Source organism: Streptomyces sp. NPDC088746, assembly GCF_044751065.1.
GTDB lineage: Bacteria > Actinomycetota > Actinomycetes > Streptomycetales > Streptomycetaceae > Streptomyces.
Genome location: NZ_JBIVLA010000006.1, coordinates 170,848 through 286,190 on the forward strand (window position 1 = coordinate 170,848; position 115,343 = coordinate 286,190).

Here is a 115,343-nt window from a genome sequence, read left to right on the forward strand (position 1 = left end):
AAGTCCAGGATCAACGTGCCCGATCTCTACAGCGAGGACCCGCGGGGCGAGTACCACTACAGCCGCGGCTTCAACCCCCGGGCCGTAGCGGCCTTCGTCCCCAGTGCCGCAGTCGCCGTCGTCGTGGCCCTCGTGCCCTTCTTCCACGCCGCGGCCGGCTTCTCCTGGTTCGTGGGCGCCTTCCTCGCCGCCGTGCTGTACACGATCGTGGCGGACCGCGGCGCGCAGATGCGGGACGTGGACGGCGAGGCCATCGCCGTCGCCGCCGAATGAACCACCGAACGATCCGCCGAACCGAAGGTCGTGACATGCGCATCCTCGTCGTCAACGTCAACACCACGCAGTCGATCACCGACTCGATCGGCAGGCAGGCGGCCGGTGCGGCGGCGCCCGGTACCGAGATCGTCCCCCTGACCCCCTCCTTCGGGGCGGAGTCCGTCGAGGGCAACTACGAGAGCTACCTCGCGGCGATAGCTGTGATGGAAGCGGTCCGCGCCTACCCGGAACCGTTCGACGCCGTGATCCAGGCCGGCTACGGCGAGCACGGCCGGGAAGGGTTGCAGGAACTGCTCGACGTACCCGTCGTCGACATCACCGAGGCGGCTGCGAGCACCGCACAGTTCCTCGGCCGCAGTTACTCCGTCGTCACGAGCCTCGACCGCACGGTCCCGCTGATCGAGGAACGCCTCCACACCGCGGGTCTCAGTGCGCGCTGTGCCTCCGTGCGGGCCAGCGGGCTCCCGGTGCTCGATCTGGAACGGGACGAGAAGGCGGCTGTCGACGCCATCGTGGAGCAGGCCGCCCAGGCAGTGGAGGTCGACCGGGCGGAGGTGATCTGCCTGGGATGCGGCGGCATGTCCGGCCTCACCGAGCGCGTCGTCGAACGCACCGGTGTCCCCGTCGTCGACGGTGTGAGCGCCGCGGTGACCATCGCCGAGTCCCTCGTCCGCCTCGGGCTGACAACCTCGAAGGTGCGCACGTACGCGCCGCCGCGTCCCAAGAGGATCGTCAACTGGCCCCCGTCGGCCCACTGACGCGGATCAGGCGGGGCGTGGAGCCGCGCACCTCGCCGACGCCCCCACCTCGCCGACGCCCCGCGAGTCGGTCCGCTGACGGTCCGCTCACGAGCCACGGACCAGGAGAGGGCACCATAGGTACGCGCACGCGCACGTCCGCGAGCGTCGCCATGGCGGCGGCGCTGACCTGCGTTTCCCTCACCCGTGTACCGGCTCTCCTGGATCGCCGCCTCCTTCACAGCGGCGCACCGACCGGCCCGCTCGTTGCGAGCCTGCCCCTGGGCCTGGCCGAGTCAGCCGTCCTCGGCAGGGTGTGGGCCTGCTGCTGCGCCGCAGGCCGCCAGGCCGCCAGGCCGTTGGGCGAGGTACGGCCCCCCATGCCTTCGCGGTGATCGAGCGGTGCACGTACGAGGCGGGTGTGCTCCAGGCGGTGCTCTTCTCAGCTGTGCTCGCCACCGGCGCGGTTCTGGTCCTCGCCCGCAGTCCGGCGGGCCGTATGCCCGTCGCCGCAGGCGGGCTCGGCGTCGTCCTCATGATCCTCAACGGCCTGGTGACGCGGACATCTACGCCTTCGCGCTCCGCATTCCGCTGATCCTGACCGGCGGTCGCGGCCGTCGTCACCACGGTCCGCGCCGTCCATCCGCCGGGTGACCCCAGCCGGGGGCCTGAACCCCCGGCCGGCAGCCTCTGGGCGTCAGCCGATGGTCACCACCCGCGCCCACGCGGGTGGCCCGTCCGGGGCGTATTCGGGATCGGACTCGTCGTAGGACGAGCCGCGGTTGTCACGGCCGAACAGGCCCACCACGGTCCGGCACGGCGGGCGCCGGGACGGCCACGGGGTCTGGCCGTCCGTCAGCATCACCACGACGTCCGGGCGCGGACGGGACTCCAGGGCGCGGGCGAAGCCCGTACGCAGGTCGGTCCCGCCCCCGCCGAGCAGTTCGACGCCCTCCGTGCCGCCGCACAGGGGCCGGACCCGGCCGGCCGCCGCGTCGCACGGCAGTACGCCGACGAGATCGCGGCGGCCGCCCACGGCCCGGGAGATCGCCGTCACCTCCAGCAGCGCGCTGCCCAGCTCCGCGTCGCTGACCGAGCCCGAGGTGTCGATCACCACGACGACCCGCGTCGGCCTGCGCCGCAGGCTCGGCAGGATCGCGCCGGGGACCGCCGCCGAACGGCGTGCCGGCCTGCCGTACACGTAGTCCTCGCCGGTGCCCGGCGCGGAGGCCGCCGACCGCACAGCTGCTCCGAGCAACTCCCGCCAGGGCTGCGGCGGGTGGAACGCCTCCTCCGCCCACCGCCGCCACCCCGCAGGCGCGCTCCCCGGACGGCCGACGATGCCCTGCGCCACCCGGAAGCGGACCGCGTCCCGTTCCTGCGTGCTGAGTCCGCGCGCCCCGTCCGGTCCCAGATCCCAGGGGCGCGCCAGGCCGTCGGCGCCGCTGCCGCACTCCAGCCACGCCAGGTGGGCCGTGTGCGGACCGAGCCGGAACTGGCGGAGGTAGTCCTCCATCAGCTCGCCGTCCTTCAGTCCGAGTGACCCCGGGCGGACGGCTCCTTCGGGCCCCACCAGCCCCTCACCGAAGATGTCGTCATTGATCTCGCAGTCGGCCGCGATGTTCATCCGCAACCGCTCCGCCCGGCCGCTCAGCCGGTGGCGGTGCGCATAGCGGTCGCTGCGCCCGTGATGGTCGCGCAGCAGGTGCGACACCTCGTGCACCCAGACACCGGCCAGCTCCTCCACCGGCGTGCGTTCGACGAAGGCGGGTGACACGTAGCACCGCCAGTACGGATCGACCGCCATCGTCGGTACGCCGCGGGACTCCACAGGGTGCAGGGCGAACAGTGCCGTCGCCAGGTACGGCCGCACCCGGGCAGCCTGGAGGCGGGCCGCGAAGAGCTTCCCGGTGTCCAGCCCGCTCTCGGGGACGCGGCCGGCGGGCCGGCCGGGGGCGGGCGCGTTCACCGGCCCACCCGTGTGACGTCGAGGGCACGGACCTTCGCGCGGTCGGCCCGCTGCGACACGGACACCGCCCCGGCGAGCCCTTCGATCGACACCGGCACCTCCCAGTCGTCGCGGCGCAAGGTCGCGAGCGTCCTCGCCGGAACGACCAGCAGGTCCGGAGCGCCGGTCTCCGCCGCCCTCGCCAACAGGGCCCAGGCGGCATCCCACCGGGCCCGCTCCGGACGCGTGCGGACCGCGGCGACCACCGCGTCCAGCGTCGCCTGCCGCAGGTCCCCGCGCTCCGGCAGCTCCGCACTCCCCGGATCGGCCAGCAGGTCCTCCGGATCAGGCAGGTCCATCCTGTCCAGGTAGGCCAGGAACTCCAGCCCGGGACCATCCCCCACCGTGCCTCTGACCAGCATCGACAGGACATCGCGCGAGGCACCGGCGGCGGTCGCGAAGGCGGTGAGGCACAGCGCCATGTCCCAGCTGCGTGGTGACGGCCACGCACCGCCGCGCCCGGCCTCGCCCGAGGGCAGCCGGTGGACCAGGGCGGGCCGCGCGCCCAGCAACCCGCACACCGCGCGGCGGGCGAACGCCACGGACTCGGGCAGGCTGCCGGCGTCGAGCACCGGCAGCGTGGCCCGGGGCCAGACTCCGCCGAGGCCCCGCACCACCACGTCGGTGTCGTGGACCCATTGCAGGTGGACGAACCGGTTGGCGAGCGGCGGACTCAGCTCCCAGCCGTCGGCGGCGGAGGACCGGGGATTGGCGGCGGCCACGATCCGTACGCCCGGCGGCAGGCGCAGGGCGCCGACCCGGCGTTCGAGTACGAGGCGCAGGAGTGCCGCCTGCACGGCGGGCGGGGCGGTGGACAGTTCATCGAGGAACAGCAGGCCGCGGCCCGCCCGCACCAGCCGTACCGCCCAGTCCGGCGGTGCCATCGGGACCCCGTTCCCGGCCGGGTCGTCCCCGATGACGGGGAGACCGGAGAAGTCCGAGGGTTCGTGGACGCTGGCGATCACGGTGGTCAGTGGCAGGTCCAGGGTGGTGGCGAGCTGGGTGAGCGCAGCCGTCTTGCCGATGCCGGGCTCGCCCCACAGCAGCACCGGCAGATCCGCTGACACGGCCAGGGTGAGCGCCTCCAGCTGGGGGTCCGGCCGGGGCGCGGTGGTCGTGTCGCGCAGCAGAGTCAGGAGTTCGCCGGACAGGTCGAGGCGGGAGGGCGGTGCGGAGGGAGTGAGGGCGTCGGACGGGCCCGGCGTTCCCGGGGCCCCGGAAAGCGAGGTCTCGGAAAGCGGGGTCCCGGGAGTCGGGGTCTCGGCGAGCGGGGTCCCGGAAGGCGCAATCTCGGAAGACGCGGTCTCGGGGAGCGGGGCGTACGTGGACATAAGGCATCACCTGTGGGGTCATCGAAGGCGGTAGGCGGTAGGCGATCGGCGCCCGGTGGTGAGGGCGCGCGAGGGCACGGCAGGGAGGGCGGCGGTCCCGCGGAACCGCCGCCGGAGGTCAGAGAGAGGCCACTTGCCGTGGTCGGGAGCGGTGGGTCGCGGGTCGGCGAGGCTTCTGTCCGGGCGGCTCCCGCCCGGGGCCGGTGAGACCGGCCCTGAACAAGCCATGGGTCACCCGCTGTCGGGCGGCATCGTGGAGGGCGTCGCGGAGGTCCCCGTCCCTCAGATGCGCCCCGGCGCCGAGCACGCTCTCGATACGGGCCAGGGCACCTGCCGCGTCCCCATGGGCCAGCCGGTCACGGACGTCGGTGAGGCAGTCCGGCCGGCGGTGCGCCACGTCGATGATCTGGAGGCAGGGGAGGGGCGTACCGGTGAGTGCGGCGAGCAGTTCCTCCCGCCGGATCTCGGCGGGATCGTGGTCCAGCGGGACCAGCACCCCGTCGACCAGGCCGATCCGGTGCCGGGCGCCCCGGCAGTCCACCAGCCTCGGCGCGGACCGCCCGTCCCCGTCCGCGGAGGGGCAGGCGGTGGAGCGCCGTGGTGTTCCCGGCTCCAGGGCCGCCGACACCAGTGGATGCAGCCGCTCGGCCGCGATCCAGCCACCGCGCAGCAGTTCGAGATCGGGCAGGACCCATGTGGCGGCGTCGGGCAGCACCGGAAGTCCCGCGCAGGCGCCCGCCCGTGCGGACACGGCGGACCGCACCTCGGCCGTCCTGCCGCCGCCCACGGCCGCCGCGGAGGCGCCCACGTCCAGGAGGAGACGTCTCCTGGCGCCGAGGCGGACCGCGACACGGCCCCCTCCCGGACGCCTCTCCGCCGTCAGCAACAAGGCCGCCTCGGCTGCCCACCGGCCGGACGCGAACCGCTCCGTGCCCGGCAGGGACGAGGCCCACCGCGGCGCCGGACCGCCGGTCAGGGAACGCTCGCGCAGTTCACCGCTGCGGCTCGCGTCCCACAGATGGCGGTGCAGATCCAGGCGGAACCGCCGGTCGGGGGGCCGGTAGCCGCGCGGTCCGGGCGACGCGGGGCCGTCCCACAGCGCCAGGCTGATCCGCTGTCCGGCATCCGCCCACGCGGGCGCGGTACGCGCGACGAGGTGGACCGGGCGTGCGCGCCCGGGATCGTCGTACCGGACGAGCGTGAGGGTCGTACCGGGTCGCAGGAAACCGTCAGGTGCGGTCCGTGGCATGTGCCACCGCAGCAGATCGGGTGCGAGCCGGCGCAGGTCCGCCCGGAGCAGGGCGGCCAGTTCGCCGCCATGGACGCGTCTGACGGTACGCAGGTCGAGGTCGACGTCGAATCCGGCGGCGGCACACGCCCCCGCCCAGTCGCCGGCGGTACGCCGGGCCGTTGCGGTCTCGATCACGGAGGGCGGCACGGCGATCTCACGCACGCGCAGCCAGAAGGAAAGGCGGGAATCCTCGAACGCGGTCTCGGTGAGCATCAGCACTCACCTTGCGCGGTCGGGACCCCCAATCTGCACACACATCGAGTAGTCATCGGCGGGAGCGTAACCCGGGCCCGCGCGGAGGGCCACACCTTTTCCGAACGGCGCCTTGCCGGGGCCCACGTACCCAAAAAACGGGCGGAGCCCCGGACTTGTGCCCGTCACTCGAAGAACTTGAGACTCCAGCCGGTGCTGGTCCCCGCGCCCGGGACGTTCGCGCGGCTGTAGGTGATGTCACCCCACCAGCTGAACGTACCCGTGTACCAGTACCGGTTGGCCCACGAGTAGGGCGTCCCCTTCGCGACCGCGTGGAACATCAGCGGGAACCGCGGGCCGGCCGGCGGGCTCGTACCGATGTCGCCGTCGAGCAGGACGAAACTGTGGTGGCCGGGTCCGTCGACGTACAGCGTGGGATCCCAGCCGGACATCATCGTCGCGCGGTTGGAGCCGAAGAGGCAGCCGTTCGACTTGTACCAGTCCCAGACGTACGTCGGGTCGCCGCCGGAGCGGAGCCTCAGGTCCGCCAGGCAGTACTGGTCGCTCCAGCTGCCGTTGGCGGAGTACACGATGTGCAGCTGTCCGTTCGGGTCCTTGACCGCCTCGGGCGCCTCGTTGATGAACGGGTTGCCGACCACCCGCTCCCAGCTCTCCCGGGGCTGGGAGATGACGTACCGCGCGCCGGTCGGTGTGGTCGGGCTGCTCATCCTGGTGATGTAGAGGTTCTGTTCGACGTCGGTGTCGCCGGCCCAGCCGGACCAGACGAACCAGCGCTGCCCGCCGAAGGTGAACAGGGTGCCGTCGATGGCCCATTTGTCGTCGGCGAGCGCGAGCTTCGTCTCGGCGGTGTAGCCGCTGTCGGGTGAGGCCGAGCTGATGACGTACATCCGGTGGGCCGCACCTCGCCCGGCCGCGAAGTAGACGTAGTAGCGCCCGCCGTCCCTCATGATTTCCGGGGCCCAGACCTCCCCGAGGCCGCGGGAGTCCGACCAGACCTGGCGGGCGGGGGCGGAGGCGAGGGCCTCCGTCGACGGGGCCTGACGCACGGCGATGCCGTCACCGGTCGACTGCACCGAGACGTACGTACCTCCGACACGGATCACGCTGGGGTCCGCGGCCCGCAGGCCGGTCTGGCCGGCGTGCGCGGACTCGGCGGAGGAAAGCGACATCGCTGCGGCGAGCACGACGGACAGCACGAAGACGGCGACACCCGAGAGGCGACGAGAAAGCTGCATCATCCCGCTCCATGGTCGGCCACCGCGCCGACGCGGCACCTGGGCGGGGAGGTCGGCACAGCAGGCAGGGGCTGTTCAGGACTGTGTGTGGAGACGGCCGCGGTGAAACCTCGGCCGCAGCGGAACGCCGCTTCCCACCGACATGTACATCGATGCAAAGAGCGCTCTCTCAGCATTGCGAGCGATCCTGCACATGTCAACAATGCGGAGTGGGTGGGTGTGGTGCCGCGACGTGCCTGTCGGCGGTCCGCACCGACGGCCGGGTCGGGGCCGGACCGGGAGGACCCCTCATGTATTCAAATGGTTCAGATTGAACAACTCCCCGCCGTTCGGCTCCATTCGGGCGTGGTGTGCCCGAGTTGCGGGAGGTGACGCTGGGGCCAAAGGTGGTTATGACTCCCCGAAATCGAGCCCGTTGAACTGTGGATCTCCGGACCCCGGGCCGACACGAGCGGATCCAGGGCGGAACGACGCGTCCCGAGCATCTGGAGCCATGATGCCCAAAACCTCCCGGCGGCCCGTCGCCCGCCTTGTCGGTGCGTCCTGCCTGGCTGCCGCATTCACCCTGCCAGGCGCGACCGCCGCTGCGGCAGAGCCTCACGTCGTCACCGGTGCCCTGGCCGGGACACCGGCCGAGCCCACACCCCCGCCCCCACCGCCGAGCCCGCCCGAACCGCCGCCTCGTCCGCCGAACCCGCCACCGGAGACCCCGCCGCCTGCGGACACGCAGCCAGCCACACCGCCCTCGGCCGAACAGCCGACGGCGTCGGACGTCCCACCGCCCCCGGACGGGACGTCGCAACCGGAAGAGCCCGGGGAGCTGAAGGCGGAGGCGGAGAGGCAGGCAGCGCAAGCGCCCGAGGAGGTACGGGAAGAGGTGAGGGAAACCCTGGCCAGGATGATGGATCTCATCGAGGATCCACATGCGACGCCGGAGGAGCGCGCCACCTACGCGAACATCGTCGGAGGGATCACCTCGACGCTGCAAGCGATCCAGGATCCGCATACGTCGCCGGAGGACCGGGCCGCATTCACACGGATCGTGAAGGCGATGACCGCGGCGCTGGACCCGCCGCCATCGCCTCGGTCCCCGCAGTCGCAGGCGCCGCAGGCGCCCAAGTGGCTCGTGGCGGACGCGGGGCAGGTCGGCGCGGGGCTGAAGGAATTCCACTCCTCGCAGTCGACGCCGGATGATCCGAAGGATCGAAAGAGGATCCAGAAGACCATCGAGCAAGCCTGCGACGCGCTGCGGACGGCCCGGGACCCGGAAGCGTCCCGGGAGGAGCGGGATGAGGCACTCGAGAAGGTGAAGGAGCGGATCGAAGCGCTCGGGAATCACCAGTACCTGGAATTGATGAAGGAGATCAAGCGGTACAAACCGTCGACGGCGTGCGTCGAGACGGTCGAGAACCGAACGCGTCAGGTCGGTTGGTCGGACGGATCTCTCTGGGGCCTTTCCGATCCGTCGTGCGCTGCCGCGTTGGCTGCGGGTGCCAGCGAAGAGAGCACGGAGTGGCACACGCTGTGGGTGTGCGTGCAGCGCGACCCGTTCTCTTCGTGTGTCGAGCACATCCCCGAGGACTGACAGGGTGCGGCCACATCCCCGAGGACTGACAGGGCTGCGGCCGCAGCCCCAGAAACCGCCGAGGACTGGAGCGGCCTCAGCGCTGCGAAAGGGGCAGCCCGCGCGCTCCCTCGAGTTTCGCGCCCGTGAGGCGTACCCCGGTCAGCTTCGCGCCGGTCAGATCGGCGCCGGTCAAATCCGCGTCGCTCAGGTCCGCACGGGTCAGGTCAGCCTTTGTCAAGTCAGCGAAGGCCAGGTTCGCGTAGGTCAGACGCGCGTCAACGAGGTTCGCGCCGTTCAGGTCGGCCCCGGTCAGGTTCGCGCCGTTCAGATTCGCGGTGCGGAAGGTGGTGCGCTCGAGGATGGCACTACCCAGCACGGCCCCGTTCAGCTCCGCGCCCGTCAGGCGTGCTCCGGACAGGTCCGCACTGTTCAGTTCCGCCTTGTTCAGGTTCGCACGCGTCAGGTCCGACCCGGTCAGGGAAGCGCCCGACAGAAGCGCGCCGGCCAGGCTGGAGCGGCGGAGGACGGTTCTGGTCAGGTTCGCACCGGTCAGGTCCGCGCCGTCGAGGTCCGCGCTCGTCAGGTCCGCCTCCTGGAAGATCATCCCGGCGAATCCGCTGCCGCCCTGCCCGGATCGCAGCCCTCTCAAGTCGGTGCGGTTCACGTCCAGCCCGAAGGTCTCCACGTCGAGCGGCCGTTTGGCCAGGACGCCCATCGCCGCCTCGATATCGGTCGGCGGGGCGGCCACCGGCGCCGCGGACCGCTGCCTGTCGGCGCCGGCTGCCGGCAGGGGGGCGTGCCGCCGTACGTACGCGGTCAGGACCGAAACGACTGTGGGGTGGTCGCGGACGGAGTCCTGCATGATGCGCTCCAGACCGTAGACACCACCCAGGCGCACGTCCACGGAATCCGATCCCAGGTTGGTGATCGCGGCGTTGAACCGGTTGGTGATCTGCCCCTGCTCACTGATGCGCAGTTGCTTGTTGGCCTGCCCCACCTGCATCCAGGTGAACAGCAGGGCGGCCAGCGCGGCCAGTCCCGGCAGGCTGACCACCACCAGTCCGAGCCGGTCCAGCCCGCCGCGGGCCTCGGGGTTGCTCGCCTCGGCCTTGCGTCGTCGTCGCCGGCGACGGCGCCCAGCGGCGCGCCGAAGGGCAAGCCGTCGGAGCTGTCTTGCGCCGGATTCCTTCTTCATCGTCCCCATGGCACGCCATCGAGGGGATGCGACTACGAAGCCACACCGCCAGGACACACGAACGGGCGCGCACAACCCACGATGTGCGGGGCCGGTCCGGAACGGGTGCCGGGGGCGTTCGTCGCATCGGTCACCCGGCGGTTCCGGTTTCCGCGGACCGCGCCAGGATCCGGCGGGCGCGCTCCAGGACCGGCTTGTCGACCATGTGTCCGTCGACGGTCGTGACGGCCTCCCCGGCGCCCAGGACCGCCCGTGCCCAGTTCAGTTCGCTCTCCGTGGGGGCGAAAGCGGCGGCTGCCGGGGCGATCTGCGCCGGATGGACGCAGAGCTTGCCCGAGAAGCCGAGCCGGCGGGCGTGTGCCGTGTCCGCGGCCAGCGCGTCGGTGTCCCGCACCGCGGTCGTGACGCCGTCCACCGGTGGGCTGATACCCGCCGCCGCCGACGCCAGGACGAGGCGGGAGCGGGCGTGGGTCAGGGCGAGGGTGTCGTCGTGGGCGACGCCGAGCTGCGCGGCGAGGTCCACGTTGCCGAACGCGGCGCGGACGACGCCCGGTACGGAACACACCTCGTACGCCCGCTCGGCGCCGAGCGCCGTCTCGATGAGGGCGATCAGGGTGCAGCGGACGGCGATCTCCGCGAGGACCGCCGGGTCCTCGGCCTTCGGCACCATCACCGGGCAGCCGAGACCGGCCGCCATGCGCAGGTCCGCCTCGAACCACGGGGTGCCGGGCGCGTTGACGCGTACGACCGTACGGTCGCCGACCCCCGGCCACCCGGCGGCGGCCCGGCGGGCCCGGTCCTTGTCCTCGGCGGCGACCGCGTCCTCCAGGTCCACGATGACGAGGTCGGCGCCGGAGCTCGCAGCCTTGTCGAAGCGGTCGGGACGGTGGCCCGGTACGAAGAGCAGGGTGCGGGCGGCCGCGATCCGGGTGTGTGTGTTCACGCGAAGGTCACCTCGGCGGTGGCGTGGCACGCGTCGCGGTGGGTGGCGGTGCGCAAGTGGGCCCCTGCGCCCGAGAGGCCGCCCTCCGCGAGGAGGTGCTCGCCCGCGAACGCCGGCCGCAGCAGCTTGAAGGAGAGTGCGCCCACCCGGCGGCCGGGTGCCTCGCGCCTGACGACCTCCAGCATGAGCAGGGCGAGCAGCGGGCCGTGGACGACGAGACCCGGATAGCCCTCCGTGTCACGGCAGTACGGGGCGTCGTAGTGGATGCGGTGCGCGTTGGCCGTGAGCGCGCTCAGCCGGAACAGCAGCGTCGGGTCCGGTTGGAGGCGGAGTTGCCAGGGTTCCTCCGCGGCCGGGGCCGTACGGTCGTCGACGGCGGCCGGGTGCAGTCCGCTGCCGCGCCCGGACCGGTAGACGATGTCCTGTTCCTCGACCAGGCAGGTGCGGCCGAACTGACGGAACTCCTGGCGCTCCGTCACGAAGAGCAGCTCTCCGCTGCGGCCGTGTTTCGGCGTCACCGAACCCAGGCTGCTGACGCGTTCGGCCGGCTCGCCCAGGCGCAGGGGCCGGACGTACCGGCAGCGCCCGCCGGCGAACATGCGCTGGCGGTCGGGGAGCGGCGGGAGGAAACGCGCGTCGCGCAGGTGCCCGTCGGGGCCCAGTTCGTGCTGGGCGGGCCAGTGCAGGAAGTGGAACCACTGCCACAGCGGCGGCAGGGGGTCACCGGCCTCGGCGGCCGGTCGGGGCAGGTCGAGCAGGGCGGAGACGGCGGCGGTGGGGCCCGGGTCCATCGGGTCGTGGGCCGTGACGGGTTCCGGGTGCCAGGTCTCGACGTAGGAGCTGAGGGGGGCGGGCTGCATGGATCGGACCTCGGGTTTCACGCGAGTGGTGCGGTCCTCGACGGTCGCGGGGCGCCGGCGGGTGCCTCGGTGACGTCGAGATGGGAGGCGCGGGACGGTTCCCGTACGAGAAGGGTCGCCAGGAAGGTCAGGCCGACGCATCCGGTGACGTACCAGAAGAAGAGGTTCTCCCGGCCGCCGTCCTTCAGGGCGAGCGCGATGGGCTCGGTCAGCCCGCCGAAGGTGGCGGTGACCAGGGCGTGCGGCAGGCCGACGCCGAGGGCGCGGACCTTCGTGGGGAACATCTCCGCCTTGATGATGGCGGCCAGGGCGGAGTAGCCGGTGACGAAGGTCAGGGCCACGGTCATGAGGAGGAAGGCGATCCAGGGATTGCTGGTGCGGCCGAGGAGCGTCATGAGCGGAACCGTCAGCAGCATGCAGCCGCCGGAGAAGGCGAACATGACGGGGCGGCGGCCGATGCGGTCGGACAGGGCGCCCACGGCGGGCTGCATCAGCATGTAGACGAACAGCGCGGCGAAGCCGATCAGGGTGACGGTCGACTGGGGGATGCCGGCGGTGTTCACCAGGTACTTCTGCAGATACGTCGTGTACGTGTAGAAGGCGACGGTGCCGCCGATGGCGAGGCCGAAGACGGCGAGGAGCTGGCGCGGATACTCGGCGAACAGGGCGACGAGGCCCTTGCGTTCGGGGGCGCCGGGCTCGGCACGCTGCCTGGCGGTGCGCGCCTGCTCCTTGGCGAAGTGCTCGGACTCCTCCATGCTGCGGCGCAGGTACATCACGACCAGACCGGCCACGGCGCCGATCACGAAGGGGACGCGCCATCCCCAGTTGTGCAACTGGTCCTCGGTGAGCAGGTTCTGCAGGACGATCGCCACGAGGAGCGCGGCCAGCTGGCCCATCACGATGGAGACGTACTGGAAGCTGGAGTAGAAGCCGCGTCGTCCCGCGGGGGCGACCTCGGAGAGGTAGGAGGCGCTGGAGCCGAACTCCCCTCCCACGGACAGGCCTTGCGCCAGCCGGGCAAGGATCAGCAGGGCAGGCGCCCAGAGGCCGATGGCCTCGTGTCCGGGGGCGAGGGCGATGGTCAGGGATCCGGCGCTCATGAGCGTCACCGACAGGGTCAGCGCGCGGCGCCGGCCGAACCGGTCCGCGTACGCGCCGAGCAGCCAGCCGCCGAGTGGGCGCATGAAGAAACCGACGGCGAAGACGACGGCCGTGGAGAGCAGCTGGGCCGTCCGGTCGCCCTCGGGGAAGAACACCGACGCGAAGTAGATGCTGAACGTGGCGTAGGCGAACCAGTCGTACCACTCGACGAGGTTGCCGAGACAGCCGCGTACGACGTTCGCGGTGACGCGGGACCGGTCGGGGGCAGGGGGTGCGGGTGTGCGGCTCTGGGGCATGAGGAGCTCCGTTGCTTTCGTCGCCCAGGTGGTGCTGCGGCTCGGGCGGCCCTTCGGCGCGGGAAAGGGGTCGGCGGTGAGTAGCGTGTCGTGCGCCGAGGGCTCCCGCCGGAGGGGCGGTGGCCTGGAACCGGCTCGTCCGTGGCGTCTCCAGGTGCTCGGCGGCTCACGTGCCACACATCATGAGCGCTGATCGGCACGGAAGAACAATAGAAATCCGTGATGCGTGCATGACTCGGCCGCATGACGGGGCCGCCCTTGCCCCACGGCCGCCGGGCCGGGCGGATCCGGGGCCCGCTCAGCCGAGGAACTCGCGGACCAGCGCGCCGGCCGTCTCCCGGCACTCCTCGAAGTAGGCGTGCCGGGCGCCGGGGAGGAGACGGGCCGTGGCGTCCGGGATGCGGGCCGCGAGCAGCCGGGCGTTCTCCGGCGGGGTGAGCCGGTCCTGGTCGCCGTGGAGGACCAGCGTGGGGGCGGCGACGGAGGGGAGCGCGTCCCACGCGTCGTGACGGTTACTGGCGCTCAGGTGCCCGCGCCGGGCGTGCGGCGGCATGTGGGGATCGCCGAGCGTTCCGTACGGGCCGGGGTGCCGGGCGATCCAGCCGGGGGTGTACATCAGCTCGGTCAGAGTCTGCCGTACGGCGTCCGGGTCGGGCAGGGCCAGGGCCCGGCGCACCGAGGCGTCGCGTCCGACGGCGGCCGGCCCGCCCGGCGAGGTGCATCCGAGGACGAGGCGCCGCACCCGGTCGGGGTGGCGGGCGGCGACCCACTGGGCGACGCGGCCGCCCATCGAGGTGCCGTACACGTCGGCCCGCTCGATGCCCAGGGAGTCGAGGACGGCCACCACGTCGCCAGCGAAGCGCGGGGTGGAGTAGCCCTCCCGCGGCGCGTCGCTCGCGCCGGTGCCGCGGTAGTCCATGGTGATCGTGGAGCGGCTGCCGTGGAAGTCCTCGCGTACGCCGTCCCACCAGTGGTGGTTGTTCGCCTGCCCCGCCAGGAGGACCAGCGGGAGGCCGGTGCCGCGGCGCTGGTACGCCACCGACACACCGTCGTCGGTCCGTACGAAGGCGTCAGGGCGTCGTTCATCGGTGTCGGTCACGGGAGTCCTCTCAGGGGCGTGGGGCCGGCCGGCCCCGGTGTATGCGGTGCCGCCGTCAGGCGCCGGTGCCGGAGTCGTCCGGTGCGGGCAACTCGGCCGAGGGCCACCGCCCCTGCGCCACGGCCGCGTCGATGCGGCGGGCCAGGTGGCCGGCGACGACCTCCACGGCCGGCGGGACCCTTCGGTACCGGGGGGTGCCCAGGACGATCTGCCGCCACACGTCGGGTTCGCACAGCGGCGCCGCGCTGAGCGTGCCGTTCGCGACGTCCTCCGCGATGCCGACGCCGGGCAGGACGGTCCACCCGTGCCCGGCCAGCACCAGCTGCTTCTGCACGCGCATCGCGTTGGTCTGTACGGCGATCTCCATCGTGCTCCCGGACCGGGCCGCCGCCGCGTCGATCAGGGTCCGCAGGGCATGGCCCGCCGCGGGCATCACCAGGGGATGCGCCGCCACGTCGGAGAAGGCGACCGGGCGGTCGGCACGCAGCCCGGCCGCCGCGGGGGCCACCGCCCACAGACGCTCCCGCACCAGCGGGCGGGCGTTGAGGGAGGGGGAGCTGTCCAGGTTGTACAGCAGGGTCAGGTCCAGGTCGCCGTCGTCGAGCCACTGCTGGAGATGGCCGGAGTAACCCGTCATCAGCCGTAGTTGCACGCCTGGGTGGGCCGCGCCGACGGCCGACACCAGCGGCTCGGCGAGCAGGTCGCTCGTGCTCTCCAGCAGCCCGACCGTGACGATGCCCGTCACCTCTCCGGGGCTGGGCTGCACCTCGGCGCGCGCCCGCTCCAGCTCGTTCAGGGCCCGGCGCGCCCGGTCGACCATGATCCCGCCGGCCTCGGTGGGCCGCATGCCCTGTCTGGTGCGCTGGAAGAGCGCGACACCGAGCTCCTCCTCCAGGGTGCGGATCTGCCGGGTGACGGCCGGCTGGACCAGGTGGAGCAGCTCGGCGGCGCGCGTCACGCTGCCCGCCTCGGCGACCGTGATGAGTGCCTTGAGCTGCTTGACGTCCATGGTGCGTCCCTCTTCCGGCATCCGCGGCCCGCATGGCAGCATCACGGATTGTTATTTCCCTTGGCTTCACATGAAAGCACATGATGATACTTCCGCTCGGGTCACCGACATCTCCGGAGGACAACGCATGGCCGAGAACGCATCGCCCGCCGATGACCTGCCGCTCTCCGGCATCACGGTCGTGAGCATCGAGCAGGCGGTGGCCGCTCCCTTCGCCACCCGCCAGCTCGCCGACCTCGGAGCTCGGGTGATCAAGGTGGAGCGCCCGGGCGAGGGTGACTTCGCGCGCCGGTACGACACCACGGTGCACGGTCAGTCCAGTTACTTCGTGTGGCTGAACCGGTCCAAGGAATCGGTGACCCTGGACCTCAAGTCGGTCCAGGGTCGGGAGGTCCTGGAGGAACTCCTCGCGCGGGCGGACGTGTTCGTGCAGAACCTGGCGCCCGGCGCCGCCGCCCGCATGGGCCTGGGCGCCGACGCCCTGGCGCAGCGGTTCCCGTCGCTGATCCCGTGCTCGGTCACCGGCTACGGATCGAGCGGACCGTGGGCCGACCGCAAGGCCTACGACCTGCTGGTGCAGTGCCAGACCGGTCTGGTCTCCCTGACCGGCAGCGCCCAGGAGGCCGCGCGCGTCGGGGTGTCCGTCGCCGACATCGCGGCCGGCATGTACGCGTACAGCGGCATCCTCACCGCGCTGTTCACGCGGGCGACCCGCGGGTCCGTACGCGCCGTGGAGGTCTCCCTCTTCGAGGCACTGGCCGAGTGGATGAGCCAGCCCGCCTACTACACGGCGTACAGCGGCGCGCAGCCGCCCCGGGTCGGCACCCGGCACGCCACCATCGCCCCGTACGGCACCTACACCGCGGCCGACGGCAAGGACGTACTGCTCTCCGTGCAGAACGAACGCGAATGGGCGGCCCTCTGCGAGAAGTTCCTCGGCGACCCCGGGCTCACCGACGACCCGCGCTTCGCCGGCGGGCCCGCGCGGGTGAGCCACCGCGAGGAGGTCGACGCACTCCTGGCCGGGCGGATCGCCGCCTCGGACAGCGGTGAGGTGATGGAGCTGCTCGACGCCATCGGCATCGCCAACGCCCCCGTCAACGACGTGAAGCAGTTCCTGGAACACCCCGTGCTGTCCGGCCGGGACCGCTGGCGGGAGGTGTCCGTACCCGGCGGGGAGACGATGTCGGCCCTGCTGCCGCCCGTCGACCTGGCCGGCACGACCCCGCGCATGGGCGCGGTCCCCGCAGTCGGCGAGCACACAGAACCGATCCTGGCCGAGCTGGGCCTCACATCCGCGCGGATCGACGCCCTGCGGGCCGACGGCGCCATCTGACCACCCGACACGCGAGCAGGACCGCGGCGAGGAGGCCGCCCCCACATGAGCACCCTCGACATCCTTTCCGAGGACGAGCAGTTCATCGTCAGCACGGTGCGCGACTTCGTCGACAAGGACATCAAGCCCGTGGCGCGGGAACTCGACCACGCCAACACCTATCCCGAGGCCCTCATCGAGCAGATGAAGGGGCTCGGGATCTTCGGCCTCGCCGTCCCCGAGGAGTACGGCGGCACACCCGTGTCGACCCCCTGCTACGTCCTCGTCACCGAGGAACTGGCGCGCGGCTGGATGAGCCTGGCCGGCGCGATGGGCGGACACACCGTGGTCGCCAAGCTGCTGCTCCGCTTCGGCACCGAGGAGCAGAAGCGGCGTTACCTCCCGCGGATGGCCACCGGCGAGATCCGGGCCACCATGGCCCTGACCGAGCCGGGCGGCGGCTCCGACCTCCAGGCCATGCGCACCGTCGCCCGTAAGGACGGCGAGGGGTATGTGGTGGACGGCGCGAAGACCTGGATCACCAACTCCCGCCGCTCGCAGCTGATCGCCCTGCTGTGCAAGACGGACCCGCAGGCGTCCCCGGCGCACAAGGGGATCTCCATCCTGCTCGTCGAACACGGACCCGGACTGACGGTCTCCCGCGACCTTCCCAAGCTGGGCTACAAGGGTGTGGAGAGCTGCGAGCTGTCCTTCGAGGGCTACCGGGCACCGGCCGACGCGGTGCTCGGCGGGACCGAGGGCAACGGATTCGGCCAGATGATGAAGGGCCTGGAGACCGGCCGCCTCCAGGTCGCCGCCCGCGCGCTCGGCGTCGGCAGGGCCGCGCTGGAGGACTCCCTCGCCTACGCCCAGGAGCGGGAGACCTTCGGGAAGCCGATCTGGAAGCACCAGTCCGTCGGCAACTACCTCGCCGACATGGCGACCTCACTCACCGCCGCCCGCCAGCTCACCCTGTACGCGGCCCGAGAGGCGGACGCCGGACGGCGCGTGGACATGGAGGCGGGCATGGCCAAGCTCTTCGCCTCAGAGACGGCGATGCAGATCGCCCTCAACGCCGTACGCATCCACGGAGGTTACGGCTACTCGACCGAATTCGACGTGGAGCGCTACTTCCGTGACGCCCCGCTGATGATCGTCGGCGAGGGCACCAACGAGATCCAGCGCAACGTCATCGCGAGCCAGTTGGTCAAGCGGGGAGGGCTCGACTCCTGAACGCGAGGCGGCCTGACCGCGACCGCCCACGGCGTCCCGGTCAGGCCGCGTCCCCTGCGGGCCGATCTGCGTCGAACTCCGTTGATCCGGGCGGACGTTGTCGTTCCGCGCCGTCGGGCGGGCCTGGATTCCGTACGTGTCATGAACCTTGTCAGTTGACGGCGGGCGCTCTATTGTCGCGGGCAGAAAGCGCTTTCCCCTCCTTGTTCCGCCCGGTGGAGATGCACGCCGCGACGGCCGTCGCGACGGGCACGCACGAGCCGCCACCGGTCGGGCGCAGGGTTCACGCACAACCGCCGACGAGGCTGCCCGGTGACCACCGGCGGTCCCGCCGGTCCGCCGTTGCGACCGCGGCGAAACCCAGCACGTGAAGACGAATGGGGACACGAACATGAGACGACCACTCGCACTGCGACTCAACGCCGCGCTGGCCACACTGGCCGTGGCGGCCGCGACCGGTGTGGTGATGTCGATGCCCGAGGCCTCAGCGGCGGTGGCCGGCGGTGCCACCGGCTACGCGACCCAGAACGGCGGGACCACCGGCGGAGCCGGCGGTGAGACGGTGCGCGCCACCACGGGGACCGCGATCCACGCGGCCCTGTGCGGCCGGGCCGGCAGCAGCACCCCGATCACCATCGAGGTCGAGGGCACGATCAACCACGGCAACACCACGAAGGTGTCGGGCGACAGCTGCAACACCGCCGCCGGTGTGATCGAGCTCAAGCAGATCAGCAACGTCACGATCGTCGGCGTCGGCAGCGGAGCCGTCTTCGACCAGCTGGGCATCCACATCCGTCAGTCCAGCAACATCATCATCCAGAACGTGACCGTCAAGAACGTCAAGAAGTCCGGCTCGCCCACGTCCAACGGCGGTGACGCCATCGGCATGGAGAGCGACGTCCGCAACGTATGGGTCGACCACACCACGCTCGAGGCGTCCGGCGGTGAGTCGGAGGGGTACGACGGCCTCTTCGACATGAAGGACAACACCCAGTACGTCACGCTGTCCTACAGCACCCTGCGCAACTCCGGCCGTGGCGGACTCGTCGGCTCCAGCGAGACCGAGCTGTCGAACGGCTACATCACGTACCACCACAACCTGTACGAGAACATCGACTCGCGCGCGCCCCTGCTGCGTGGCGGTATCGCTCACATCTACAACAACTACTACGTGAAGCTCAACGAGTCGGGCATCAACTCCCGGGCCGGCGCACGGGCCAAGGTGGACAACAACTACTTCAAGGACTCCAAGGACGTCCTGGGCACGTTCTACACCGACGCGGCCGGATACTGGCAGGTCAGCGGGAACACCTTCGACAACGTGACCTGGTCCGCCTCGGGCAGCGAGAACAACCCCGCAGGTCCCGACCCGAAGTCCAACACCACCGTCAGCATCCCCTACGCCTACACCCTGGACAACGCGAGCTGTGTCCCGGCGATCGTGGGCGCGACGGCCGGTGCGGGCAAGGGCCTGAAGGTGTCCGACGGCAGCTGCTCGCCGACGACGCCGACCCCCACGCCGACGCCGGATCCCACGGACCCGACGCCGGACCCGACGGAGCCCACGCCCGACCCCACCCAGCCCAGCGGCACCAACCTCAGCCTCGGGGCCGGAGCCGACGGCTCAAGCAAGGCCAGTGGGTCCAGCTACGGCAACGTGCGGGACGGTGACATGAGCACCTTCTGGTCGCCGGCCGGCTCGACCGGTTCCGTATCGGTCAAGTGGGGGACCGCCACCTCGGTCGCCAAGATCAATGTCCGCGAGGCGGCGGGCTCCACCGGCAGCATCGGATCCTGGAGGGTCGTCAACGGCGACACCGGTGCCGTCCTGACCTCCGGCAGCGGCGCGGGCGTCATCACGGTCCCGCAGACCTCGCTGAAGAAGATCACCTTCGAGATCACCGGCTCGACCGGTACCCCGAAGGTCGCCGAATTCGAGACGTACGCCGGATGACGTACGCCGGACAGCGGTGAGCGAACGGGGGCCGTCGGACGCGACGGCCCCCGTTCGCGTTGCGGTGCTCCCCCCCGGGGGGAACGCCGGAGATGGGCCCTGTGGTGGAATCGGCAGGCAGAGCCGACAGAGCCCCACCTGCCGACCCGATCCCGACTCACGGACAGGAAACCCACCATGACCAGCACAGACTCCGCCCCCTCGGCGTCCGCGCCGATCTGGTCCGCGAAGATCTTCGACGGCTCCTGGCGCACTGCGGGCGGCGGCACCATCGACGTGACGGCTCCCGCCACCGGCGAGGTCGTCGCGACCGTGGGCGCGGCCACCGCCGAGGACGTCGACACGTCGGTCGCTTCCGCGAGGACGGCGCAGCGTGCCTGGGCGAAGCTCGGCTACGCCGAGCGGGCCCAGGTCTTCATCAAGGCCTCCGCCCTGCTGGCCGCCGACCCCGGCCGCATCGTGCGGTGGCTCGTCCCCGAATCGGGCTCCGGGCAGGGCAAGGCGCAGTTCGAGGCCGGCCTCCTCGTCTCCGAGCTCAACGAGGCCGCCGCACTGACCTCCGAGCCCTACGGTGAGCTGCTGCGGAGCTCCAAGCCCCGCCTCTCCGCGGTGCGCCGGCTCCCGCTCGGGGTCGTGGGCGTCATCAGCCCGTTCAACTTCCCCGCCATCCTCGCCCTGCGCTCGGTGGCCCCGGCGCTGGCCGCGGGCAACGCGGTCGTCCTCAAGCCCGATCCCCGCACCCCGGTGTCCGGAGGCTTCGCGCTCGCCGAACTGCTGGCCGACGCCGGGCTGCCCGAAGGCCTGCTGCACGTCCTGCCGGGCGGCGCCGAGGTCGGTGAGGCCCTGGTCGCGCACCCGGACGTGCCGTGCATCTCCTTCACCGGCTCCACCCCGGCCGGCCGCGCGATCGGCACGGCGGCGGCCCCTCTGCTCAAGAAGGTCCACCTGGAGCTGGGCGGCAACAACGCCCTCCTGGTCCTCCCGGACGCCGATCTGGACGCGGCGGTCTCGGCCGGTGCCTGGGGCTCCTTCCTGCACCAGGGGCAGATCTGCATGACCACCGGGCGCCACCTGGTGCATGTCTCCCAAGCCGCCGAGTACGCCGCCAAGCTCGCCGAGAAGGCGAACGGAATCCCGGTCGGCGACCCGGTGGACCCGGCCAACGTGCTCGGCCCGGTCATCGACGAGCGGCAGCGCGACAGGATCCACTCGATCGTCACGCGCACCGTCGAGCAGGGCGCGGAGCTCGCGGCGGGCGGCACCTACGACGGCCTGTTCTACCGGCCCACCGTCCTGACCGGTGTTCCGGCGGACTCGCCGGCGTTCGCCGAGGAGGTGTTCGGCCCGGTCGCCCCCGTCGTCGCGTACGAGACCGTCGACGAGGCCGTCGACATCATCAACTCCTCCGAGTACGGGCTGTCCGTGTCGATCCTCACGGGCAACGCCTTCGCCGCGTGGGAACTCGCCGACCGGATCGAATCGGGCGCCGTGCACATCAACGACCAGACGGTGGACGACGAGGCGGTGGCCCCCTTCGGCGGCACCAAGGCGTCCGGGACGGGCGGCCGTTTCGGAGGCAGGGCGAGCCTGGACACCTTCTCCGACGTGCAGTGGATCACCGCTCAGGCGCAGATCGAGCGCTACCCGTTCTGACCGTCCGGCGCGCGGCCGTGAGCCAGGAACGCGGGGCGAGCGCCCCGCAGGAACGGCCCAGGACGGGCCTTCGCGCCCGTCGTCGATCCGGCCGTGCTGCGATCATGTGTCTCGAGCCCCTGGCCGGCTCGGCGTGCGTCCGAGCCGGCCGCCTGCCGCCCCGGGCGAAAGAGCGTGCCGGCCGACCCGCACCGTCCCGCCGCCCGGCTTCCCCTCCCGGAGTACCCCTTGAGCAGCGACACCGGCCACACCCTCGACGTGCAGGCGATCCGTGCGTGCTTCCCGGCGCTGAAGGCGGGCACCGCCCGCTTCGACGCGCCGGGCGGCACCCAGACGCCCCAGCAGGTCATCGACGCGATCGCCGGGGCCCTCACCCGCCCGCTGGCCAACCGCGGTGCGCTCACGGAGGGCGGACGCAACGCCGAGGCGATCGTGACCGGCGCGCGGCAGGCCCTGGCCGACCTGCTCGGCTCGGAGGCCGGGTCCGTGGTGTTCGGGCGCAGCGCCACCCAGCTCGTCTACGACCTGGCGCGCACCCTGGCCAAGGACTGGGGCCCGGGGGACGAGGTGGTGGTATCCCGGCTGGACCACGACTCGAACATACGGCCCTGGGTGCAGGCCGCCGAGGCCGTCGGGGCGACGGTCCGGTGGGCCGACTTCGACCCCGCGACGGGTGAGCTCGGCCCCGAGCACGTCGAGGCCGTGCTGTCCGGCCGCACCCGGCTCGTCGCCGTCACGGCCGCCTCCAACCTCATCGGCACCTGCCCCGACATCCCGGCCCTCGCCGCGCTGGTGCACGGGGCCGGCGCGCTCTTCCACGTCGACGCGGTGCACTACGCCTCGCACGCCACGGTCGACCTGGCCGCGCTCGGCGCGGACACCCTGGTCTGCTCGCCGTACAAATTCCTCGGACCGCACCTCGGCGTGCTCACCGGGCGGCGGGAGCTGCTCCACAGCCTGCGGCCGGACAAGCTGCTGCCCTCCAGCGACGCCGTCCCCGAGCGTTTCGAACTGGGCACGCTGCCCTACGAACTGCTGGCGGGCGCGACGGCGGCCGTGGACTTCCTCGCCGGGCTCGTCCCGGGAACGGGCAGCCGACGGGAGGACCTGGTCCGGGCGTACACCGCGCTCGCCTCGCACGAGGACCGGCTGCACGGCCGCATGGAGGAGGGCCTGGCGACGCTGGACGGCGTCACGGTGCACTCCCGCGCGGCACGGCGCACCCCGACCACGCTGTTCACGGTGGCGGGCAGGAGTCCGGAGGAGGTCTCCCGGCACCTGGCCGAGCGGGGTGTCGACGCACCGGCGGGCTCCTTCTACGCGTCGGAGGCGTCCCGCCGGCTCGGACTGGGCGAGGAGGGCGGCGTACGGGCCGGTCTCGCGCCCTACTCGTGCGACGAGGACGTCGACCGGCTGCTGAACGCGCTCGACGTGCCCCGCCGCTGACACGGCGGCAGGCCCCGCGTGAGGGGCGCTCCCGGAGAACCGCCGGTCAGCGCCAGTCGGGGGCGCCGGACGCGGGGGACAGGACACTCTCGATCTTCGTCCGGATCTCCCGCATGACCGCCACGACCCGGGCCTCGTGCTCCTCGCTGAGCCGCGCCACCGGCACCGAACAGCTGATGGCGTCGATGGCCGGAGAGTCGTACCGGAGGGCGAAGCCGAAGCCCGCGATGTCCGTCACTGTCTCCTCGCGGTCGATGGAGTAGCCGCGCTCGCGCACACCGGCGAGGTCGGCGACCAGCGTGGCGCGCTCGGTGTGCGTGTTCTCCGTACGGGCCGTCAGGGGGCCGTCGGGGAGCGGGAGCAGGTGGTCGGGGCGCTCGGCGAGCAGGGCCTTGCCGAGCGCGCCGGCATGGGCCGGGATCCGGCGGCCGACCCGGCTGATCGTGCGCGGGTACTCGTGGGACTCACGCGTCGCGAGATAGACGACGTTGGTGCCGTCGAGCCGGGCCAGATGGATCGTCTCGCCGAGCGCGTCCGAGGCCTCGTCCAGACAGGGGCGGGCCGCGCGCACATGCGGGTCGCTGTCCAGGTAGCTCGTCCCCGTGTGCAGGGCGCGGATACCGATCCCGTAGAGCGAGCCGGTGGTGTCGGTGCGCACCCAGCCGCAGTCGATGAGGGTCCGCAGCAGTTGGTACATGCTGCTGCGCGGTACGCCCAGTTCCTCGGCGAGTTCGTCCAGGCGGGCCGGCCGGTCGCCTCTGGCGGCGAGGAGTTCGAGCAGCGCGACGGTGCGGGACGCCGATTTCACCCCGCGCACCCCGTTGTTCTCCGGCATGTTCACATCCTAAATCCGCGTGGTCGCACCCATTGACCGCGTCGCGTTCACACGCCTAACCTCCGTTCTCATACGTGTACGTCATCTGCATACAGGGATGAGTGCACGGTCGCCCAGGCGTGCCCCACGCCGACGGCGCCGCGGAGGAGCCTCCGCAGGCCGGGGTTCCACAGCCCGACAGTCCGACAGTTCAAAGGGGAACTGACATGCCGCTCCTCGTGGTCGGGATCAGCGTTCTGGTGCTGCTGCTCCTGATGACCCGCATGAAGCTCAACGGCTTCGCCGCACTCCTGCTCGTGGCGGTCGGCGTGGCGCTGGTCCAGGGAATCCCGGCGGTCGAGATCCCGGACGTCCTCTCGGCCGGCATCGGGGACCAGATCGGCGACACCATGCTCACGATCGGCCTGGGTGCCATGGTCGGCCGGGTCATGGGTGACTCCGGAGCCGCCCAGCGGATCGCGGGCAAGCTGCTCGACGCCTTCGGGCCGCGCGGTGTCCAGGTGGCCATGGTGGTCACGTCCATGCTCATCGGCGTGACCATGTTCTACGAGGTCGCCTTCATCATCATCGTGCCCATCGCGTTCACGCTCGTCAGGGTCACCGGGGTGAACCTGCTCTGGGTGGGCCTGCCGATGTCGATCGCCCTGTCCACGATGCACAGCTTCCTGCCGCCGCACCCCGGTCCCACCGCCGTCGCGGCGACCTTCCACGCCTCCGTGGGCCACACCCTCTTCTACGGCCTCTTCATCGCCGTGCCGGCCGGTGCGCTCGTCGCGCTCGTGTGGCCGCGGCTGCCGTTCGTCCGGGCGATGAACCCCTCCATACCCAAGGGGCTGGTCAGTGAGCGCGAGTTCACCGACGAGGAGATGCCGGGCATGGGCTGGTCGCTCTTCGTGGCCCTCTTCCCGGTGGTGCTGATCGCCGGCGCGGCCGTCACCGACATGCTCACGTCCGGCGAGAGCGCCTTCCTGCACGGCGTCGCCTTCATCGGCTCGGCACCGGTCGCGCTGCTGCTGGCCCTCCTCCTGGCGGCCTGGGCGTTCGGACCGCGGATCGGCCGCAGCCTGGCCGACGTCAGCGCCTCCTGCGCCTCGGCGGCCCAGGCGATGGCGATGATCCTCCTGGTCATCGGCGCGGGCGGTGCCTTCAAGAACGTCCTCGTCGAAGGCGGGATATCCGACTACATCAAGGACGTCACCGAGCACTGGGCCGTCTCACCGATCATCCTGGCCTGGCTGATCGCCGCCATCCTCCGCATCGCGCTCGGCTCGGCGACGGTCGCCGTGGTCACCGCCTCCGGCGTGGTGCTGCCGCTCCTCGCGGGCAGTGGCGTCCACCCCGAGATGATGGTGCTCGCGGTCTCGTGCGGATCGATCGCCTTCTCCCATGTCAACGACCCCGGATTCTGGCTGTTCAAGGAGTACTTCAACCTCTCGGTCGTCCAGGCCATCAAGGTCCGTACCGGCTACACGACGGTGCTCGCGGTCCTGGGCCTCGGCGGCGTCCTGGCAGCCGAGTGGGCCCTCGACGTCATCGGCCTCTGAACGCCCCGCCCCCACCCCCTCCCGTACCCAAGGAAACGGACCAGCATGAACCAGCCGACCGTCACCCACTTCGCCGTCTATCCCGTCGCGGGCCGCGACTGCATGGAGCTGAACCTCTCCGGCGCCCACGGTCCCTTCTTCACCCGCAACATCGTCGTCCTCAAGGACTCCGAAGGCCGTACGGGTCTGGGGGAGGTGCCCGGGGGCGAGAAGATCACCCGGACACTGCGGGATTCCGAGTCGCTCGTCGTCGGCGCGAAGGTGGGCGACTACAAGCGCGTCCTGCGTGAGATCGGGAGCCGGTTCGCGGACCGCGACGCCGGCGGACGAGGCGCGCAGACCTTCGACCTGCGGACCACGGTGCACGCCGTCACGGCCGTCGAGTCGGCGCTGCTCGACCTGCTGGGCCAGCACCTCGACGTACCGGTCGCGGCGCTGCTGGGCGACGGCATGCAGAGGGACTCCGTACGGGTGCTGGGCTACCTCTTCTACGTCGGCGACCCGGACCGCACCGAGCTGGAGTACGTCCGCGAACCCGGCTCCGAGGTCGACTGGTACCGCATCCGGCACGAGGAGGCCCTCACTCCCGAGGCGGTCGTCCGCCAGGCCGAGGCCGCCTACGACCTGTACGGCTTCCGGGACTTCAAGCTCAAGGGCGGAGTCCTCGCCGGCGCGGAGGAGGTCCTGGCCGTACGCGCGCTCAAGGACCGCTTCCCCGAGGCGCGGATCACCCTGGACCCGAACGGTGCCTGGTCCCTCCGCGAGGCCGTCGAGCTGTGCGCCCCGCTGGTGGGCACGCTCGCCTACGCCGAGGACCCCTGCGGGGCGGAGGGCGGCTACTCGGGGCGCGAGATCCTCGCCGAGTTCCGTCGCGCCACGGGCCTCCCGACCGCGACCAACATGATCGCCACCGACTGGCGGCAGCTGACCCACGCCCTGGCCCTCCAGTCGGTGTCCATCCCACTGGCCGACCCGCACTTCTGGACCATGCAGGGCTCCGTGCGGGTGGCGCAGCTCTGCAACGCGATGGGCCTGACCTGGGGCTGCCACTCCAACAACCACTTCGACATCTCGCTCGCCATGATCACGCACTGCGGCGCCGCCGCCCCGGGCGAGTACAACGCCCTCGACACGCACTGGATCTGGCAGGAGGGGCTGGAGCGGCTCACCGTCGAACCGCCGCGCATCGCCGGCGGCGAGATCGCCGTGCCCGACGCCCCCGGCCTGGGGGTCGAACTCGACATGGACCGCCTCCTCACGGCCCACGAGCTCTACCGGAAGGAGGCGCTGGGGGCGCGGGACGACGCCGAGGCCATGCGGTACCTCGTACCCGGCTGGACCTTCGACGCCAAGCGGCCCTGCCTGGTGCGGTAGGGCACACCGGCCGGTCAGGACGCGCGTGCCGCCGTCGCCATGAGCTCCGCCGTCCACCTGCGCACGGCCTCGGTGAGTTCAGGTGTGACGAACGCCAGGAGGGTGTCGTCCACGGTCCCGTCCGGCCCGACGACCAGGCCGGTCCGCCCTTCCAGGGCAGGATCGGTGGCGGCGGCCAGGGGGCTCCTCGCGGCCGAGGTGACCGGAGCCGAGACGCCCTTCCGGATCTGCTCCCAGTGAGGACGCAGCGCCGGCGGCAGGATGTCGATGGTCATGAGCGCGGCGTTGTCGGTGGCGGCTGCCCCGGGGTCGGCCGCGAGCACCGAGACGCCTCTGGATTCCAGACGCCCGGCCAGCTCCACGGAGTGGGCGAGATGGGCCAGCTTGGCCCGCCCCGTGGCGGCCAGGCCGTAGTGGGGGCCCGCTGGTTCGGCGTCGTCGAACACGGTCTCGGCCGCGGCGATCGCGCTCGACGTGACGTTCACGATGCGGCTCGGGGCCGCGGCGGCGAGCGCGTCGAGAAGCGTCTCGGTGAGGACGTAGGGCGAAAGGTGGTTCAGGGCGATGCTCGCCTCGATGCCCTCGGGGCTCTCCCACCGTTCGGTCCACATGCCGCCCACGTTGTTCACCAGGAGGTCCAGGGCGCCCTCACCGGCGAGGCGCTCCCCCAGCCGCCGGGTCGCGGCGAGCGACGACAGATCCGCGCGGACGAAACGTCCCGCGCCGCGCCCGGCGGCCTCGTCGACACGGGCCACCGCCGCCTCTCCCCGGGCCGGGTCGCGGGCGACGAGGGTGACGTCCCATCCTCGCCGTGCCAGCCCGACGGCCGTCTCCAGGCCTATGCCACCGGTGCCGGCCGTCACCACTGCCTTCGGGGTGTGCTCGGTCATTGCGTGCTCCCGTTCGCCGCGTCGTCCGTGGGCGGGTGAACCCCGTCCGTGCCTCCAGCAGACAGGCCAAGCGCCGATCATGGAAGTTCCGGTCCGGCATGGCCCGATGCCGCCGCGGCATGGCCACAGGTGGGAGGATGGGCGCATGGGTGATGTGGAGATCCGGCAGGTCCACTACTTCATCGCTGTGGCCGAGGAGGGCAACTTCACCCGCGCCGCACAGAGGCTGTCGATGACACAGCCCGCACTCTCCCGGGCGATCCTGGCCCTGGAGAGGACCATGGGCACCACCCTGCTGCTGCGTACCCCGAAGGGCGTCACACCCACCGCCGCCGGTCACGCGATGCTCGAAGAGGGCAGGTCACTGCTTGCCCAGGCGGGGAACGTCACCTCGCGGGTACGCCGGGCGGCCGAGCGGCGGACCTCGGTGACGGTGACCGGGCCCGGCTGTGACGCCGCTCTGCTGGACGGCATGATCCGGGCGTACAACGAGACCGGCCCGCGGGACCCGGCCCGGATGACCGTCGGCACGATCGACGACCAGCTCGACCGGCTGCGGTCGGGACAGGCGGACATCGCGCTCCTGCGTGCCTCCCTGCCCGGACACGGACTGGACAGCGTGGTGCTCCGCCACGAGAGCGTCGGCGTGCTGCTGGGGACCCGGCACCGGCTGGCGGACCGGGAGACCCTGACGGTCGCCGACCTCGCGGGCGAACCCCTGCTCGGCTGGCTGGGCCCGGGTGCCCAGCTCGACGACCCGGCCCTCTGGCCGGACGGACCGCCGGGCACGCCGGGGCCCCAGGTGAGCGACGGCCTGCAGATGCTGGCGGTGGTCCGGCTCGGCCAGGCCGTCGCGCTCGCGGCCCCGCCGGCGGACGGCACCGGTGCGCCCGAGGGCACCGTCGGGCTCCTCCTGGAGGACGGGCCGTCCGTGCCCCTGCGGCTGGTCTGGCCGCGGGAGCGTACGACGCCGGCCGTCCGACGCTTCGTCAGGCACGCCGTCGCATCGGCCGGATCGTCCGCACGCTCCACCGGCCCTCGAAGCGGGTCAGGTGGACCGGGTGGTCGAAGCACTTGCTGATCTGATCGCTGGTCAGCACCTCGTCGGCGGGGCCTGACGCCAGGCACCGCCCGTCACGCAGCAGCATCACATGCGTCGTGCCGGGAGGGAGCTCCTCCAGGTGGTGCGTGACCAGGACCGACGCGAGCTCCGGTGAGCTCTGCTGAAGGGTGTCGATCCGCTCGATCAGCTGCTCACGCCCCGCGACGTCCAGCCCCGTCGCCGGTTCGTCCAGGAGCAGCAGCCGCGGCCGCGGCATGAGCGCCCGCGCGATCAGGGCGCGTCCCCGCTCGCCCTGGGACAGGGTCGGCCACCTCGCCTCGCGCCGTCCGGCGAGGCCGAGCAGACCGGTGAGGCTGTCGGCCAGGGCCAGCTGCTCCGCCGTCGGCCGGCGACGGGGCACCGGCTCGATGCTGTTGGTCAGGCCCGTCAGGACGACGTCCCTGACCTTCAGCGGCGAGCGCGGCGCGTGACGAGGGTCGACATGGCCGACGTACGTGCGCAACGTGCGCAGGTCGACGCGCCCCAGCTCGTGTCCCAGGACCTCGACCGTGCCCCGGGTGGGGTGTGCGAGCGCACCGAGGAGGCTGAGGAGCGTGCTCTTGCCGGCGCCGTTGGCACCGAGCAGGGCCCAGTGCTCGCCGGCGCGCACGGTCAGCGACACCTCGCTCAGGATGTGGTTCCCGTCGCGGACGAGGTCCACGTCGTGGACACGGAGGACGGGGGTGGTGTCGGTCATCGGGTCTGTGCTCCGGTGCGGTTGACGGCGGCTCGGCCATGAGACGACCGGCACAGCCCGACCCCCGCTGCGGGGGGCCGGTCGGTCGCGTCAGGCCCCGCAGCGGCGGACGAGGAGAAGGAGCTCGTTCGGCGGCATGCCGGGTACAGTAGCCGGAACAAACTCCTCAGACAACCTGAGGTGTACGCCGGAAAGTTGACCTCACATGCCGCTGGGACCCCTGAGACCCTCGCCCCTGGTCGAGCAGGCGACCGAGCATCTGCGCGAGCAGATCAGCACGGGCGCCTGGCCGGTGGGGACGAAACTCCCTGGGGAGACGAGCCTGGCCGCCTCCCTGGGCGTCGGGCGTTCCACGGTCCGCGAGGCGCTCCGCGCACTCGCGGGGGCGGGGCTGGTGCAGGCGAGACAGGGGGCCGGTGTCTTCGTCATCGCGGCCGAGCCCGAGGAGGACTGGGCCACGCGGCTTCGGCGCGCGGCCGTCACCGACGTCTACGAGGTCCGGATCGGCATCGAGGTCGAGGCCGCGCGGCTGGCCGGACGGCGCCGGACGGACGACGACGTCGCCGCCCTCGCCGCCGCCCTGGCCGGACGCCGCGCCGCCGCCGGATCGGGCGACGCCGCGTTCGTCGACGCGGACATCGCCCTGCACGCGGCCGTGGTCGCGGCGGCACACAACCCCGTACTCTCGGCGCTGTTCACCGAATTCGTCCCCACGCTGCGCAAGGGGCTGATCGACATGCTCGCCCTGCTCGGACTGCGCTCCGGGGACCCTAACCACGGCGACGAGAGCCACGCCTCGCTGGTGGACGCCGTCGCACGGGGGGACGGAGACGCGGCCGGCCGCACGCTCCGCGAGGAGCTGGAACAGACGCTGGCCCGGCTCACGTCGCTGTAGCGGGACTCGCCGTCGGCCGAGAGGGAGGGGGCAGGGTGAGCACGCCGAGAATCCGCGTCGCCGCGTATGTGATCCGTCGCCGCGAGGCTGCGGAGCTCCTGGTGTTCGACCACGTCGGCATGGCTGACGCCGGAACCCAGGTTCCCGCAGGGGGAGTCGAGCCGGGCGAGGAGCTGTCCCATGCCGTCCTGCGGGAGGTCGCCGAGGAGACCGGGCTGTTGACCGCCGGGGTGGTCCGGCCGATGGCCGTCGACGAGAGGCCGCACCCGCAGACGCGGCAGCCGCGCCGGACCACGTTCTTCCTGCTGCGGGCACCGCAGGACGCGCCCGACGCATGGGTCCACCAGGTGCGGGGTGACGGCGTGGACTCAGGGCTCACCTTCGCCTGCCGGTTCGAGCCGCTACCGCTGCGGTGGCCCCTGGCCGACGGGCAGGACGCGTGGCTGGGGAACCTGGAGCTTTGAGGGGGGCAGGGAAACCGCACCCGCGGCCGCCGCACGTCAGTGGCCGTGGCCCCCTTCCTCGTGCCCGTCCGAAGGCGTCGCCGGACGGGGGGTGTCCGCCCCCGCCCCGGACGGGACGGTGAAGGCCGCCGTCCGGACCGTGCCGTCGTGCTTGAAGTCCAGGAACAGGCGGTAGGTGGCGGAGCTGGGCGCCGTCGCGGTGAACGAGACCTCCGGTCCGGCTTCCGTGGAACCGTCGCCGGGCTGCCCGTCGGGGTGCACGTGGAGATAGGCGAGGTCACCGGCGCGCAGGGCGACGAGATGCCCGTACGCACCGAGATAGGGCTGCAGATCGGTGACGGGCCGGCCGTCCTTCCGCACCGTGAAGGTGAGCTGTTCCGGCACGTCGGGGCGCAGGGTGCCGTTCAGGGAGACCGTGTACCCGTCGACCTCGGCCGTCAGGGCGGGCTTCGGGAGCTCCGCCGCCTTGTACGGCCCGGACACGGCCAGATCCGCGCCCAGGGTCAGGTCCGCGGCGTTCCTGCCGGCGGGCGTGAAATCCGCGAAGACCCGGTAGTCGCCGGCCTCGGGCAGCTCCACGGGGGTGCTCCACGTGCCGTCGGCCGCCCGCGTGGGGTGCAGGTGGCGGTAGGTCGCCAGATCGCGGGAGGCGAGGATCAGGTGCATCTCCTTGTCGTGCTCACGCTGGAAGTCGGTGACCGGCCTGCCTGACCGGTCGAGAACGGCGAAGCGCAGCTCGCTCCGGCGGTCCGCCTGCACACGTGGGGTCCTGAGGTCGAGCGTGTAGCCGCCCTCGGAGATCTGGAGACCCCCGGCCGGAGGGCCGGTGCGGCTGCCCTCGGAGTGCGGCGCCGCACTTTCCGTGTGGCTGGAGGGCTCGGTGGTGCCGGCCTCCGGATCCGTGACGGTTCCGATGCCGTACGCGGCGCCGAATGACGCGGCCAGAGCGGCGGTGAACGCGGTGATCTTCGCGGCGGGATTCATGACTGCTCCTGTTGCCTTCTGCGTGGAGGGCTCGCGACGGTCCGACGACTCCCACCGTATACCCATGGGGGGTATACGCAAGGGCTGGGGCGGGGACTTGCCAAGCATACGGGTGGGGGGTATACCTGGCCGTGAGGGAGATACCCATGAGGGGTATACTGGGTCCCGTTCGGACGAGGAGCAGTAAATGACTTCAGCCACTACCGGCGCCGACCGGGTCGAACTGGCCATCGGCGGCATGACCTGCGCCTCGTGCGCCGCGCGGATCGAGAAGAAGCTCAACCGCATGGAGGGGGTCGAGGCCACGGTCAACTACGCCACGGAGAAGGCCAGAGTCGCCTTCGCCGGGGACATCTCGGTCGACGACCTGATCGCCACGGTCGAGGCCACCGGCTACACCGCCCAGCGCCCGGCCCCACCCCTCCCCGAGCCCGGAGACTCCGGCGGGCCCGGCGCCGGCCGGGGCGAGGACGAGCGCGCCGACGGCGAGCTGAGGTCCTTGCGCCAGCGGCTCGTCACCGCGGTGCTGCTCGCCGCGCCGGTCGTCGCGATGGCCATGATCCCGGCCCTCCAGTTCGAGTATTGGCAGTGGCTCTCCCTCACACTGGCCGCCCCGGTCGTCACCTACGCGGCCTGGCCCTTCCACCGCGCGGCCTGGACCAACGCCCGTCACGGTGCGGCCACCATGGACACCCTGATCTCGGTCGGCACGTCGGCGGCGTTCCTCTGGTCGCTGTGGGCGCTCTTCTTCGGCACCGCCGGGATGCCGGGCATGACGCATCCATTCGAATTCACGATCAGCCGCGGCGACGGAGCGGGGAACATCTATCTGGAGGCCGCCGCCGGCGTCACGGCCTTCATCCTGGCCGGCCGGTATTTCGAGGCCCGCTCGAAGCGGAAGGCGGGCGCCGCCCTCAAGGCGCTCATGGAGCTGGGCGCCAAGGAGGTCACCGTGCTGCGCGAGGGCCGTGAGATCACCCTGCCCACGGCCGGTCTGCACGTGGGGGACCGCTTCCTGGTCCGCCCCGGCGAGAAGATCGCCACGGACGGGACCGTCGTCGAGGGCTCCTCCGCGGTCGACGTCTCGATGCTGACGGGCGAGTCGGTGCCCGTCGAGGTCTCCACCGGTGACTCCGTCACCGGGGCGACGCTCAACGCCGGCGGCCGTCTGGTCGTCGAGGCCACCAGGGTCGGCGCCGACACCCAGCTGGCCCGGATGGCCACGCTCGTGGAAGAGGCCCAGAGCGGCAAGGCCTCCGCGCAGCGCCTCGCCGACAGGATCTCCGCGGTCTTCGTGCCGGTCGTCATCGGGCTGGCGCTCGCCACGCTCGGCTTCTGGCTGGGCTCGGGCGCCGGACTCACCGCGGCCTTCACGGCCGCCGTCTCCGTACTGATCATCGCCTGCCCCTGCGCACTGGGCCTGGCCACGCCCACCGCCCTGCTCGTCGGCACCGGCCGCGGGGCGCAGCTCGGCATCCTGATCAAGGGACCGGAGGTCCTGGAGAACACCCGCAGGGCCGACACGATCCTGCTCGACAAGACGGGCACCGTCACCACGGGCCGCATGACGCTGCTGAAGGTCCACGCGGCCGCCTCCACGGACGAGGCCGAAGTGCTGCGCCTCGGGGGCGCACTGGAGCACTCCTCCGAACACCCGATCGCCCGGGCCGTCGCCGAGGGCGCCGCCGGGACCGTGGGCACGCTGCCCACACCCGAGGGCTTCACCAACGTCCCCGGCCTCGGCGTGCAGGGCGTCGTCGAGGGTCACGCGGTCCTCGTCGGCCGGGAGAAGCTGCTGGCCGACTGGTCGATCGAGCTCCCCGAAGAGCTCAGGAAGGCCAAGGACCTGGCCGAGCAGGACGGGCGGACCGTGATCGCGGTGGCCTGGGACGGCGAGGCGCGTGCGGTCCTGGAGGTCGCCGACGCCGTCAAGGAGACCAGCGCCGAAGCGGTCCGGCGGCTGCGCGGCCTCGGGCTCACCCCCGTCCTGCTGACCGGTGACAACAAGGCGGTCGCCGCAGCCGTCGCGGCCGAGGTCGGCATCGACGAGGTCATCGCCGAGGTGATGCCGCAGGACAAGGTCGAGGTCGTCAAGAGGCTCCAGGCGGAAGGACGCAGCGTCGCCATGGTCGGCGACGGGGTCAACGACGCGGCCGCGCTCGCCCAGGCGGACCTGGGCCTGTCCATGGGGACGGGCACGGACGCCGCCATCGAGGCCGGCGACCTGACTCTCGTACGCGGGGACCTGCGGGTGGCCGCCGACGCGATCCGGCTCTCCCGCAGGACGCTGGGCACGATCCGCTCGAACCTGTTCTGGGCCTTCGCCTACAACGTGGCGGCCCTCCCGCTCGCGGCCGCCGGCCTGCTCAACCCCATGATCGCGGGTGCGGCCATGGCGTTCTCGTCGGTCTTCGTCGTCGGCAACAGCCTCCGGCTGCGCGGCTTCCGCGCCGCAGGCTGAAAGGGCGTCCGCGCCCCGCGGACCCGCGTCCCTCGACAGGGGCGCGGGAATCGGTGAGCGGGTAGGTTCGGGGCGTGGCCACTCTGCTGATCGTGCATCACACTCCGTCGCCCAACTGCCAGGCGCTTTTCGAGGCAGTGCTCTCCGGCGCGACGACGGAGGACATCGAAGGCGTTCGGGTCGTGCGACGGGCGGCCCTCTCCGCCACGGCCTCCGATGTGCTCGCGGCCGACGGCTACCTCCTCGGCACCCCGGCGAACCTCGGGTACATGTCCGGCGCCCTGAAACACTTCTTCGACCAGGTCTATTACCCGTGCCTGGACGGGACGAAGGGCCGGCCCTTCGGCTACTACGTGCACGGCGGCAACGACGTCACCGGCGCCGTACGGGGCATCGAGACGATCACCACGGGCCTCGGATGGCGGCGTGCGGCCGACGCCGTGACCGTCACCGGTGAGCCGGGCAAGGCCGACACGGAAGCGTGCTGGGAACTGGGGGCGACCCTCGCCGCCGGACTGATGGACTGACGGACTCCCGGCTACGGTCGCCCTCACACCGCCCGGACCGACACCTACGGGGCATGGCGTCACTCCCGGGCGGCAGCTCCCGGACGGCAGATGCCGCGTCAGGTGCGGTCGATGTGCACGCTGGTCGACTTCACACGGGCCGTGGCCTGCATGCCGACCTCGAGTCCCAGTTCCTCCACGGCTTCCCGGGTCAGCAGCGAGACGAGGCGGTGCGGGCCGGCCTGGATCTCGACCTGTGCCGCTACGTCGCCCAGCTTCACCGCGGTGACGATGCCGGGGAAGGCGTTGCGCGCCGAGGTGTAGGGGACCTCCTCCTCGCCGGGGGAGGCCTGGCCGACCTCGATCGAGAACGCGGCCAGATCACGGCCGTCGATGAGGCGGCGCCCGCCCTCGTCGCGATGGGTCGCTACCCGGCCGGCGTCCGCCCAGCGGCGGGCGGTGTCCGGGCTCACGCCGAGAAGACGTGCCGCCTGCCCGATGGTGTAGGTCTGCATGTGCTGCACGATATTGCTCACTAGCTAGCATATGCAAGGTTTTAATATGAAGCATCTTGCATATGCGCAATGCCCCGCGGGTTCGTGGGGAACCGGTGAGCCTTCGCCGGGCGCCTGATCCGCCGAAAGCGCCCTTCACCCGCCCCGCTCAGCGCGGTCTCCACGTGAGCTTGCCGCCGCCCACCCAGCGGATGACGGCCGGGTCGTCGAGGTCGTGGACCGGAATGCCGGCTGCCGCGGCGGCGATCAGCACATCGGTCATCGCCGTCGCGCTCCCGATCACCTCTCCGTCGATCTCCACGATCCGGAAGGGGGGATCCCCGGGCTGGACGGGCAGGACGGTGATCCGGGGCGCCGAGGCGAGAGGGCTTTCAGTCATAGGCGGATCGGTTCCACGCGGGCGCCCTCGGTATGCGCCTGGGCCTCAGCTGTGAGTCGTATGCCCGGTTTGAGGTGGTTTTTTGGAATTAATCCTGTAATCCATAAAAGGCCATTTCGTGTGACCTGAGGCCTTCGCGCGGGCGCAAAACACCCGAATCGGACTCCGTGACCAGGGTCACTTCATGGATCCCGGACGCGGGGGTACGGCAGTCGGTTCCCTTCTGCGCCAAGAGAAATGGGAGACGCGATGTGGGGTGGATTACATGAATTCCCGAGAATTGATCTTGCGAATGAATTGTGATCATCGCGCCAGGCTTGTTCCTTTCCCTATTTCTCGCCTACGGTCACCATCACTCCGGGCGGAACGCCGAATCCTGCCGCCGTCCGGTTACCCGACCACTTCTCGTACGGCAGGAGCGGGGGACCCAAGTAAGCGCCGATCCGGTTTCCGGAGCGGCTCGGGGTGAAGTCGCATTCACATGCGGCCGGGCATCTCCAGCCCGAACCCGACAGCTCACTTCGCAGGCGACGGAGAGGAATTCAGCATGCCCGAAAACGGTAAGCACCGTCGTTTCAGGACCAGTTCGCTCACCCGCGGCATCATCGCCGTGAGCACGGGCGGAGCCGCCCTGGCCCTCCCTGTGATCGGTGCGACCGGCGCCTTCGCGGCCCCGGCCCAGCCGGCCGCCGTGGAAAAGGCTGCGACCTCGACTGCCGCGTCCGGCAAGGGAATTGCCGCGCAGCAGTCCAAGTCCACCACCTATTCCGTGATCTTGGGTGACACCCTTGCAAAGATCGCACGCGAGCATTCCGTGAACGGTGGCTGGAAGGCCCTGTACGAGGACAACGAGAAGGTTGTCGGCGGAAACCCCGACCTGATTCACCCCGGTCTGAAGCTGACCATCGGCGGCAAGGTCGAGAACAAGTCGGCCGACAAGGGTGACAAGGCCGAATCCAAGGCCTCCGCCTCGTCCGACCGTGCCGCGGAGAGCGCCGACCGCGCCGACCGCTCCGAGCGCACGAGCACCCCCACCGCCGCGGAAGGCGCACCCGCCGCCGCCGAGGCCGCTCCGGCGGCCGAGCCGGTGTCGTACACGAACGACCTCGACGGCTGGATCAAGGAGTCGCTCGCCGTCATGGCCGAGCACGGCATCCCCGGCAGCTACGAGGGCATCCACCGGAACATCATCCGTGAGTCCGCGGGCGACCCCCAGGCCATCAACAACTGGGACATCAACGCGATCAACGGCGTCCCGTCCAAGGGCCTGCTGCAGGTCATCGACCCGACCTTCCAGGCCTACCACGTGCCCGGTACGTCGATGGACAGCTACGACCCGGTCGCCAACATCACGGCCGCGTGCAACTACGCCGCGGACAGGTACGGCTCCATCGACAACGTCTTCGGGGCCTACTGAGCCTCGCCGAGGCGGGACCACTGACGCACGGGCGTGTGACAGAGGGACGGAAGTGACGGGTGGTGCGGGTTCGGCGGAACCCGCACCACCCGTCGTCCGTTTTCCGGCGCCCGATCGGGTCCGGAGGCCCCGCGTCGTCGGCGTCACGGCCGTCGAGGCGTGGCCGACAGGCCGGGCGGGGCACGGGTGACTGGTCTCGTACAGGTTCGTCGTCCATACTGCCCGCCGTGGAGCAGCGCATAGATTCGAACACGAAGCCCGAGTTCGCCGCGGGGACAGACCCGGCGTACATCCCCGGCCTGACGGCCCCTGCCCCCGCGCGGACGGAGGCGGAGGCGGAGGCGGAGAAGGCGGCGCCCCAGAAGCCCGAGGAGGCCGAGGAGACCCGGGAGACCGGGACCGCGGACGCGCTCCCCGAGGGGGCCGTGGACGGATCCGCGGCCGCCCCCGAGGACTCCGCCGTGGACGGCACGGCCGGGGGCGACGACGAGGCTCCGGCCGACGGGACGGACCCGGAGGCCGAGGCCGTGCCCGCCGGCGGGAGTGGCGCCGACGAGGACGGCCCCGTCTTCGAGGTCAGCGACCGGCGCGGATCCATCAGGGTGGACGCGGACGGCGTCCGCTTCCGCCTCGACGACCAGGAGGCGGAGTTCGACTGGGCCGAGATCGGCGCGGTGGAGGTCAGGACCGGCCGCTTCGGGCGCCGGTTCACCGTGACGGTCCACCTGTCGAGCCGCCGGTGGTTCAACGCCGAGGTCGAGGCCGGATCGCGGGGCGACCTCAAGGGGTGGACGGCGGAGCTCGACGAGGCGCTGGACGCCTACTTCGAAGAGGCCTGACCTCTTCGGGGCATGGCTGAGCACCGGGCCGGTCGTCCGGCCCGGTGCTCAGCCATGCCGTGGAACCGTCAGGCTCCCGGAGCCGTGCCGAGCACCACCGACCGGGTCAGGTGGCGCGGAAGGTCGGGGTCGAGGCCGCGGGCCGCCGCGCGGGCGATCGCCAGCCGCTGGACCCGGACCAGGTCGGCCAGCGGGTCCAGTCCGCTCTCCACCCAGCGGGCCCCGGTCGCCTGCACCTGCTCCCGCAGCCCCTCCGGAGCGGCGCCGAACATCCAGGTCGCCGTCCCGGCCGTGGCGATGCTGATGGGGCCGTGGCGGTACTCCATCGCCGGATACGACTCCGTCCAGGACAGGGACGCCTCCTTCATCTTGAGCGCCGCCTCGTTGGCGATCCCCACCGTCCACCCCTGCCCCAGGAAGCTGAACTGGGAGCATTCCAGGAGCCCTTCGGGCAGCGGCTCCGCCAGCGCGGTCTCCGCGTCCCGTACGACGTCCTCGGTGTGCAGCCCGAGATGGGCGCGGAACAGCGTCAGCGCGGTCGTCGCGAACCTCGTCTGGACCACGGACCGTTCGTCGGCGAAGTCGAGGACCACCACATCGTCGGCCGCGGCCATCACCGGGGTCCGCGGGTCCGCGGTGACGGCGACGGTCCGGGTGGCGCCCCGCAGGCGCGTCAGCAGGCCGAGGATCTCCGTGGTCGTCCCCGACCGCGTCAACGCGACGACCCGGTCGTACGTGCGCCCGAAGGGGAACTCGGAGGCGGCGTAGGCGTCCGACTCGCCCTGCCCGGAATCCTCGCGGAGCGAGGCGTACGCCTGTGCCATGTAATACGACGTTCCGCAGCCGACGACGGCGATGCGCTCACCGGTGGCGGGCAGGGCCGCCTTCCGGTCGGCAGCGACCTCCGCGGCACGGCGCCAGCACTCGGGCTGGCCGGCTGTCTCGGTCTCGACATGCGACATGTCCGCACTCCGCTTCCGCTGCTGCTCGCACCTGGTGGGACGGGGCTGTGTGAAATCGACGCCCGCTTGTTCGATTCTGCATATTACATGGGTCAATCGAGCAAGAACAAGCAAAGTGTTCACGCCTCCGTAACCGAAGATGGGGCGGTTTTTGGCCATGCTCGGTGGGTAGCCGACCCGATCCGGTTCCGTCGAGGCTGTGCGGGTATCGGTCGCATGGCGCGACCTCCGCTGCCGACATCCCGTACATCGGGCGGAAAATCACCTGTCGGACCGCTTCTCGGCAACCCCGGACGGTCACCGGACGGCGGTGGGTGGCCCCGGTGAGGGGCGATTTCACGTCATCGGACACGTGCGTCGGCCGAGTTCGAACGCGCGGCCGGAATGCGGTCGGCATAATCAGCCCATGTCGATCACGGGCGGGGAAGTCGTGGACCTCGGCAGGGGTCTGTACGCCTGGCTGCCGCCGGAGCGTGGCTGGGGCCTGGCCAACTGCGGTCTGCTCGTGTCGCCGCGCGGGGGACTGTGGATCGACACCCCGTACGACACGATGATGGCCGGTCAGTTCCTGGTGGAGAGCCAGAAGCGGCTGCCCGACGGGGTGGGCGTCGACCGTGTGATCGTCACCCACGCCAACGGCGACCACTTCTGGGGCGCCGGGGTGCTTCCGGACGCGGAGATCATCGCGACGCGCGAGGCCCGCGAGCACATCCATTACGATCCCACCCCGCAGCAGCAGCACGCCCTGGTGGCCGGAAGTGATCCCTCCACTCCCCTCGGTGCGTACTTCAGCCGTCACTTCGGCGTCTTCGACTGGTCCGCCACCGACGTGGTGTCTCCGACGACCTACTTCACCGGTGAGCTCGAACTGACCCTGGGGGAGCACACGGTCCAGGTGTCGTCCCTGCCGCCCGCGCACACGGAGGGCGACCTGATCGTGTACCTGCCCGCGCAGCGCGCGGTGTTCAGCGGGGACGTCATCTTCTCCTCCACCCCCCGGCAGCCCGGGGACCACCCGGTGCACTGGGCGGGGCCCCTGGACAACGTGATCGACGCCTGCGAACGCGTCCTGGCCACCGGCGCCGAGGTGATCGTGCCGGGGCACGGGCCGGTGCTCGACCCTGCCGGAGTGCGCGGGCACATGGACTACCTCGCATACGTACGCGACCGCGCCCACGCCCTCCACGCGGCGGGAGTGCCCGCGGTCGAGGCGGCCCGCCGGGTGATCGCCGAGGGCCGGTACCCGGAGCTCGGTCTGCCCGAGCGGCTCGTGGTGACCATCGGGAGCGAGTACCGCCACCTGGACGGTTCCGAACTCCCCGGCGTCCTCCAGGTGATGGCCGACGTGGCAGCCGTCGCCCGGGAGACGGACGCGGCGGGCACCGGAGGGTCGGCGTGACGGCCCGCCGACACGGCAGCCGGGCGTTCCGCGCCGGCGCGGGCTGTCGACCGTCCCCGACAACAGAGACGTGGTGACGCCGTGCCGGCATGGATCGTGGCCCTCATCGCCGTCGTGGTGGCGGTCTGGTCGGCCGTACGCATGCACCACGCCAGGCTGGACGCGTACGGCGCCTCGGCCCGCGCGGAGCTCACCGAACGGCAGGCCAAGGCGGCCGACGCCCGGACCCTTGCCCTCACCGAGGAGATCCGCCAGCTGGCCCGGAACCGGATACCCGCCGCGGCCACCGCACTCTCCCACCGCTCCGCGCCCGTCCCCGGGCTGCGGGAGGCCGCCGGAATCGACGGTGACTCCGCGCGTCTGCTGACCGAGGCCGTACAGGCCGCGCGCACCGCTGTCCTGGAGGAACGCCGCCGCGTCGACGCGGCAGCGCGCTCGGCCATGCGCGGTACCTCCGCCAAGATCCAGTCGCTGCTCAACCAGTCGCAGCACCTGCTGGACGAGCTCCAGCACGAGTACGACGACCCGCGGATCCTCCAGCTCGACTTCCGTAACGAACTGGCGCTTCGCCGCACCCAGGCCACGGCCGTGCTCTGCGACGCCTGGCCCGGACTCGCCCGGCAGAACTCCTCGCTCGTCGAGGTCGTGCTCGGCGCCCAGTCCCGGGTGGCGGGGTACGAGCGGATCAAGGTCGCCAACCATCTGCGCCAGGAGCGGCTCGCGCTGGCCGCCCGGGCCGCCGAACCCCTCGCGATCGCGCTCGCCGAACTGCTGGCCAACGCCACGGCGTACTCGCACCCGGACACCGAGGTGCCGGTGACGGTCCAGCAGACCGCCGGGCGCGGGGCTCTGATCCTGGTCGACGACGCCGGTATCGGCATGGACGACGACGCGCTGAAACGGGCCCGCGCACTGCTGTCGGGCCCCGCCGAGGTGCTGCTCACCGAGCTGGGGGACCCGCCGCAGACCGGCTTCGCCGTGGTGGGGCGGCTCGTCGCGCGCTACGGCTTCAGCTGCCACATCGAGTCGTCGCCGTACGGCGGGATGCGCGCGATGCTGCGCATTCCGGCGCATCTGCTCACCGTGATCGACGACGACCGCACCCTGTCCGTGCTCGCGCCGAAGCCGGTGCACGCGCGCGCCGAGGGCGCCACGGAGAGCCTCTCGCCCAGGCCCGCGGCCCCCGTCGCTCCTGTAGCACCCGCCGAGTCCGAACCCGCCCCCGTCGCTCCTGTCGCGCCCCCCGGGTCCCAACCCGCCCCGGCCGCCCCAGTCGCTCCTGCCGCGCCTGGCGAGTCCGAACCCGCGCCGGCCGCCTCCGTCGAGCCCGCCGCGTCCGTGCCCGCCCCCGCCGCAGGGGAAGCCGCGCGCCCGGCAGTCCTGCCCACCCGGCGGCGCAGATCCCGCCGGACGGCGGCCCCGGAGGCGCCGACGGCCCGGCAGCAGCCGGCCGAAGAGCCCGTGCTCCGTACGCCCGAGCAGGCCGGAGCGGCGTGGGCCGCCCTCCAGGAGGGCACCCTCAGCGGCAGGAAGGCGCCCGGGCCCCCGGCCCCGGCACCCTCAGCATCCCCATCGGACGACCAAGGAGACGACGAGACGTGAGCACCACCCCCACCGCCGGTGATCTCGCCTGGGTGCTGACCCCCCTGCTGGAGCTGCCCGGTGTGCAGCATGCCGTGGTCGCCACCGGCGACGGGCTCGTCGAGGGCGCGTCGTCCGGCCTGGACCGTGCGTCCGCCGAGCGCGTCGCCGCGATGACGGCCACCCTGCACGCGGCCGCCCGTGCCTTCACCACCGCGTTCACCGAGGCCGAGTCGCCGCGACTGGCCCAGACGGTCGTGGAGTCCGACCTGGGCTTCGCCGTCGTCGTACCGGCCGGCAAGAACACCACCCTGGCCCTGTTCGCGGCCCCCGACGCACACCTGGGGAACATCGCCTACCAGATGCAGGTGCAGGTCACCGCGCTGACCAGGGCCATGCACGCCCCCACCCGCCAACCGGACACCGCCACCCGGCCATGACCCCCGGCCCAGGCCGCCGGCTGATTCCCCCTTACCTGGTCACCGGTGGCCGCTCCACGCCCACCGGCCCCGCGCTCGACCGGCTCGCCGTGCTCATCCGTACGGACTCGGCCCTGCCGGTGGACACCGGTTCCGAGCAGCGCAGGCTGTGCGAGCTCCTCGAGCCGGGAGCCCTCACCGTCGTCGAGTGCGCCGCCCATCTGGACCTGCCGGTCAGCGCCACCGTCTTCCTGGCCACGGATCTCGTGGCCGCGGGACTTCTGCACGCTCGACCACCGATCCCCAGTGCCGGTGAGATCGACCGGTCGCTCGTCGAGAGGCTGCTCGTTGGACTCCGTTCCCTCCACTGACCGGGGCGGCATCGGCTACCTGCCGAGTGCCGCCGAGACCCTGATGAAGCTCGTCGTCACGGGTCCCTTCGGCGTGGGCAAGACGACCCTGATCCGTACCCTGTCGGAGATCCCGACCCTGCACACGGAAGAGGCGATGACGCAGTCCAGTACGGGACTCGACGACACCGCCGGGCTGCCGGAGAAGACCACGACCACGGTCGCCGTGGACTTCGGCCGGCTGACCGTTCAGGACGATCTGGTGCTGTACATGTTCGGCACGCCGGGCCAGGATCGCTTCCTCCCCCTGTGGGAGGACATCGCGCGCGGTGCGCTCGGCGCCCTCGTCATGGTCGACACCCGGCGGCTGGAGGACTCCTTCGCCGTCATGGACATGGTGGAGGAGCAGGGACTCCCGTACGCCGTCGCCGTGAACCGCTTCCCCGATGCCCCCGCCCACGCGGACGAGGTCCTGCGCAAGCACCTCGACCTCGATCCCCGCACCCCGCTGGTGCAGTGCGACGCGCGTGAACGCGGGGGCGGCATCGACGCCCTGATCGCCCTCGCCGAGCACGCGCTGACCTGCCTGCCCGCGCCCCGGGAAGCGTCATGACCCCTCCCACGACCGGCACTTCACCCGGAACCGCCCCCTCGCTCAACGAGCCCCTCGCGCTGTACGGCGCCGGCTTCGCCGCCGATCCGCACGGCCACTACCGCATGCTGCGCGACCAGGGGCCGCTGGCCAGGGTGCGCATCGCCCCGGACGTCGACGCGCTGCTGGTCACCGACTACCACGCGGCGGTCGACCTGCTGCGGGACACGGAGACCTTCACCAAGGACCCGCGCGCCTGGCAGGCGGGCGTGCCGGCCGACTCGCCGGTCCTGCCCGTGCTCGGTCACCGGCCCACCGCGGCCTTCACCGACGGTGCCGTCCACACCCGTTACCGCGACGCGATCAACGACACCCTCGCCCTGATCGAACCCCACCTGCTGCGCGCGGAGGTCGCCCGGGTCGCACAGCGGCTCATCGCCGGTTTCTCGGCCACCGGCACCGGTGACCTCATCGCCCAGTACGCCCGCGGGCTGCCCCTGCACGTCTTCACCGCCTCCTTCGGCGTGGCTCCCCACGACACCGAACGGGTGGTCCGCGGCACGGCGGGAATGATGGACTCCACGGGGGACGCGACAGCGGCGTACGACGAACTCGTCGGCGTCGTCACCGCTCTCGTCTCCGCACGGCGGCGCAGGCCGGGCCGCGATCTCACCTCGTACCTGCTGGCGCACCCGGCCGGTCTCGACGACGACGAGGCCGTGCGTCAGATCACGCTCATCATGAGCGCGGGCCACGACCCCACGACCAATCTCATCGGCAACGCGCTGCTGCGCATGCTCAGCGACACCCGTTACGGCGGCTCCCTGCACGGCGGCGCGATGACCGCGCACGAGGCGGTCGACGACGTGCTCTGGCGCGATCCGCCGCTGGCCAACATGGGTGCGCACTTCCCGCGCCACGACACCGAGTTCCACGGGGTCCCGCTGCGCGCCGGTCAGTTGGTGCTGGTCTCCTTCGCCGCCGCCAACACCCAGTCGCCGCCGACCGTCCAGGATCCCGCGGTGCGTTCCGGCGACGGTGCCCACCTGGCGTGGTCGGCGGGTCCGCACCGCTGCCCCGCCAAGCAGCCCGCCCTGCTGATGGCGATGACCGCGATCGAACAGCTCACCAGCCAGCTCTGTGACCTGGAACTCGCCGTCGAACCCGGCGCGCTGGTCTGGCGACCGGGCCCCTTCCACCGCGCCCTGGCCCACCTCCCGGTCCGTTTCACACCGCTCGACACGCTTGCCGAACCGGACGGCGGGGGCGCCCCGGAGGCCGCCGATCACGTTCCGACCCGTGTCGGTGGTACGCCGAACGGGTGAGGGACGAGAGAATTGCCCGATGAACAGCGAGCGCAGCCGGCGCACAGCCAACCGGCATACGGACGGGGTGGTTCTGTGAGCAGGTACGACAGGTACGACAGGTACGACGCCACCGACGAACAGTGGGAAGGGCTCGCCCAGGTCGTACCCCTGAGGGGCCGCAACGAATGGCCCTCCCGGGTCGACCACCGGACGGTCCCGGACCAGCAGGAGTCGGCCGAGCAGCGACGCATGGTCGTCCTGCGCGTCCAGGTGTTCGCGGACGCGCGCGAGGTGGCCGAGTACCTGGTCGCCCAGATCCCGGTCCTGCTGGACCTGACCGGCGCCGAGAACGATGTGGCCAAGCGGATCCTGGACTTCAGCAGCGGTGTGGTCTTCGGGCTCGGCAGCGGGATGCACCGGGTGGACCGCAACGTCTTCCTGCTCGCACCCGTCGGCATGGAGGTCGAGGGGGTCACCGCGGCGGGCGTACCTCAATCGTAGGAAGGTCGTGCGGGCGGAACGGTTCGCCGCTCACGGGCGTGCGTACGGTCCGCTCATGACTGTTGTGATCTCCACGGGGAGGGCGGCCTCCGCGCCGTCCGGCGCGGGCCGACCCGCCCGCCCCTTCGTCAGCGAACTCCGCCTCGACGCCTTCGCGTCGCACCGCCGCACCGTCATCCCGCTCGGACCGCTCACGCTGCTCACCGGACGCAGCGGAAGCGGCAAGTCGACCGCCCTGCGCGGTTACGAGGCGCTCGCGCGGCTGGCCGCCGGTGATCCGCTGGAGGACGTGTTCCCCGACCCGGTGGCCTGGGTGCCCGAAGGGGCCGGGGCCGACGGGCAGGGGCGGCGCGGATTCAGACTCGGCTGCACGGTGGAGGGCCCGGCCGGCCCGGTGAGACTGGATCTCGCCGTGCAGGCCGAGCCCACGCTCCGCATCGTCGGCGAGCGGCTGACCGACGGCGGCGAGACGCTGCTGAGCACGGCGCTGCGGGATCCCCGGCGTTCGTCGGTCCAGGCGGCCTGGTACACGGCGGGGGCGGTGCCGGTGACGCGCGCTCCCTTCCCCGACGACCGGCTCGGCACGGCACTGCTGCCGTTGCGGGTCGCGGGAACCACGGACGGGCAGCTCAGGGTGCTGGCCGCCGCCGAGCAGGTGGTGGTGGCCCTGCGGTCGGCCTTCGTCTGCGACCCTCAGCCGGGGCGGATGCGTGCGGCGGTGCCGGTCGCGGAAGGGCGGCTGACCTCGTCCTGCGACAACCTCGCCGAGGTACTGCACCGCACCCACAGCCAGTGCGCCCAGCGGCACGCCCGGCTGGTCGCCGGTGCGGACGCCGGGTGCGCGGGGCCGGTGACGGCACTGACCACCGAGCGACTGGAGGGCGGCACCGTGCAGGCCCTGACGGGGCGGGGGCCGGGCCGGAGCACGCCTGTCGGGCGCCTCGGCGACGGCGAACTCCGGTATCTCGCCTTCGCGCTCGTACTGCTGACGGGCCCTCATGTCCTGGTGGTGGACCCGGCGGCGGAGGTGCCGTCGGCCATGCAGGCCCTCACCGTGCTGGCCGACGGACTCGACCGGAGCCTGGACACGCGGCAGACCGGGGAGCTGCTGGCGTTGGCCGCGTCGATCTGCGCGAACGGACACATGCGTCTGCTGGGGACGGTCGGTGAGGCTACCGCCGCTGCCGCCCGGGAGACGGCCGGCGCGACAGTGGTAGACCTGACACCGTGAGCGAACTGGATGTAGCGCAACTGCAGCGCCGACTGGCCGACTTCGCGGCGGCCCGGGCCTGGGAGCCGTACCACACCCCCAAGAACCTCAGCGTCGCGCTGAGCGTGGAGGCTTCGGAACTCCTGGAGATCTTCCAGTGGCTGACACCGGAGCAGTCGGCGAGGGTGATGGAGGACCCCGGAGCGGCGTTCCGGGTCAGGGACGAGGTCGCGGACGTCCTGGCGTATCTGCTGCAGTTCTGCGAGGTCCTGGGGATCGACGTGCTGGCGGCGCTGGCGGCCAAGATCGACCGGAACGAGGAACGCTTTCCGGTGGCGACGGCGGGTGTCGAGACGGTTCCACCGGAAGGCGTCGAGCGGGGCCAGGACGGCACGGAGATGACTGGTCGTCACTCTTCGGAGTGATCGTTTTATTCACAATCGACTTCCTGTCCACAGATTTCCGATTTCCTCTGGCTTTCGTGTGCCATGGCCCTCACTGTGGGTAATGAAGAAGTGAGCGGGTTCTTGTAGCGGCGGTGTCGGGGACGGGGGAGTGGCATGGAAGCGGAGCGACTGATCGAGGCGGGCCGGAGCGCGCTGGCGGGGAGCCGGGGGGTGCCGGCCGTCATGGCGGAGGCATGGCAGGCCCAGGCACTCGCCCGGGCGGTCGGCGGCCGGCTGGCGAGGTGCGGACCGGCGGAGTTACGGACGGAGGCGCGCGAGCTCAGCGAGACCTGCGCCCTGGGGAGCGCCGTGCTCGACCATCCTCTGGTCCCGCCCGGAGGTGTGCGGGCGTCCCAGCTCACCGAAGTGGACCACGTGCCCAGGGTGTTGGCCGCTCTCGCGCTGCTCCTCGGGGAGGCGGGCATCGCGCTGGTGGGTGTCGCCTGCGGCACGGAGGAGGAAGGGCTCTACTGGCAGTGCATCGAGGCGATAGACGCGGTCGACGAGTCGGTGGACCGGGTCCACGGGATGCTGAGACGGCTTGCCGAGCAGGAGCGCGAGCGTGAGCACGAACAGGAGTTGGACCGGGAGCGCGACGGCCCCCACGGGGTGATACACGGACCGGCCGGCTTCGTCGCCGGCCAGCCGTGAGCCGGGCGGCCGGGGGCACACCGGCCGCCCGGCACGGGGGAAGAGTCCAAGAGAGGGGGCGCAGCCGTTTCGAAGGTGCAGGATGGAGGCATGGATCTTCGAATCTTCACCGAGCCCCAGCAAGGGGCGAGCTACGACACCCTGCTCACCGTCGCCAAGGCCACCGAGGACCTCGGCTTCGACGCCTTCTACCGATCGGACCACTATCTGCACATGGGCTCCGGGGACGGGCTGCCCGGCCCGACCGACGCATGGATCACCTTGGCCGGACTGGCTCGCGAGACCAAGAGGATCCGCCTCGGCACGCTGATGACCGCGGGCACGTTCCGTCTGCCCGGCGTGCTGGCCATCCAGGTCGCCCAGGTCGACCAGATGTCCGGCGGCCGGGTCGAGCTGGGCCTGGGCGCCGGCTGGTTCGAGGAGGAGCACAAGGCGTACGGCATCCCGTTCCCGAAGGAGAAGTTCGGCCGGCTCGAGGAGCAGCTGGCGATCATCACGGGGCTGTGGGAGACCGAGACCGGTAAGACGTTCAGCTACGACGGGACGTACTACCAGCTCACCGACTCGCCGGCCCTGCCGAAGCCCGCGCAGACGAAGGTGCCGGTCCTGATCGGGGGCCACGGCGCGGTCCGTACGCCGCGGCTGGCCGCGCGGTACGCGGACGAGTTCAACATCCCCTTCGCGTCGATCGAGGACAGCGCGAAGCAGTTCGGCCGGGTCAGGGACGCGGCCGTGACGGCCGGGCGGGCCCCCGACGACCTGGTGTACTCCAACGCCCTGGTGGTGTGCGTCGGGAAGAACGACGCGGAGGTGGCGCGGCGCGCGTCCGTCATCGGACGCGAGGTCGAGGAGATCAAGGCGAACGGGCTGGCGGGCTCACCCGCCGAGGTCGTCGACAAGATCGGGCGGTACGCCGCCATCGGCTCGTCGCGGATCTACCTCCAGGTTCTGGACCTGCACGACCTGGAACACCTTGAGCTGATCTCGTCGCAGGTCCAGTCGCAGCTGGGCTGACAGGAGGGACCCGGCCCGCGGCAGGCCGGGACCGTGTGGCCGTGGGACCGGCAGGAACCGCCCGACAGTGAGGAGCAGCCGTGCATTCCGCCCGGACGCCGGGGGCCCCGCCCGGCCGTACGCTCGGCGACGCGCTCGCCGAGGGGACGGTTCTGCTGGACGGGGGCCTCTCCAACCAGCTGGAGGCGCAGGGCTGCGATCTGTCCGACGCCCTCTGGTCCGCCCGGCTGCTGAGCGACGCGCCCCAGCAGATCGAGGCCGCCCACGCCGCCTACGCCCGGGCGGGTGCGCAGGTGCTGATCACGGCCAGCTACCAGGCGACCTTCGAGGGGTTCGCGCGGCGTGGGATCGGGCGGGGCCGCGCGGCGGAGCTGATGGCAGGCAGCGTGGAGTCGGCGCGCCGGGCGGGCTCGGCGACGGGGCGCGAACTCTGGGTCGCCGCCTCGGTCGGGCCGTACGGGGCGATGCTCGCGGACGGCAGCGAGTACCGCGGCCGGTACGGACTCACCGTCCGGGAGCTGGAGCGCTTCCACCGGCCCCGGGCGGAGACGCTGGCCGAAGCGGGGCCCGATGTGATGGCTCTGGAGACGGTGCCGGACATCGACGAGGCCGAGGCCCTGCTGCGGGCGGTCGAGGGGCTCGGGGTGCCGGTCTGGCTCTCGTACAGCGTGGCGGGGGACCGGACCAGGGCCGGGCAGCCTCTGGCGGAGGCGTTCGCGCTCGCCGCCGGCGTCGACCAGGTGGTGGCCGTCGGGGTCAACTGCTGCGAACCCGCCGACGCGGACCGTGCGGTGGAGGCCGCGGCAGCGGCCACCGGAAAGCCGGTGGTCGTCTACCCGAACAGTGGGGAGGAGTGGGACGCCGACGGCCGGGCCTGGACGGGGAGGGGAACGTTCGAACCGGGCAGGGTGCGGGACTGGCGGCGGGCGGGCGCGCGGCTGGTCGGCGGCTGCTGCCGGGTCGGCCCGTCCGGGATCGCGGCGCTGGCTGAGCGACTGGAGGCGTCGGGAGTGTGAAAATCCCTGGTGGGAGGCCGGTCGCCGGACCATACTCGGACGCGTGTTCCTGACTATCAGCACGACCGGCACCCCTGAGCGTCCCGCCACCGATCTCGGATACCTGCTGCACAAGCATCCCGACAAGGCGCAGACGTTCTCCACCTCGCACGGGACCGCGCACGTCTTCTACCCCGAGGCGTCCGCGGAGCGCTGTACCGCCGCCCTGCTGCTCGAAGTGGATCCGGTGGCGCTGGTGAGGCGCGGCAAGGGCAAGGGCCGGGGCGGAGCCCCCGACGCGGCGCTCGCGCAGTACGTCAACGACCGGCCGTACGCGGCGTCTTCGCTGCTCTCGGTCGCGATGACGACGGTGTTCAAGTCCGCGCTGAACGGGGCGTGCCGGGCGATGCCCGACCGGGCCGAGCAGCCGATGCCGTTGCGGATCGAGGTGCCCGCGCTGCCCGCACGCGGTGGTGCGGAGCTGGTGGACAAGCTCTTCGCGCCGCTCGGCTGGACACGGGTGGAGGCCGCGGCCGTACCGCTGGACGAGCAGTTCCCGGAGTGGGGCGACTCCCGCTACGTACGGCTGGTACTGGAGGGGGAGCTGAGGCTCGCGGACGCTCTGCGCCAGCTGTACGTGCTGCTGCCCGTGCTCGACGACGCCAAGCACTACTGGGTGGCGCCCGACGAGGTGGACAAGCTGCTCAGGGCGGGCGAGGGCTGGCTGGCAGGCCACCCCGAGCAGAAGCTGATCACCAGTCGCTATCTCTCCCGTCGCTGGGGGCTCACCCGGCAGGCGATGGAGCGGCTGGAGCTGGTGCGGCTGGCGGAGTCGGACGACCTCGAGGTGGAGAGCGTCGACAACGCGGTGGACGAGACGACCGACACGGAGGAGAAGCCGGTGCCGCTCGCGGAGCAGCGCCGCGCGGCGGTCCTGGAGGCGCTCCGTGCGGCAGGGGCGACCCGAGTGCTCGACCTCGGCTGCGGCCAGGGCCAGTTGGTGCAGGCGCTGCTCAAGGACGTGCGCTTCACGGAGATCGTCGGGGTCGACGTGTCGATGCGCGCCCTGACCGTCGCCGCACGCCGGCTGAAGCTGGACCGCATGGGCGAGCGGCAGGCCGGACGGATCACCCTCCGCCAGGGGGCGCTCACCTACACCGACAAGCAGCTGAAGGGGTACGACGCCGCCGTGCTGAGCGAGGTGATCGAGCATCTCGACCTCCCGCGGCTCCCCGCCCTGGAGTACGCGGTGTTCGGCTCCGCCCGGCCGCGGACCGTGCTGGTGACGACGCCCAACGTCGAGTACAACGTCCGCTGGGAGACGCTTCCCGCCGGGCACGTACGCCACGGCGACCACCGCTTCGAGTGGACCAGGGAGGAATTCCGGGACTGGGCCGGCCAGGTGGCCGGGCGCCACGGCTACACGGTGACGTTCGTCCCCGTGGGGCCGGAGGACCCCGAGGTGGGGCCTCCCACACAGATGGCCGTGTTCACGATGACCACGGCCCAGGAGACGACGAAGGAGGCGAAGGCCGCATGACCAGTACCTCTCGCACGCTGCCGGTGACCGACCTGTCCCTCGTCGTCCTCATCGGCGCCAGCGGATCGGGCAAGTCCACCTTCGCCCGCAAGCACTTCAAGCCGACCGAGATCGTCTCCTCCGACTTCTGCCGGGGCCTCGTCGCCGACGACGAGAACGACCAGAGCGCCAGCCGTGACGCCTTCGACGTGCTCCACTACATCGCGGGCAAGCGTCTCGCCGCCGGCCGGCTCACCGTCGTCGACGCGACCAACGTGCAGCCGGAGAGCCGCAAACAGCTCGTCCAGCTGGCCCGGCAGTACGACGTGCTGCCCATCGCCGTCGTGCTCGACCTGCCGGAGGAGCTCTGCCAGGCGCGCAACGCCGGCCGGCCCGACCGTGCCTCCATGCCCCGCCATGTCGTGCAGCGCCACCGCCGTGAGCTGCGCCGGTCGCTGCGCGGTCTGGAGCGCGAAGGCTTCCGCAAGGTGCACGTCCTGCGCACCGAGGAGGAGGCCGACACCGCCGAAGTCGTCCTGGAGCGCCGCTACAACGACCTCCGGCACCTCACCGGGCCCTTCGACATCATCGGCGACATCCACGGCTGCAGCTCCGAGCTGGACACCCTCCTCGGCAAGCTGGGTTACAAGGACGGCACGCACCCCGAGGGGCGTACCGCCGTGTTCGTGGGCGACCTCGTCGACCGGGGCCCGGACAGCCCGGGTGTGCTGCGCCGCGTCATGTCCATGGTGGCGTCGGGGGACGCACTGTGCGTGCCGGGCAACCACGAGAACAAGCTCGGGCGTTACCTGAAGGGGCGAAAGGTCCAGCGCAGCCACGGTCTCGCCGAGACGGTCGAGCAGCTGGAGCGGGAGGACGCCGAGCACCCCGAGTTCCGCCGGCAGGTCGCGGAGTTCATCGACGGACTCGTCAGCCACTACGTCCTGGACGGGGGCAAGCTGGTCGTCTGCCACGCGGGGCTGCCCGAGAAGTACCACGGGCGCACCTCAGGCCGGGTCCGCTCGCACGCGCTGTACGGCGACACGACCGGCGAGACCGACGAGTTCGGCCTGCCCGTGCGCTACCCCTGGGCCGAGGACTACCGGGGCAGTGCCGCGGTGGTCTACGGCCACACGCCCGTGCCCACCGCCTCCTGGGTGAACAACACCCTCTGCCTGGACACCGGGGCGGTCTTCGGCGGGAAGATGACCGCACTGCGCTGGCCGGAGCGCGAGATCGTCGACGTACCGGCCGAGCGCGTCTGGTACGAGCCGGTGAAGCCGCTGACCACCGAGGCCCCCGGGGGCCGGGAGGGCAGGCCGCTCGACCTCGCCGATGTCCAGGGTCGCCGCATCGTGGAGACCCGGCACATGGGCCGCGTCGCGGTGCGTGAGGAGAACGCGGCGGCGGCACTCGAGGTCATGAGCCGCTTCGCCGTCGACCCCAGGCTGCTGACCTACCTTCCGCCGACCATGGCCCCGACCGCGACGTCCCGCGAGGAGGGCTTCCTGGAGCATCCGGCCGAGGCCTTCGCGCAGTACCGCGCGGACGGCGTCACCAAGGTCGTCTGCGAGGAGAAGCACATGGGCTCGCGCGCCGTGGCGCTGGTCTGCCGCGACGCCGGCGCCGCGCGCGAGCGGTTCGGGGCCGACGGTCCCACCGGCGCCCTGCACACCCGCACCGGGCGGCCGTTCCTGGACGACACCGCACTCACCGAGGTCGTCCTCGGCCGGCTCCGCGCCGCCGTCACCGCCGCCGGACTCTGGGAGGAGTGGAACACCGACTGGGTGGTGCTCGACGCCGAGCTGATGCCCTGGTCCCTCAAGGCCGCCGGGCTGCTGCGCTCGCAGTACGCGGCGGTGGGCGCGGCCGCAGGCGCCGTCCTGCCCGTGGCTGAGGAGGCCCTGGCCGCGGCGGCCGCCCGCGGTGTGGACGTCGGCGCCCTGGCCGGCCGCCAGCGGGAGCGCGCCGAGGACTCCGCCGCGTTCACGGAGGCGTACCGCCGTTACTGCTGGAGCACCGAAGGGCTCGACGGCGTCCGGCTCGCGCCGTTCCAGATCCTCGCGGTGCAGGGCCGCTCGCTCGCCTCCGTACCGCACGACGAACAGCTGGCGTGGCTGGACCGCCTTGTCGAGCACGACCCGACCGGTCTGCTCCAGGTCACCCGGCGCCTCGTCGTCGACACGGGTGACGAGGCCTCGGTCCGCTCCGGCGTCGACTGGTGGCTGGAGATGACCGGCCGCGGGGGCGAGGGCATGGTCGTCAAGCCGCTCGGCGCGCTCGTCCGGGACGAGAAGGGCAGGCTCGTCCAGCCGGGCATCAAGGTGCGCGGCCGGGAGTACCTACGGATCATCTACGGCCCCGAGTACACGCGGCCGGAGAATCTGGAGCGGCTGCGCTCCCGGTTCCTCGGCCACAAGCGGTCGCTGGCCCTGCGGGAGTACGCCCTCGGTCTTGAGGCCCTCGACCGGCTGGCCGACGGTGAGCCGCTGTGGCGGATCCACGAGGCGGTCTTCGCGGTGCTGGCCCTGGAGTCGGAGCCCGTGGACCCCAGGCTGTAGGAGCTGCGGGACGGCCGACCGGAATCGGATGGCGGTTCGCAGGGTGAACGGCGCCCCGCGCGGTGAGGATGAGGACATGGGATTCCATGTCGATTCCGAGGCCGGGCGGCTGCGCCGCGTCATCCTGCACCGCCCCGATCTGGAGCTGAAGCGGCTCACCCCCAGCAACAAGGACGCGCTCCTGTTCGACGACGTGCTGTGGGTGCGCCGCGCCAGGGAGGAGCACGACGGCTTCGCCGATGTGCTGCGCGACCGGGGCGTGGAGGTGCACCTCTTCGGCGAGCTGCTCCGGGAGTCCCTCGGCATCCCGGTGGCGAGGAGGCTCGTCCTGGACCGGGTCTTCGCGGAGAAGGAGTACGGCCCGCTCGCGACCGAGCATCTGCGCGCCGCCTTCGAGGAGCTGCCCGCAGGGGAGCTGGCCGAGGCCCTGGTCGGCGGGATGACGAAGCGGGAGTTCCTGGAACGGCACAGCGAACCGACCTCGGTCCGCTTCCACGTCATGGATCTGGACGACTTCCTGCTCAGCCCCCTGCCCAACCACATCTTCACCCGCGACACCTCCGCCTGGATCTACGACGGTGTGTCCATCAACGCGATGCGCTGGCCGGCGCGACAGCGCGAGACCGTGCACTTCGAGGCGATCTACCGGCACCACCCCCTCTTCACCGGCCCCGACGCAGGCGTCTTCCACCACTGGTCGCAGGGCCAGGACGACTATCCGTCCACCATCGAGGGCGGTGACGTCCTGGTCATCGGCCGGGGTGCCGTCCTGATCGGGATGAGTGAACGCACCACACCCCAGGCCGTGGAGATGCTGGCCCGAGGGCTCTTCGACGCCGGGTCGGCCAGGACGATCGTGGCGCTCGACATGCCCAAGCGGCGGGCGTTCATGCACCTGGACACGGTGATGACGATGGTAGACGGCGACACGTTCACCAAGTACGCCGGACTCGGCATGCTGCGCTCCTACACGATCGAGCCCGGCGCCGGTCCACGTGAGCTGAAGGTCACCGACCATCCGCCGGAGCACATGCACCGTGCCATCGCCGCCGCGCTCGGCCTCGACAGGATCCGGGTGCTCACCGCCACCCAGGACGTGCACGCCGCCGAGCGGGAGCAGTGGGACGACGGCTGCAACGTGCTGGCCGTGGAGCCCGGGGTCGTCGTCGCGTACGAGCGCAACGCCACCACCAACACGTATCTGCGCAAGGAAGGCATCGAGGTCATCGAGATCCGGGGCAGCGAGCTGGGACGGGGCAGGGGCGGCCCGCGCTGCATGAGCTGCCCCGTGGTGCGCGACCCCGTGTGAGGCGGGGCCGGAGCGCGGAGCGCGGGGAGGCACCCCACGCCCTGTATAGCAATACGGTGTCTCGTATAGACTTCCAGGGCACCTTTCCGCATGCCCTCAGCCCGACCCAGGAGCAGTGACCATGGCCATAGACCTCACAGGCCGCCATTTCCTCAAGGAGCTGGACTTCACGGCCGAGGAGTTCCGCGGCCTGATCGCCCTGTCCGCCGAGCTCAAGGCCGCCAAGAAGGCGGGCGGCGAGGTGCAGCGGCTGCGTGGCAAAAACATCGCGCTGATCTTCGAGAAGACCTCGACCCGCACCCGCTGCGCCTTCGAGGTGGCGGCCGCCGACCAGGGCGCGTCCACGACGTACCTCGACCCCTCCGGCTCCCAGATGGGGCACAAGGAGTCGGTCAAGGACACCGCCCGGGTGCTCGGCCGGATGTTCGACGGCATCGAGTACCGCGGCGACAGCCAGCAGGCCGTCGAGGAGCTGGCGGCGTACGGCGGTGTGCCGGTCTTCAACGGGCTCACCGACGACTGGCACCCCACCCAGATGCTCGCCGACGTCCTCACGATGACCGAGCACAGCGCGAAGCCCCTGGAGGAGATCGCCTTCGCCTACCTGGGTGACGCCCGGTTCAACATGGGCAACTCCTACCTGATCACCGGGGCCCTGCTCGGCATGGACGTCCGGATCGTCGCCCCGGCCGCCTACTGGCCGGCGCCGGAGATCGTGGACCGGGCCAACGAGCTCGCGGAGTCCAGCGGTGCGCGCATCACCCTCACCGAGGACGTGGCCGAGGGCGTCCTGGGCGCCGACTTCGTCGTCACCGACGTCTGGGTCTCCATGGGTGAGCCCAAGGAGGTCTGGGACGAGCGCATCGCGGCCCTCTCGCCGTACGCGGTGACCATGGACGTCCTGCGCGCCACGGGCAACGACGGCGTGAAGTTCATGCACTGCCTCCCCGCCTACCACGACCTCGGTACGAAGGTGGCCAGGGAGATCCACGAGCGGCACGGCCTGTCGGAGCTGGAGGTCACCGACGAGGTCTTCGAGTCCTCGCACTCGGTCGTCTTCGACGAGGCCGAGAACCGGATGCACACGATCAAGGCGGTCCTCGTCGCGACGCTGGCAGGTGGCGCGCACACCGCATGAACATGCACCCGATTGGGTGAACATGCGTGCAAGTGGCTACGATGGTGCTACTTGGTGGGGTTCGGGCTCGCACGTCCGAACCCCTTTTCATGTGCCCCGGCAGGGGCGCGTGCCCAGGCGCGAGCCTCCCCACAGGCTCATTCCCCCGCACCGCCAGAGAAGAGACCCCGTCCCCCCATGAGTCCCGCTTCCTCCACCCCGCAGAGCCCCCCGCGCAGGACAGGGGCCCGCGTCAAGAGTCCCGAACTGCTGCTCGCCGAGTCCGGAGCCGACCTGGAAGGGCACGGCCTGCGGCGCACCATGGGGCTGTTCCAGCTCGTCTGTTTCGGTGTCGGTGCGATCGTCGGCACCGGGATCTTCGTCGGGCTGTCCGACAGCGTCGCCGAGGCGGGCCCCGCCGTGGTGGTCTCGTTCGTCCTCGCCGCCGTGACCTGCATCTTCACCGCCTTCTCCTTCGCCGAGCTCGGCGGCGCCATCCCGGTCTCCGGCAGCTCCTACTCCTTCGCCTACGCCACACTCGGGGAGCGGGTCGCGTTCCTCGTCGGCTGGTGCCTGCTGCTGGAGTACGGCGTCTCCGTCTCCGCCGTGGCGGTCGGGTGGAGCCAGTACGTCAACGAGCTGCTGGACAGCCTCATCGGCTGGAACCTCCCCGAGGCGCTCTCCTCCGGACCCGGCGACGGCGGCGTGATCAACCTGCCGGCGGTCGTCGTGGTCATGATGGCGGCCACCCTGCTCGTGCGCGGCATCCGGGAGAGCGCGGGTGCCACGGCGGCGATGGCGGTGCTGAAGATCGGCATCCTCATCGCGTTCTGCGCGATCGCCTTCACCGCGTTCCAGGACGGACATCTCTCGCCGTTCGCCTCGCACGGTATGGCCGGGATCACCGCCGGCGCCTCGGTGGCGTTCTTCTCGTACATCGGCTTCGACGCCATCACCACCGCCGGTGAAGAGGTCAAGAACCCCCGCCGGAACATCCCGATCGCGATCATGATCTGCATCGGCCTGGTCACGCTGCTCTACTGCGCGGTCGCCCTCGGCGCCATCGGCGCGCTGGGTGCGGACGCCGTCTCCGACAAGCCGGCCGCGCTCTCGCTGGTCGTGGACAAGGTCACCGAATCGAGCGTCGGCGGTGGGATCATCGCTTTCGGCGCGGTCGTCGCCATCGCGTCCGTCGTCCTCGCGGTGATGTACGGCCAGACCCGCATCCTGATGTCGATGTCCCGCGACGGGCTGATCCCCCGGGTCTTCGAGCGGGTGTCGCCCAAGACCCGCACGCCGGTCGCCAACACCTGGATCGTGGCCGTCGTCTTCGCGGTCCCCGCCGCGTTCTCCTCCCTGGACGTCGTCGTGAACCTGACGACCATCGGCACGCTCGCCACCATGGCGGTGGTCAACATCGCCGTCATCGCGCTGCGCCGCCGCAACCCGGAACTGAAGCGTTCCTTCCGGGTGCCGCTCTACCCCGTCAGCCCGGTCCTGGGCGTCGGCTTCTGCGTGTACCTGATGTACGGAACGGGCTGGACGACCTGGGTGCAGTTCGTGGTCTTCCTCGCCGTGGGAGCCCTGGTGTACGCGGGATACGGCCGCAGCCGTTCCCGGCTCGTCAGTCCCGGGGAGCCCGGGGAGCCGGCGGGGTCGGACCCGGCGGCAGGGTGAACCACACCGCCTTGCCCTGCTCGGTGGGGCGGTGACCGCAGGCCGAGCTGAGGGCGCGGATCAGGAGCAGCCCCCGGCCGTGCTCCTGCCACGGGTCCGGTGCGGAGCCGGGCAGCAGGCGGGAGAGGTCGCCGGGCGGCCCCGGGTCGTGGTCGTGGACCTCCACCTGGCAGCCGGACGCCATGAGCTCGACCACCAGCTCGATGGGGCCCGCGCCGTCGGTGTGCTCCACGGCGTTGGCGACCAGTTCCGCGGTCAGCAGCTCGGCGGTGTCGCTGTCCGCGGGCGCCTCGAGGTCCGCCAGCGCCGTACGGATGAGGGCGCGGGCGATCGGCACCGCGGCCGTCGAGTGCGGCAGGGCGATTCGCCAGGATGAGGGCGGGGGCGCGGGGACGTCGGGCGGCAAGGCGGGCATTTCCGTTCGGGAGCGGGACATCCGGCGGGGGAGCTTCGTTCCGGGGCGACTGCGTCCGGGGCGGCGTCCTCCGTCACCGGAGGGTACGGGGTCCGTACCTGGACTTCCTGCGCTCAACCATACGAAGCGCGACGCCGCAGACATAGAGGCAGTCGACTGTGACAAAGGGGACCTTCGCCACAGTGCCCGCTATCGCGTACTCATGACGGAAGTCACAGATGGGTGATAGCTTCGAAGCGCATCAGCATCGGCCCGACGGCTGGAGGGGAACCTTCCATGAGCCCGTTCACCGGCTCCGCCCCGCGCACGGAGCGCTGGAAGCATCTGCGTCTCACCACGGACGACGGTGTGGCGACCGTGACGCTCGCCCGTCCCGAGAAGCTCAACGCGCTCACCTTCGGCGCCTACGCCGACCTGCGCGACCTGCTCGCCGAGCTCTCCCGCGAACGCTCCGTGCGGGCCCTCGTGCTCGCCGGAGAGGGCCGGGGGTTCTGCTCGGGCGGTGACGTCGACGAGATCATCGGCGCCACGCTGGCCATGGACACCGCGCAGCTCCTGGACTTCAACCGGATGACCGGACAGGTCGTACGCGCCCTCCGCGAGTGCCCCTTTCCCGTCGTCGCCGCCGTCCATGGAGTGGCCGCCGGAGCCGGAGCGGTCCTCGCCCTGGCGGCCGACTTCCGGGTGGCCGCCCCGTCCGCGCGCTTCGCCTTCCTCTTCACCGCCGTCGGCCTGTCCGGCGGTGACATGGGCGCCGCCTACCTCCTGCCCCGTGTCGTCGGCCTCGGCCACGCCACCCGGATCCTCATGCTCGGCGAACCCGTCCGCGCCCCCGAGGCCGAGCGCATCGGGCTGATCAGCGAGCTGACCGGCGAAGGGGAGGCCGACGCCCGCGCCGCGGCCCTGGCCAGGCGGCTCGCCGACGGGCCGGCCCTTGCCCTCGCCCAGACGAAGGCGCTGCTCACCGCCGAGCTCGACATGCCGCTCGCCGCCTCCGTGGAGATGGACGCCGCCACCCAGGCCCTCCTGATGAACGGCGAGGACTACGCCGAGTTCCACGCCGCCTTCACCGAGAAGCGTCCGCCGAAGTGGCGGGGCAGGTAGCGCGATGCCCTCCTCCGGCACGGGGCGCATCGCGGTCATCGGCGGCGGGCCCGGCGGGCTCTACGCCGCCGCCCTCCTGAAGCGGCTGGACCCCGGCCGCGAGATCACCGTGTGGGAGCGCAACGCCCCCGACGACACCTTCGGCTTCGGCGTGGTCCTCTCCGACGAGACGCTCGGCGGCATCGAGCACGCCGACCCCGTCGTGTACCGGGCACTCAGCGACGCGTTCGTCCGCTGGGACACCATCGACGTCGTGCACCGGGGCGCCACCCTGACCTCGGGCGGCCACGGCTTCGCCGCGCTCGGCCGCCGTACGCTCCTGCGGATCCTGCACGAGCGCTGCGCGTCCCTCGGGGTACGGCTCCGCTTCCGGACCGAGGCGCCGCCCGCCGCCGAGCTCGCGGCCCGCCACGACCTGGTCATCGCGGCCGACGGGGTGCACAGCGCCACCCGCGAGGCCCACGCCCGTCACTTCCGCCCCACCGTCACCCACCACCGCAACCGTTACATCTGGCTCGCCGCCGACTTCGCCCTCGACGCCTTCCGCTTCGAGATCGCCGAGACCGAGTACGGCGTGATGCAACTGCACGCCTACCCCTTTTCGGCCGGTGCCTCCACCGTCATCATCGAGATGCGCGAAGAGGTCTGGCGGGCCGCGGGCCTCGACACCTGCGACACCGCCCGGTCCGCCGAGCACTGCGCCAAGGTCTTCGCCGAGGCCCTCGGCGGCCGGCCGCTGCGCTCCAACAAGTCCTCCTGGCTCACCTTCGCCACCGTCACCAACGCGCACTGGTCGCACGGCAACACGGTCCTGCTCGGCGACGCCGCCCACACCGCCCACTTCTCCATCGGCTCCGGCACCAAGCTCGCCGTCGAGGACGCCCTCGCCCTGGCCGCCTGCGTCGGGGAACAGCCCGACCTGCCCACCGCCCTGGCCGCGTACGAGGCCGAGCGCCGCCCCGTCGTCCTGTCCACCCAGCGCGCCGCCGCGGCCAGCCTGCGCTGGTTCGAGGAACTCCCGCAGTACGTGGACCAGCCGCCCCGGCGCTTCGCCTTCAACCTCCTCACCCGCAGCCGCCGCGTCACCCACGACAACCTGCGGCTGCGCGACCCCGCCTTCACGGAGGCGGTCGAGGAGGAGTTCGGCTGCCCGCCCGGCACGCCGCCGATGTTCACCCCGCTGCGCCTGCGCGGCCTCGAACTCCGCAACCGTGTCGTCGTCTCACCCATGGACATGTACTCCGCCGCCGACGGGCTGCCCGGGGACTTCCACCTCGTCCACCTCGGCGCCCGCGCGCTCGGCGGCGCCGGTCTCGTCATGACCGAGATGGTCTGCGTGAGCCCCGAGGGCCGCATCACCCCCGGCTGCACCGGCCTCTGGACCGATGAACAGGCCGAGGCCTGGACGAGGATCACGCGCTTCGTGCACGGCTCCGGCCCCGGCGCCGCGATCGGAGTCCAGCTGGGCCATTCCGGCCGCAAGGGCTCCACCCGGCTGATGTGGGAGGGTATCGACCAGCCGCTGGACGAAGGCAACTGGTTGGTCAGCGCCGCCTCGCCCCTTCCGTACGCGCAGGGCGTCAACCAGATCCCGCGGGAGCTCGACCGGGCCGGGATGGACGCGGTCAGGGACCGGTTCACCGCCGCCGCCCGGCGCGCCGCCCGCTGCGGCTTCGACCTCCTCGAACTGCACTGCGCCCACGGCTATCTGCTCTCCGGCTTCCTCTCCCCGCTCACCAACCTGCGCACCGACGCGTACGGCGGGACCCTGGAGAACCGGCTCCGCTTCCCCCTGGAGGTTTTCGACGCGGTCCGCGCCGTCTGGCCCGAGGACCGGCCCATGACCGTACGGATCTCCGCCACGGACTGGGCGCAGGGCGGCACGAGCGACGAGGACGCCGTGGCGGCCGCCCGCGCCTTCGCGGCCCACGGCGCGGACGCCATCGACGTCTCCACCGGCCAGGTCGTCCCCGACGAACGTCCCGAGTACGGCCGCTCCTACCAGACCCCGTATGCCGACCGGATCCGCAACGCCCTGGATGTGCCCGTCGTCGCCGTCGGCGCCATCTCCTCCTGGGACGACGTCAACTCGCTGCTGCTCGCCGGCCGGGCCGACCTCTGCGCCCTGGCCCGCCCCCATCTGTACGACCCGCACTGGACGCTGCACGCGGCGGCCGAGCAGGGCTACGCGGGACCGGGCGCCTCCTGGCCGCTCCCGTACCGCGCGGGCAGCCGCACCCCGCCCACGGGCCGCACCGACGCTCCCAGGCCCCGGCTCACGCTTGACTGAGCGTCAGGCACTCATGACAGCGGCACGGGTCGGGATGGGGCATGGCCCAGTGCGTGGTGCGGTATTCGACGGACAGCCGGCCGAGCAGGGCCGCGACCTCCTCGGCGTCCTGACGGGTCGTCCACCAGCCGCCCACCCCGGCCTCCTCGCACAGCCGCAGCACGGTCGGGCTGTGGACCTGCACGGCCCGGAAGGTGTGCAGATTGCGGGTCGACATGTCGATCGTGATGTACGTGCCGGTGTGGCGGCCGCGCCCGATCGTGGTCAGCTGCTCGTGGCCCGAGCCCGCGTAGGTCTCGATCACGTACACCTTGGAGCCGCCCCGGTAGGACTTGGTCCCGGGCCGCAACTCCTGGCCGCCCTCGCCGTACCTCCTCCACCGCACGACGTTCGCGGCGATCAGCCATGCCTGGCCGGCCGGTATCTCCCCGGCCCCGGCCGTCATTCCGGCTCCGCGGTGATCAGCAGACGGTCGCCGACGGCCTCGTAACCGATGCGCCGGTACACGCCGTTGCTCGTCGGATTCCCGAGGTCCGTGAAAAGCAGCACCTCCCCTGCTCCCTCCTCCTGTGCCACCCGGCTGACCTCCGCCGTCGCCGCGGCGGCATAACCCCGGCCCCGGTGCTCCGGCGGTGTGTAGACGGCCGCCACCCGCACCATGTCCGCGATCCTGTGCGAGCGGCCCGCCATCGACACCGGCTCCCCGTGCGCCTCCCAGACCGTCAGCAGGCCGTGCGCCGTGCGCTCGTCCACGCTCCGCCCGGCCCGGTCGCCCGGCTGGCCGGTCTCCTCGCCGAAGGCGCGGAACCAGCCGACCAGCAGCGCCCGGTCGGCGGCCGTGGCGGCCCTGGGCCGGCCCGCGGGCGCGGGGGAGGGCGACACCAAGGTGCCCAGCCGGTACAGCCGGTGCTCCTCGTCGACGCGGTGACGCGGCCACCGGGCGGCCAGGACCCGGGCGGTGTCGCGGTCGGCGTTGACACCGGGGAGCGGCAGCGCGTCGGCCAGGGCCGCGACCGCCTCGGGAGACGCGGTGCCCAGGAGCGGCAGGTAGGGCGGTGTGCGTACCAGCGCCCCGGCCACCTCCCCGTCCGCCCCGCGCCACCACCCCAGTACGGGCGGCTCGGTGCCGAACGCGAACGGGCCGTCCTTCCGCAAGGTGGCGGTGACGGTCAGCAGCAGGGTGTTCTCGGCGGGCCGGGCGGCCAGGGACGCTCCGGCCGCGGCCAGGAAGGCGTCCACATCATCGGTGAAGGTCCAGGGCATTGCCTCATCCTGGCGGGTCCCCCGTCCTCGGGTCATCCCGATTTCGCGGGCGGTTCAGGGCCCTCCCGGACGAACCGGGCGCCCGCGTCCCGCAGCCGGGCGTGCAGCAGCCCGAACACCTCCGCCGAGCGCCCGCCCGGCCAGTCCTTCGGCAGCAGCTCCCCGGGCAGTCCCGGGTCCGCGTACGGCAGGTGCCGCCAGGAGTCCAGCGCGCGGAGGTAGTCCCGGTAGGCCTCCTCCGGATCAGGGACTTCTCCGCCGGCCCGTGCCTCCCAGGACCGCAGCACCGGCTCCTGCTGTTCCAGGAAGTCCAGGTGGAGCCGGGCGATCGCGTCCAGGTCCCACCAGCGCGCCACCGCCTCCCTCGTGGCGGCGAATCCGAGGTGCTCCCCGCGGAACAGATCGACGTACGGGGCGAGTTCGAGGCGCTCCAGCGTGTGCCGGGTTTCCTCGTGGAGTCCGGCGGGCGCGATCCACACCCCGGGTGCCGCCGTGCCGAAGCCGAGCCGGCCGAGGCGGGAGCGCAGCAGGTGGCGCTTGTGGCGTTCGGCCTCGGGTACGGAGAAGACGGCGAGCACCCAGCCGTCGCCGGGCAGGGGTGCCGGAGGCCGGTAGATCCGCCGGTCGCCGTCGTCCAGCAGCTGGCGGGCGTCGGACGACAGGGCGTACCCGGCCGCCCCGTCGGCCGTGCGGGCGGGGGCGAGCAGCCCCCGGCGCTTGAGGCGGGACACGGACGAGCGCACGGACGGGGCGTCGACCCCGACCGCGTGCAGCAGCCGGATCAGCTCGGACACCGCCAGCGGCGCGTTGCCGGGGCGACGGCCGTACGCGCCGTAGAGGCTGACGATCAGGGAACGGGGAGTGTGCTCGGCCACGTGATCACTCTAGAGCGGTGCCGCGCAGCAGGAAGCGCTGGAGCTTGCCCGTCGCGGTCCTCGGGAGCGCGGGCAGGAACTCGACGGCGCGCGGGCACTTGTGCGGCGCCAGCTCGGCCTTCATGTGCGCCCGCAGGTCGTCGGCCGACAGCAGGGCACCCTCGCGCGGCACGACGTACGCGGCCACGATCTGCCCGCGCAGGTCGTCGTCCCGGCCCACCACCGCGGCCTCGGCCACGTCGGGGTGGCGCAGGAGGGCCTCCTCGACCTCCGGGCCGGCGATGTTGTACCCGGCGGAGATGATCATGTCGTCGGCGCGCGCGACATAGCGGAAGTAGCCGTCGGGCTCGCGGACGTAGGTGTCGCCGGTGATGTTCCAGCCGTGGCGTACGTACACCCGCTGGCGCTCGTCGGCGAGGTACCGGCAGCCGACCGGGCCGCGCACGGCCAGCAGGCCCGGTTCGCCGTCGGGCAGCTCCTCGCCGTCGTCGTCCACCACACGTGCCTCCCAGCCGGGCACGGGGACACCGGTGGTGCCGGGCCTGATGTCGTCGTCGGCGGCGGAGATGAAGATGTGCAGCAGCTCGGTGGCCCCGATGCCGTTGATGATGCGCAGCCCCGTCCGCTCGTACCACGACCGCCAGGTCGCGGCGGGGAGGTTCTCCCCGGCCGAGACGCAGCGGCGCAGCGCGGACAGGTCGTGTCCGTCGAGCGCGTCGAGCATCACGCGGTACGCGGTCGGCGCGGTGAAGAGGACGGAGACACGGTGCGCGGCGAGCGCGGGCAGCAGCTGCTTGGGCCCGGCCTGCTCCAGCAGCAGCGCGGAGGCGCCGGCCCGCAGCGGGAAGATGACCAGCCCGCCGAGCCCGAAGGTGAAGCCGAGCGGCGGGCTGCCCGTGAACACGTCGTCGGGGCCCGGCCGCAGGACGTGGCGGGCGAAGGTGTCGGCGACGGCCAGCACGTCACGGTGGGCGTGCATGCAGCCCTTGGGCCGCCCGGTGGTGCCGGAGGTGAAGGCGATGAGCGCGATGTCGTCGGCCGCGGTGTCCACCGCCGGGCACGGCCCCGGCCGGGCGGCCGCGAGCACCGTCAGGTCGTCGGGGGAGCCGCCCCCGTACGTCGTGACGTGCAGGCCGGGCACCTCGGCGGCGGCCAGGTCGTCGACGGACCTGATGTCGCAGAGCGCGTGGCCGACGCGGGCGAGGGAGCAGATGGTGGCGAGCTCCGACGCCCGCTGCTGCGCCAGCACCGTCACCGCGACCGCGCCGGCCTTCATCACGGCGAGCCAGCAGGCCGCGAGCCAGGGCGTGGTGGGGCCGCGCAGCAGCACGCGGTTGCCGGGCACGACGCCCAGATCGTGCGTCAGCACCAGGGCGATGCGGTCCACCCGGTCCCGCAGCTCCCCGTAGCTCCAGACACCGCCGTCGGCGCTCCGGAAGGCCGGGCGGTCGGGGCCGAAGCGGCCGAGGGTGCGGTCGAGCAGCTCGTACCCGCAGTTCAGCCGGGCCGGGTAGGCCAGTTCGGGGAGGTCGAAGACCAGCTCGGGCCAGTCCTCGGCGGGTGGGAGATGGTCGCGCGCGAAGGTGTCGGTGTGCGCGCTCGCGGTACCTGACGGCTTCATGAAGCATCGCTCCCTGATCCAGCCTGACCCAAACGAAAGACCCTGGTCGCCCTTGGAGCGTATCGTTTGAGTGACGGTAGTCAACGGTCCGCGATAAGTCGTGACAAGAGAGGCGCCGGTATGACGGCATTCTCCCTCGATCCCGGTCGAACCGCCTGGTGCGACGAGCTGTACACCCTCGCCCGCGACGAGCTGCGCCCCCTCGCGGAGAAGGGCGAGCCCGGCCATGTCAACCGCCCGCTCGTCGCCGCCCTCGGCGGACTGGGGCTCCTGGACCGGCTCCTCGGCTCGGGAGCGCTCGATCTCTGCCTGCTGCGCGAATCGCTGGCGCGCGGCTGCACCGAGGCCGAGACCGCACTCGCGCTCCAGGGCCTCGGAGCCGGCCCGGTCCGCCTCGCGGGGACCGAGGCCCAGCGCGCGCGCTGGCTCCCCGAGGTGCGCGCGGGACGCGCTGTCGCCGCCTTCGCGCTCAGTGAGCCGGGCGCCGGATCCGACGCGGCGGCGCTCGCCCTCGCCGCACGGCCGGACCCCGGCGGGGACGGCTGGCGGCTCACCGGCGAGAAGTGCTGGATCTCCAACGCGCCCGAGGCCGACTTCTACACCGTCTTCGCCCGGACGGGCGAGGGCGCCGGAGCCCGCGGTGTCACCGCGTTCCTCGTCCCCGCCGACCGCCCCGGGCTCACCGGGACGCCTCTGGAGATGCTCTCGCCGCACCCCATCGGAGCGCTGGACTTCGACGGCGTACCCGTGACCGCCGGCGACGTGCTCGGTGAACCGGGCCGGGGGTTCCGTGTCGCCATGGACACCCTGAACCTCTTCCGGCCCAGCGTCGGCGCGTTCGCCGTCGGCATGGCACGCGCCGCACTCGACGCCACGCTGGAGCACACGGCGCACCGCACCGCCTTCGGCGCGCCGCTCAAGGACCTCCAGGCGGTCTCGCACCAGGTCGCCGAGATGGCCACCCGCACCGAGGCCGCCCGCCTCCTGGTGTACGCGGCGGCGGCCGCCCACGACGCGGGCGAGCCGGGCGTGCCCCGGCGCGCCGCCATGGCCAAGCTGTACGCCACCGAGACCGCGCAGTACGTCGTCGACGCGGCCGTCCAGCTGCACGGCGCCCGCGCCCTGCGCCGGGGCCATCTGCTCGAACACCTCTACCGGGAGGTCCGCGCGCCCCGGATCTACGAGGGGGCCACCGAGGTACAGCGCACCATCATCGCCAAGGAGCTGTACGCGACACAGGAGACGTCCGCATGAATCCGATCACCCGGATCAACCCCGCCGAACTGGCCCCGCCCACCGGCTTCTCGCACGCCGTCACGGCGGCCGGCGGCCGGCTGGTCTTCCTGGCCGGCCAGACCGCGCTGGACGGTGAGGGAAAGATCGTCGGCGCCACTCTGCCCGAGCAGTTCGAGACGGCCCTGGGCAATCTGCTCACCGCCCTGCGTGCGGCGGGCGGCGCCCCGACCGCCCTGGCGAGGGTCACCGTCTACGCCACCGATGTGGCCGACTACCGCGCCCACGCCCCGGAACTCGGCGAGATCTGGCGGAGGCTGGCAGGACGCGAGTACCCGGCCATGGCCGTCATCGGCACGGCCCGGCTCTGGGACGAGCAGGCCATGGTCGAGCTCGACGGCATCGCGGTGCTGGACTGACGTGGCACGCGCGCGGGGGCGGTGCGACCGGCCGGACGGGGGTCGGTCCGCCGATGCCACCGCCATGTACCGGTACACGCAGGGCCTTTGCCATCCCGGATTCCCAGACAGGAAGGGGGGCGGGGGCACGTCGCGGCCGAAGGCCCCCTCCCTGAGGTCGCCGCCACCGGCCGCGGGGCACGCGGATCCAGGCACAGGGCGGACCGAATGCCCACCGTGGTGCGGTGTTTGCCCGCCGAAGCGTCGGGAATGCCGGTGAGGCCCGGGTAGCGACATGCGTGTGCCGGAGTGAGGCTGAAGGTGTACGTATACGTTCTCCGGCGGACCAGGAGGCGACGGCGATGACCGGCGGACCGCCCCCGTGCACAGTGAACAGGTCCCCCGACGGTGAAGGCCTCACGGTCCGTGACGACCCGCCCCGCCGCCCGCACGTCGCCGGAGGCGTCCGGGGCATGCCCGGCGAAGTGCCCGACGAGCCCCGTCATCTGCCGCTGAACGCCGACCGGGTGCTCCGGAACGGGAGGGGCGCCGGTGCGGCCGCGCCGGAAAGGTCCCACGTCATACCGTGTGACCGCGGGCGGACAGGGCAGACGCGGTCCTGTGACCACAGCGGGACGAGTACCGACCACAGCCGCCGACCGTAACCAGCGGGCGGGCCGTCGCGCGGCGCGCCGGACGGGTGAACCGGGCCGGGGGATATATCTGTATTCGGTGCTCTTTGTTCCGGACCGCCTGTCGTGATCGCACTCATCCTCTGCCATTTCGCGCTGGCGGCGTGCTCGGCGCCGCTCGTGCGGTGGCTCGGCCGATACGCCTTCGTCGTGCTCGCGCTGCCCCCTGCGGCCACCACGGTGTGGGCGGCCACCGAGTGGAGCGGCACGGAAGCGGGCCGGGCGGTCACCTGGTCATGGGAGTGGATCGGCACCTACGACGTGTCCATCGCCCTGCGCCTGGACGCGCTCGCCGAGCTGATGGTGCTGCTCGCTGCCGGGGTGGGCATGCTCGTCCTGCTGTACTGCGCGTACTACTTCACCGACGACTCACCCCAACTGGCGTCCTTCGCGGGGAACCTGCTGGCCTTCGCCGGTGCCATGCTCGCCCTCGTCCTCGCGGACGACCTGATCTCGCTCTACGTGTTCTGGGAACTGACCACGGTCTTCTCGTACCTGCTGATCGGTCACAGCAGCCGGCGCAAACAGAACCGCCGCTCCGCCCTCCAGGCCCTGACGGTCACCACACTGGGCGGCCTGGCGATGCTGGTCGGCTTCCTGATCCTCGGCGAGGCCGCGGGCACCTACCGGATCTCCGCGATCGTCGCCGAGCCCCCGGAGCCGACCCTCGCCGTGTCCGTGGCCGTCGTCCTCGTGCTGTGCGGGGCCCTGTCCAAGTCGGCGATCTGGCCGTTCAGTCTCTGGCTGCCGAACGCCATGGCCGCGCCGACCCCCGTCAGCGCCTACCTGCACGCCGCGGCCATGGTGAAGGCCGGCGTCTACCTGGTGGCACGGCTCGCACCCGCCTTCGCCGACGTCCCCGTCTGGCGGCCGATCGTGCTGGTGCTGGGGGGAGCGACGATGCTCCTCGGAGGCTGGCGCGCCCTGCGTCTGCACGACCTGAAGCTCGTCCTCGCCTACGGCACCGTCAGCCAGCTCGGCTTCCTCACGGTGCTCGCCGGGGCGGGGAACCGGAACGCGGCGCTCGCGGCCGTCGCGATGATCCTGGGGCACGCCCTGTTCAAGGCCGCGCTGTTCCTCGTCACCGGCATCGTGGACCACGCGGCGGGCACCCGTGACCTGCGCAGACTCTCCGGCCTCGCCCGCACCATGCCGTACGTCTGCGGGGTCGCGGTCCTCGCCGCCGCCTCCATGGCGGCCGCGCCGCCCCTCCTCGGATTCGCGGCCAAGGAGGCCGCCTTCGACGCGTTGCTGCACGGCGACACCGCCGACCGCTGGGTGCTGGCCGTCACCGTCGTGGGCTCGGTGCTGACCGTCGCCTACACCCTGCGCTTCGTCTGGGGGGCGTTCGCCCGTAAGCCGGGCGTCCCCGACACCCCCACCCACCGCGCCGGCGCCGGCCTCCTGGCTCCGCCGGCCGTGCTCGCCGTCGCCGGGCTGGTGCTCGGCCCCGGCGTCGGATGGACGGACCGTCTGTTCGCCGCGTACGCCGACGTCTTCCCCGCCCCCGCGCACCCCTACCACCTCGCGCTCTGGCACGGCTTCGGGACGGTCCTGCTGCTGTCCGCCCTGACCTGGGCGGGCGGAGCCGTGCTCTTCGCGGGACGCGCGACGGTCACCAGGGTCTCGCGGCGCGTCGCCTGGCCCACCGCCGACAGCGTCTTCGGGCACCTCCTGCTCGGCCTGGAACGGGTCGCCCTCCAGGTCACCGGCTTCGTCCAGCGCGGCTCCCTCTCCGGCTACCTGGCCATCACGCTGATGGTGATGCTCTTCGGCCAGCTGGCGGTCCTGGTCGCGGACCAGCCCTGGGAAGGGGCGGTCGCCCCCCGGGTGTGGGACACCCCTCTCCAGGGGGCGGTGGCCGTGCTCACCTGCGCCGCGGCCCTGTCCTGTCTGACCGTCAGCCGCCGGATGAAGGCCGTGGTCCTGGCGGGACTGACCGGCTACGGGGCGGCGTTGCTCTTCGTCGTGCAGGGCGCGCCCGACCTGGCACTCACCCAGTTCTGCGTAGAGACCGTGTCCATGATCGTGTTCGTGCTGGTGCTGCGCCGGATGCCGGTGCGTTTCGAGGAGTCGATCGGCACATGGCGGCGTGCCGTGCGGATCCCCGTGGCGCTGGCCGCGGCGGCCACGGTCGGCGTGGCCGTCTGGGTGGCGGGAGCCGCCCGGGTCGCCGAGCCGGCCGGCTCGGCGATGGTCGAGGAGGTCGCCCATCACGGGCTCAAGGACGTGGTGGCCACCATCCTGGTCGACCTGCGCGCCTGGGACACGATGGGGGAGTCCGCCGTCCTCGCGGCCGCGGCGATCGGGGTGACGAGCCTCATCTACCTGCACCGCCGCGGCGAAGCCCCCATACAGAGGGAGGAGTTGCGGGGGGAGACCGCCTGGTCGCTGTCGGGCCGACGGCTGACCGGACTGCCGCAGGGCGACGACACGGCGCCCGAACGCAGCTGGCTGGCCGCCGGATCGACCCTCGCGCCCGAGCACCGTTCCGTCGTCTTCGAGGTGGTGGCCCGGCTGCTCTTCCATCCCATTCTGGTGCTCTCCCTCTATCTGCTGTTCTGCGCGGAGAACATGCCGGGCGGCGGCTTCGTCGCCGGACTCGTGGCCGGCCTCGCCCTCATCACCCGCTATCTGGCGGGCGGCAGGTTCGAACTGGCTGAGGCCGCGCCGTTGCAGCCCGGACTCTTCACCGGACTCGGACTGTTCGTGTCCACCGGAGTCGCCCTGGGCGGCCTCGCGGAGGGGACGGTGCTGCACGCCTGGACCTACCACGGGCATCTGCCGCTCTTCGGCGACTACCACCTGAGCACATCGGTCCTCTTCGACTTCGGTGTCTACCTGCTGGTGCTCGGTGTGGTCCTGGACATCGTGCGGGCGCTGGGCGCCAAGGTCGACCGCCAGATCGAACGGGCGGCAGGCGCGCTGACCACCGCGCCGGAGACCGGGACGGGGGAGCCGAAGCGATGACCATGAGCGCCTCGCTCCTCGCCACCGCCGTCGTGCTCTGCGCGGTCGGCGGCATCCTCATGCTCACCCGCCCGCTCACCCGCGTCCTGCTCGGCGCGGTGATCACGGGCAACGGCATCAACCTGCTGGTCCTCGCATCGACCGGCTCGGCGGGCGCGGCGCCGCTGCTCTACGGCGTGCCGCTGCAGCGGATCACCGACCCGCTGCCCCAGGCCATCGCCCTCACCGCCATCGTCATCACGCTCGCCACCACGGCCTTCCTGCTCGCCATGGCCTACCGCAGCTACCAGCTGACCGGCACCGACGAGGTCCATGACGACCTGGAGGACCGGCGCATCTTCCTGCGCGCCGAGGTGCTGGGGGAGCGGGCCGAACTCCGTGAGGAGTACCGGGCGGGGCCGCGCCCCACCCGGCAGGAGCGTGCGCGCTACCGCGAGGAACACCGCCGTCTGCGGGCCAGGCTCCGCGCGGACCGCGCCCTCCAGGCCCGGGGCCGGGATGCCGGCGGAGACCTGTGGCACGACGTGCTGGGAGCCGATCCGGAGGATTACGTGAAGGACAAGGACGACAACCGAGGAGCCGCCGGATGAACGCGCTCGTCCCGCTGCCCGTCCTGCTGCCGCTCTGCGCCACCGGGGTGAGTCTCGCCTTCGGCACCAGGCTCGCGCGCTTCCAGCGCTTCATCAGCGTGGCCGTCCTCACCGCCGTCCTCGGTCTCTCGGTGGCACTGATGATCGCCGCCGACCGCCAGGGGCCCCTCTCCGTCCACCTCGGCGACTTCGCGCCGCCGCTCGGCATCACGCTCGTCGCCGACCGGCTCTCCGGGCTGATGCTGACCGTCTCCTCGGCGGTCACCCTCTCCGTCCTGGTCTACTCGCTCGGCCAGGGCATGGCGGACCGGGACAAGGAGACGCCCGTCGCCGTCTTCCACCCCGCCTACCTCATCCTGGTCTCCGGGGTCTCCCTCACCTTCATCGCGGGCGACCTCGTCAACCTCTACGTCGGCTTCGAGATCATGCTGGTCGCCAGCTTCGTCCTGCTCACGCTCGGCGGCACCGGCCCCCGGATCCGGGCCGGCTCCACCTACGTGATCATCTCCCTGTTCTCCTCGATGCTGTTCCTCACGGCGATCGCCATGACCTACGCCGCCGCCGGCACGGCCAACCTGGCCCAACTGGCGGTGCGGCTGCCCGAACTCCCCCTCGGTGTGCAGACCCTGATCCAGGCCATGCTGCTCACCGTCTTCGCCATCAAGGCCGCCGTCTTCCCCCTCGCCGCCTGGCTCCCCGACTCCTATCCGACGGCACCCGCGCCCGTGACCGCCGTCTTCGCGGGCCTGCTGACGAAGGTCGGCATCTACTGCATGCTGCGGGCCGAGACCCTGCTCTTCCCCGGCAACCGGCTCGGCGACCTGATCATGGCCGTCGCCCTCGTCTCGATGCTCGTGGGGATTCTCGGGGCGGTCGCACAGACCGACCTGAAGCGGCTGTTCTCCTTCACCCTCATCAGCCACATCGGGTACATGGTCTTCGGCATCGGCCTGGCCACCCGCGAGGCGTACGGCGGAGCGATCTTCTACGTCGCCCACCACATCACCGTCCAGACCACTCTCTTCCTCGTGGCGGGACTCATCGAACGCCGGGGCGGGACCAACGAGCTCACCCGGCTCGGCGGACTGGCCAGATCGGCTCCGCTGCTCGCGGTCCTCTTCTTCGTCCCCGCGATGAACTTCGCCGGGATCCCGCCCTTCTCCGGCTTCATCGGCAAACTCGGACTCATGCGGGCCGGGGTCTCGGACGGCGGCGTCTGGGCCTGGATCCTCGTCGCGGGCGCGACCGTGACGAGCCTGCTCACCCTGTACGTGATGGCCAAGATCTGGAACCTGGCCTTCTGGCGTACCGAGCCACCGGGCCAGGCCGCCTACGGCACCGTCCTGGAGACCGCCGACGACAGCGACGACGAGGACACCGACACCGGGCCCGACCGCATCCCCGGCACGGGCGACGAGGGGGTGGGGCCCCCGCCGGCCGGCCAGGCCCTGGCCGCGACCCTCCAGGGGAGGGCTGTGACCACCACGATCCGCCCGCCCAGGGCCATGACGGCGGCCACCGCGGGAGCCGTCCTGCTCGGCCTCGCCTTCACCGTGCTGGCCGGCCCGCTGGCGGCGTTCACCGACCGTTCGGCAGCCGAACTCATCGCGCGCCGTCCCTATGTGGAGGAGGTGCTCGGCCGGTGAAACGCCTGATCACCCTGTCGTACCACAACCCCGATCTCCCGCCGTACAGCGTCGAGTTCGCCGGCCGCCGGCGCCGCGTGCTCGACCTTCCGCTGATCGCCTGGCTCACCCTGATCTGGGTCATGCTGTGGTCCACCCTTACCTGGGCCAACGTCGTCACCGGCGTGGTCGTCGCCGTGGCCGTCTGCCTGGCCTTCCCGCTGCCACAGGTCGATCTGGGGCTGCGGCTGCACCCCTGGGGCATCCTCCGGCTCGTCGGCTATCTGCTCTACGACATGTACACCTCGGGCGTGAAGGTCACCCGGCAGATCTTCGCCGGGCGCCCGCACCGGCCCGCCGTCATCGGCGTACCGCTGCGGTGCCGCAGCGACCTGATGCTCGCCGCGACGGCCGTCTCCGTGTCCAACGTGCCGGGCGGCTCCGTCGTGGAGGTGCGCAGGGCCACCGCCACGCTCTTCATGCACGTGCTGGACGCGGACAGACCGGAGGAGCTGGAGGCGGCGCGGCGATCCGTCTGGAAGCTGGAAGAACTGACCGTCCGGGCGTTCGGCACCTCCGACGAGATCGCCCGGGTCTCCGGCCCACCACCACCGGTCGCCGGGTCCGACCGCGGAGAGGAGGGACCGTGAGCGGCCCCGAGACCGTAGACCGCGTGCTGATCACCGCCGCCGTCGTGTTCGTCGTCGTGGCGGGCGCGCTGCTGCTCTTCCGGATCAGCCGCGGGCCCTCCATGCTCGACCGGGCCATCGGGCTGGACGTCTTCGCCGCGGTGATCATCGCGGGGCTGGGCGCCAAGTCCGCCTTCGCCCGGGACCCGTTCTACTTCCCGGTCATGCTGGTGCTCGCGTTCCTCGGCTTCACCGGCTCGGTGGGCATCGCCCGCTTCATCGCCGTACGCGACAAGCCGCTGTCGCGCCGGAAGGCCGACGGGAAGGAGGGGCAGCGGTGAACGTCTGGCTCCAGATCACGGACACGGCCGGCGCGGTACTCGTCTTCCTCGGCGCGGCGATCTGTCTCCTCGGCGTCGTCGGCATGCTCAAGCTGCCCGACGTCCTCTCGCGCAGCCACGCGGCGACCAAGCCACAGACCCTCGGGCTGCTGCTGGTGCTGGCCGGGGTGGCGCTGAGGCTGCGCAGCGGGATGGACCTGGCGACGCTCGCCCTCATCGGCTTCTTCCAGCTGATGACGGGCCCGGTGGCCGCCCACCTGGTGGCCAGGTCGGCGTACCGGACGGGACAGATCGAACGCGGTGAGCTCCTCTTCGACGACCTGGACGCACAGCTCACCGAGCCGGGGCCCGACCCCGGTGGCGAGCCGGAACCGGGGGGCGGATCCGGACGCGGACAGGGGAGTTGAGACATCCCGGACCACGGTAGGTCTCCGTATCCCCACGCCCCGCACACGATGTCTGCGATGATGCGCCGGGAATCCACCGGGCGCTGGGGGGCGTATGGGAAGCACGGGTACGGTGCTGCGCGAATTGCGCGGCGCGCAGAAGTCGTCCAAGGGTGTCTCGCTCTACTCGCGGTACGTGAACCGGCCGGCCGGTCGTCTGCTCGCCGCCGGTGCCTACCGTGTCGGGCTGACGCCCAATCAGGTCACCTCGGTCAGCGCCTTGTTCACCTTCGCGGCGATCGCCGCTGTGGCCCTCCTGGAGCCGTCCTGGTGGCTCGGGGTGGCTGTCTACGCCGGTCTGGCCGTCGGCTTCGCCTTCGACTCCGCCGACGGGCAGCTCGCGCGGCTCACCGGGCGGGGCGGGCCGGACGGCGAGTGGCTCGACCACGTCGTGGACTGCGCGAAGATGATCCTCGTCCACAGCGCCGTACTGATCTCCTTCCACCGCTTCGGCTCCCTGCCCGGCGAGGGCTGGCTCCTGCTGCCGCTCGGCTTCCTGTTCGTCGCCGTGCTCACCTTCTGCGCGGGGCTCCTGCGGGAACAGCTCGGCAAGGCGGCGGCCCGCGCCGCACCGCTGCCCGAGGGTCCCGCGGCGCAGGTGTCCCGGGTCCGGGCGGTGGCGCTGCTCCCCGCGGACTACGGGGTCTTCTGCCTCGTCTTCCTCCTGCTCGGCGCACCCGGGGCCTTCCGCGCCGGGTACGCCGCGCTCGCGGCCGTGCACGCCTTGTTCCTCGCGGCGTTCCTGGTCAAGTGGTTCAGGGAGCTGAAAGCGCTCCGGGCCGGCTGACGAGCACGTCCAGTGCCCGGCGCAGCTGGGTGCTGGACGTGTGCACCGTGTACGGGAAGTAGACGACCTCCACCCCGACCTCGGCGAAGTCCCGCTCCAGACGTTCGCCCTTCTCCGTACCCCGCCAGTCGTCACCCTTGAAGATGACGTCGAAGCGGACCTGCTGCCAGGTCTCGACCTTGTCCGGAACGGTCTCCACGAACGCCGCGTCCACATGACGGATGCTGCGAACGATCTCCAGCCGCTCGGGCAGCGGGATCACCGGTCTGTGGCCCTTGGCCAGCTCGGCCATCTCGTCGGAGACGACTCCGGCCACCAGGTAGTCGCACTGGCTGCGGGCGTGCCGCAGGATATTGAGGTGGCCGACGTGGAACAGGTCGTACACCCCCGGCGCGTAACCGACTCTGTGCTGCACCATCCGTTCTCTCCCCCCACGGTGGAACTGGTGCAACGACCTTACTGTGAAGAACACTTGTGCATCCCGTGAACGGATAAGCTCGGAGGAGTGGCTGTTCCGGGGGGAAGGCGATCATCCGTTGTCCGCAGCTGAGCACCTGAGACCGTTCGAAAACCGCAGACTTCTCGTGGTCTCCACCAACTACGCCCCCGAGCTGACGGGTATCGGGCCGTACGCCACGCAGCTCGCCGAGCATTGGGCGGCGTCGGGGGCCAGGACCGAGGTCCTGGCCGGCATGCCCCACTACCCCGCCTGGCGCGTGGACGAGGAGTACCGGGGCGTGTGGCGCAGGGAGGAGAGCCGCGAGGGTGTGCGGATACACCGGCGGCGTCACTATGTGCCGCCCCGTCAGACCGCGCTGCGCCGCGGGGCGTTCGAGGCGAGCGTGCTCGCCCACGGGATCCTCGCCCCGCCGCCCGGACGTTTCGACGCGGTGGTCTCCCAGATGCCGAGCCTCGCGGGCGGTGTGCTCGGCGCCCGGCTGGCGCGCCGCCACCGCGTCCCCCACATACCCGTCGTCCAGGACCTGATGGGCGCCGCCGCCGCACAGAGCGGCATCCGCGGGGGAGGCAGGGCGGCGGACGTCGCCGCGAAGGCCGAGCGCTACGCGCTGCGCGGCGCGGCCCTCGTCGGTGTGATCCACGGGAGCTTCGTGGAGGGGGTCACCGCCCTCGGCGTGGACCCCGGCCGCATCCGGGTGGTCCCCAACTGGACGCACGTGCACAGCCCTTCGGCCGACCGGGCCGCCACCCGGGCCCGCCTGGGCTGGGACGGCTCCACCCCCGTACTGCTGCACTCCGGGAACATGGGCCTCAAGCAGGGGCTCGACGTCCTGGTCGGCCTGGCGCGGCTGGCCCCGGACATCCGGGTCGTCCTGATGGGCGACGGCAACCAGCGCGACGGACTGCGCGAGCTGGCGGCCGGGCTGCCCAACCTCGACTTCCTGCCGCCCGCGGACGCGGACGACTTCACCGACGTGCTCGCCGCCGCGGATGTGCTCGCGGTGACCCAGCGGGCCTCCGTGCTCGACATGAGCGTGCCGTCCAAACTCACCTCGTACTTCGTCTCCGGACGCCCCGTCGTCGCCTCCGTGGCCGACGGGGGCGGCACGGCGGACGAGGTGCGCCGCTCGGGCGCGGGCGTCCTGGTGGCCCCCGAGGACCCGGCCGCGCTCCTCGGCGCCGTACGCCGGCTGGCCGCCGACCCGGTGACGGCCGACGCGCTGGGAGCGCACGGCCCGCGCTACGTCGCACAGCACCTGAGCAGGGAGGCGGGCCTCGCCCGCTTCGACGCCCTGCTCACCGAAGCGCTCGGGGACGCGCGAACAGGTGACACACGAGGGGGAGCACGCCGATGACCCACCAGATCCGTCCCCTGGACGACCAGGACGAACCGGCACTGCTGCGCGACCAGTTCCGCCAGCTCCTGCGCTACCGCCTGCTGCTCGCCGGGGGAGTCGTCGTGGGCCTACTCGGCGGGGGCTTCCTCGCCCTGAGCGGCGACGACACCTACACGGCCACCGGTGAGGTGCAGGTGCGCTCCGCGACCGCGGACCCCTTCGCCACCGGGGCCTCCGCGGACAAGGGCATCAACATCGGCTCCGAACGGCAGACAGCCGTCAGCGACACCGTGGGCGAGCTGGCGGCCGGGACCCTGCTCAAGAAGGGCGACGACGTCACCGCCCGGAAGCTGCTGGCCGGCCTCCAGGTCACCAACCCGCCCAACACCCTCACCCTCCGCTTCTCCTACACCGGGGCCGCCCCCGAACAGGCCAGGTCCCGCGCCGAAGCGCTGGCCAACGCCTACCTCGCGCACCGGAAGGCGCGCACCCAGGAGAGCCTCGACAACATGGCGAACGGCTACCGCGCGCAGCTCGAACCACTGGAGGAGAAGCGCGATCTGCTGGAGGAGCGGACAGGCGTCGACGCCGCGGACGACGTCAGCAGCGCCCGCGCCAACATCATCGTCTCCATCTCCGAGCTGAGCCGGAAGATCTCCGAGCTCAAGGCGCTCGACACCACCCCCGGCTACCTCAACAAGAAGCCCGTCGCCCCCACCGAGCCCGCCGGCGCGGGCCTGCCGCTGCTCCTCGGGCTGGGCGCGGTCGTCGGCCTCGCCCTCGGCCTGCTGCTGTCCTGGGTGCGTCTCGTCTTCGACCCCGCCGTACGCTCTCCCCGCGAACTGGTCCGCTCCCTCGGGGCACCGCTGCTCGGCACGCTGCCCAGGGAACGCGCGGCCGGGGACACCCTGCTCGCGATCGGGCGCAGCGGCTCGCGGCTCGCCGAGGAGTACCGCGCGGTCGCCTTCCGGCTCGCCTACGACCCGTCGTTCGCCGAGCGGCGCAGGCTCCTGGTCACCGCCCCGCGCGGGGACAACGCGGCCGCGGCGGCCGCGGCGGTCAACCTGGCCGCCGCCTTCGCCGAGATGGGCCGTGACGTCCTGCTCGTCGAAGCCGATCTGCGTACCCCCTCCCTCGCCCACGACCTGGGGAGGGCGGCCCATGAGGTGCGCCCGCCGCGCTGGGCCGCCGACGAGAGCGACCGCGGCTGGCCGGCCGGCGGCCGCTCCAACGTGGACGTGCCCGGCTCCGGGGCGTTCGCCCTGGTCGCCGGGGTCACCGCGGACAACGTGCCGCGCGCCCTGACCTCCGCGTCCGTCGGACGGATCGTGGCCGAGGCCGACCGCCCGGGCGCCGTGGTCATCGTCCTCGCCCCGCCGGTGCTGTCGTACGCCGACGCGGTCGCCCTCGTCGACCGCGTGGAGGGCGTCATGATCGTCTGCGACCCGCGCGAGGTGCACCGCAGCGACCTGGAACGCATCCGCGAGATCATCGGCGCCTCCGGCGGCTCGGTGCTCGGCGCCCTCCTCCACCCCGGCCGGGCCCGGCTGCGCCGCTCGGAACGCCGGCACAAGTCCGCCCGGCGCCGCACCGGCGGCCCGGACGGCCCGGCCGCCGACGCGGACGCGCCGGAGACCACCGGGAGCCCCGACGAGACCATGGGGCTGCGCTCCTTCACCCTGCCGGGGGCGCGCCGGTGAGAGCCCGCACCGCGATCCTCTGCTCGGTCGCGGACCAGGGCGTGGCGGCGCTCACCAACATCCTGGTGCTCGTGGCCGCCGCCCGGCTCTCCACCGTGGCCGACTTCGCCCGCTTCTCGGCGGTCTACCTCGTCTTCACGGTGCTGCTGGGTGTCTCGGGCGCGTACACGGGGCAGCCCCTGGTCCTCCGGCGCGGCGGGGGCGAGGACACCCGGGGCGCCTGCCGCTCGGCCGTCGTGTTCACCGTCGGAGCGTCGGCATCCCTCGGCGCCCTGCTGGCCGCCGTCTGCCTCTTCGTCCCGGGGGACACCGCCCGCGCCCTGCTGGCGCTCGGCCTCGTCCTGCCGGTGGTGCTGGGGCAGGACGCCCTCCGCTACGCCTTCTCCACCCTCCAGAAGCCCCATCTCGCCCTGAGCGGGGACCTGTTGAGACTGGCCTGCGTGCTGGGCGCCCTGGCCGCCCAGGAGTACGGGGCAGCCCCCGCCCGGCTGATCGCCGTCTGGGGACTCTCCGCCCTGCCGGCCCTCCTGCTCTCCGCCGTGCTGCTGCACCGCTCGACGGCAGGGGCCCCGATGTCGCTGCGCCCGCTGCTGAGGCGCGGCCACCTCGGGCAGCGTTTCACCGTCGAGTTCGGTGTCGGCAACGCCACCAGCCAGCTCTCCGTCCTCGGGCTCGGCGCCGTCGCCAACCCCCTCCTGGTCGGAGCCCTGCGCGGGGCCACCACCCTGTTCGGGCCGCTCAACGTGCTGTTCACCTCCGCCACCTCCTTCGGTCCCCCGCTCCTCGGCCGCGTCGGCGACGAAAGGCGCCGGGTGCGGGCCACCGCGGGCCTCGCCGCCGTGCTCGCCGCCACCGCCGCCCTCTGGGCCGCCGCACTCGCCCTGCTGCCCGAGCGGGCGGGGCGCGAGCTCCTCGGCGACACCTGGCCGACGGCCGCCGCCCTGCTCCCGGCGACCGGCAGCCAGTACGCGGCGATGGCCGTGGGCACCTGCGGACTGCTCGCCCTGCGCATGCTCGACCCGCGTACGACGCTGAGCATCCAGGTGGTCTTCTCCCTCACCGCCGTGGCCCTCATGGCCGGGGGCTACGCCCTCGGAGGTGTCCCCGGGGCCGCCTGGGGGCTGTGCCTCGGATCGCTCTGCAAGGCCGCCGCCACCTGGACCCGGGTCGCCCGGCTGCGCCGCCGGGGCACTGCCGGGACCCTCAGCGCCGACGCGCTGCCCGCTGCTCCCTGAACGTGCTGATCAGCACCAGGCACAGCGCGCCTATCGCCAGTTTCCCCGCGGCCTGGAGCAGCGGTCCCCGCAACAGGATGAACGTGTACCCGGCGATCAGCGGCGCCGCGATCGCCAGCACGCTGCCAGGCCCGGGTCCCGCCCGTGTGACGGCCAGCGCGTACCTCCTGTCCGTGCGGGCCGCCGCGTAGCCGATCAGCGCCAGGCCGCCGATCATGCCGGACGCGCCGAAGTCGACCCAGAACTCGGTCCACAGCGGAGCCGACAGGTTGGTCATGTTCATCCCCATCCACTCGCCGACCCGGACCCCGGTGTCCTCGGGCTTCCCGCTCCACACGGCCCTGGGGACGAAGAAGAGGGCGGAGCCCGCGAGTTGACGACCGTAGGTGTGGCCCCGGGTCTCCACCCAGGAGATGGTGTTGGCGAACATCACCGTCTGGTCGTAGTCCTTGGTGGCCAGCGGCTCGAAGACGGAGGCCGACTGCACGGGCCGGTACCCCTCGTCGTCGTAACGGAAGCGGTCGGCGTACGGGAACAGCACCAGGGCGCCCACCACGCCCATGGTGAGCACCGAGCGGTACATCGCCGCACTGCTCGGGAACGCGGTGAACAGCAGGGACACCAGCACCGTCAGGAACCAGTAACGCGCGTTGGAAATCGGGTTGTTCACGATCAGGTTGACCGCCGCGAGCGTCACCCACACCAGCGCCGTCGAGGGGGAACGCCGGGCCCGGCGCGAGGTCACCAGGCGCCGGGTGTAGAACAGGAACGCCAGCAGCGCCGGGACCGTGCCGAAGCCCTTCAGGAACGCGGAGCCGACGTTGGACTCAGCAGAGGCCACCCCGCTCTGCGCCACCGTGTCGCTGATCTCCTGACGGCTGGAGAAGAAGACGGCCGGCCCGCCGAGCTTCAGTACGTAGTACGCGCTCGCCAGCAGCGCGAGCAGCACCAGCAGCCGCAGCCTGACCGGGTGGGCCACGGCGGGCCCGCCCGTGGCCCGCGAGGCGGCGCGCCTCTTCAGCGGGCGGCGCGAGGCCAGCAGCGCGCCCAGGTCGAAGGCCGCGCACCCCACCAGGATCATCGCGATCGCCGTCACCAGGTCGGAGCGCGGACCCACCATCGGCGTCGGGGTCTGCCCGATCACCACCTGGGCGAACGGCGCCACACCCATGGCGATGTACACGAACATCCAGAAGACGCCCTGGAGCAGCCGTCTGCGGGTCGACAGGATCATCGTGGCCAGCCGGGCCCCCGCGTAACAGGTCAGGACGAGCTGCAGCCAGTAGGCGGTGTCCCGTACCCCCGAACCGGGCTGGGCGGCGATCACCGCGGGCAGGAAGCAGACCAGGCCCAGGATGAGCGGCACGGACAGCGCCCGCGAGAGCATTGCCCACGTCAGGGGCCTCGCCGGAGGCTCGGCCGGCGGCCGCGGAACGTTCTCCCGGACGGCGACGGCGCCCTCCGACTCGTGCACGGACGTCATGGCCCCCCGATCACCGGCCCCGAGGGCCCCATGGCTCACGAACACCTTAACGAATCCGCCCACTTGAGGTGATGAGATGACTAGTCTGTGAAAAGTCGGCCGAGGTTGAGGGGAACCCTGGTGAAGGTCCTGCACATCGTCACTCTGCACACTCCGGACCACGCGTTCGGCGGGCCCACGAGGGTCGCGCTCAACCTGTCCAAGGTCCAGCGGGCCGACGGCGACGACGCCCGCGTCATGGCGCTCGGCGACGACTTCCCGGGCGCGCTGCCGGACACGGTCGAAGGCGTGCCCGTACACCTCTTCCAGGCGCGGCACCTGCTGCCGATGTTCGAGGTCAGCGGCATCACCTCCGGGGCCCTGCTGAACACCGCGCGCCGCATGATGCGCGGCGCCGACCTCGTCCACGTCCACCTGATGCGCGACCTCGTGACCCTGCCCGCCGCGCTCCTCGCCCTCGCCACCCGCACCCCCCTCGTCGTCCAGACGCACGGCATGGTCGACCCGACCGAGAAGCGCGTCGCCCAGCTCACCGACCTGCTGGGCGTGCGCACGGTGCTGCGCCGCGCCGACGCCGTGCTGCACCTCACCGAGGCCGAGCGCCTCGACGTGAACGCGGTCGCCGCACCGGTTGCCCTCGGCAACACCGTGAGGCTCGTCAACGGCGTCCGGCCGCAGGAGCGCAAGCCCGCCCGGGACGAGGGCCGCCCGCCCACCGTCCTCTTCCTGGCCCGCGTCCAGGAGCGCAAGCGGCCCGAGGACTTCGTCGCGGCGATGCCGGCCGTCCTCGCCCGGCACCCCGACGCCCGCTTCGTCCTCGCGGGCCCGGACACCGGCGCGCTACCCGGCACGCTGGCACTCGCCCGGAAGCTCGGCGTGATGGACTCGCTGGACCACGTCGGGCCCCTCGGCCACGAGGAGGTGCTCGCGGCCGGGCGGCAGGCCGATGTGTACGTCCTGCCGTCGATCGAGGAGCCCCTCGGCGTGTCCGTCCTGGAGGCCATGTCCGTCGGCACGCCCGCCGTGATCACCCGCACCTGCGGACTCGGCCCCGACGTGGCCGCCGCCGGGGCGGGCCGGGTGATCGACAGCCGGGTCGGCCAGGACGCGGAGAACGCCCGCAAGGTCGCCGACGCGGTCCTGGAACTGCTGGAGCCCGAGGCCAACGACCGTGCGGGGAAGGCCGCATGGAACCTGGTCAACGAGCAGTTCACCATCGAGGCCGTCACACGGACCCTCCGGCGGACCTACGAGGACGTGGTCCGCCGGAGGGCGTGATCCTCAACCAGTCTTTCCCTCACGGGACTTCAGAGCTATCTGCCAGCGGTAGAAGCTCATCGCGAGCGCGAAGTCCAGACCGGCGCGACCGTCGAGGAAGCCCCGGCGGTAGACGTACATGTAGGCGAAGGACACCAGCGGCTTGAACGGCGCCTTGTGGAAGAGCTGCCCCTGACGGGACTTCACCTTCCGCACCTGCTCCTTGACGTCGGGGTGGTGCTCCAGCCAGGCCTCCCAGTCGGAGTAGCGGTTGTGCCGCTCGAACCAGGCGGTGACGGGGTCCAGGTCCTGGTGCTCGATGGGGTTGCTCAGCGCCTCGGCCGTCGCCGCGACCGGCTGGTAGTGCCCCTCGACCTCCCCGATACCGGGCGCCGCGAGGTCGCCGACCTCCGGGTAGTGGCACCGGGTCCGGTCGGTCAGGGACCGCTTACGGATCGTGTAGCCGTGCCGCAGCCGCTTCCCCGAGAACCAGTAGCCCAGCGGGATGTCGTACGCGGCGGGCTTCGGGCTGTCCGCGTCGGCGAAGATCCTCCGCAGCTCCGCCAGCAGCCCGGGACTCAGCCGCTCGTCACCGTCGAGCAGCAGGATCCAGTCCAGGTCCGTGCGGACGTTCTCCAGGCACCACTGCTTCTTGCGCGGATGCCCTCCGTCCCAGGTGTACGTGACGACTTCGGCCCCGCACTCCTCGGCGATCTTCGCCGTGTCGTCGGTGCTGTGGGAGTCCACCACGACGACCGCCTCGAAGTGGCCCAGGACCGACTTCACCGCCTCGGCGATGTTCAGACCCTCGTTCTTCGTGGGGATCGCGACGGCGATGGGCAGCTTGCTCATCAGTTGTCTCCTTGCGGCAGCCAGGCGTAGCAGCCTGTGGAGGTGAAGGTGCGGGCGGATCGGGCGACGGTGATCTCCACCTGCTCGCCCGTGCCGGAGGAGCCCGACTCCAGCTCCTTGCCGTCCGCCCCCGCCACCTGCCAGCTGCAGGCCTTGGTGGGGGAGGGGGCCCTGTACCGCCCCGGCCGGAGCCCGGCGCCCTTGTGGGTGCCGTCGGCGTAGCCGAGCGCGGCCTCGTCGACGAGGTCCTGGTGCCGGGGGCAGAGATGGGTCACGGCCGGCTTCGCGTCCGCGACCTCACCGGAGACGATCGCGGCGACGGCGATGCCCCGGTCGGCCTTGACCAGGTAGCGGAGCCTGTCACAGGTCTCCTGCCCGGTCTGGAGCACCGCGGCCGGATCCATCCCCTTGGGCACGCGGTCGGTCAGATACTCCTTCTGCTTCTTGGTGAAGGACCCCGTGGCCGGGGTGACGTCCCCGGCGGGAGCCTTCGGCGTACTGCTGGGCCTCCGGGGCCCCGGGGCCGTCGTACGGGCTGCGGACGGCGCGGGGGAGGCCACCGCCGCGGCGGACGGCGTACCGCCCGCCGCGGCGGTGGCCTTTGCGCCTCCGTCGCCGGACCCGTCGGGCGAGCCGCAGGCGGCCAGCACCGCCGTCGCGAGGGCGACGGCGGCACCGGCCAGGAACGGGTGTCTCATTCAGCAGTCCTCAGGGCGTAGTGCTCACTGACCTGGGAAGCGCTCAGCGCGGTCGGGTACACGGCGGTCTCGTCGATCTGGCCGGCGAAGAAGTTGCTGGTCGGGCGGTTCGCCCAGTTGGTGAGGTTGTCCCCGCCGACCCGCCAGTAGCCCGGGTAGTTCTCGTTGCCGGTGTAGAAGAGATTCGACGCGCGCAGCTGCCCGTCGACGTACAGCCGCATGCCTCCCGTGCCCTGGGTGGCGACGACATGGTGCCAGTTGCCGTCGTTGTAGGTCCCGGCCGTGGTCACCGTGCGGCGGCCGCCGCTGTAGACGCCGAAGACCAGCCGTCCGTCGTTGGCCATGTACACGTGCTTGTCGAAGCGTGTGCTGTTCTGCATGCTCAGATTGCCGAATCCGATGATCTTGCCGCCCCGGGTGGTGGTGGTCTTGATCCAGGTCTCCACCGAGAAGCGGGTGGGCTGCGGGTGGCGCTTGTTGCTGTACGCGTACTCGCTCGCCCCGTCGAGACCGATCGCGGTCGAGTCACCCGCGATCGCGGCCGGAGTCTCCCGGTAGGAGGGCGCGTTGCGCAGGAAGCCGTTGTTCAGGCCGCCCGTGGTGTCCGCCGCGAAGGTGGAGGTGCCCTCGTCGTAGCGCCAGTAGAGAGAGGCGCCGTCGGACAGCACCCGTGCCGGATAGGGCTGCGTGGAGGACGCCACCGTCGCCGACTGTGCCGGGGACTTGGCGCTGGTGTTGGTGCCGTCGCTCGCGGTGATGCGGTACGAGTGCGTCTCGCCCACCGCCACATCGGTGTCCGTCCACTTCAGCTGCGGGCGGTCCCAGAAGAGCGAGTATCCCGTGACCGTGTGCACGGGCGTGCTCGCGCCGTCCTTGTAGATCCGGTAGGTCAGCTCCCCGTCGTCGGTGTCGAAGCTGGTCTGCCAGTTCACGTCGATCTGCCCTGGGGTGACCGTGGAGAGACTGACGTTGGGCACCCAGGGCGCCCCGGTGTCCGGGCCGTCGGCGAACCGGGTCAGGCCCTGCTGCCCGGCGCCGTTGACGGTGGTGAACTCCCCGCCGACCCACAGGTAGTGGTGGCCGCCCTTGTCGGTCTGCGTCATCACGCGGGGCCCGACCGGCTCACCGATGCCGTCGTTGGTGTCCGGGAACCAGGGCAGCAGCGTCGGGTCGTCGACGGACTGGGCCAGCAGATGCTTGCGCGGCTGGTCGGCGAACCCGCCCATGCTGGCGCAGTCATGGGCGTGACTCCCGCTGTACAGCACGCCCGAGTGGACCAGGACGGCCTGGGTGGCGCCCAGGCAGGTGTCCCGCCAGCGCTGCTGGTAGTCGTCGAGGTCGATGGCGATCCGGCCGTCGAACACACCGCCGCCGGTGCCCTCGTTCGCGGTGTAGAGACCGGTCGCGTCGGTCGTGAGGTCCTGCACCGTCGAGGTGTTGGGGATGAAGCCCGGATAGCTCTTGGTGAGCGCCCCCGTGGTGGCGTCGACGACGGCGAGTGCGTGCGAGGTGGTCCCGTTGACGGTGAAGAAGTCACCGCCGAGCGCCACGTGCTGCCCGTCGGGGGTCACCTGGACCGCCCGGGCCACCTCGTCGGCGTTCGCCGTCCACGGCAGCAGGCCGGCGTCGGTGGTGACTGCGGCGAACTTGTTCCTCGTCTGCCCGCCCACACTGTTGAAGTCACCGGCCAGATAGACGGTGTCCGCGGTGACGTCCAGGGCCCGTACGGTCGCCGAGACGGAGATCTTGAAGTCCGTGCGGGGCGTGCAGGTCGCCGTGTCGACGGCGGCGATGTTGCTGACACCTTCGCCGTTCACCGCGCCGAACTGTCCCCCGGCGTACAGGGTTTCACCGTCGGGCGACAGGGCGAGCGCCCGTACGGTGGCGGTCCCCGAGGCCATGGTGAACGACAGGCTGCACCCCGTGGGCGCGCCGGTCGCCGCGTCGAACGCGGCGAAGTTGACCGCGGGCTGCTCCGAGGTCCCCGCCGCCGCGTCCGGCGGCCGGACGGTGGAGAAGGTGCCGCCGGCGTAGACGGTCCCCTCCGTCGCGGCCATCGACCAGACGATCCCGTTGGTCTGCCAGGTGGAGAGGTCGTCCGCGGTGATGGACACCGGCGGTGTCAGCGCAGCCGCCGGGGAGGCCCCGGCCGCTGTCGCGGTCAGGGCTCCCGCGAACAGGCAGAGCGCGGCGGACGCGGCCCGCACACGGCCGCTTCCCCAGGGTCTCCGCCCCGTGCTTCCGTTCATCATTCAACTCCGAAGGTGAGGACGAGCTGCGGCCGGTAGGCCGCGGTTGCCTCGCTCGACCAGATGCGGAGACTGTCCGTCCCGCTGCTGGTCAGGGCGAGTGAGGTGACGGAGCCGAGGGCCCCGTCCAGTGCGGACGCGTCCAGTTCCGCCGAGTGGTCGGTGGAGACCGGTACCGCGCCGGTGATGGTCCCCAGCACGGACGTGGAGAGCGCCGGCCGGGTGGTGTAGGTGACCGCCGATTCGGTCCACGCGCCGGTGACCGGCACGATGCGGTGGCTCTCGGCCGATCCCGCCGTCGGGTCGGACGAGGTGCGGAAGGTGAGCCGCGCGCCCGTGAGCACCCGGCCGGCCGGAGCGGACGGCAGGGTGAAGCGCAGATAGCTCAGGTAGGCCGTGGTGCCCCGTGAGGCGAGCTGGCCGTCGTTGTAGTTCGTGTTGGCCGCGACGCTGTTGACGTAGGCGTCCTCGTCCGGGGTGAGGGTTACGGTGCTGCCGCCGGGGCCCGGCACGGTGCCCGCCAGCTCGTGGTGCGCGGCGACCTGGGCGGCGGTCAGCGCCGACGGGTAGACCGCGGTCTCGTCGACCTGGCCGGCGAAGTAGTCGCTGGTGGGGCGGTTGGGCCAGGCGTTGTTCATGGCGTCCCCGCCCACCCGCCAGTAGCCGTTGTACGAGCGGTTGCCGGTCGCCGGGTTCGTGCCGACCGCCTCCCCGTCGACGTACAGCACCATGCCGGAGGGTCCCTGCGTGGCGACGGCGTGGTGCCAGGCGCCGTCGTTGTAGGAGCCGGCCGAGGTGACCGTGGGCCGGGTGCTTCCGCTCTGGACGCCGAACGCCAGCCGGCCGTCGTCCGTCAGATAGACCAGCTTGTCGGAGATGCCGCTGGTGTGGCCGCGCTCCGTACCGATGTTGTTGCCGTACCCCACGACGCGTCCGCCGCTCGTCGACGTGGTGCGGAACCACGTCTCGACGGAGTACGGCGTGGGGGAGGTGTAGTGGTGCAGCCGGTCGCTGTAGACGTACTCGTTCGTGCCGTTGAGGGAGAGCGCGGCGGAACCCGCCACCGCGGACGGTGCGGCCCGGTAGGAAGGCGCGTTCATGTACACCCCGCCGTTGCGGCTCGCCGACGCGTCGGCCGCGAAGGCGCCGCCGGCCTCGTCGTAGCGCCAGTACAGATCGGCCCCGTCGGCCAGCACCTTCTCCTGGTAGGGCGACGCCGACGACGCGGCGGTCACCGAGGCGGCGGCGGAGAGCGCGCTGGTGTTCGTGCCGTCGCTCGCCGTGATCCGGTAGCTGTACGACCGGCCCGCGACCACGTTCCGGTCGGTGAAGGTCAGCTGCGGCCTGCTGAAGAACAGCGACGAACCCGTCGTCGTGTACACCGGCGTCGCGCCACCGTCACGGTAGACCCGGTACGTCAGGAGGCTGTCGTCGAGGTCCAGGCTGCTGCGCCAGCTGACCGCGACCTCACCGGCCCGCGGCGCGGACACGCTCACCGCCGGCGCGGGCGGCGCCCCGGTGTCCGGCGTGTTCGCGAACCGGGTCAGCGCCTGCTGGCCGGTCCCGTTGACCGTGGTGAACTCGCCGCCGACCCAGAGGAAGTCACGGCCGCCCTTCGAGGACACGGTCAGTGCCCGGGGGCCGACCGGCTCACCGATGCCGTCGTTGGTGTCCGGGAGCCAGCCCAGCAGGTCCGGGCTGTCGACCGACTGCGCGGTCAGATGCTTGCGGACCTGGTTGGGAAAGCCGCCCATGGTCGAGCAGTCGTGCACATGACTGCCCGCGTACAGCACCCCCTGGTGGACCCGGAGCGCCTGCGTCGCGCCCTGGCAGGTGTCCCGCCAGCGCTGCCCGAAGCCGTCGAGCTCCATGGCGAGCCGGCCGTCGAACGAGGTGGGCCCGGCGCCCTCGCCCGCCGCGTACCAGCCGTCCGAGGCCTCGTCCGTGACGACGTCCTTGATGACGGCGGACCGGGGGATGAAGGAGGCCCCGTAGGCGTGGGTGACCGCGCCCGTGGAGGCACTCGTCACCGCGAGCGCGTGCGAGTCGGCGCCGCCGACCGTGAAGAAGTCACCGCCGATGAGGACGCTGTCCCCGTCCGGGGTCACCCTCAGGGTGCGGCCCGGTTCGTCGGCGTCCGGGTTCCAGCCGGTCAGGGCTCCTGCGGCGGTCACCGCGCCGAAGAAGCGCCGGGCCGTCCCGTCGACGGTCTGGAAGTCGCCCCCCGCGTAGACCGTGCCGTCGGCCGCGACGTCGAGGGCGCGGACCGTCGCGCCGAACTGCGGGGCGAACCCCGCCCGCGGCCGGCAGGTGGCGGTGTCGATCGCCGTCAGGCCGTTGACGGCCGTGCCGTTCACGGCGTTGAAGTAACCACCCGCGTACAGCGTGGACCTGTCGGGCGAGACGGCGAGCGCCCGGACCGTCGCCGTGCCGCTGCTGCGGGTGAAGGAGAGGGAACAGCCGGTGGGCGCCCCGGTCGCCGCGTCGAACGCGGCGAAGTTCACCGCGGGCCTCGTGTTGCTCCCGGCCGGGGAGCCCGCCGGCCGGATGCCCGAGAAGGTGCCTCCCGCGTAGACCACCCCGTCCGCCTCCGCCAGCGACCAGACGATGCCGTTGGTCTGGTACGTGGACAGGGCGTCCGCGGTGAAGCCGACCGGCGGGGTGAGCGCGGCGGCCGGGGGAGCGGAGAGCGTCGTGAGGGTGCCCGCCGCGAGGCCCAGCACGGCGGCGAACACAGGGCCCCGGATGCGTCTGAGACGTCCGGCCCCTCTCATCTGTCCACCCGGACCGCGGACCCCGCGAGCTGGTCGCTCAGCTGCCGGATGTCCGCGTCCACCATGATCCGGGCCAGCTCGCGCGACTTCACCTCCGGCTTCCAGCCGAGGAGTTCCTCCGCCTTGGACGCGTCCCCGATCAGCGCGTCGACCTCGCTGGGGCGCTCGTACTTCGGGTCGTAGCGCACGTGCTCGGCCCAGTCGAGGCCCGCGTGCTCGAAGGCGTACTCGAGGAACTGCCGGACGCTGACCCCCTCACCGGTGGCCACCACGTAGTCGTCGGGGGTGTCGCACTGGAGCATCCGCCACATCGCCTCCACGTACTCGGGGGCGTACCCCCAGTCGCGTACGGCGTCGAGGTTGCCCAGGTGCAGCCGGTCCTGCAGGCCCGCCTTGATCCTGGCCACCCCGCGGGTGATCTTGCGGGTCACGAAGGTCTCGCCGCGGCGCGGGGACTCGTGGTTGAACAGGATGCCGTTGGTGGCGAACATGCCGTACGCCTCGCGGTAGTTGACCGTCGCCCAGTACGCGTACACCTTGGCCACGCTGTACGGGCTGCGCGGGTGGAACGGCGTCCCCTCGTTCTGCGGGGGCGGGCTCGCGCCGAACATCTCGGAGGAGGACGCCTGGTAGACCCGGGTCTCGATGCGGCTGGCCCGTATCGCCTCCAGCAGCCGGACCGTTCCGAGCCCGGTGACGTCCCCCGTGTACAGCGGTGCGTCGAACGACACCCGGACATGGGACTGCGCGCCGAGGTTGTAGACCTCGTCGGGCTGTATGTCCCGCAGCAGGTTCACCAGCGCGACCCCGTCGGACAGGTCGGCGTGATGGAGCACGAAGGAACGGTTCGCTTCCTCGGGCCCCTGATAGATGTGGTCGATCCGCTCCGTGTTGAAGCTCGACGAGCGGCGTATCAGGCCGTGGACCGTGTACCCCTTCTCGAGCAGCAGCTCCGCCAGGTACGAACCGTCCTGTCCGGTCACGCCGGTGATGAGTGCGGTTTTCGCCATGACTCCCCCCTTCTCTGGTCGCCCGTCGGGCGGTTCATGCATCGAAATTTCACTGTCTGAGCGGAATGCGGCAAAGCGTCACCCGGATGCCGCGCTCCTGGCAGAATCCGGACCATGACGACTGACCTCCCAGGACCGTCCCAGGAATCCGCCCGCCCCCTTCTGCGCCCCGGCGCCCGCATATTCGTCGCGGGCCACCGCGGCCTCGTCGGCTCGGCGCTGGTGCGCCGCCTCACCGCCGACGGCCACGACGTGATCACCCGCGGCCGGGACGAACTCGATCTGCGCGAGGCCGCGCCGACCGAGGCGTTCCTGCGCGACACCCGCCCGGACGCGGTCGTGCTCGCCGCGGCCAAGGTGGGCGGGATCATGGCCAACAGCACGAGCCCCGTGCAGTTCCTGGAGGACAACCTCCGGATCCAGCTCTCGGTGATCGCGGGCGCGCACGCCGCCGAGATCCAGCGGCTGCTCTTCCTCGGCTCGTCGTGCATCTACCCCAAGCACGCCCCGCAGCCGATCCCCGAGGACGCGCTGCTCACCGGCCCCCTGGAGCCGACCAACGAGGCCTACGCGCTGGCCAAGATCGCCGGGATCGTGCAGGTCCAGTCGTACCGCCGGCAGTACGGCGCCTCGTACATCAGCGCCATGCCCACCAATCTCTACGGTCCGGGGGACAACTTCGACCTGGAGACCTCGCATGTGCTGCCCGCCCTGATCCGCCGCTTCCACGAGGCGAAGCGGGACGGTGCGGACGAGGTCACCCTGTGGGGCTCCGGCAGCCCCCGCCGTGAATTCCTCCATGTCGACGATCTCGCCGCCGCCTGTGCACGGCTGCTGGAGGTGTACGACGGTGCAGAGCCGGTCAACGTCGGCTGCGGCGAGGACCTCACCATCCGGGAACTCGCCGAAACGGTACGGGATGTGACGGAGTATCAGGGCCGGATCGTCTGGGACACCTCGAAGCCCGACGGCACCCCGCGCAAGCTCCTCGACGTGTCCCGGCTCTCCTCCCTCGGCTTCAAGCCGCAGATTCCCCTGCGGGACGGCATCGCCCGCACCTACGCCTGGTGGCTCGGCCGGAACGCCCCTCAGGGCTGACGCTCCGGCCGGACGGCCGCGGTACGCACTGGATCCGTGCACGCCCGTCTCCCCGTGTCCCCCCACCACGTCTCAGTACGCCCCGCGGCCGTCGGTGACGGCGCGCACCGTTCTGGCGAGGAGCCCCATGTCCGTCGCCACGGACCAGTTGTCCACGTACCAGAGGTCCAGCGAGACCGTCTCCTGCCAGGACAGGTCCGACCGCCCGCTGACCTGCCACAGACCCGTCAGCCCCGGCCGCACCGCCAGCCGCCGCAGCTCCCGCTCGTCGTAGCGCGAGACCTCCTCCGGCAGCGGGGGACGAGGACCCACCAGGGACATGTCACCCCGGAGCACGTTGAGAAGCTGAGGGAGCTCGTCCACGGAGGTACGCCGCAGGGCGTGGCCGATGCGGGTCACCCGAGGGTCGCGGCGCATCTTGAACATCGGGCCCTCGCTCTCGTTCGCTGCCGAGAGCTGCTCCCTGAGGGACTCCGCGTCCGCCACCATCGTGCGGAACTTCCACATGGTGAACGGCCTGTTGTGCAGGCCGTGACGCGTCTGGCGGTGGAAGACCGGACCGGGCGACGAGAGCCGCACCGCCAGCGCCACCCCGAAGAACAGGGGCGCCAGCACCAGCAGCCCGAGAGCGGCACCCGCCCGGTCCACGAAGGCCTTGAGCGCGGCCTGCGGACCGTGCCGCAACGGCGGCGCGACATGCAGCAGCGTCAGCCCGGCGGCGGAGGCCGGCCGCACCCGTGCGGCGGCGACACCCGACAGCTCCGAGAGGACGCAGAGGGCCAGCCCGCCGTCGTGCAGACCCCACGCCAGCCGGCGCAGCCGGTCGTCGTCGAGCTGCCGGCCGGGCGCGACGAGCACCAGATCCGCGTCATGGGCGAAGGCGCCGCCGAGCACCGTGGACACATCGTCGTCGGCCGGTTCGGGCGCCAGGCGCCCCGGCACCGGAGTCCCGCAGGCCGGCACCGCCGGGCCGACCGGGATGACGGCCACCGCCGTATACGGGTGATCCTGACCGGAGTTGAGCAGATTCACCGCCCGGTCCAGGCCCGCGGCCTCGCCGACCACCAGGACCCGGCGCCCCCCTCGCCGGCCCGCCGTGCGCCGTAACCGGCCCGCGGCCCCCACCAGGACGGCCACGGCCAGGCCGGGCACCAGAGCCGCCACGGCGGTCGCCGGGTCGAGGCCCCCGCCCGTCACGGCCAGCAGCACCGCCAGCACCCCGACGAGCGCCAGCCAGTCACCCCAGGAGGCGTGCGCCGCCGCTCCGGCCGCTTCCCCCGGCAGCCGGCGCGCGTACCGGCCACGTGCCGCTCGCACCCCGCCCCACACGAGCGCGGCCGACGCCGCGGCGGCCAGCGGCCCCGGCTGATCGCCGGCCCGCAGCACGAGCCAGGCCGGAACTCCCAGGCCCAGCAGATCGGTCAGGACGAGGAAGGGCACACGCGGATCGGGCGACTTCCTCGCCCGCGGTCTCTCCGCGTGATCGCGCTCAACAGTCGTCGGGGCTCTCCACACCTGCTGTGGAGCCACCGTGCGGTTCCGGGACCCGGCGGTACGCGGTCGTGGTGCTCCCGCGAGCCCGACAGGCCCGGATATATCCGATTCAGGTATTTCGACATGCCCCATGAACCCCCCAGCCACAGTTGCATCCCCACAAACGGGGCGCATCCGCCGATCCTGTGGACTGACGGATGCGCCCTCGCTCGGTGCACGATATCCACACACGTGCCATTTCGCTGGAGTTCTCGTGAAGTTCAGACACCACGGGCGATGTGATCCGTGTCGCCCCGTCCGGAGGGTTGCGGGGGCACACGCCTAGAGTGGAGGAATGGAACCGCTTTCCGAGGAACAGACCCGCCGGCTCGTCGTGATCGTGACGGACCTGGCCAGGGAGGGGCGTACGGCGGAGCTCCTGGAGTTCTTCGACCACGGGCTGCCGGTCGACGTCCAGGACCAGGAGGGCAACACCGCCCTCATGCTCGCCGCGTACCACGGGCGCACGGAGACGGTGCGGGCGCTGGTCGGGCGGGGGGCCGACGTCGATCTGCGCAACGCCAGGGACCAGTCACCGGTGGCGGGGGCCCTGTTCAAGGGTGAGGACGCGATCGTCGAGGCACTGGTCGCCGCGGGCGCCGACCTGGACGCGGGAACGCCCAGCGCACGGGCCACGGCGGAGATGTTCGGGCGGACGGCGCTGCTGAGGTAGCCACCACCGCGGAAGGGCCCCGGGCGACCACGCGTCGCCCGGGGCCCCTCACGTACGGCTGGATCAGGCCTGCTTGGAGGCCTTCAGGGCCTCGATGGCCTTGCGCACACCCTCGCCGTAGGCCGGGTCGGCCTGCGTGCAGTGGTGGATGTGACGCTCGATCGTGGCCTGCGAGGCCCCGTCGATCGCCCGCGCGGTGTTGCCGAAGAGGGCGTCCTGCTCCTCCGGCGTCATCTGCCGGAACAGGTTGCCCGGCTGCTCGAAGTAGTTGTCGTCGTCCTCGCGGTAGTCGAACCGGTCGGCCGCGGCGCCGTCGAGCGCCAGACCCGGCTCGGCGAACTGCGGCTGCTCCGCCCAGCGGCCGTAGCTGTTCGGGGTGTAACCGGGGACGGCGCCCTGGTTGCCGTCCACGCGCAGCTGGCCGTCGCGGTGGTAGGTGTTGACGTTCTTCGCGCCGCGGGGCTGGTTCACCGGGATCTGGTGGTGGTTGACCCCGACGCGGTAGCGGGCCGCGTCACCGTACGAGAACAGCCGGCCCTGGAGCATGCGGTCGGGCGAGGCACCCACTCCGGGGACGAGGTTGGCCGGCGTGAAGGCGGCCTGCTCCACGTCCGCGAAGTAGTTCTCCGGGTTGCGGTTGAGCTCGAACTCGCCGACCTCGATGAGCGGGTAGTCCTTCTTCGACCAGACCTTGGTGAGGTCGAAGGGGTGGTAGCGGTACGTCGCCGCGTCCGCCTCCGGCATGACCTGGATGTAGAAGGTCCACTTCGGGTGGTCGCCGCGCTCGATGGCGTCGAACAGGTCCGCCTGGGAGGACTCGCGGTCGTCGGCGACGATCGCGGCGGCCTCCGCGTCGGTCAGGTTCTTGATGCCCTGCTGCGTACGGAAGTGGAACTTGACCCAGAAGCGCTCGTTGCTCTCGTTGATGAACGAGTAGGTGTGCGAGCCGAAGCCGTGCATGTGGCGGTAGCCGTCGGGGATTCCGCGGTCCGACATCACGATGGTGATCTGGTGCAGCGCCTCGGGGAGGTTGGTCCAGAAGTCCCAGTTGTTCTCCGGCGAGCGCAGGTTGGTGCGCGGGTCGCGCTTCACGGCGCGGTTGAGGTCCGGGAAGTGGTGGGGGTCCCGGTGGAAGAAGACCGGCGTGTTGTTGCCGACGACGTCCCAGTTGCCCTCCTCCGTGTAGAAGCGGAGGGCGAAGCCGCGGATGTCGCGCTCCGCGTCGGCCGCGCCGCGCTCACCGGCGACGGTCGAGAACCGGGCGAAGACCTCCGTCTCCTTGCCGACCTCGGAGAAGAGGGCAGCCCTGGAGTAGCGGGTGATGTCCTGCGTCACCTTGAAGGTGCCGAAGGCGCCGGATCCCTTGGCGTGCATACGACGCTCCGGGATGACCTCACGGCTGAAGTGGGCCAGCTTCTCCAGGAACCAGACGTCCTGGAGCAGCATCGGGCCGCGCGGACCGGCGGTGACGGCGTTCTCGTTGTTCGCGACCGGTGCGCCGGCGGCAGTGGTCAGCGGCTTCGTGTTGTCAGAAATTTTCCTGCTCCTCCGTGTGGAAACGTGCAAGCACCGACTCCGGTTCCCGTCGGCCACGGTCGGTGCGACATCCGGGACACAGGCCCCAGTGCGTCACCTCCGCGTGGTCGACGGTGAACCCGTGATCCTGGGGCGCATCGAGGCGCGGGGAGCCCTGGGGGACATCGATGCCGGCGATCGTGCCGCACGAGCGGCAGACCACGTGCTGATGGTCGTCCCGGGACTGTCCTTCGTACCGTGCCGGAGTATTCGGCAGGCCGGTCCGCCGCGCCGGTCCGGCGTCGACGAGCGTCCTGAGTACGTCGTGGACGGCTCGGGCCGAGACCGCTCCGATGCGTGTGCGTACCGGGGTGAGGAGGGTACTGACACCGGAGTGCGGGGCCTCGTGGACCGCCGAGAGCACGGCGACCCTGGGACGGGTCACTCGCAATGACGCTCCGCGCAGGAGAGTCCGGGCCTCGGTTTCGATCACCTGCGCAGTCAACCACTTTTCTGGAATGATTCCAATGAAAGACTGATACCAGTTCTGGGCACCGGGGTGTGCAGTGAGCACGGTGTCCGATTCCCGCCAGCCCCAACGGTGCGCAGGGCGCATCCTTGGAGCATGACCAGTGACGACAGCAGGTACGAGGCGGTGACCAGCCGCGACGCCCGGTTCGACGGCGAGTTCTTCTTCGCCGTGTCCACGACCGGGATCTACTGCCGCCCGAGCTGTCCCGCCACCACACCCAAGCGCCGGAACGTCACGTTCTTCCCCACCGCGGCCGCCGCCCAGGGCGGTGGCTTCCGCGCCTGCCGGCGCTGCCCCCCGGACGCGGTGCCCGGCTCGGCGGACTGGAACGCGCGCGCCGACCTCGTCGGCCGGGCGATGCGGCTGATCGGCGACGGAGTCGTCGACCGGGAGGGCGTGGCCGGGCTGGCCGCGCGCCTCGGCTACAGCGCCCGCCAGGTGCAGCGCCAGCTGAACGCCGAGGTCGGTGCGGGACCCATCGCGCTCGCCCGCGCCCAGCGGGCCCACACCGCGCGGGTCCTTCTGCAGACCACCACCCTGCAGGCCGCAGACATCGCGTTCGCCGCCGGGTTCGCCAGCATCAGGCAGTTCAACGACACCGTCCGGGAGATCTACGCCCTCACCCCCGGCGAGCTGCGCACCGCCCGGCCCGGCAGCTCCTCGCGCTTCGGGTCCGTCTCCACCGCCGACGGGGCCGGGGGAGTGCCGCTGCGGCTCGCGCACCGGGGGCCCTACGCGGCGGCCGAGATCTTCGACCACCTCGCGGCCCGCGCCCTCACCGGCATCGAGGAGATGGCCGGCGAACGGGGCGACCGCACCTACAGACGCACCCTGCGCCTGCCGCACGGCACCGGCATCGCCGAGGTCCGCGAGCGCACCGGCGCCGGCTGGCTGGAGTGCCGGCTGCACCTGGGCGACCTGCGCGACCTGACCACCGCCACCCAGCGGATGCGCCGCCTCTTCGACCTGGACGCCGACCCCCACGCGGTCGCCGAACGCCTGGGCGCCGACCCCGTGATGGCCCCGCTCGTCGCCCGTACGCCCGGGCTGCGGGCCCCCGGCGCCGCCGACGTCCACGAACTGGCCGTCCGGGCGGTCCTCGGCCGGCAGGTCTCCCCGGCCGCCGGCCGCCGGCTCGGCAGCGCCCTGGTGACGGCCTACGGCGCGCCCCTCCAGGTGCCGAGCGGCGCTCTCACCCGTACGTTCCCCGACCCCGGCGACCTGGCCGAAGCCGGCCTGGAGGAGCTGGGGACCACCGGTTCCTCGCGCACCACCGTGCCAGCCGTCGCCGCCGCCCTGGCCGACGGGCGGATCGGGCTCGACCCGGGCGCCGACCGCGACCAGGCGGAGAAGGAGCTCCTGAGTCTGCCGGGCGTCGGCCCCTGGGCAGCCGGCTACATCCGCATGCGGGCGCTCGGCGACCCCGACGTGCTGCCGGCCGGCGACACGGCCGTCGACGCGGGCATGCGGCACGCGGGCGCCGGTGCGGGGCACGCCGACGCGTGGCGCCCCTGGCGTACGTACGCCACGCACCACTTCTGGAACGCGGCCGCCGACCGAACCCGTCCCGCGGCAGCGTGACGTCCGAATCCCGCCAGCCGTTCCGCCGAGGACCTCGCACAGTTGACGCATACGACCGCTGAATCCGGAAGGACCATGACGATGACGCTCTACACCACGATCGACAGCCCGCTCGGCGAGCTGCTGCTGGTGGGCGAGGAGTCGGCCACCGCGGAGGGCGGCACGGCCCTCGCCTCGCTCTCCGTGCCGGGCCAGAAGGGCGGGGCGACGGTCCAGGACGGCTGGACGGAGAGCCCGGAGGCCTTCACCGTGATCGCCGCCGAGCTGCGCGCGTACTTCGAGGGGAGCCGGACCGGCTTCGGCATCGAGTGCACCGTCAGCCGTGGCACCGACTTCCAGCGGCGCGTGTGGGAGGCCCTGGAGGCCATCCCGTACGGCACCACGCTCAGCTACGGCGAGATCGCGGCACGGATCGGGGCCTCGCGCGCGGCCGTCCGCTCGGTCGGCACCGCGATCGGCGCCAACCCGCTGCTGGTCGTGCGCCCCTGCCACCGCGTGATCGGCGCGAGCGGCGCCCTGACCGGCTACTCGGGCGGCCTCGACCGCAAGAGACAGCTCCTGGACCTGGAGAACCACCACCAGGCGGCCTGAACGGTCGCACGCCCCACCGCGTACGGACGCCCTGGGGCCATGCGAGGAAGGCGCACCGATGACCGACACCCTTCACCTGGCCGGACCCCCGGCCGCACCCCCGGCGGCTCCTATGGGCGAGCGCGTCGCAAGCCAGAACTGGGACGCACTGGCCGAGGACCTCGAGGCGTACGGAAGCGCCCTCACCGGCCCCCTCCTCGCCCCCGAGGAGTGCCACGCCCTCACCGCCCTGTACGACGAGCCCGAGCGGTTCCGTACGACCGTCGACATGGCCCGGCACCGCTTCGGCTCCGGCACCTACCGCTACTTCACGCACGACCTGCCCGAACCGGTGTCCGCGCTCCGCGAGGCGTTCTACCCACGGCTCCTGCCCATCGCGCGCGACTGGGCCGCCAGGCTCGGCAGGCCCGCCCCGTGGCCCGGGGGCCTGTCCGAGTGGGTGGCCATGTGCCACGACGCCGGGCAGACCAAGTCCGCCCAGATCCTGCTGAGTTACGGTGCCGGGGACTGGAACGCGCTGCACCGCGACGTGTTCGGGGACATGCTCTTCCCGCTCCAGGTCGTCGTCGGCCTCGACGTACCGGGCACCGATTTCACCGGCGGCGAGTTCATCATGACGGAGCAGCGGCCCCGGGCGCAGTCACGGGGATCGTCCACCACCCTGCCGCAGGGCCACGGGCTGATCTTCACCACCCGCGACCGGCCCGTGGCGGGCAGGCGCGGCTGGTCGGCCGGGCCGATGCGGCACGGTGTGAGCACCGTCCGCGCCGGGCGGCGCCACACACTCGGCCTCGTCTTCCACGACGCGGCATGACGGCGGCGGCCGGCACACGAGGAGCGACGCCGTGAACCACCTCGCCGAACACCCGTCCCCGCTGATCAGCGACCACGACCTTGCCGCCCACGGCATGCGGCGGGACCCCGCAGCACACACCGAGAAGGAACTCGCCGCGCTGGTCGCCCTGTTGCTGCAACGGCGGAGGCCCCGGACCGAAACCGTCGCCGTGGGCCACAGCAGGGACGCCGCGTCCCGAGCGGCTGCCGACGCCTTCGCCACCGCGCGGAAGGCACGCGGCGGCACGGTCCTCACCACGGTGGACCGGCCGGAGACGGCCGCCTCCTGGCCGCGCCCGGCGACCCGGCCGGCGAGCGGGCCCCAGGACGCCTGGGTGATGGCGGCCGCTTTGCCCGGATTCGCCCAACTGGCCCGACGGCTGCGCCGTTCCACCGACTGGGGCCCCGCCCGCACCTACGCCTTCGCGTGGGGCGTACGTGGCAGGTGGCTCACCTCCTCCCCGGCGGGCCGGGTGCCGTCATGAGCGCACTGATCCCGCGCCCCGCCATGGAAGTCGCCCCGGGCGCCTGGCACGTGCCCGGCTGGCTCAGCCCCGCCCGGCAGCGGGAACTGGTGACGGCGTGCCGCGCGTGGGCCACCGGCCCCGTCCCCATCCGGCACACGCGGCTGCCGCGCGGCGGTGTCATGTCCGTACAGACCGTGTGCGTCGGATGGCACTGGCAGCCGTACCGATACTCCCGCACGGCGGACGACGTGAACGGCCGGCAGGTCGCCGCCTTCCCGGACTGGATGGTCCGGCTGGGCCGCCGGGCCGTCCTGGAGGCGTACGGGGACGAGGCGGCCGCGCGGGACTACACCCCGGACACCGCGCTCATCAACTTCTACGACGGACAGGCCAGGATGGGCATGCACCAGGACAAGGACGAGCGGTCGTCCGCCCCGGTCGTGTCCCTGTCCATCGGTGACACCTGCGTCTTCCGCGTCGGCAACACCGAGACCCGCACCAAGCCCTACACCGACATCGAACTCTCCTCGGGCGACCTCTTCGTCCTCGGCGGCCCCTCGCGCTTCGCCTACCACGGCGTCCCGAAGGTCCACGAGGGCACGGGCGACCCGGACACCGGGCTGAGCTCGGGGCGGCTGAACATCACGATGCGGGTCACCGGGCTGTCCTAGGGGGTCCGCGAAGTCCCGCCGGGCCGGGACTTCGCGGACACCTCCTGGGCCCTCTCCGGATCCCGTTGTCAGTGGGCGCCAGTAGGTTCAGTCGTGTTCCGCCGGTCCGGCGGAAACAACCCCTCAGCTGTGCATTGGAGATGGCGCGTTGTCCGATTGGGAGAGGTCGAGCACGGCACGGGTGATGCCACCCGCGCGGCCGCGCAAGCTCGCCAAGGTTCCGTTCGTCGAGCTGGCCGACGGGCGCCTGCAGGGTGTGGTGTCCAGTGGCTCGGACATCGGCAGGGTCTACGTCTCGTCCGTCGCCACCGGGACCTACGCGTTCGCCTGCAGCACCAACAACAACCGGCCCTGCGGCGGTGCGCGCGGATCGTTCTGCAACCACATCGGCGCCCTGATCAACGAGGCGGTCCTGCAGTACGGCGCCGAGCGCGTCGTCCGGTATCTGAAGGCCGAGGTCCCGGAGGGGGAGGTGGACGGGGCCGCGCTGGCTTCGGCCATGAGGAGCACCCGTCCCCAGGCGGACGGGACGAAGGCGGCGGCATCCGTCTTCAGCCGATTCCTGCGGCACCTGGCCTATCTCGAACACCCCCCGGTCACGGCTCCGCTGCCCGAGATGCACTTCTTCCCGCCGACCCGGGCGGTGGCATGATGCACGCCGCACTGCTCACCGAACCCGTAGACGGACTGGACGAAGCCCTGGAGGCGGTCGACGCCTTCGACCGGTCTCTCGTCGCCGGGCTGCTCCGCCCCCAGCCCGCCGGGACCACCGGCCCGACGCGGCTCGCCGAGGCCGTGGTGGGGACGCCCCTGGCCGCCAGGGTCGCCGAGGCGGCAGGGAAGGCGGCGGCCGGAGCGGCCGGGGAGGACCACTTCCTGGCCCTGGCCGCCGCGCGGACCGCGCTGCTCGGCTCCGTCCACGACGCGCTGCTGACCCGTGCCGAGGAGGCGGCCGGCCGTCCGCCCGCCCCGGGGACCGTGCCGGCCGCCGAGGGGCAGCCGACGGCGAACCTGCTGACGGCCGCCCGCGCCTGGCTCTCCGACCTGGCGCGCTGCGGGTGGCAGGGCCTCGACCACGAGGTGGTGTCCGGGGCGGCGGAAGTCGTGTCCGCGATGCTTCCCGATCCGTCCCTGCGCCGCCTCGCGGCCCTCCTCGACGGCTTCGCCGCCGAACTCGCCGCGTCCTGTCCCGGCGTTTCGGCGGAGCGATTCCCGCTGCGCCGCTGGGCCGACCTCTGGTCGCGCGGGATGCTGCTGACGGTGCCCGGAGCGGCCCTCACCCCCGCCGTCGGGACCGCCGACGGACGCCTGCTGCCCCTCGGCATCGACGTACAGGAGCACGCGACCGCCGCACAGGCGCAGGTGCACGCGGTGTTCGAGCCCGCGGACGGATCCGCGCCCCGCCTCGTGCGCGCCGGTGTGTCCGTGCCGAAGCCCGACACGGTCCTCGGAGCCGGGATCTGGCAGCTGCTGCGCCCGCACATGTCGCTCCTCGCCGCCGCAGGCGAGGGCCGCTCGATGGACCTCACCGGTATGCCGGTCACCGCCGAGGGCGACCTCCTCTGGAGCGACGAGCACGCCCGCCCCGGTGAGCCCGCCGAGGCGTTCGCCACCGCACGCGTGGCACTGCCCGCCGCGACCGCCCCGGTGACCGCGCCGCTGGACCGGCATCCGGCGCGCATCGCCGTTCCCGTCTTCCTGGAGGGCTACACCGCCCGTACGGATGACGACGGCCGGCTGACCTTCACGGTCGCCGGGACCGAACTGGTCGTGGACACCGACCGGATCCCGGCCGCCGGGCCGCTCACGCCCGAGGCCGTCGCCAAGTCCGGCGCGTGCATAGCGCTCATCCGCTGGGACGCCGGGAGGTTCGGCGTGCAACCACTCGCCGTCGAGACCACGGTGCGGAAGAAGGTGACGTCGGTGCACGCGGGGGCGTGGGCCGGAGGGACGGCCGACAAGGCCGGGGCCAGAGCGGAGAAGGCGGCCGCCGACGCCGCGAAGGTGCTGAGCGAGCGCGCGGGAAGGCTGCTGCGGAAATGACCGGACAGCAGAGTCCCGAGGTGACCGGGGAGCCCTCGCACGACAACCGCCGCCAGGTCATGTACTGGCGCCTCCTCGCCCGGCTCTTCGACCAGGAGGAGCAGTCGGCCCTGGAGTCGGCGAGCCTCGCCGTGGTCGAGGACATCGGCCTGCCCGCCAAGCTGCTGGATCCGCAGGCGTCGGTCGACTCCGTGGTGCAGCGCGACCCCGAGCTGGCCGCCGAGTTCGACGGTCTGATGGTTCCGGAGGCGGACGGGGACGCAGACGCCCGCGACCGGGCAGCCGAGGTGCGGCGCGCCGCGCTCGTGTCGAAGGTCCTGCTGAATGTCTTCCACACCCCTCCCGGCACGGTCACGGCAGGCCAGCTTTCCCGGTGGCAGTCCGACGCGGGTTGGCTGGAGCGCGCACTCGGCTGCAAGCCGGGGGAACTGCGCGGCGGACGCGCCGGCGGGACGGGCGTCAGCCCCACGGGTACGGGCGGCGGCGGCCGGACCCCCGATCTCAGCCGTCTCATCCCGGAGATCGGCCCGGAGCTCGGCTCCATCGAGGCCGGTCTGGTCAAGCGGATGCGGCTGCGTGAGGTGCTCGCCGACCCCCAGCTGGCCGGACAGCTGACACCGAGCATGTCGCTGATCGAACAGCTGCTGCGCGACAAGGACAACCTCTCCGGTGTGGCCCTGGCCAACGCCAAGGCGCTGATCCGCCGCTTCGTCGACGAGGTCGCGGAGGTGCTGCGTACACAGGTGGAGAAGTCCACCGTCGGCGCCCTGGACCGCTCGGTCCCGCCCAAGCGGGTGTTCCGCAACCTGGACCTGGACCGCACGATCTGGAAGAACCTCACCAACTGGAGCCCCGAGGAGGAACGGCTCTACGTCGACCGCCTCTTCTACCGCCACACCGCGCGCAGGACCACGCCCCAGCGGCTGATCGTCGTCGTCGACCAGTCGGGCTCCATGGTCGACTCGATGGTCAACTGCACCATCCTGGCCTCGATCTTCGCGGGTCTGCCCAAGGTGGACGTCCACCTCATCGCGTACGACACGCAGGCACTCGACCTCACCCCGTGGGTGCACGACCCGTTCGAGACCCTCCTGCGCACCAACCTCGGGGGCGGCACCGACGGCACGGTCGCCATGGCCCTGGCCCAGCCGAAGATCGCCGAGCCCCGCAACACGGTCGTGGTGTGGATCTCGGACTTCTACGAATGGCAGACCGAGCCGCTGTTCGAGAGCATGGCCGCCATTCACCGCTCCGGGGCCAAATTCATCCCGGTCGGCTCCGTGACCAGCTCCGGCCGTGCCAGCGTCAACCCGTGGTTCCGGGAGCGCTTCAAGGACCAGGGGACGCCGGTCCTCTCCGGCCACATACGCAAGCTCGTCCACGAGCTCAAGACCTTCCTCACCTGAGGCTTCCCGGCCCGGTGCAGATGAACACGAATTCCCAGAAAGGCACACCCATGTCCGACCTGTTGCGCGCCCCCGCCGAGATCAAGTACGCCGAGGAGCTGGACTGGCTGGAGTCGGTCGACGACGGTCCGAAGCCGTTCTCCTGGCGCCTGTCCCCGAAGATGGTCCGCCTCTTCGTCCTGGGCTCCGAGCGCTCCGACGGCCTCGACCGGGAGATCTCCCAGAAGTGGTACGGCGACCGCAGCTTCGTCGAGCGTTCCATCGTCACGCTGGCCTCCGACCGCGGTCTGCTGCTCATCGGCGACCCGGGCACGGGCAAGAGCTGGCTGGCCGAGCTGCTCTCCGCAGCCATCTCCCGTAACTCCACCCTCGTGGTGCAGGGCACGGCAGGCACCACCGAGGACCACATCAAGTACTCCTGGAACGTGTCCATGGTGATCTCCAAGGGCCAGTCGCGGGAGTCGATGATCCCCTCACCGATCATGACCGCGATGGAGACCGGGGCGATCGGCCGTTTCGAGGAACTCACGCGCTCCACCAGCGACGTACAGGACGCGCTGATCTCGATCCTCTCCGAGAAGTACATCTCGGTCCCGGAGATGGACAGTGACAACATCGTCTTCGCCAAGCCGGGCTTCTCCGTCATCGCCACCGCCAACAGCCGTGACCGGGGCGTCAACGACCTGTCCTCGGCGCTCAAGCGCCGCTTCAACTTCGTCCGCATCCCGGTGGTGACGAACAAGAAGAGCGAGGCGGAGATCGTGCGCTTCCGCACCGAGGAGCTGCTTCGCCGCCATCAGATCGAACTGGACGTCCCGCCGACCCTGCTCGACGTGCTGCTGCAGAGCTTCGCCGACCTGCGGGCCTCCGCCGCCGCGGCCGGCAGCGACGACGAGAAGCTGGAGTCCGCGCTGTCGAGCGCCGAGCAGATCGGCGTGCTCGAGGACGCGATCCTGCACAGCAACTTCTTCGGCGAGAGCGCGCTGACCGCACGCACCCTCGCCTCCTCGCTCGTCGGGTCGCTGGCGCGGCGCGAGCCCGAGGACCTGGCCATCCTCAACAAGTACCTGCACGGTGTCGTCGAGCCGCGCAGCAAGGAGCAGGGCGGCTCCTGGCCGGAGTTCCTGGAGGGCGGCCGCGACGCGATCGCCACCCTGTCGTGAGCGCCGTGACCGAGGGGACCCCCTTCGAGGCGCTTCGGGGACAACTCCAGGACGCAGCGGCGGAGTTCGCCGACGGCCCCGACGCGCTGCAGGGCATCCTCCTGGGCATCGTCGACGACGTCGACCGAGCCGTGCGCGAGCCGCTGGAGATCTTCCCCGTCTGTCATCACTCGCCCGCGTCGGCGGTGGCGATGGCACGGCGGCTGCGGGAGAAGCAGCCGAAGGTGGTGTATCTGGAGCTGTGCGAGGACATGGCGCCGCTCCTGCCGGAGCTGCGGAACTGCCGCCTCCCGGTGGCGGTCCAGGCGTTCGCGAGCGAGGTCAAGGGCTTCCCGGCGGAATGGGCACCGCTGTCGGTCGTCGCCCCGATCACCGAGGCGTCGGCCGAATACCAGGCCATCGCCTACGCTCTGGACACCCCGGGCGTCGAGCTGGTCCTCGTCGACCGCTCCTCGGACCACGTGTTCCAGTGGCAGGCCGGTGCGACGGAGCCCTCGGACCCCGACGCGCCGCCCGCCGAGGAGGAGGCGGCGCTGCACGGCGACGCCGTCGGGGTCGAGATCGGTGACCTCCGGCCCCGCTTCGCCGAGCTGGAGGAACACCTCCTGCACCACGGCCGGGTGCGGCACTGGTCGGAGTGGTGGCACCAGTACGTCGAACTGCCGCTCGGCGACAGCGACCACGACACCTACCGCCAGGTGATGCTCCTGATCGGCAGCCTGTTCCGCAGGCTGGCCCCCGGGGACACGGACCGGGTCAGGGTGGACGAGGACCGTGAGCGCTACATGTGGACCCGCATGCGCGAACACCTCGCCGCGACCGGTGCGGACCCCGGGGACTGCCTCTACGTCTGCGGCGCGTTCCACGCGTCCAGCCGGGTCGAGGAGTTCGGCGTCCACGGCAGTGACACCTTCGAGATCACCCCGCCGAGCGAGAGCACCTGGCAGCACGGCCTGATCCCGTCCAGTCACACGGCGATCGAGGCACAGTTCGGACTCGCGGCCGGGTCCGTGTCGATCGCCGCCACCCAGTGGGCCAAGAACCTCAGGCGCACCAGGGTGGAGCCGTACCGGCTCGCGGGTCAGGCGGGCGCCGGGAAGGCGGCGAAACCGAGGAAGGCCGTCGCGTCGGCGGCCCCGGTTGCACCGGAAGCCCCCTCCGACAAGCTCTCCGGCTTTCTGCAGAGCCCGCCCGTCCTCGACCGGCTCGACGAGGCCGAACTGCTGGGCTGGTCGGTGGAGATCGTGCGTTCCGCCCGTCGTAACGGCTACCTCGCCTCGACCGCCGACGCCATCGCCGTGTTCGAGACGTCGATCCTGCTGGCCGGCATGCGGGACCGGGCCAGGCCCACGCCGTACGACTTCCAGGACGCGGCGGTCACCTGCATCGAGAAGGAGACCGTGCCGGGCAGGCGCGATGTCCGCCGTCTCGTGGAGATCCTGATGGGCGGCGACCGGATAGGCCAGGTCGGCTACGACGCGCTGCCGCCCCTCGCCCGCGACGTCCACGACCGCCTCGCCCCGCTGGATCTCAAGCTCCAGCAGCGCGGGGTGCAGCGGGCCCTGCTGGACATGACGTCCCGGCCGGAACTGCGGCAGTGCTCCGACGTGCTGTGGATGCTGCGCCACCTCATGCCCCACGGTGCCGCACGGCCGATCATGGGTGAGCGGGAGCTCGGCAAGCAGTCGGTCCAGGAGTCCTGGGACCTGGCGCTGGGCACCCATCAGCGGGCGCTCATCGAGCTCGGTTACGAGGGCGTCAGCATCGAGCAGGTCCTGGAACAGCGCCTGCGCCGCGCCGCGTACGCCCCGAACGCCACCACGGCGCAGGTCCTCGCGGCCGTCGAGGACGCCGTGCTGCATCTGCGCAGCGGCCGTCTCGCCGACGAGCTGGGCACCCGCGCCCTGGAGGTGCTGGCCACCGAGCGCAGCGTCGACGGGGCGCCCGAGGTGCTGCGCAGGGTGCGCCGGCTGCTGGCGTACTACCGGATCAGCCGGCCGGTGCTGCCGTCGTGGATCGAGTCCTTCGCCAAGACGGGGTACGCGCACTACTGCACGCTCCTGCCGACGGCGTTCACCGACGAGGACGCGACCGTCCGCCAGGTCGCCGCGATGCTGGGGTTCCTCTTCAGCATGGAGAGTCTGGCCCTGTCGCTCGGCTGCGACCGGACCCAGCTGGAGCTGGCCTTCGCGCAGTCGCACCCGCGGGAGCCCTCCCGGGTGGCCCTGCTGTGGGCGGCCCAGACGCACCTCGGGCAGCTCTCGCGCGCGGAGCTGAGGGAGCGCTGCGACGAACTGCTGGCCAACCCGCTGGTGGTGCCGACCTACCCGCGCTACCTCAGCGGGTTCCTCCACGCCCTGGAGCCGGTGCCGCAACTGGCCGACTTCGTCGTGGAAGCGGTCTCGAACGCCTTCGCACGGCTGCCGGACCCGGTGCTGCTGCCCTGGCTGCCGTCCCTGATCACCACCCTGCGGGCCGAGGGCGCCGACCTCGCCCCGCTGCTGATCCGCGAGGCCGGACGCGTCTTCCCCGGCCGCCTCGCCGCGCTGGACGCCTGGGTCCCGCCCTGGCGCGGAACCCCGGAGACGGTGACCGCGCCGGCCGGCGGCGGCAGGGCCCGCCGTGCCGCGCTGCTCGCCGCCCACCCGGAGACCTGCGACAGCGTGGCGGAACTGCTGGGCTGCGAGGGCTCCTGGGAGGCCGAGGCGCCGGCCCCCTCGGGGGCCGTACTCGTCGGCCGCCATCCGGAGACGGCTGCGGCACTGGAGGCGCTGCTGGCAGGAGTCTGACGGGGCGGCGGAGTGGCCGGAGCCCGCGTGTGCCGTCCTGGCGCCACCCGCGGGCTCCGGCCACCGGGCCTCGGCCGTACGGGGCCCTCGGCTCACTCGTACGGCACGGTCACGCGGCGTCCTGCCGTGCGGGCGGGGAAGGTAGGCCTGTCGGAAGGAAGCCCGACGTCGCGCGGTACGGCGGAGGGGCCGGGCTACAGCGGAGGGCAGCATTCCCATGCACCGACCGAGACAACGGCCACGTGTCCTCCGGCAACAGGGCGAGCGGTCGGCGACGGACCGGATGGTGCGGACTCTTCTGCGGCGGCGCAAGAAGTCCCTGGCCGCCGGGGACGTGATGGTCACCGATCCGCCGAAGGTGCGCCGCGCCGTCACGGCGGCGGCGCTCGGCAACACCATGGAGTGGTTCGACTTCGGCGTCTACGCCTACCTCGCGGGGACCCTGGGCAAGGTCTTCTTCCCCTCCAGCTCGCCGGGCGCCCAGGTCGTGTCGACCTTCGCGACCTTCGCCGCCGCCTTCCTCGTGCGTCCGCTCGGCGGGTTGGTGTTCGGGCCGCTCGGCGACCGTGTGGGGCGGCAGAAGGTGCTTGCCATCACCATGATCATGATGGCGGCGAGCACCTTCGCCGTCGGCTTCCTCCCCACCTACGCGGCGGTCGGCTTCGCCGCTCCGCTCCTGCTCCTGGTGTGCCGTCTCGTGCAGGGCTTCTCGACAGGTGGCGAGTACGCGGGCGCGACGACGTACATCGCGGAGTACGCGCCCGACAAACGCAGAGGGTTCCTCGGCAGCTGGCTGGACTTCGGGACCTTCGTCGGATATTCGCTCGGGTCCGGTCTGGTGACCGTGCTGACCGCCGTGCTCGGTACGGACGGGCTGACGGACTGGGGGTGGCGGATCCCGTTCTTCGTCGCGGGGCCGCTCGGTCTGATCGGTCTGTACATGAGGCTGAAGCTGGAGGAGACCCCCGCCTTCCAGCGCGAGGAGGAGGCGCAGGCCGAGGCCCTGTCCGAGGGTGATCCCGTGGAACAGGCACGGCAGTCCGGTAAGGGCCGGCTCAAGGAGATCTTCACGGAGCACTGGGAGGCGGTGCTCATCTGCATGGGCCTGGTGCTGCTCTACAACGTCACCAACTACATGGTGACCTCCTACCTGCCGACGTACATGTCCGAGACGCTCGGCGAGCCGGAGACGACCTCCCAGCTGCTGGTCCTCGGCACGATGCTGCTCGTGGTGCTCAGCATCACGGCGGTCGGCAGGTCCTCGGACCGCTGGGGCCGGCGTCCGGTGTTCATGGCCGGGAGCGTGGCGCTCATCGTGTTCGCCATCCCGGCCTTCCTGCTCATCCGGCAGGGCGGCATCCTGCTTCCGGCGATCGGCTGCGGGGTGCTCGGGCTGCTGCTGGTCTGTTTCGCGGGGACGTCCGCGTCCACGCTTCCGGCACTGTTCCCGACACGGCTCCGCTACGGCGCCCTCTCGATCGCCTTCAACATCTCCGTGTCGCTGTTCGGCGGGACCACGCCGCTGTTCGCCTCGGCCCTCGTGGAGATGACCGGAAACGACATGATTCCGGCGTACTACCTCATGGTCGCGGGTGCCGTCGGGCTGGTCGCGACCCTCTTCCTCCACGAGACGGCGGGCAAGCCGTTGCGCGGTTCCGGCCCGATGGTGGAGACCCCGGAGCAGGCGCGCACCCTCGTCGCACGCAGCAGGACGCGGGCGGGCAGGCAGGCGCGCGACGTGTGGATCCGGATGCGGCATCCAGGGGGCGGAGGCGGGGAGAAGGGCTGAGGGCTGCCGACCCCGCCCCACGGGGCTGCCGCACAAGGATTTTGGCTCCCGGAGCTCCCGCGGGTCGGTCGTCTCACGGGTCGGACACGGGCGCACACCCGGCGCATGGGAGCTTGGCGTGACCTGGGTGTGTAACAGGAGTACGCGGGCGCACGCCGGAGGCTATCCGAAAGTGTGTGGTGTATATCAAGCAGTACCCGCATCGAGCGGACATTCCGTGGCTGGATATCTTCGCGCCGGGGTGGTTGGCATATACCGCGGGCCGGTGCGCTTCCTGGCGTCCGGTCAGGTACTTTTGAGTAATCGGGCGAATACGCGTCGTTCGTTGCCTCGGGTCCTCTAATGTGATCGGCATGAGCGGGTGATGTCGGGGTAACCGTGGTTCGGGCACAGGTGAGTTGACGGAATGCGGAGATGACGTATCTCCGTTCCGTACGACCTGCGCCGCGCGCCATGGCGGTCGGGGGCTCGACGGTGTATCGCGGAAACGACCCGCGTGGTACGCCCGTACACAGCTGATGAACGTGTCGTGAAAAGAGTGAGAACAGGTGGGGGGACGGCCGTGACCAATCCTTTCGATGACGAGTCGGGACGGTTCGTGGCGCTGGTGAACGACGAGGGTCAGTACTCGTTGTGGCCCGCACATATCGACGTTCCGGGCGGCTGGCGCGCCGCCGGCCCGGAAGGGTCGCGTCAGGAGTGTCTCGACGTGATCGAGAGCGCCTGGACCGACATGCGGCCCGCCGGCCTGGTGCGGGCGATGGCGGCCGACGCCGGATAGGGCGACGGGCGGGCCGTCGAGGACGTGCCTGCCGCCCAGGTCGAGTGGCGTGTCGACACCCCGGCCCGATCGATTTCGTTCTCATAGGAGCGAAGTCGATCAGGTGTGATCAGCGGTCGATACGGTTTGCTCATACATGCTCATTTCGCCTTCATGCGGCGTTCATGAATTATCGATGGGCTGTCTTGCGGGACGCCCTCGATCTGCGAACAAAATACTGTCTCCTGCTGGGCGCCAATGCCCGGTGGGGGATCTCGGCCGCGCCTGATGCCGTGGGTGCGGCGATTGCCCTCTCCGCTTGCGCCGACCCATGCCCCAATGATCGGTGCACTGGCGTGGTCGGTTTTACCCGGCCCTTCTTCACCGTCCCCGAATACTCTCCCCAAAGGTGTGGACCGGCATGCAGGAAAACCGTTCTCTCCCGACCCCCGAGGTTCCCGAAGAGTTTCTCGAACTGACCACGGCCCAGCAGGGAGTCTGGTACGGGCAACTCGTCGACCCCGCCAGCCCGAAATACAACATCGGGGAATGCTTCGAGATCCACGGTGACCTCGACGAGGATGTGTTCGGCGCGGCGCTCGACCGGGCCGTCGACCTGTGCGACAGCCTCCGCCTCGAGTTCGTCACCCAGGGCGAGACGGTGCGGCAACACGTCGGTCACCGGACCACGGCGGACAGCGGCCGGCTCCACCGGGTGGATCTGTCCGGCGCGGACGACGCCGAAGCGGCGGCCGAGCGCTACATGGCCGCCGACATGTCCACCGTCGACCGGCTCGACGCCCCGCGCCACCACTTCGCGCTGCTGCGTATCGGCGTCCGGCTGCACTACTGGTACGTCCGCTTCCACCACATCGCCGTCGACGGCCTCGGCGGCGCCGTCTTCGGCCGCATCGTGGCCGACCTCTACGGGCGAGCCGTGCGCGGCGAGGACCTCGCCGCGGCGGAGCTGCCCGCCGCGCCGCTGCGCGACCTCATAGCCGACGAGGCGGCCTACCGCCGCTCCGGTCGCTTCGAGGCCGACCGCGCCTACTGGACCGGGAAGTTCGCGGACCTGGCGGGCGACGGAGCGCGGGCCACCGCAGGCACCGGGGAGGACACGCACGCCAGGGGCGGTACAGCGCTCGTCCGACGGCGCACCGACGCCCCGGCAGCGGCCGTTCCCGCCGGGACCGACCTCCGGATGCACACCGGGGAGACCCTCCCCGTCACCGTCCTCGACGACCTGCGCAGACTCGCCTCCGGTCACCGCACCCGGTGGACGGCCGTCCTGGTGAGCGCGGTCGCCGCCTACGTGTCCCGGGTCACCGGGGCGGAGGACATCACCGTGGGGCTCGCCTCCAACGGCCGTCACGGCGGGCTGCGTCACATCGTCGGCATGACCGCCAACATCCTGCCGCTGCGCCTGAGCGTCACCACCGACATGACGGTCGGTGCCCTCGTACGTGCCGTCGCGGCCGAGATGGGCGGAGCCCTGCGTCACCGCCGCTTCTCCCGCGAACAGCTCGCCCGTGAACTGAACATGGCCCACGGCGCGGCGCATCTCACCGACGTCGTCGTCAACATCATGGGCTACGACTACGACCTCGACTTCGCCGGCAGCCCCGCCGCGTCCCGTGTGCTGTCCATCGGCCCTGTCGACGACGTGTCCCTCTTCATCTCCGAACGGGCGGAGGGCAAAGGGCCGTTGATCGGCTTCGACGCCAACCCGGAGCTGTACCACCCCGATGACGTGCGGCTGCTCCAGCAGGCCCTCGTCTCCTTCCTGTCGGCTGTGGCCGGCGCGGACTCCGGCACACCTCTCCGCGACCTGCCGTTCCTGGACGACACCGCCGCCGAGGCGCTGCTCGCCCACGGGCGCGGCACCGCTCTGCCGGCCAGGACATCGGCCTCAGGCCTGCCGGAGGCGTTCGGCGCGCGGGCCCGCCTGACCCCTGACGCCCCGGCAGTGGTGGAGGGGCACGTCACACTCTCGTACCGGGAGCTGGCGCGGGCGGCGGAAGACCTCGCCGGAGCCCTGACGGGATGGGGCATCGGCGCCGAGGACGGCGTCGGCGTCCTCATGGGCCGCTCGGCGGCCGTGGTGTCCGCCACGCTCGGCACGGTCGCAGCCGGCGCCGCGTACGTCCCCATGGACGCGGCCTGGCCGGACGAACGCCTCGGCCGCGTGGCCGAAGTGGCCCGCGTCCGCGCCCTGGTGGTCGACGAGGCCACCGCCGGGCAGCCCTGGGTGGAGGAGAGGGCCACCGCTCTGCCGGTGATCGTCCTCGACGGTCTCGGCGGTGTCGTGCGCGGCGCTCCGCCACGACCGGGCCCGCTGCCCGGAACCGCCCTCGCCGGCCGGCTCGCGTACGTGATGTTCACCTCCGGCTCCACCGGCCTCCCCAAGGGCGTCGGCGTCACCCATGCCGACGTTCTCGCTCTGGCCGCAGACAGCTCCTGGTCGGACGGAGCGTGTGACGCGGTCCTGCTCCACTCGGCCTACGTGTTCGACGCCTCCACCTTCGAGATCTGGGTGCCGCTCCTGAACGGCGGTCGTGTGGTCGTCGCGCCCGGCGGCGTACTGGAGGCGCCCGCCCTCAAGGACGTGGTGGACCGGCACGGGGTCACGGCGCTGTTCCTGACGACGGCCCTGTTCAACGTGGTGGCCGAGGCCGACCCCGCGGCGTTCGCCGGACTGCGCCTGGTCGCCGCGGGCGGTGAGGCCGCCACCCCGGATGTGATGCAGCAGGTGGCCGCGGCCGCGCCCGGCACGCGCGTCCTGCACGTGTACGGGCCCACGGAGACCACGACCTTCGCCACCCGCCATCAGGTGGACGCCGGGACCCCGGGCACGCCGCCCGTCGGCCGGGCCCTCGACGGGATGCGCCTCCTCGTGCTCGACGGCACCCTCGGACTGGTGCCGCCCGGCGTCGTGGGGGAGCTCTACGTGAGCGGCCGGGGCGTCGCCCGCGGCTACCAGGGCCGCCCGGCGCTCACCGCCACCCGGTTCGTCGCCGACCCGTACGACGCGCGTGGCGGACGCATGTACCGCACCGGCGACCTCGTGCGCTGGACCGCGCGTGGCGACATCGAGTACGTCGGGCGTGCGGACGGGCAGGTCAAGCTCCGCGGATTCCGCATCGAGCCCGCCGAGATCGAGAGCACCCTGCTCGCCGACCCGGACGTGCGCGCCGCCTGCGTCCTGGTCCGCGAGGACATACCCGGCGACCGGCGGCTCGTCGCCTATGTCGTGCGGGCCCCCGGCGCCCGGCCGGACACCGCCGCCCTGGCAGGCCGCGTGGGGCGCGCCCTGCCCGCGTACATGGTGCCTTCCGTGTTCGTCATCCTCGACGCGCTGCCCCTGAACGCCAACGGCAAGGTCGACCGCCGCGCCCTGCCCGCCCCCCGTGCCGCGGCCACCACGGGCCGCGCCCCGCGCACGGCGTACGAGGAGGTCCTGGCGGGGCTGTTCGCCGAGGTCCTGGGCGTGGACGCGGTCGGCATCGACGACAACTTCTTCTCCCTGGGCGGCCACTCGCTGCTCGCCACCCGCCTCACCGGTCGGGTGCGGGCCGCCCTGGGCGCCGAACTCGACATGCGTACGCTCTTCGACCACCCCACGGTCGCCGCTCTCGCCGCCGCACTCGACGCCACCGGGAGGGCCCGGCCCGCCCTCGTGCCGCAGCGACGTCCCGACACGGTGCCGCTGTCCTTCGCGCAGCAGCGCCTCTGGTTCCTCAACCGCGTCGAGGGCCCGGGCGACACCTACACCGTCCCGCTGGTCGTGGAACTCGAAGGACCCCTGGACACGGACGTCCTGCGCGGCGCGCTGGCCGACGTCGTCGTCCGGCACGAGAGCCTGCGCACCGTGTTCGCCGAGGAGGACGGTGTCGCCCGCCAGGAAGTCCTCGACCCGGCCGCCGCCGTGGCGCTCGTCCCCCTCGTCGTCGAACTGCCGCCGGCCGAGGAGAGCGCCGAGGCCTGGGCCGGGACGACGGTGCGCCGCCTGTCCGCGGTGCCCTTCGACCTCACCGGGGACGTCGGCGTCCGCGCCCATCTGCTGCGCCTGGGACCAGCCCGCCACATCCTGGTGCTCGTCCTGCACCACGTCGTCGCCGACGGCTGGTCCCTCGCCCCGCTCAGCCGCGACCTCGGCGCCGCCTATCGCGCCAGGAAGTCCGGCGCGGACACTCCCGACTGGCCCGCGCTGCCCGTGCAGTACGCCGACTACGCCCTCTGGCAGCGTGAGCTCCTCGGCTCGGCGGACGACCCGGACAGCATGGCCGCACGTCAGACCGCCTTCTGGCGGGAGGCGCTGCGGGGCGCGCCCGACCTGCTCGACCTGCCTCTCGACCGGCCCCGCCCGGCCGTGTCCAGCCACCGGGGCGACGCGGTCCCCTTCGAGTTGCCCGCCCCCGCGCACGCCGCGCTCACCCGGCTCGCGCGTGCCACCGGCTGCACCCCCTTCATGGTGCTCCAGGCGGCCCTCGCGGTGACGCTGCACGCCCACGGCGCCGGGACCGACATCGCGTTGGGAACCGCCACCGCGGGGCGCACCGACGAGGCGCTCGACGATCTGGTCGGGTTCTTCGTGAACACCGTCGTCCTGCGCACCGACCTGTCCGGCGACCCGACCTTCCGCGAACTGCTGGAGCGGGTCAAGGAGTTCGACATCGCCGCCTTCAGCCACAGCGACATCCCCTTCGAAGGGATCGTGGAGGCGCTCAATCCCGAGCGGTCCGGCGACCACCACCCGCTCTTCCAGACCATGCTGGTCCTCCAGAACCAGGAGCGGGCGGGGCTCGACCTCCCCGGTGTCATCAGCCACGACCGGTCCCGGCACACCGGGGTCAGCAAGTTCGATCTGACGTTCTCGCTCACCGAAGTCACCGAAGTCGCCGACGGCACCGAAGTCCCCGAGGTCACCGAGGGCACCGAAGTCCCCGAGGACCCCGAGGTAACCGAGGCCATGGGCGCCGGCGGCATCGGGGGCTACCTGGAATACGCCACCGACCTCTTCGACGCCGCCACCGCCCGCGCCCTGTGCGCTCGTTTCGCCCGCGTCCTCACCCAGGCCGTGAGCGACCCGGACCGTACGGTCGGCGACCTCGACCCCCTCGCGCCGGGCGAGCGCGACCGGCTCCTCGGCCAGGGACGCGGTGCGGAGCTCCCGGCGCCCGCGCGCACCGCCCCCGAAGCGGTCCGGGAGTGGGCCGCGCGCACCCCCGGCGCCGTCGCCGTGCGCGACGCGCACACGAGCCTCACCTACGCCGAACTCGACGCCCGCGCCGACACCCTCGCCCTCGTCCTGCGCGAGCGGGGCGCCGGACGTGAGGACCGGGTGGCCCTCGCCGCGCCGCCGTCCGTGGACACCGTCGTCGCCATGCTGGCCGTACTGCGCGCCGGTGCCGCCTACCTGCCCGTGGACCCGCAGTATCCGCCCGCACGTATCCGGCACATGCTCGACGACGCCCGCCCCGTCCTGCTGCTCACCACCACGAACGTCCACGCGGACCTGCCCGCCTCCGGCTTACCGTGGCTCGCCCTCGACGGCCCGGACGTCCGCCCGGCGGGCCCCACCACGCCCCTCCCGGACCGTCCGCACCCCGCGGATCCCGCGTACGTCATCCACACCTCCGGCTCCAGCGGCCGGCCCAAGGGCGTGGTCGTGACGCACGCCGCTCTCGCCAACCACATGGCCTGGATGGCGCGGTACCTCGATGTCACACCGGACGACCGGGTCCTCGCCCGCACCTCCACCAGCTTCGACGCCTCCGTGTGGGAGCTCTGGCTCCCCCTGATGAGCGGCGCCGAAGTCTGTGTGCTGCCGCACGACGCCAACCGGGAACCCGACGCCCTCGTCTCCTGGATGAGCCGGTTCGGCGTCACCCTCGCCCAGTTCGTCCCCTCGCACCTGACCCTTGTCCTCACGGAGGCTGCGCACGCCGCGCCGCTCCCCGGCCTGCGCGCCGTCCTGTGCGGCGGCGAACCGCTGCCGCGCGCCCTCGCCGACGACGTCACCAGGCTGTGGGGGGCCGAGGCGCACAACCTCTACGGGCCGACCGAGGCGACCATCGACGCGACCGCCCACCGCGCCGGCGGGCCGGGGACGAGCGACCACGTGGACGCCCGCTCACCGTCCGAGACCGTGCCGATCGGCCTGCCCGTCGACACCATGCGCGCCTACGTCCTCGACGGCCGGCTGCGGCCCGTACCCCCCGGCGTCACCGGGGAGCTGTACCTCTCGGGCCCCAACCTCGCCCGTGGCTACCTGGGTCAACAGGGCCT

At 72.0% G+C, this 115,343-nt stretch carries 96 protein-coding genes and 1 riboswitch (2 of these 97 only partly in view); of the genes, 64 read left to right on the forward strand and 32 right to left on the reverse strand.

What is annotated here, in order from left to right; genetic code table 11:
* Window positions 1–273: the end of an NCS1 family nucleobase:cation symporter-1 gene (locus ACIP63_RS25895; protein ID WP_401519940.1), read on the forward strand. 1,218 nt of this gene lie to the left of the window's left edge; 273 of the gene's 1,491 nt are visible here — the last part of the coding sequence; its start codon lies beyond the left edge, outside the window; the stop codon is at window positions 271–273.
* A 35-nt stretch (window positions 274–308) separates the two neighbouring features.
* Entirely contained in the window at window positions 309–1,034 is a 726-nt protein-coding gene (locus ACIP63_RS25900; RefSeq protein WP_401519943.1) for an aspartate/glutamate racemase family protein, read from the forward strand.
* 676 nt (window positions 1,035–1,710) lie between these two features.
* Here ACIP63_RS25900 and ACIP63_RS25905 read toward each other — a convergent pair.
* The 4 genes from ACIP63_RS25905 to ACIP63_RS25920 all read right to left on the reverse strand — a co-directional run bounded on the left by ACIP63_RS25905 (window position 1,711) and on the right by ACIP63_RS25920 (window position 7,091).
* Window positions 1,711–2,982, reverse strand: coding sequence for a VWA-like domain-containing protein (locus ACIP63_RS25905; protein ID WP_401519944.1), 1,272 nt, complete (start codon window positions 2,980–2,982; stop codon window positions 1,711–1,713).
* A complete protein-coding gene (locus ACIP63_RS25910) occupies window positions 2,979–4,352 on the reverse strand; it encodes an AAA family ATPase (RefSeq protein WP_401519947.1) in 1,374 nt (457 codons plus the stop codon). The genes ACIP63_RS25905 and ACIP63_RS25910 overlap by 4 nt, the downstream gene beginning before the upstream one ends.
* Window positions 4,353–4,470: 118 nt before the next feature.
* Complete coding sequence (locus ACIP63_RS25915; RefSeq protein WP_401519950.1) at window positions 4,471–5,856, reverse strand: hypothetical protein; 1,386 nt, start codon at window positions 5,854–5,856, stop codon at window positions 4,471–4,473.
* Window positions 5,857–6,020: 164 nt separating this feature from the next.
* Entirely contained in the window at window positions 6,021–7,091 is a 1,071-nt protein-coding gene (locus ACIP63_RS25920) for a glycoside hydrolase family 43 protein (protein WP_401519953.1), read from the reverse strand.
* An 898-nt stretch (window positions 7,092–7,989) separates the two neighbouring features.
* On the opposite strand from ACIP63_RS25920, the gene ACIP63_RS25925 reads away from it, so the two are divergent.
* Entirely contained in the window at window positions 7,990–8,676 is a 687-nt protein-coding gene (locus ACIP63_RS25925; protein WP_401519955.1) for a hypothetical protein, read from the forward strand.
* Between the two features lie 76 nt (window positions 8,677–8,752).
* On the opposite strand, the gene ACIP63_RS25930 is transcribed toward ACIP63_RS25925, so the two are convergent.
* From ACIP63_RS25930 to ACIP63_RS25955, 6 genes are all read right to left on the reverse strand, one after another.
* Complete coding sequence (locus ACIP63_RS25930) at window positions 8,753–9,853, reverse strand: pentapeptide repeat-containing protein (protein WP_401519957.1); 1,101 nt, start codon at window positions 9,851–9,853, stop codon at window positions 8,753–8,755.
* A 130-nt stretch (window positions 9,854–9,983) separates the two neighbouring features.
* Window positions 9,984–10,796: an HpcH/HpaI aldolase/citrate lyase family protein gene (locus ACIP63_RS25935; RefSeq protein WP_401519960.1), complete on the reverse strand. Its 813-nt coding sequence runs from the start codon at window positions 10,794–10,796 to the stop codon at window positions 9,984–9,986.
* Window positions 10,793–11,656, reverse strand: coding sequence for a hypothetical protein (locus ACIP63_RS25940; RefSeq protein WP_401519961.1), 864 nt, complete (start codon window positions 11,654–11,656; stop codon window positions 10,793–10,795). The genes ACIP63_RS25935 and ACIP63_RS25940 overlap by 4 nt, the downstream gene beginning before the upstream one ends.
* A gap of 17 nt (window positions 11,657–11,673) precedes the next feature.
* Window positions 11,674–13,056 carry an MFS transporter gene (locus ACIP63_RS25945; protein ID WP_401519964.1) on the reverse strand — a complete coding sequence of 461 codons (1,383 nt, stop codon included), beginning with the start codon at window positions 13,054–13,056 and terminating at the stop codon, window positions 11,674–11,676.
* A gap of 298 nt (window positions 13,057–13,354) precedes the next feature.
* The gene (locus tag ACIP63_RS25950) at window positions 13,355–14,155 is read right to left on the reverse strand and encodes an alpha/beta fold hydrolase (protein ID WP_401519966.1); all 801 of its coding nucleotides are present in this window, start codon (window positions 14,153–14,155) and stop codon (window positions 13,355–13,357) included.
* Window positions 14,156–14,210: 55 nt separating this feature from the next.
* Window positions 14,211–15,164: a LysR family transcriptional regulator gene (locus ACIP63_RS25955; protein WP_401519969.1), complete on the reverse strand. Its 954-nt coding sequence runs from the start codon at window positions 15,162–15,164 to the stop codon at window positions 14,211–14,213.
* 127 nt (window positions 15,165–15,291) lie between these two features.
* On the opposite strand from ACIP63_RS25955, the gene ACIP63_RS25960 reads away from it, so the two are divergent.
* The 5 genes from ACIP63_RS25960 (at window position 15,292) to ACIP63_RS25980 (ending at window position 22,765) form a co-directional block, all read left to right on the forward strand.
* Entirely contained in the window at window positions 15,292–16,500 is a 1,209-nt protein-coding gene (locus tag ACIP63_RS25960) for a CaiB/BaiF CoA transferase family protein (RefSeq protein ID WP_401519972.1), read from the forward strand.
* A gap of 45 nt (window positions 16,501–16,545) precedes the next feature.
* Entirely contained in the window at window positions 16,546–17,712 is a 1,167-nt protein-coding gene (locus ACIP63_RS25965; RefSeq protein ID WP_401519975.1) for an acyl-CoA dehydrogenase family protein, read from the forward strand.
* A 391-nt stretch (window positions 17,713–18,103) separates the two neighbouring features.
* Window positions 18,104–19,666, forward strand: a complete 1,563-nt coding sequence (locus ACIP63_RS25970; RefSeq protein WP_401519978.1) for a polysaccharide lyase family 1 protein — start codon at window positions 18,104–18,106, stop codon at window positions 19,664–19,666.
* Window positions 19,667–19,843: 177 nt separating this feature from the next.
* The gene (locus tag ACIP63_RS25975) at window positions 19,844–21,319 is read left to right on the forward strand and encodes a benzaldehyde dehydrogenase (RefSeq protein ID WP_401519981.1); all 1,476 of its coding nucleotides are present in this window, start codon (window positions 19,844–19,846) and stop codon (window positions 21,317–21,319) included.
* Between the two features lie 228 nt (window positions 21,320–21,547).
* Entirely contained in the window at window positions 21,548–22,765 is a 1,218-nt protein-coding gene (locus tag ACIP63_RS25980) for a cysteine desulfurase-like protein (protein WP_401519983.1), read from the forward strand.
* Window positions 22,766–22,811: 46 nt separating this feature from the next.
* Here the strand turns inward: ACIP63_RS25980 and ACIP63_RS25985 are convergent, their stop codons facing one another.
* The gene (locus ACIP63_RS25985) at window positions 22,812–23,600 is read right to left on the reverse strand and encodes an IclR family transcriptional regulator (RefSeq protein WP_401519986.1); all 789 of its coding nucleotides are present in this window, start codon (window positions 23,598–23,600) and stop codon (window positions 22,812–22,814) included.
* 206 nt (window positions 23,601–23,806) lie between these two features.
* Here ACIP63_RS25985 and ACIP63_RS25990 point away from each other — a divergent pair, with 206 nt between their 5' ends.
* Both ACIP63_RS25990 and ACIP63_RS25995 read left to right on the forward strand, forming a co-directional pair.
* Entirely contained in the window at window positions 23,807–25,144 is a 1,338-nt protein-coding gene (locus tag ACIP63_RS25990) for a gluconate:H+ symporter (RefSeq protein ID WP_401519988.1), read from the forward strand.
* A gap of 45 nt (window positions 25,145–25,189) precedes the next feature.
* Window positions 25,190–26,518: an enolase C-terminal domain-like protein gene (locus tag ACIP63_RS25995; protein ID WP_401519990.1), complete on the forward strand. Its 1,329-nt coding sequence runs from the start codon at window positions 25,190–25,192 to the stop codon at window positions 26,516–26,518.
* Window positions 26,519–26,532: 14 nt separating this feature from the next.
* Here the strand turns inward: ACIP63_RS25995 and ACIP63_RS26000 are convergent, their stop codons facing one another.
* A complete protein-coding gene (locus tag ACIP63_RS26000; protein ID WP_401519993.1) occupies window positions 26,533–27,408 on the reverse strand; it encodes an SDR family NAD(P)-dependent oxidoreductase in 876 nt (291 codons plus the stop codon).
* Between the two features lie 145 nt (window positions 27,409–27,553).
* Here ACIP63_RS26000 and ACIP63_RS26005 point away from each other — a divergent pair, with 145 nt between their 5' ends.
* Window positions 27,554–28,489, forward strand: a complete 936-nt coding sequence (locus ACIP63_RS26005; protein ID WP_401519995.1) for a LysR family transcriptional regulator — start codon at window positions 27,554–27,556, stop codon at window positions 28,487–28,489.
* On the opposite strand, the gene ACIP63_RS26010 is transcribed toward ACIP63_RS26005, so the two are convergent.
* Window positions 28,398–29,207, reverse strand: a complete 810-nt coding sequence (locus ACIP63_RS26010; protein WP_401519997.1) for an ABC transporter ATP-binding protein — start codon at window positions 29,205–29,207, stop codon at window positions 28,398–28,400. The genes ACIP63_RS26005 and ACIP63_RS26010 overlap by 92 nt on opposite strands.
* Before the next feature lie 205 nt (window positions 29,208–29,412).
* On the opposite strand from ACIP63_RS26010, the gene ACIP63_RS26015 reads away from it, so the two are divergent.
* Window positions 29,413–30,102: a FadR/GntR family transcriptional regulator gene (locus ACIP63_RS26015; protein ID WP_401520000.1), complete on the forward strand. Its 690-nt coding sequence runs from the start codon at window positions 29,413–29,415 to the stop codon at window positions 30,100–30,102.
* A 35-nt stretch (window positions 30,103–30,137) separates the two neighbouring features.
* Window positions 30,138–30,566 carry an NUDIX domain-containing protein gene (locus tag ACIP63_RS26020; RefSeq protein ID WP_401520002.1) on the forward strand — a complete coding sequence of 143 codons (429 nt, stop codon included), beginning with the start codon at window positions 30,138–30,140 and terminating at the stop codon, window positions 30,564–30,566.
* 36 nt (window positions 30,567–30,602) lie between these two features.
* Here ACIP63_RS26020 and ACIP63_RS26025 read toward each other — a convergent pair whose 3' ends face one another.
* Window positions 30,603–31,550 (reverse strand): hypothetical protein, encoded by a 948-nt coding sequence (locus tag ACIP63_RS26025; protein WP_401520004.1) that lies wholly within the window; start codon window positions 31,548–31,550, stop codon window positions 30,603–30,605.
* Between the two features lie 187 nt (window positions 31,551–31,737).
* On the opposite strand from ACIP63_RS26025, the gene ACIP63_RS26030 reads away from it, so the two are divergent.
* Together ACIP63_RS26030 and ACIP63_RS26035 are read left to right on the forward strand one after the other, a co-directional pair.
* Window positions 31,738–34,011 carry a heavy metal translocating P-type ATPase gene (locus tag ACIP63_RS26030; RefSeq protein WP_401520007.1) on the forward strand — a complete coding sequence of 758 codons (2,274 nt, stop codon included), beginning with the start codon at window positions 31,738–31,740 and terminating at the stop codon, window positions 34,009–34,011.
* A 74-nt stretch (window positions 34,012–34,085) separates the two neighbouring features.
* Window positions 34,086–34,538, forward strand: coding sequence for a flavodoxin family protein (locus ACIP63_RS26035; protein WP_401520009.1), 453 nt, complete (start codon window positions 34,086–34,088; stop codon window positions 34,536–34,538).
* Window positions 34,539–34,636: 98 nt separating this feature from the next.
* Here the strand turns inward: ACIP63_RS26035 and ACIP63_RS26040 are convergent, their stop codons facing one another.
* Complete coding sequence (locus ACIP63_RS26040) at window positions 34,637–35,032, reverse strand: helix-turn-helix transcriptional regulator (protein ID WP_362931164.1); 396 nt, start codon at window positions 35,030–35,032, stop codon at window positions 34,637–34,639.
* 148 nt (window positions 35,033–35,180) lie between these two features.
* Entirely contained in the window at window positions 35,181–35,411 is a 231-nt protein-coding gene (locus tag ACIP63_RS26045) for a hypothetical protein (protein ID WP_356710463.1), read from the reverse strand.
* Between the two features lie 357 nt (window positions 35,412–35,768).
* Window positions 35,769–35,954, forward strand: a riboswitch (cyclic di-AMP (ydaO/yuaA leader).
* 4 nt (window positions 35,955–35,958) lie between these two features.
* Here ACIP63_RS26045 and ACIP63_RS26050 point away from each other — a divergent pair.
* Entirely contained in the window at window positions 35,959–36,828 is an 870-nt protein-coding gene (locus tag ACIP63_RS26050) for a transglycosylase SLT domain-containing protein (protein WP_401520012.1), read from the forward strand.
* Window positions 36,829–37,055: 227 nt separating this feature from the next.
* Window positions 37,056–37,667 carry a hypothetical protein gene (locus ACIP63_RS26055; RefSeq protein WP_401520014.1) on the forward strand — a complete coding sequence of 204 codons (612 nt, stop codon included), beginning with the start codon at window positions 37,056–37,058 and terminating at the stop codon, window positions 37,665–37,667.
* Window positions 37,668–37,735: 68 nt separating this feature from the next.
* On the opposite strand, the gene ACIP63_RS26060 is transcribed toward ACIP63_RS26055, so the two are convergent.
* Window positions 37,736–38,629 (reverse strand): SIS domain-containing protein, encoded by an 894-nt coding sequence (locus tag ACIP63_RS26060; RefSeq protein WP_401520017.1) that lies wholly within the window; start codon window positions 38,627–38,629, stop codon window positions 37,736–37,738.
* A gap of 406 nt (window positions 38,630–39,035) precedes the next feature.
* Between ACIP63_RS26060 and ACIP63_RS26065 the strand changes: the two genes are divergently transcribed.
* The 17 genes from ACIP63_RS26065 to ACIP63_RS26145 all read left to right on the forward strand — a co-directional run bounded on the left by ACIP63_RS26065 (window position 39,036) and on the right by ACIP63_RS26145 (window position 57,277).
* Complete coding sequence (locus tag ACIP63_RS26065) at window positions 39,036–40,028, forward strand: MBL fold metallo-hydrolase (protein ID WP_401520019.1); 993 nt, start codon at window positions 39,036–39,038, stop codon at window positions 40,026–40,028.
* An 81-nt stretch (window positions 40,029–40,109) separates the two neighbouring features.
* A complete protein-coding gene (locus tag ACIP63_RS26070; RefSeq protein ID WP_401520022.1) occupies window positions 40,110–41,630 on the forward strand; it encodes an ATP-binding protein in 1,521 nt (506 codons plus the stop codon).
* A complete protein-coding gene (locus tag ACIP63_RS26075; RefSeq protein WP_401520025.1) occupies window positions 41,627–42,049 on the forward strand; it encodes a roadblock/LC7 domain-containing protein in 423 nt (140 codons plus the stop codon). The genes ACIP63_RS26070 and ACIP63_RS26075 overlap by 4 nt, the downstream gene beginning before the upstream one ends.
* The gene (locus ACIP63_RS26080; protein ID WP_401520028.1) at window positions 42,046–42,399 is read left to right on the forward strand and encodes a DUF742 domain-containing protein; all 354 of its coding nucleotides are present in this window, start codon (window positions 42,046–42,048) and stop codon (window positions 42,397–42,399) included. The genes ACIP63_RS26075 and ACIP63_RS26080 overlap by 4 nt, the downstream gene beginning before the upstream one ends.
* Entirely contained in the window at window positions 42,377–42,991 is a 615-nt protein-coding gene (locus ACIP63_RS26085) for a GTP-binding protein (protein ID WP_401520030.1), read from the forward strand. The genes ACIP63_RS26080 and ACIP63_RS26085 overlap by 23 nt, the downstream gene beginning before the upstream one ends.
* Window positions 42,988–44,295, forward strand: coding sequence for a cytochrome P450 (locus ACIP63_RS26090; protein WP_401520033.1), 1,308 nt, complete (start codon window positions 42,988–42,990; stop codon window positions 44,293–44,295). The genes ACIP63_RS26085 and ACIP63_RS26090 overlap by 4 nt, the downstream gene beginning before the upstream one ends.
* A gap of 75 nt (window positions 44,296–44,370) precedes the next feature.
* Entirely contained in the window at window positions 44,371–44,778 is a 408-nt protein-coding gene (locus ACIP63_RS26095; protein WP_401520035.1) for a cell division protein SepF, read from the forward strand.
* Window positions 44,779–44,785: 7 nt separating this feature from the next.
* Window positions 44,786–46,009, forward strand: a complete 1,224-nt coding sequence (locus ACIP63_RS26100) for an ATP-binding protein (protein ID WP_401520037.1) — start codon at window positions 44,786–44,788, stop codon at window positions 46,007–46,009.
* A complete protein-coding gene (locus ACIP63_RS26105) occupies window positions 46,006–46,413 on the forward strand; it encodes a nucleotide pyrophosphohydrolase (protein WP_401520040.1) in 408 nt (135 codons plus the stop codon). Before ACIP63_RS26100 ends, ACIP63_RS26105 begins: the two co-directional genes overlap by 4 nt.
* 135 nt (window positions 46,414–46,548) lie before the next feature.
* A complete protein-coding gene (locus ACIP63_RS26110) occupies window positions 46,549–47,085 on the forward strand; it encodes a DUF6099 family protein (protein ID WP_401520041.1) in 537 nt (178 codons plus the stop codon).
* Window positions 47,086–47,175: 90 nt separating this feature from the next.
* Window positions 47,176–48,099 carry an LLM class F420-dependent oxidoreductase gene (locus ACIP63_RS26115; protein ID WP_401520044.1) on the forward strand — a complete coding sequence of 308 codons (924 nt, stop codon included), beginning with the start codon at window positions 47,176–47,178 and terminating at the stop codon, window positions 48,097–48,099.
* Window positions 48,100–48,179: 80 nt separating this feature from the next.
* Complete coding sequence (gene mmuM / locus ACIP63_RS26120; RefSeq protein WP_401520046.1) at window positions 48,180–49,115, forward strand: homocysteine S-methyltransferase; 936 nt, start codon at window positions 48,180–48,182, stop codon at window positions 49,113–49,115.
* Between the two features lie 43 nt (window positions 49,116–49,158).
* Window positions 49,159–50,634 (forward strand): 3' terminal RNA ribose 2'-O-methyltransferase Hen1, encoded by a 1,476-nt coding sequence (locus tag ACIP63_RS26125; RefSeq protein ID WP_401520049.1) that lies wholly within the window; start codon window positions 49,159–49,161, stop codon window positions 50,632–50,634.
* Window positions 50,631–53,174, forward strand: a complete 2,544-nt coding sequence (locus tag ACIP63_RS26130) for a polynucleotide kinase-phosphatase (RefSeq protein WP_401520052.1) — start codon at window positions 50,631–50,633, stop codon at window positions 53,172–53,174. Before ACIP63_RS26125 ends, ACIP63_RS26130 begins: the two co-directional genes overlap by 4 nt.
* Window positions 53,175–53,250: 76 nt before the next feature.
* Window positions 53,251–54,483 carry an arginine deiminase gene (locus ACIP63_RS26135; protein WP_401520054.1) on the forward strand — a complete coding sequence of 411 codons (1,233 nt, stop codon included), beginning with the start codon at window positions 53,251–53,253 and terminating at the stop codon, window positions 54,481–54,483.
* Window positions 54,484–54,604: 121 nt separating this feature from the next.
* On the forward strand, window positions 54,605–55,621 hold the full coding sequence (gene argF, locus ACIP63_RS26140; protein WP_401520056.1) for an ornithine carbamoyltransferase: 1,017 nt from the start codon (window positions 54,605–54,607) through the stop codon (window positions 55,619–55,621).
* A gap of 177 nt (window positions 55,622–55,798) precedes the next feature.
* Window positions 55,799–57,277: an amino acid permease gene (locus tag ACIP63_RS26145; protein ID WP_401520059.1), complete on the forward strand. Its 1,479-nt coding sequence runs from the start codon at window positions 55,799–55,801 to the stop codon at window positions 57,275–57,277.
* Here the strand turns inward: ACIP63_RS26145 and ACIP63_RS26150 are convergent.
* On the reverse strand, window positions 57,225–57,683 hold the full coding sequence (locus ACIP63_RS26150; RefSeq protein ID WP_401520722.1) for an ATP-binding protein: 459 nt from the start codon (window positions 57,681–57,683) through the stop codon (window positions 57,225–57,227). The genes ACIP63_RS26145 and ACIP63_RS26150 overlap by 53 nt on opposite strands.
* 285 nt (window positions 57,684–57,968) lie before the next feature.
* On the opposite strand from ACIP63_RS26150, the gene ACIP63_RS26155 reads away from it, so the two are divergent.
* Entirely contained in the window at window positions 57,969–58,796 is an 828-nt protein-coding gene (locus ACIP63_RS26155; RefSeq protein ID WP_401520062.1) for an enoyl-CoA hydratase family protein, read from the forward strand.
* A 4-nt stretch (window positions 58,797–58,800) separates the two neighbouring features.
* Window positions 58,801–61,086 carry a bifunctional salicylyl-CoA 5-hydroxylase/oxidoreductase gene (locus ACIP63_RS26160; protein WP_401520065.1) on the forward strand — a complete coding sequence of 762 codons (2,286 nt, stop codon included), beginning with the start codon at window positions 58,801–58,803 and terminating at the stop codon, window positions 61,084–61,086.
* Here the strand turns inward: ACIP63_RS26160 and ACIP63_RS26165 are convergent.
* From ACIP63_RS26165 to ACIP63_RS26180, 4 genes are read right to left on the reverse strand one after another with little or no spacing between them, the layout of a single operon-like run.
* The gene (locus tag ACIP63_RS26165) at window positions 61,073–61,531 is read right to left on the reverse strand and encodes a hypothetical protein (protein WP_401520068.1); all 459 of its coding nucleotides are present in this window, start codon (window positions 61,529–61,531) and stop codon (window positions 61,073–61,075) included. The two genes, ACIP63_RS26160 and ACIP63_RS26165, sit on opposite strands and share 14 nt — an antisense overlap.
* Window positions 61,528–62,349 (reverse strand): GNAT family N-acetyltransferase, encoded by an 822-nt coding sequence (locus ACIP63_RS26170; protein WP_401520071.1) that lies wholly within the window; start codon window positions 62,347–62,349, stop codon window positions 61,528–61,530. The genes ACIP63_RS26165 and ACIP63_RS26170 overlap by 4 nt, the downstream gene beginning before the upstream one ends.
* A 32-nt stretch (window positions 62,350–62,381) precedes the next feature.
* The gene (locus ACIP63_RS26175) at window positions 62,382–63,224 is read right to left on the reverse strand and encodes a PaaX family transcriptional regulator C-terminal domain-containing protein (protein ID WP_401520073.1); all 843 of its coding nucleotides are present in this window, start codon (window positions 63,222–63,224) and stop codon (window positions 62,382–62,384) included.
* Window positions 63,225–63,228: 4 nt separating this feature from the next.
* Window positions 63,229–64,845, reverse strand: coding sequence for an AMP-binding protein (locus ACIP63_RS26180; protein WP_401520076.1), 1,617 nt, complete (start codon window positions 64,843–64,845; stop codon window positions 63,229–63,231).
* 120 nt (window positions 64,846–64,965) lie between these two features.
* Here ACIP63_RS26180 and ACIP63_RS26185 point away from each other — a divergent pair, with 120 nt between their 5' ends.
* From ACIP63_RS26185 to ACIP63_RS26225, 9 genes are all read left to right on the forward strand, one after another.
* Window positions 64,966–66,099, forward strand: a complete 1,134-nt coding sequence (locus ACIP63_RS26185) for an acyl-CoA dehydrogenase family protein (protein WP_401520079.1) — start codon at window positions 64,966–64,968, stop codon at window positions 66,097–66,099.
* On the forward strand, window positions 66,096–66,497 hold the full coding sequence (locus ACIP63_RS26190) for a RidA family protein (RefSeq protein ID WP_401520082.1): 402 nt from the start codon (window positions 66,096–66,098) through the stop codon (window positions 66,495–66,497). Before ACIP63_RS26185 ends, ACIP63_RS26190 begins: the two co-directional genes overlap by 4 nt.
* A 737-nt stretch (window positions 66,498–67,234) precedes the next feature.
* A complete protein-coding gene (locus tag ACIP63_RS26195; RefSeq protein WP_401520084.1) occupies window positions 67,235–70,138 on the forward strand; it encodes a Na+/H+ antiporter subunit A in 2,904 nt (967 codons plus the stop codon).
* On the forward strand, window positions 70,135–70,728 hold the full coding sequence (locus tag ACIP63_RS26200) for a Na(+)/H(+) antiporter subunit C (protein WP_401520086.1): 594 nt from the start codon (window positions 70,135–70,137) through the stop codon (window positions 70,726–70,728). The genes ACIP63_RS26195 and ACIP63_RS26200 overlap by 4 nt, the downstream gene beginning before the upstream one ends.
* Window positions 70,725–72,374, forward strand: coding sequence for a Na+/H+ antiporter subunit D (locus tag ACIP63_RS26205; RefSeq protein ID WP_401520089.1), 1,650 nt, complete (start codon window positions 70,725–70,727; stop codon window positions 72,372–72,374). The genes ACIP63_RS26200 and ACIP63_RS26205 overlap by 4 nt, the downstream gene beginning before the upstream one ends.
* Complete coding sequence (locus tag ACIP63_RS26210; protein WP_401520092.1) at window positions 72,371–73,003, forward strand: Na+/H+ antiporter subunit E; 633 nt, start codon at window positions 72,371–72,373, stop codon at window positions 73,001–73,003. The genes ACIP63_RS26205 and ACIP63_RS26210 overlap by 4 nt, the downstream gene beginning before the upstream one ends.
* Window positions 73,000–73,323, forward strand: a complete 324-nt coding sequence (locus ACIP63_RS26215; RefSeq protein WP_401520095.1) for a monovalent cation/H+ antiporter complex subunit F — start codon at window positions 73,000–73,002, stop codon at window positions 73,321–73,323. The genes ACIP63_RS26210 and ACIP63_RS26215 overlap by 4 nt, the downstream gene beginning before the upstream one ends.
* Window positions 73,320–73,730 carry a monovalent cation/H(+) antiporter subunit G gene (gene mnhG, locus ACIP63_RS26220; protein WP_401520098.1) on the forward strand — a complete coding sequence of 137 codons (411 nt, stop codon included), beginning with the start codon at window positions 73,320–73,322 and terminating at the stop codon, window positions 73,728–73,730. Before ACIP63_RS26215 ends, mnhG begins: the two co-directional genes overlap by 4 nt.
* Before the next feature lie 94 nt (window positions 73,731–73,824).
* Window positions 73,825–74,556 carry a CDP-alcohol phosphatidyltransferase family protein gene (locus ACIP63_RS26225; RefSeq protein ID WP_401520101.1) on the forward strand — a complete coding sequence of 244 codons (732 nt, stop codon included), beginning with the start codon at window positions 73,825–73,827 and terminating at the stop codon, window positions 74,554–74,556.
* Here ACIP63_RS26225 and ACIP63_RS26230 read toward each other — a convergent pair.
* The gene (locus tag ACIP63_RS26230; RefSeq protein ID WP_393764603.1) at window positions 74,525–74,974 is read right to left on the reverse strand and encodes an adenylyltransferase/cytidyltransferase family protein; all 450 of its coding nucleotides are present in this window, start codon (window positions 74,972–74,974) and stop codon (window positions 74,525–74,527) included. The two genes, ACIP63_RS26225 and ACIP63_RS26230, sit on opposite strands and share 32 nt — an antisense overlap.
* Window positions 74,975–75,092: 118 nt before the next feature.
* Between ACIP63_RS26230 and ACIP63_RS26235 the strand changes: the two genes are divergently transcribed.
* From ACIP63_RS26235 to ACIP63_RS26245, 3 genes are read left to right on the forward strand one after another with little or no spacing between them, the layout of a single operon-like run.
* The gene (locus tag ACIP63_RS26235; RefSeq protein WP_401520105.1) at window positions 75,093–76,370 is read left to right on the forward strand and encodes a glycosyltransferase; all 1,278 of its coding nucleotides are present in this window, start codon (window positions 75,093–75,095) and stop codon (window positions 76,368–76,370) included.
* On the forward strand, window positions 76,367–78,052 hold the full coding sequence (locus tag ACIP63_RS26240) for a lipopolysaccharide biosynthesis protein (protein ID WP_401520107.1): 1,686 nt from the start codon (window positions 76,367–76,369) through the stop codon (window positions 78,050–78,052). Before ACIP63_RS26235 ends, ACIP63_RS26240 begins: the two co-directional genes overlap by 4 nt.
* On the forward strand, window positions 78,049–79,287 hold the full coding sequence (locus ACIP63_RS26245) for a hypothetical protein (protein WP_401520109.1): 1,239 nt from the start codon (window positions 78,049–78,051) through the stop codon (window positions 79,285–79,287). The genes ACIP63_RS26240 and ACIP63_RS26245 overlap by 4 nt, the downstream gene beginning before the upstream one ends.
* On the opposite strand, the gene ACIP63_RS26250 is transcribed toward ACIP63_RS26245, so the two are convergent.
* Window positions 79,256–80,770 (reverse strand): hypothetical protein, encoded by a 1,515-nt coding sequence (locus tag ACIP63_RS26250; protein WP_401520110.1) that lies wholly within the window; start codon window positions 80,768–80,770, stop codon window positions 79,256–79,258. The two genes, ACIP63_RS26245 and ACIP63_RS26250, sit on opposite strands and share 32 nt — an antisense overlap.
* Window positions 80,771–80,890: 120 nt before the next feature.
* Here ACIP63_RS26250 and ACIP63_RS26255 point away from each other — a divergent pair, with 120 nt between their 5' ends.
* The gene (locus ACIP63_RS26255; protein WP_401520112.1) at window positions 80,891–82,048 is read left to right on the forward strand and encodes a glycosyltransferase; all 1,158 of its coding nucleotides are present in this window, start codon (window positions 80,891–80,893) and stop codon (window positions 82,046–82,048) included.
* A gap of 3 nt (window positions 82,049–82,051) precedes the next feature.
* On the opposite strand, the gene ACIP63_RS26260 is transcribed toward ACIP63_RS26255, so the two are convergent.
* Genes ACIP63_RS26260 through gmd form a run of 5 tightly spaced genes read right to left on the reverse strand, consistent with a single transcriptional unit; the run spans window position 82,052 to window position 89,610 of the window.
* Window positions 82,052–82,879, reverse strand: a complete 828-nt coding sequence (locus ACIP63_RS26260; protein WP_401520114.1) for a glycosyltransferase family 2 protein — start codon at window positions 82,877–82,879, stop codon at window positions 82,052–82,054.
* Window positions 82,879–83,577: a hypothetical protein gene (locus tag ACIP63_RS26265; RefSeq protein ID WP_401520115.1), complete on the reverse strand. Its 699-nt coding sequence runs from the start codon at window positions 83,575–83,577 to the stop codon at window positions 82,879–82,881. Before ACIP63_RS26265 ends, ACIP63_RS26260 begins: the two co-directional genes overlap by 1 nt.
* The gene (locus ACIP63_RS26270) at window positions 83,574–85,829 is read right to left on the reverse strand and encodes a LamG-like jellyroll fold domain-containing protein (RefSeq protein WP_401520117.1); all 2,256 of its coding nucleotides are present in this window, start codon (window positions 85,827–85,829) and stop codon (window positions 83,574–83,576) included. Before ACIP63_RS26270 ends, ACIP63_RS26265 begins: the two co-directional genes overlap by 4 nt.
* Window positions 85,826–88,600: a LamG-like jellyroll fold domain-containing protein gene (locus ACIP63_RS26275; protein WP_401520118.1), complete on the reverse strand. Its 2,775-nt coding sequence runs from the start codon at window positions 88,598–88,600 to the stop codon at window positions 85,826–85,828. Before ACIP63_RS26275 ends, ACIP63_RS26270 begins: the two co-directional genes overlap by 4 nt.
* A complete protein-coding gene (gene gmd, locus ACIP63_RS26280; RefSeq protein WP_401520119.1) occupies window positions 88,597–89,610 on the reverse strand; it encodes a GDP-mannose 4,6-dehydratase in 1,014 nt (337 codons plus the stop codon). Before gmd ends, ACIP63_RS26275 begins: the two co-directional genes overlap by 4 nt.
* 114 nt (window positions 89,611–89,724) lie before the next feature.
* Between gmd and ACIP63_RS26285 the strand changes: the two genes are divergently transcribed.
* Entirely contained in the window at window positions 89,725–90,708 is a 984-nt protein-coding gene (locus ACIP63_RS26285; protein ID WP_401520121.1) for a GDP-L-fucose synthase family protein, read from the forward strand.
* A 72-nt stretch (window positions 90,709–90,780) separates the two neighbouring features.
* Here ACIP63_RS26285 and ACIP63_RS26290 read toward each other — a convergent pair whose 3' ends face one another.
* Complete coding sequence (locus ACIP63_RS26290; protein ID WP_401520123.1) at window positions 90,781–92,334, reverse strand: sugar transferase; 1,554 nt, start codon at window positions 92,332–92,334, stop codon at window positions 90,781–90,783.
* Between the two features lie 202 nt (window positions 92,335–92,536).
* On the opposite strand from ACIP63_RS26290, the gene ACIP63_RS26295 reads away from it, so the two are divergent.
* A complete protein-coding gene (locus ACIP63_RS26295) occupies window positions 92,537–92,914 on the forward strand; it encodes an ankyrin repeat domain-containing protein (RefSeq protein ID WP_401520125.1) in 378 nt (125 codons plus the stop codon).
* 63 nt (window positions 92,915–92,977) lie between these two features.
* Here the strand turns inward: ACIP63_RS26295 and ACIP63_RS26300 are convergent, their stop codons facing one another.
* Both ACIP63_RS26300 and ACIP63_RS26305 read right to left on the reverse strand, forming a co-directional pair.
* Window positions 92,978–94,450: a catalase gene (locus ACIP63_RS26300; protein WP_401520724.1), complete on the reverse strand. Its 1,473-nt coding sequence runs from the start codon at window positions 94,448–94,450 to the stop codon at window positions 92,978–92,980.
* Window positions 94,443–94,874, reverse strand: coding sequence for a Fur family transcriptional regulator (locus ACIP63_RS26305; protein ID WP_401520128.1), 432 nt, complete (start codon window positions 94,872–94,874; stop codon window positions 94,443–94,445). The genes ACIP63_RS26300 and ACIP63_RS26305 overlap by 8 nt, the downstream gene beginning before the upstream one ends.
* Before the next feature lie 180 nt (window positions 94,875–95,054).
* Between ACIP63_RS26305 and ACIP63_RS26310 the strand changes: the two genes are divergently transcribed.
* From ACIP63_RS26310 to ACIP63_RS26370, 13 genes are all read left to right on the forward strand, one after another.
* Window positions 95,055–96,542 carry an AlkA N-terminal domain-containing protein gene (locus ACIP63_RS26310; protein WP_401520131.1) on the forward strand — a complete coding sequence of 496 codons (1,488 nt, stop codon included), beginning with the start codon at window positions 95,055–95,057 and terminating at the stop codon, window positions 96,540–96,542.
* 81 nt (window positions 96,543–96,623) lie between these two features.
* Entirely contained in the window at window positions 96,624–97,133 is a 510-nt protein-coding gene (locus ACIP63_RS26315; RefSeq protein WP_401520134.1) for a methylated-DNA--[protein]-cysteine S-methyltransferase, read from the forward strand.
* Between the two features lie 58 nt (window positions 97,134–97,191).
* A complete protein-coding gene (locus tag ACIP63_RS26320; protein ID WP_401520136.1) occupies window positions 97,192–97,947 on the forward strand; it encodes a 2OG-Fe(II) oxygenase in 756 nt (251 codons plus the stop codon).
* Between the two features lie 31 nt (window positions 97,948–97,978).
* Complete coding sequence (locus ACIP63_RS26325) at window positions 97,979–98,452, forward strand: hypothetical protein (RefSeq protein WP_401520139.1); 474 nt, start codon at window positions 97,979–97,981, stop codon at window positions 98,450–98,452.
* A complete protein-coding gene (locus ACIP63_RS26330) occupies window positions 98,449–99,105 on the forward strand; it encodes an alpha-ketoglutarate-dependent dioxygenase AlkB family protein (protein ID WP_401520141.1) in 657 nt (218 codons plus the stop codon). The genes ACIP63_RS26325 and ACIP63_RS26330 overlap by 4 nt, the downstream gene beginning before the upstream one ends.
* A gap of 184 nt (window positions 99,106–99,289) precedes the next feature.
* Window positions 99,290–99,757 carry a hypothetical protein gene (locus tag ACIP63_RS26335; RefSeq protein WP_401520143.1) on the forward strand — a complete coding sequence of 156 codons (468 nt, stop codon included), beginning with the start codon at window positions 99,290–99,292 and terminating at the stop codon, window positions 99,755–99,757.
* Window positions 99,757–101,148, forward strand: coding sequence for a hypothetical protein (locus tag ACIP63_RS26340; RefSeq protein WP_401520727.1), 1,392 nt, complete (start codon window positions 99,757–99,759; stop codon window positions 101,146–101,148). Before ACIP63_RS26335 ends, ACIP63_RS26340 begins: the two co-directional genes overlap by 1 nt.
* Complete coding sequence (locus tag ACIP63_RS26345; protein ID WP_401520145.1) at window positions 101,145–102,554, forward strand: VWA domain-containing protein; 1,410 nt, start codon at window positions 101,145–101,147, stop codon at window positions 102,552–102,554. Before ACIP63_RS26340 ends, ACIP63_RS26345 begins: the two co-directional genes overlap by 4 nt.
* 50 nt (window positions 102,555–102,604) lie before the next feature.
* Entirely contained in the window at window positions 102,605–103,717 is a 1,113-nt protein-coding gene (locus tag ACIP63_RS26350) for an AAA family ATPase (protein ID WP_401520148.1), read from the forward strand.
* The gene (locus tag ACIP63_RS26355) at window positions 103,714–106,506 is read left to right on the forward strand and encodes a hypothetical protein (protein ID WP_401520149.1); all 2,793 of its coding nucleotides are present in this window, start codon (window positions 103,714–103,716) and stop codon (window positions 106,504–106,506) included. The genes ACIP63_RS26350 and ACIP63_RS26355 overlap by 4 nt, the downstream gene beginning before the upstream one ends.
* 283 nt (window positions 106,507–106,789) lie before the next feature.
* Window positions 106,790–108,295: a glycine betaine/L-proline transporter ProP gene (gene proP / locus ACIP63_RS26360; protein ID WP_401520151.1), complete on the forward strand. Its 1,506-nt coding sequence runs from the start codon at window positions 106,790–106,792 to the stop codon at window positions 108,293–108,295.
* Window positions 108,296–108,857: 562 nt separating this feature from the next.
* A complete protein-coding gene (locus ACIP63_RS26365; RefSeq protein WP_401520153.1) occupies window positions 108,858–109,076 on the forward strand; it encodes an MbtH family protein in 219 nt (72 codons plus the stop codon).
* A gap of 400 nt (window positions 109,077–109,476) precedes the next feature.
* Window positions 109,477–115,343, forward strand: partial view of an amino acid adenylation domain-containing protein gene (locus ACIP63_RS26370; RefSeq protein ID WP_401520156.1) — the 5' portion only. Its footprint extends 8,638 nt past the window's final position; only the first 5,867 of its 14,505 coding nucleotides appear in the window; its start codon is at window positions 109,477–109,479; its stop codon lies off the right edge, out of view.

What these genes read in the sequence shown, in the direction of transcription:
- ACIP63_RS25900 (WP_401519943.1), top strand. Translation starts at nt 309, where the DNA reads ATGCGCATCCTCGTCGTCAACGTCAACACCACGCAGTCGATCACCGAC.
- ACIP63_RS25910 (WP_401519947.1), bottom strand. Translation starts at nt 4,352, where the DNA reads ATGTCCACGTACGCCCCGCTCCCCGAGACCGCGTCTTCCGAGATTGCG.
- ACIP63_RS25915 (WP_401519950.1), bottom strand. Translation starts at nt 5,856, where the DNA reads ATGCTCACCGAGACCGCGTTCGAGGATTCCCGCCTTTCCTTCTGGCTG.
- ACIP63_RS25920 (WP_401519953.1), bottom strand. Translation starts at nt 7,091, where the DNA reads ATGCAGCTTTCTCGTCGCCTCTCGGGTGTCGCCGTCTTCGTGCTGTCC.
- ACIP63_RS25925 (WP_401519955.1), top strand. Translation starts at nt 7,990, where the DNA reads ATGATGGATCTCATCGAGGATCCACATGCGACGCCGGAGGAGCGCGCC.
- ACIP63_RS25930 (WP_401519957.1), bottom strand. Translation starts at nt 9,853, where the DNA reads ATGAAGAAGGAATCCGGCGCAAGACAGCTCCGACGGCTTGCCCTTCGG.
- ACIP63_RS25940 (WP_401519961.1), bottom strand. Translation starts at nt 11,656, where the DNA reads ATGCAGCCCGCCCCCCTCAGCTCCTACGTCGAGACCTGGCACCCGGAA.
- ACIP63_RS25945 (WP_401519964.1), bottom strand. Translation starts at nt 13,056, where the DNA reads ATGCCCCAGAGCCGCACACCCGCACCCCCTGCCCCCGACCGGTCCCGC.
- ACIP63_RS25955 (WP_401519969.1), bottom strand. Translation starts at nt 15,164, where the DNA reads ATGGACGTCAAGCAGCTCAAGGCACTCATCACGGTCGCCGAGGCGGGC.
- ACIP63_RS25960 (WP_401519972.1), top strand. Translation starts at nt 15,292, where the DNA reads ATGGCCGAGAACGCATCGCCCGCCGATGACCTGCCGCTCTCCGGCATC.
- ACIP63_RS25965 (WP_401519975.1), top strand. Translation starts at nt 16,546, where the DNA reads ATGAGCACCCTCGACATCCTTTCCGAGGACGAGCAGTTCATCGTCAGC.
- ACIP63_RS25970 (WP_401519978.1), top strand. Translation starts at nt 18,104, where the DNA reads ATGAGACGACCACTCGCACTGCGACTCAACGCCGCGCTGGCCACACTG.
- ACIP63_RS25975 (WP_401519981.1), top strand. Translation starts at nt 19,844, where the DNA reads ATGACCAGCACAGACTCCGCCCCCTCGGCGTCCGCGCCGATCTGGTCC.
- ACIP63_RS25985 (WP_401519986.1), bottom strand. Translation starts at nt 23,600, where the DNA reads ATGCCGGAGAACAACGGGGTGCGCGGGGTGAAATCGGCGTCCCGCACC.
- ACIP63_RS25990 (WP_401519988.1), top strand. Translation starts at nt 23,807, where the DNA reads ATGCCGCTCCTCGTGGTCGGGATCAGCGTTCTGGTGCTGCTGCTCCTG.
- ACIP63_RS25995 (WP_401519990.1), top strand. Translation starts at nt 25,190, where the DNA reads ATGAACCAGCCGACCGTCACCCACTTCGCCGTCTATCCCGTCGCGGGC.
- ACIP63_RS26000 (WP_401519993.1), bottom strand. Translation starts at nt 27,408, where the DNA reads ATGACCGAGCACACCCCGAAGGCAGTGGTGACGGCCGGCACCGGTGGC.
- ACIP63_RS26005 (WP_401519995.1), top strand. Translation starts at nt 27,554, where the DNA reads ATGGGTGATGTGGAGATCCGGCAGGTCCACTACTTCATCGCTGTGGCC.
- ACIP63_RS26010 (WP_401519997.1), bottom strand. Translation starts at nt 29,207, where the DNA reads ATGACCGACACCACCCCCGTCCTCCGTGTCCACGACGTGGACCTCGTC.
- ACIP63_RS26015 (WP_401520000.1), top strand. Translation starts at nt 29,413, where the DNA reads ATGCCGCTGGGACCCCTGAGACCCTCGCCCCTGGTCGAGCAGGCGACC.
- ACIP63_RS26025 (WP_401520004.1), bottom strand. Translation starts at nt 31,550, where the DNA reads ATGAATCCCGCCGCGAAGATCACCGCGTTCACCGCCGCTCTGGCCGCG.
- ACIP63_RS26030 (WP_401520007.1), top strand. Translation starts at nt 31,738, where the DNA reads ATGACTTCAGCCACTACCGGCGCCGACCGGGTCGAACTGGCCATCGGC.
- ACIP63_RS26040 (WP_362931164.1), bottom strand. Translation starts at nt 35,032, where the DNA reads ATGCAGACCTACACCATCGGGCAGGCGGCACGTCTTCTCGGCGTGAGC.
- ACIP63_RS26045 (WP_356710463.1), bottom strand. Translation starts at nt 35,411, where the DNA reads ATGACTGAAAGCCCTCTCGCCTCGGCGCCCCGGATCACCGTCCTGCCC.
- ACIP63_RS26050 (WP_401520012.1), top strand. Translation starts at nt 35,959, where the DNA reads ATGCCCGAAAACGGTAAGCACCGTCGTTTCAGGACCAGTTCGCTCACC.
- ACIP63_RS26060 (WP_401520017.1), bottom strand. Translation starts at nt 38,629, where the DNA reads ATGTCGCATGTCGAGACCGAGACAGCCGGCCAGCCCGAGTGCTGGCGC.
- ACIP63_RS26065 (WP_401520019.1), top strand. Translation starts at nt 39,036, where the DNA reads ATGTCGATCACGGGCGGGGAAGTCGTGGACCTCGGCAGGGGTCTGTAC.
- ACIP63_RS26080 (WP_401520028.1), top strand. Translation starts at nt 42,046, where the DNA reads ATGACCCCCGGCCCAGGCCGCCGGCTGATTCCCCCTTACCTGGTCACC.
- ACIP63_RS26090 (WP_401520033.1), top strand. Translation starts at nt 42,988, where the DNA reads ATGACCCCTCCCACGACCGGCACTTCACCCGGAACCGCCCCCTCGCTC.
- ACIP63_RS26110 (WP_401520041.1), top strand. Translation starts at nt 46,549, where the DNA reads ATGGAAGCGGAGCGACTGATCGAGGCGGGCCGGAGCGCGCTGGCGGGG.
- ACIP63_RS26115 (WP_401520044.1), top strand. Translation starts at nt 47,176, where the DNA reads ATGGATCTTCGAATCTTCACCGAGCCCCAGCAAGGGGCGAGCTACGAC.
- ACIP63_RS26130 (WP_401520052.1), top strand. Translation starts at nt 50,631, where the DNA reads ATGACCAGTACCTCTCGCACGCTGCCGGTGACCGACCTGTCCCTCGTC.
- ACIP63_RS26135 (WP_401520054.1), top strand. Translation starts at nt 53,251, where the DNA reads ATGGGATTCCATGTCGATTCCGAGGCCGGGCGGCTGCGCCGCGTCATC.
- argF (WP_401520056.1), top strand. Translation starts at nt 54,605, where the DNA reads ATGGCCATAGACCTCACAGGCCGCCATTTCCTCAAGGAGCTGGACTTC.
- ACIP63_RS26145 (WP_401520059.1), top strand. Translation starts at nt 55,799, where the DNA reads ATGAGTCCCGCTTCCTCCACCCCGCAGAGCCCCCCGCGCAGGACAGGG.
- ACIP63_RS26155 (WP_401520062.1), top strand. Translation starts at nt 57,969, where the DNA reads ATGAGCCCGTTCACCGGCTCCGCCCCGCGCACGGAGCGCTGGAAGCAT.
- ACIP63_RS26160 (WP_401520065.1), top strand. Translation starts at nt 58,801, where the DNA reads ATGCCCTCCTCCGGCACGGGGCGCATCGCGGTCATCGGCGGCGGGCCC.
- ACIP63_RS26165 (WP_401520068.1), bottom strand. Translation starts at nt 61,531, where the DNA reads ATGACGGCCGGGGCCGGGGAGATACCGGCCGGCCAGGCATGGCTGATC.
- ACIP63_RS26170 (WP_401520071.1), bottom strand. Translation starts at nt 62,349, where the DNA reads ATGCCCTGGACCTTCACCGATGATGTGGACGCCTTCCTGGCCGCGGCC.
- ACIP63_RS26180 (WP_401520076.1), bottom strand. Translation starts at nt 64,845, where the DNA reads ATGAAGCCGTCAGGTACCGCGAGCGCGCACACCGACACCTTCGCGCGC.
- ACIP63_RS26185 (WP_401520079.1), top strand. Translation starts at nt 64,966, where the DNA reads ATGACGGCATTCTCCCTCGATCCCGGTCGAACCGCCTGGTGCGACGAG.
- ACIP63_RS26190 (WP_401520082.1), top strand. Translation starts at nt 66,096, where the DNA reads ATGAATCCGATCACCCGGATCAACCCCGCCGAACTGGCCCCGCCCACC.
- ACIP63_RS26200 (WP_401520086.1), top strand. Translation starts at nt 70,135, where the DNA reads ATGACCATGAGCGCCTCGCTCCTCGCCACCGCCGTCGTGCTCTGCGCG.
- ACIP63_RS26205 (WP_401520089.1), top strand. Translation starts at nt 70,725, where the DNA reads ATGAACGCGCTCGTCCCGCTGCCCGTCCTGCTGCCGCTCTGCGCCACC.
- ACIP63_RS26225 (WP_401520101.1), top strand. Translation starts at nt 73,825, where the DNA reads ATGGGAAGCACGGGTACGGTGCTGCGCGAATTGCGCGGCGCGCAGAAG.
- ACIP63_RS26230 (WP_393764603.1), bottom strand. Translation starts at nt 74,974, where the DNA reads ATGGTGCAGCACAGAGTCGGTTACGCGCCGGGGGTGTACGACCTGTTC.
- ACIP63_RS26240 (WP_401520107.1), top strand. Translation starts at nt 76,367, where the DNA reads ATGACCCACCAGATCCGTCCCCTGGACGACCAGGACGAACCGGCACTG.
- ACIP63_RS26250 (WP_401520110.1), bottom strand. Translation starts at nt 80,770, where the DNA reads ATGACGTCCGTGCACGAGTCGGAGGGCGCCGTCGCCGTCCGGGAGAAC.
- ACIP63_RS26260 (WP_401520114.1), bottom strand. Translation starts at nt 82,879, where the DNA reads ATGAGCAAGCTGCCCATCGCCGTCGCGATCCCCACGAAGAACGAGGGT.
- ACIP63_RS26265 (WP_401520115.1), bottom strand. Translation starts at nt 83,577, where the DNA reads ATGAGACACCCGTTCCTGGCCGGTGCCGCCGTCGCCCTCGCGACGGCG.
- ACIP63_RS26270 (WP_401520117.1), bottom strand. Translation starts at nt 85,829, where the DNA reads ATGATGAACGGAAGCACGGGGCGGAGACCCTGGGGAAGCGGCCGTGTG.
- ACIP63_RS26275 (WP_401520118.1), bottom strand. Translation starts at nt 88,600, where the DNA reads ATGAGAGGGGCCGGACGTCTCAGACGCATCCGGGGCCCTGTGTTCGCC.
- gmd (WP_401520119.1), bottom strand. Translation starts at nt 89,610, where the DNA reads ATGGCGAAAACCGCACTCATCACCGGCGTGACCGGACAGGACGGTTCG.
- ACIP63_RS26285 (WP_401520121.1), top strand. Translation starts at nt 89,725, where the DNA reads ATGACGACTGACCTCCCAGGACCGTCCCAGGAATCCGCCCGCCCCCTT.
- ACIP63_RS26290 (WP_401520123.1), bottom strand. Translation starts at nt 92,334, where the DNA reads ATGGGGCATGTCGAAATACCTGAATCGGATATATCCGGGCCTGTCGGG.
- ACIP63_RS26295 (WP_401520125.1), top strand. Translation starts at nt 92,537, where the DNA reads ATGGAACCGCTTTCCGAGGAACAGACCCGCCGGCTCGTCGTGATCGTG.
- ACIP63_RS26310 (WP_401520131.1), top strand. Translation starts at nt 95,055, where the DNA reads ATGACCAGTGACGACAGCAGGTACGAGGCGGTGACCAGCCGCGACGCC.
- ACIP63_RS26315 (WP_401520134.1), top strand. Translation starts at nt 96,624, where the DNA reads ATGACGCTCTACACCACGATCGACAGCCCGCTCGGCGAGCTGCTGCTG.
- ACIP63_RS26320 (WP_401520136.1), top strand. Translation starts at nt 97,192, where the DNA reads ATGACCGACACCCTTCACCTGGCCGGACCCCCGGCCGCACCCCCGGCG.
- ACIP63_RS26330 (WP_401520141.1), top strand. Translation starts at nt 98,449, where the DNA reads ATGAGCGCACTGATCCCGCGCCCCGCCATGGAAGTCGCCCCGGGCGCC.
- ACIP63_RS26335 (WP_401520143.1), top strand. Translation starts at nt 99,290, where the DNA reads ATGCCACCCGCGCGGCCGCGCAAGCTCGCCAAGGTTCCGTTCGTCGAG.
- ACIP63_RS26340 (WP_401520727.1), top strand. Translation starts at nt 99,757, where the DNA reads ATGCACGCCGCACTGCTCACCGAACCCGTAGACGGACTGGACGAAGCC.
- ACIP63_RS26345 (WP_401520145.1), top strand. Translation starts at nt 101,145, where the DNA reads ATGACCGGACAGCAGAGTCCCGAGGTGACCGGGGAGCCCTCGCACGAC.
- ACIP63_RS26350 (WP_401520148.1), top strand. Translation starts at nt 102,605, where the DNA reads ATGTCCGACCTGTTGCGCGCCCCCGCCGAGATCAAGTACGCCGAGGAG.
- proP (WP_401520151.1), top strand. Translation starts at nt 106,790, where the DNA reads ATGGTGCGGACTCTTCTGCGGCGGCGCAAGAAGTCCCTGGCCGCCGGG.